The 115,343-nt window shown below is 38.6% G+C and carries 80 protein-coding genes and 6 pseudogenes (2 of these 86 only partly in view); 62 read left to right on the top strand and 24 right to left on the bottom strand.

Annotated elements, in window-relative coordinates:
- The 8 genes from EC846_RS04160 to EC846_RS04195 form a co-directional block, all read left to right on the top strand.
- Positions 1–2,970: the 3' portion of a TonB-dependent receptor gene (locus EC846_RS04160; RefSeq protein ID WP_322900088.1), read on the top strand. It extends 192 nt beyond the left edge of the window; the window shows 2,970 of its 3,162 coding nt (coding positions 193–3,162); its start codon lies beyond the left edge, outside the window; its stop codon occupies positions 2,968–2,970.
- A gap of 189 nt (positions 2,971–3,159) precedes the next feature.
- Positions 3,160–3,951, top strand: a complete 792-nt coding sequence (locus tag EC846_RS04165; protein WP_005257724.1) for a Slam-dependent surface lipoprotein — start codon at positions 3,160–3,162, stop codon at positions 3,949–3,951.
- A 106-nt stretch (positions 3,952–4,057) separates the two neighbouring features.
- Positions 4,058–5,524 (top strand): surface lipoprotein assembly modifier, encoded by a 1,467-nt coding sequence (locus tag EC846_RS04170; RefSeq protein WP_171409983.1) that lies wholly within the window; start codon positions 4,058–4,060, stop codon positions 5,522–5,524.
- 10 nt (positions 5,525–5,534) lie between these two features.
- A complete protein-coding gene (locus EC846_RS04175; RefSeq protein ID WP_005257721.1) occupies positions 5,535–6,455 on the top strand; it encodes an energy transducer TonB in 921 nt (306 codons plus the stop codon).
- Positions 6,456–6,480: 25 nt separating this feature from the next.
- Positions 6,481–7,080: a biliverdin-producing heme oxygenase gene (locus EC846_RS04180; protein ID WP_171409984.1), complete on the top strand. Its 600-nt coding sequence runs from the start codon at positions 6,481–6,483 to the stop codon at positions 7,078–7,080.
- A gap of 25 nt (positions 7,081–7,105) precedes the next feature.
- On the top strand, positions 7,106–7,546 hold the full coding sequence (locus EC846_RS04185) for a YbaN family protein (protein ID WP_123774299.1): 441 nt from the start codon (positions 7,106–7,108) through the stop codon (positions 7,544–7,546).
- A gap of 641 nt (positions 7,547–8,187) precedes the next feature.
- Positions 8,188–9,444 (top strand): 3-(3-hydroxy-phenyl)propionate transporter MhpT, encoded by a 1,257-nt coding sequence (gene mhpT, locus EC846_RS04190; RefSeq protein WP_004772240.1) that lies wholly within the window; start codon positions 8,188–8,190, stop codon positions 9,442–9,444.
- Between the two features lie 198 nt (positions 9,445–9,642).
- On the top strand, positions 9,643–10,317 hold the full coding sequence (locus EC846_RS04195; protein WP_004772237.1) for a YjjG family noncanonical pyrimidine nucleotidase: 675 nt from the start codon (positions 9,643–9,645) through the stop codon (positions 10,315–10,317).
- A 30-nt stretch (positions 10,318–10,347) separates the two neighbouring features.
- On the opposite strand, the gene EC846_RS04200 is transcribed toward EC846_RS04195, so the two are convergent.
- Entirely contained in the window at positions 10,348–10,917 is a 570-nt protein-coding gene (locus tag EC846_RS04200) for a helix-turn-helix domain-containing protein (protein ID WP_123774300.1), read from the bottom strand.
- Between the two features lie 93 nt (positions 10,918–11,010).
- Here EC846_RS04200 and EC846_RS04205 point away from each other — a divergent pair, with 93 nt between their 5' ends.
- The 4 genes and pseudogenes from EC846_RS04205 (at position 11,011) to EC846_RS04220 (ending at position 13,498) form a co-directional block, all read left to right on the top strand.
- On the top strand, positions 11,011–12,195 hold the full coding sequence (locus EC846_RS04205) for a benzoate/H(+) symporter BenE family transporter (RefSeq protein ID WP_265936689.1): 1,185 nt from the start codon (positions 11,011–11,013) through the stop codon (positions 12,193–12,195).
- 47 nt (positions 12,196–12,242) lie between these two features.
- Positions 12,243–12,353, top strand: a pseudogene (locus EC846_RS04210) (phosphonoacetaldehyde hydrolase); the annotation flags it as partial.
- Positions 12,354–12,569: 216 nt separating this feature from the next.
- On the top strand, positions 12,570–12,863 hold the full coding sequence (locus EC846_RS04215; protein WP_123774301.1) for a hypothetical protein: 294 nt from the start codon (positions 12,570–12,572) through the stop codon (positions 12,861–12,863).
- Between the two features lie 119 nt (positions 12,864–12,982).
- A complete protein-coding gene (locus tag EC846_RS04220; protein WP_123774302.1) occupies positions 12,983–13,498 on the top strand; it encodes a hypothetical protein in 516 nt (171 codons plus the stop codon).
- Positions 13,499–13,621: 123 nt separating this feature from the next.
- On the opposite strand, the gene EC846_RS04225 is transcribed toward EC846_RS04220, so the two are convergent.
- On the bottom strand, positions 13,622–14,518 hold the full coding sequence (locus EC846_RS04225; protein WP_123774303.1) for a LysR family transcriptional regulator: 897 nt from the start codon (positions 14,516–14,518) through the stop codon (positions 13,622–13,624).
- Between the two features lie 123 nt (positions 14,519–14,641).
- On the opposite strand from EC846_RS04225, the gene EC846_RS04230 reads away from it, so the two are divergent.
- Both EC846_RS04230 and EC846_RS04235 read left to right on the top strand, forming a co-directional pair.
- A complete protein-coding gene (locus tag EC846_RS04230; RefSeq protein ID WP_123774304.1) occupies positions 14,642–15,397 on the top strand; it encodes an SDR family oxidoreductase in 756 nt (251 codons plus the stop codon).
- A gap of 345 nt (positions 15,398–15,742) precedes the next feature.
- On the top strand, positions 15,743–16,675 hold the full coding sequence (locus EC846_RS04235; RefSeq protein WP_123774305.1) for a lauroyl acyltransferase: 933 nt from the start codon (positions 15,743–15,745) through the stop codon (positions 16,673–16,675).
- 111 nt (positions 16,676–16,786) lie between these two features.
- Here EC846_RS04235 and EC846_RS04240 read toward each other — a convergent pair whose 3' ends face one another.
- On the bottom strand, positions 16,787–17,020 hold the full coding sequence (locus tag EC846_RS04240; RefSeq protein ID WP_004772208.1) for a DUF2171 domain-containing protein: 234 nt from the start codon (positions 17,018–17,020) through the stop codon (positions 16,787–16,789).
- A gap of 262 nt (positions 17,021–17,282) precedes the next feature.
- On the opposite strand from EC846_RS04240, the gene EC846_RS04245 reads away from it, so the two are divergent.
- The 5 genes from EC846_RS04245 to EC846_RS04265 all read left to right on the top strand — a co-directional run bounded on the left by EC846_RS04245 (position 17,283) and on the right by EC846_RS04265 (position 20,908).
- Positions 17,283–18,296, top strand: coding sequence for an acyl-CoA dehydrogenase (locus tag EC846_RS04245; protein ID WP_123774306.1), 1,014 nt, complete (start codon positions 17,283–17,285; stop codon positions 18,294–18,296).
- Entirely contained in the window at positions 18,284–19,060 is a 777-nt protein-coding gene (locus EC846_RS04250; protein ID WP_123774307.1) for a PIG-L deacetylase family protein, read from the top strand. Before EC846_RS04245 ends, EC846_RS04250 begins: the two co-directional genes overlap by 13 nt.
- Complete coding sequence (locus tag EC846_RS04255; RefSeq protein ID WP_123774308.1) at positions 19,053–19,652, top strand: class I SAM-dependent methyltransferase; 600 nt, start codon at positions 19,053–19,055, stop codon at positions 19,650–19,652. The genes EC846_RS04250 and EC846_RS04255 overlap by 8 nt, the downstream gene beginning before the upstream one ends.
- On the top strand, positions 19,649–20,293 hold the full coding sequence (locus EC846_RS04260; RefSeq protein ID WP_123774309.1) for a glycosyltransferase: 645 nt from the start codon (positions 19,649–19,651) through the stop codon (positions 20,291–20,293). The genes EC846_RS04255 and EC846_RS04260 overlap by 4 nt, the downstream gene beginning before the upstream one ends.
- 144 nt (positions 20,294–20,437) lie before the next feature.
- A complete protein-coding gene (locus EC846_RS04265; protein ID WP_123774310.1) occupies positions 20,438–20,908 on the top strand; it encodes a BLUF domain-containing protein in 471 nt (156 codons plus the stop codon).
- Here the strand turns inward: EC846_RS04265 and EC846_RS04270 are convergent.
- Positions 20,895–21,233, bottom strand: coding sequence for a hypothetical protein (locus EC846_RS04270; protein ID WP_047427531.1), 339 nt, complete (start codon positions 21,231–21,233; stop codon positions 20,895–20,897). The genes EC846_RS04265 and EC846_RS04270 overlap by 14 nt on opposite strands.
- 541 nt (positions 21,234–21,774) lie before the next feature.
- Positions 21,775–22,410: an SOS response-associated peptidase gene (locus EC846_RS04275; RefSeq protein ID WP_123774311.1), complete on the bottom strand. Its 636-nt coding sequence runs from the start codon at positions 22,408–22,410 to the stop codon at positions 21,775–21,777.
- 456 nt (positions 22,411–22,866) lie between these two features.
- Between EC846_RS04275 and gltS the strand changes: the two genes are divergently transcribed.
- The 12 genes and pseudogenes from gltS (at position 22,867) to EC846_RS04335 (ending at position 40,088) form a co-directional block, all read left to right on the top strand.
- Positions 22,867–24,087 (top strand): sodium/glutamate symporter, encoded by a 1,221-nt coding sequence (gene gltS / locus EC846_RS04280; protein ID WP_123774312.1) that lies wholly within the window; start codon positions 22,867–22,869, stop codon positions 24,085–24,087.
- Positions 24,088–24,356: 269 nt separating this feature from the next.
- A complete protein-coding gene (locus tag EC846_RS04285; protein ID WP_123774313.1) occupies positions 24,357–25,520 on the top strand; it encodes a zinc-dependent alcohol dehydrogenase in 1,164 nt (387 codons plus the stop codon).
- A gap of 157 nt (positions 25,521–25,677) precedes the next feature.
- Positions 25,678–26,478: pseudogene (locus tag EC846_RS04290) on the top strand (SDR family NAD(P)-dependent oxidoreductase).
- 288 nt (positions 26,479–26,766) lie between these two features.
- A complete protein-coding gene (locus tag EC846_RS04295; protein WP_005257664.1) occupies positions 26,767–27,447 on the top strand; it encodes a GntR family transcriptional regulator in 681 nt (226 codons plus the stop codon).
- 74 nt (positions 27,448–27,521) lie between these two features.
- Positions 27,522–28,847: an NAD(P)/FAD-dependent oxidoreductase gene (locus EC846_RS04300; RefSeq protein WP_123774314.1), complete on the top strand. Its 1,326-nt coding sequence runs from the start codon at positions 27,522–27,524 to the stop codon at positions 28,845–28,847.
- A 186-nt stretch (positions 28,848–29,033) separates the two neighbouring features.
- Positions 29,034–30,362, top strand: coding sequence for an MFS transporter (locus EC846_RS04305; RefSeq protein ID WP_005257655.1), 1,329 nt, complete (start codon positions 29,034–29,036; stop codon positions 30,360–30,362).
- 73 nt (positions 30,363–30,435) lie between these two features.
- Positions 30,436–31,341 (top strand): dihydrodipicolinate synthase family protein, encoded by a 906-nt coding sequence (locus EC846_RS04310; RefSeq protein WP_123774315.1) that lies wholly within the window; start codon positions 30,436–30,438, stop codon positions 31,339–31,341.
- The gene (locus EC846_RS04315) at positions 31,341–32,837 is read left to right on the top strand and encodes an aldehyde dehydrogenase (RefSeq protein ID WP_123774316.1); all 1,497 of its coding nucleotides are present in this window, start codon (positions 31,341–31,343) and stop codon (positions 32,835–32,837) included. Before EC846_RS04310 ends, EC846_RS04315 begins: the two co-directional genes overlap by 1 nt.
- Positions 32,838–32,997: 160 nt before the next feature.
- Positions 32,998–34,170: a hypothetical protein gene (locus tag EC846_RS04320; RefSeq protein ID WP_123774317.1), complete on the top strand. Its 1,173-nt coding sequence runs from the start codon at positions 32,998–33,000 to the stop codon at positions 34,168–34,170.
- 68 nt (positions 34,171–34,238) lie between these two features.
- Complete coding sequence (locus tag EC846_RS04325; protein ID WP_123774318.1) at positions 34,239–37,676, top strand: pyruvate carboxylase; 3,438 nt, start codon at positions 34,239–34,241, stop codon at positions 37,674–37,676.
- Between the two features lie 35 nt (positions 37,677–37,711).
- Positions 37,712–38,596 carry an aromatic amino acid DMT transporter YddG gene (gene yddG / locus EC846_RS04330; protein ID WP_123774564.1) on the top strand — a complete coding sequence of 295 codons (885 nt, stop codon included), beginning with the start codon at positions 37,712–37,714 and terminating at the stop codon, positions 38,594–38,596.
- Between the two features lie 163 nt (positions 38,597–38,759).
- The gene (locus tag EC846_RS04335; protein WP_123774319.1) at positions 38,760–40,088 is read left to right on the top strand and encodes an MFS transporter; all 1,329 of its coding nucleotides are present in this window, start codon (positions 38,760–38,762) and stop codon (positions 40,086–40,088) included.
- Positions 40,089–40,160: 72 nt separating this feature from the next.
- On the opposite strand, the gene yddG (EC846_RS04340) is transcribed toward EC846_RS04335, so the two are convergent.
- Positions 40,161–41,084: an aromatic amino acid DMT transporter YddG gene (gene yddG / locus EC846_RS04340; RefSeq protein WP_123774320.1), complete on the bottom strand. Its 924-nt coding sequence runs from the start codon at positions 41,082–41,084 to the stop codon at positions 40,161–40,163.
- A gap of 181 nt (positions 41,085–41,265) precedes the next feature.
- Positions 41,266–42,321 carry a GlxA family transcriptional regulator gene (locus tag EC846_RS04345; protein WP_123774321.1) on the bottom strand — a complete coding sequence of 352 codons (1,056 nt, stop codon included), beginning with the start codon at positions 42,319–42,321 and terminating at the stop codon, positions 41,266–41,268.
- Positions 42,322–42,487: 166 nt separating this feature from the next.
- Between EC846_RS04345 and EC846_RS04350 the strand changes: the two are divergent.
- A pseudogene (locus EC846_RS04350) lies at positions 42,488–42,880 on the top strand (DUF1302 family protein); the annotation flags it as partial.
- A gap of 75 nt (positions 42,881–42,955) precedes the next feature.
- Here EC846_RS04350 and dsdA read toward each other — a convergent pair.
- Complete coding sequence (gene dsdA / locus EC846_RS04355; protein ID WP_123774322.1) at positions 42,956–44,281, bottom strand: D-serine ammonia-lyase; 1,326 nt, start codon at positions 44,279–44,281, stop codon at positions 42,956–42,958.
- 197 nt (positions 44,282–44,478) lie between these two features.
- Between dsdA and EC846_RS04360 the strand changes: the two genes are divergently transcribed.
- Positions 44,479–45,201, top strand: a complete 723-nt coding sequence (locus tag EC846_RS04360; RefSeq protein WP_123774323.1) for a 4'-phosphopantetheinyl transferase family protein — start codon at positions 44,479–44,481, stop codon at positions 45,199–45,201.
- Between the two features lie 62 nt (positions 45,202–45,263).
- On the opposite strand, the gene entS is transcribed toward EC846_RS04360, so the two are convergent.
- From entS to fes, 4 genes are read right to left on the bottom strand one after another with little or no spacing between them, the layout of a single operon-like run.
- Complete coding sequence (entS, locus tag EC846_RS04365) at positions 45,264–46,514, bottom strand: enterobactin transporter EntS (protein WP_123774324.1); 1,251 nt, start codon at positions 46,512–46,514, stop codon at positions 45,264–45,266.
- Complete coding sequence (locus EC846_RS04370) at positions 46,504–53,667, bottom strand: non-ribosomal peptide synthetase (RefSeq protein ID WP_123774325.1); 7,164 nt, start codon at positions 53,665–53,667, stop codon at positions 46,504–46,506. Before EC846_RS04370 ends, entS begins: the two co-directional genes overlap by 11 nt.
- 13 nt (positions 53,668–53,680) lie before the next feature.
- The gene (locus EC846_RS04375) at positions 53,681–53,896 is read right to left on the bottom strand and encodes an MbtH family protein (protein ID WP_062847679.1); all 216 of its coding nucleotides are present in this window, start codon (positions 53,894–53,896) and stop codon (positions 53,681–53,683) included.
- 31 nt (positions 53,897–53,927) lie between these two features.
- Positions 53,928–55,121 (bottom strand): enterochelin esterase, encoded by a 1,194-nt coding sequence (gene fes, locus EC846_RS04380; protein WP_123774326.1) that lies wholly within the window; start codon positions 55,119–55,121, stop codon positions 53,928–53,930.
- 271 nt (positions 55,122–55,392) lie between these two features.
- Between fes and EC846_RS04385 the strand changes: the two genes are divergently transcribed.
- The 5 genes and pseudogenes from EC846_RS04385 (at position 55,393) to EC846_RS18435 (ending at position 60,020) form a co-directional block, all read left to right on the top strand.
- Entirely contained in the window at positions 55,393–56,163 is a 771-nt protein-coding gene (locus EC846_RS04385; protein WP_123774327.1) for an SDR family oxidoreductase, read from the top strand.
- A 61-nt stretch (positions 56,164–56,224) separates the two neighbouring features.
- Positions 56,225–57,457, top strand: a complete 1,233-nt coding sequence (locus tag EC846_RS04390; protein WP_123774328.1) for an isochorismate synthase — start codon at positions 56,225–56,227, stop codon at positions 57,455–57,457.
- A gap of 1 nt (position 57,458) precedes the next feature.
- Positions 57,459–59,108, top strand: a complete 1,650-nt coding sequence (locus EC846_RS04395) for a (2,3-dihydroxybenzoyl)adenylate synthase (RefSeq protein WP_123774329.1) — start codon at positions 57,459–57,461, stop codon at positions 59,106–59,108.
- 42 nt (positions 59,109–59,150) lie between these two features.
- Positions 59,151–59,780: pseudogene (locus tag EC846_RS04400) on the top strand (isochorismatase family protein); the annotation flags it as partial.
- A gap of 12 nt (positions 59,781–59,792) precedes the next feature.
- Positions 59,793–60,020, top strand: a complete 228-nt coding sequence (locus tag EC846_RS18435) for a phosphopantetheine-binding protein (RefSeq protein WP_227504686.1) — start codon at positions 59,793–59,795, stop codon at positions 60,018–60,020.
- A 136-nt stretch (positions 60,021–60,156) separates the two neighbouring features.
- Here EC846_RS18435 and EC846_RS04405 read toward each other — a convergent pair whose 3' ends face one another.
- Positions 60,157–63,312, bottom strand: a complete 3,156-nt coding sequence (locus tag EC846_RS04405) for a multidrug efflux RND transporter permease subunit (protein ID WP_123774331.1) — start codon at positions 63,310–63,312, stop codon at positions 60,157–60,159.
- Positions 63,313–63,500: 188 nt separating this feature from the next.
- Here EC846_RS04405 and EC846_RS04410 point away from each other — a divergent pair, with 188 nt between their 5' ends.
- The 7 genes from EC846_RS04410 to EC846_RS04440 all read left to right on the top strand — a co-directional run bounded on the left by EC846_RS04410 (position 63,501) and on the right by EC846_RS04440 (position 74,369).
- Entirely contained in the window at positions 63,501–65,531 is a 2,031-nt protein-coding gene (locus EC846_RS04410) for a TonB-dependent receptor plug domain-containing protein (protein WP_228200661.1), read from the top strand.
- A 142-nt stretch (positions 65,532–65,673) separates the two neighbouring features.
- Positions 65,674–66,054, top strand: coding sequence for a Fur family transcriptional regulator (locus tag EC846_RS04415; protein ID WP_047427491.1), 381 nt, complete (start codon positions 65,674–65,676; stop codon positions 66,052–66,054).
- Positions 66,055–66,206: 152 nt separating this feature from the next.
- Complete coding sequence (locus EC846_RS04420) at positions 66,207–68,372, top strand: TonB-dependent siderophore receptor (protein ID WP_123774333.1); 2,166 nt, start codon at positions 66,207–66,209, stop codon at positions 68,370–68,372.
- A gap of 319 nt (positions 68,373–68,691) precedes the next feature.
- Positions 68,692–70,029, top strand: coding sequence for a site-specific integrase (locus EC846_RS04425; RefSeq protein WP_123774334.1), 1,338 nt, complete (start codon positions 68,692–68,694; stop codon positions 70,027–70,029).
- Between the two features lie 3 nt (positions 70,030–70,032).
- The gene (locus EC846_RS04430; protein ID WP_123774335.1) at positions 70,033–71,616 is read left to right on the top strand and encodes a site-specific integrase; all 1,584 of its coding nucleotides are present in this window, start codon (positions 70,033–70,035) and stop codon (positions 71,614–71,616) included.
- Positions 71,606–73,930 carry a hypothetical protein gene (locus tag EC846_RS04435; RefSeq protein ID WP_123774336.1) on the top strand — a complete coding sequence of 775 codons (2,325 nt, stop codon included), beginning with the start codon at positions 71,606–71,608 and terminating at the stop codon, positions 73,928–73,930. The genes EC846_RS04430 and EC846_RS04435 overlap by 11 nt, the downstream gene beginning before the upstream one ends.
- Before the next feature lies 1 nt (position 73,931).
- On the top strand, positions 73,932–74,369 hold the full coding sequence (locus EC846_RS04440) for a hypothetical protein (RefSeq protein ID WP_123774337.1): 438 nt from the start codon (positions 73,932–73,934) through the stop codon (positions 74,367–74,369).
- On the opposite strand, the gene EC846_RS04445 is transcribed toward EC846_RS04440, so the two are convergent.
- The gene (locus EC846_RS04445) at positions 74,358–74,567 is read right to left on the bottom strand and encodes a helix-turn-helix domain-containing protein (protein ID WP_005212309.1); all 210 of its coding nucleotides are present in this window, start codon (positions 74,565–74,567) and stop codon (positions 74,358–74,360) included. The two genes, EC846_RS04440 and EC846_RS04445, sit on opposite strands and share 12 nt — an antisense overlap.
- Positions 74,568–74,652: 85 nt before the next feature.
- Here EC846_RS04445 and EC846_RS04450 point away from each other — a divergent pair, with 85 nt between their 5' ends.
- The 10 genes and pseudogenes from EC846_RS04450 (at position 74,653) to EC846_RS04495 (ending at position 91,196) form a co-directional block, all read left to right on the top strand.
- The gene (locus EC846_RS04450) at positions 74,653–75,147 is read left to right on the top strand and encodes a hypothetical protein (protein WP_171409974.1); all 495 of its coding nucleotides are present in this window, start codon (positions 74,653–74,655) and stop codon (positions 75,145–75,147) included.
- 191 nt (positions 75,148–75,338) lie between these two features.
- Entirely contained in the window at positions 75,339–80,075 is a 4,737-nt protein-coding gene (locus EC846_RS04455) for an ATP-binding protein (RefSeq protein WP_123774338.1), read from the top strand.
- 5 nt (positions 80,076–80,080) lie between these two features.
- On the top strand, positions 80,081–80,947 hold the full coding sequence (locus EC846_RS04460) for a hypothetical protein (RefSeq protein WP_123774339.1): 867 nt from the start codon (positions 80,081–80,083) through the stop codon (positions 80,945–80,947).
- 94 nt (positions 80,948–81,041) lie between these two features.
- Positions 81,042–81,183, top strand: a pseudogene (locus EC846_RS04465) (VF530 family DNA-binding protein); the annotation flags it as partial.
- 276 nt (positions 81,184–81,459) lie between these two features.
- The gene (locus EC846_RS04470; protein ID WP_123774341.1) at positions 81,460–84,654 is read left to right on the top strand and encodes a DEAD/DEAH box helicase; all 3,195 of its coding nucleotides are present in this window, start codon (positions 81,460–81,462) and stop codon (positions 84,652–84,654) included.
- Positions 84,655–85,950: 1,296 nt separating this feature from the next.
- Positions 85,951–86,130, top strand: a complete 180-nt coding sequence (locus tag EC846_RS04475; protein WP_004915830.1) for a DNA-binding protein — start codon at positions 85,951–85,953, stop codon at positions 86,128–86,130.
- A 222-nt stretch (positions 86,131–86,352) separates the two neighbouring features.
- Positions 86,353–87,063 (top strand): TnsA endonuclease N-terminal domain-containing protein, encoded by a 711-nt coding sequence (locus EC846_RS18565; RefSeq protein ID WP_322900089.1) that lies wholly within the window; start codon positions 86,353–86,355, stop codon positions 87,061–87,063.
- A pseudogene (locus tag EC846_RS18440) lies at positions 87,060–87,653 on the top strand (transposase); the annotation flags it as partial. The gene EC846_RS18565 and the pseudogene EC846_RS18440, both read left to right, overlap by 4 nt.
- A gap of 1,312 nt (positions 87,654–88,965) precedes the next feature.
- Complete coding sequence (locus tag EC846_RS04490) at positions 88,966–89,916, top strand: TniB family NTP-binding protein (protein ID WP_123774343.1); 951 nt, start codon at positions 88,966–88,968, stop codon at positions 89,914–89,916.
- 47 nt (positions 89,917–89,963) lie between these two features.
- Positions 89,964–91,196, top strand: coding sequence for a hypothetical protein (locus EC846_RS04495; protein ID WP_123774344.1), 1,233 nt, complete (start codon positions 89,964–89,966; stop codon positions 91,194–91,196).
- 78 nt (positions 91,197–91,274) lie between these two features.
- On the opposite strand, the gene EC846_RS04500 is transcribed toward EC846_RS04495, so the two are convergent.
- The 8 genes from EC846_RS04500 to EC846_RS04530 form a co-directional block, all read right to left on the bottom strand.
- Positions 91,275–92,165, bottom strand: a complete 891-nt coding sequence (locus tag EC846_RS04500) for a hypothetical protein (RefSeq protein WP_123774345.1) — start codon at positions 92,163–92,165, stop codon at positions 91,275–91,277.
- On the bottom strand, positions 92,162–93,403 hold the full coding sequence (locus EC846_RS04505; protein ID WP_123774346.1) for a hypothetical protein: 1,242 nt from the start codon (positions 93,401–93,403) through the stop codon (positions 92,162–92,164). The genes EC846_RS04500 and EC846_RS04505 overlap by 4 nt, the downstream gene beginning before the upstream one ends.
- 9 nt (positions 93,404–93,412) lie before the next feature.
- Positions 93,413–94,063: a hypothetical protein gene (locus EC846_RS04510; RefSeq protein ID WP_123774347.1), complete on the bottom strand. Its 651-nt coding sequence runs from the start codon at positions 94,061–94,063 to the stop codon at positions 93,413–93,415.
- Positions 94,063–97,773, bottom strand: a complete 3,711-nt coding sequence (locus EC846_RS04515) for an ATP-binding protein (RefSeq protein WP_123774348.1) — start codon at positions 97,771–97,773, stop codon at positions 94,063–94,065. Before EC846_RS04515 ends, EC846_RS04510 begins: the two co-directional genes overlap by 1 nt.
- Positions 97,774–98,017: 244 nt before the next feature.
- Positions 98,018–98,179, bottom strand: coding sequence for a hypothetical protein (locus EC846_RS18260; protein WP_004879542.1), 162 nt, complete (start codon positions 98,177–98,179; stop codon positions 98,018–98,020).
- 166 nt (positions 98,180–98,345) lie between these two features.
- Positions 98,346–98,939, bottom strand: coding sequence for a DUF6338 family protein (locus EC846_RS04520; RefSeq protein ID WP_123774349.1), 594 nt, complete (start codon positions 98,937–98,939; stop codon positions 98,346–98,348).
- A gap of 14 nt (positions 98,940–98,953) precedes the next feature.
- Entirely contained in the window at positions 98,954–101,248 is a 2,295-nt protein-coding gene (locus tag EC846_RS04525; RefSeq protein WP_123774350.1) for a Mov34/MPN/PAD-1 family protein, read from the bottom strand.
- A 6-nt stretch (positions 101,249–101,254) separates the two neighbouring features.
- Positions 101,255–102,427 carry a metallohydrolase gene (locus tag EC846_RS04530; protein WP_123774351.1) on the bottom strand — a complete coding sequence of 391 codons (1,173 nt, stop codon included), beginning with the start codon at positions 102,425–102,427 and terminating at the stop codon, positions 101,255–101,257.
- Between the two features lie 120 nt (positions 102,428–102,547).
- Between EC846_RS04530 and EC846_RS04535 the strand changes: the two genes are divergently transcribed.
- Entirely contained in the window at positions 102,548–103,441 is an 894-nt protein-coding gene (locus EC846_RS04535) for a helix-turn-helix transcriptional regulator (RefSeq protein ID WP_123774352.1), read from the top strand.
- Positions 103,442–103,444: 3 nt separating this feature from the next.
- Positions 103,445–104,116 carry a hypothetical protein gene (locus tag EC846_RS04540; protein WP_123774353.1) on the top strand — a complete coding sequence of 224 codons (672 nt, stop codon included), beginning with the start codon at positions 103,445–103,447 and terminating at the stop codon, positions 104,114–104,116.
- 87 nt (positions 104,117–104,203) lie between these two features.
- On the opposite strand, the gene EC846_RS04545 is transcribed toward EC846_RS04540, so the two are convergent.
- Entirely contained in the window at positions 104,204–104,929 is a 726-nt protein-coding gene (locus tag EC846_RS04545; protein ID WP_123774354.1) for a hypothetical protein, read from the bottom strand.
- Positions 104,930–104,991: 62 nt separating this feature from the next.
- On the bottom strand, positions 104,992–105,258 hold the full coding sequence (locus EC846_RS04550) for a hypothetical protein (protein ID WP_123774355.1): 267 nt from the start codon (positions 105,256–105,258) through the stop codon (positions 104,992–104,994).
- An 820-nt stretch (positions 105,259–106,078) separates the two neighbouring features.
- On the opposite strand from EC846_RS04550, the gene EC846_RS04555 reads away from it, so the two are divergent.
- The 5 genes from EC846_RS04555 to EC846_RS04575 form a co-directional block, all read left to right on the top strand.
- Positions 106,079–108,322, top strand: coding sequence for a type I restriction endonuclease subunit R (locus EC846_RS04555; protein WP_123774356.1), 2,244 nt, complete (start codon positions 106,079–106,081; stop codon positions 108,320–108,322).
- The gene (locus EC846_RS04560) at positions 108,315–112,286 is read left to right on the top strand and encodes an N-6 DNA methylase (protein WP_123774357.1); all 3,972 of its coding nucleotides are present in this window, start codon (positions 108,315–108,317) and stop codon (positions 112,284–112,286) included. Before EC846_RS04555 ends, EC846_RS04560 begins: the two co-directional genes overlap by 8 nt.
- Positions 112,279–113,841 (top strand): AAA family ATPase, encoded by a 1,563-nt coding sequence (locus EC846_RS04565; protein ID WP_123774358.1) that lies wholly within the window; start codon positions 112,279–112,281, stop codon positions 113,839–113,841. Before EC846_RS04560 ends, EC846_RS04565 begins: the two co-directional genes overlap by 8 nt.
- A gap of 732 nt (positions 113,842–114,573) precedes the next feature.
- Positions 114,574–114,810: a VF530 family DNA-binding protein gene (locus EC846_RS04570; RefSeq protein WP_004961824.1), complete on the top strand. Its 237-nt coding sequence runs from the start codon at positions 114,574–114,576 to the stop codon at positions 114,808–114,810.
- 412 nt (positions 114,811–115,222) lie between these two features.
- Positions 115,223–115,343, top strand: partial view of an RrF2 family transcriptional regulator gene (locus tag EC846_RS04575; protein ID WP_123774359.1) — the 5' end (the start) only. The gene runs 431 nt beyond the window's last position; 121 of the gene's 552 nt are visible here — the first part of the coding sequence; it begins with the start codon at positions 115,223–115,225; its stop codon lies off the right edge, out of view.

Consider the following 115,343-nt stretch of genomic DNA (forward strand, 5'->3'; position numbering starts at 1 on the left):
ATTGATGCCCAGCAATTAAAAGGACAATCCAGTGCTGGATTAAAAGGAAACTATGCAGTAGATCAAGGTTTCCAACATATTTTGGCCTCTTCAACATTTTATGCGGTAAGAGTGGGGCAAGGTTACACACTGGCGAAAAAAACCACGCAACCACCCCATATCGCCGCTGTTGCTACCAATACCGTAGTGAACAAGACAGCGACTACACAGGCTCAGCAAGATGAAGTTTCAGTTCGTTTGACCCCACTTGTCGTTTATGGGCAAGAAGATCGAGATACACAGGGCAGTAACAGGGTTTACGATGCCAATCGATCTTCCGTCTATGCAGGAAAAGATTATATTGAACGCTTTAAAGGCACCAATCCAGCCGATGTTTTACAAGGTATGGTCGGTGTTTATAGCGGCGATGCCCGAAATAGTGGCGCATTAGACCCGAGTGTTCGTGGCGTACAAGGGGTAGGTCGCGTTCCTTTGACCATTGATGGTACTGAGCAGTCGATTGCGGTATGGCGCGGCTATAATGGTGTGAATAACCGAAATTATATCGACCCCAATCTGATTGCGGGCATAGAAGTCATCAAAGGACCATCGCTAGAAAGAAATACCACCACCTCAGTCGGCGGTGGTGTTGTAGTCAAAACTCTGGAAGCGGATGATATTGTTCGTCCAGGTAAAACATTTGGTGCCGAGCTAAAAGTTGAAGGTTCAACCAATTCAATCGATCCATCGCTTCCTGATATGAGCAAGGTCGGCAAAAATTATGACGATACAACGCCTTGGAACGATGTGAATGGTAAGAAGTATGACCCTGATATTTATAAAAAGAACCGCACCAGAGATGATAACTCTAACTTCTCAGGAGATGATTTAGCGGGTCGACTTGCGTTGGCAATGAAGCAGGATAAATTCGATTTATTGGCGGTTTATGCAGTACGTGAACGCGGTAACTATTTTTCAGGGACACATGGTGCAGGGTACTATAAACGGGCAGAACCAAGTGACAGTCTTGATTTTATTCCTTATTTTGCACACTCCTACAAGCCTGGCGATGAAGTACCGAACACTTCAAGTCAAATGGAATCGTGGTTATTCAAAGCCAATTATCGCCCAACTGATGAACAGGCACTGAAACTGACTTACCGAGACACCAAAAATAGATTTGGTGAAATCATGCCATCAAGGATTGAGTGGGGGTTAACGCCTGATATAGGTGTACCGCAATGGCCGCTCAGCAACATTCGTTCTAAAGCCTATAGTCTGGAATATAAATTTAAGCCCGAAAACATTCAGTGGGTCGATTTCTATGCCAATATTTGGCAAACCGATACCGAAAGTCAGACTTACACACGCGGCGGTTGGCCAACAACGATTGATTTTCGGGACAACCGTATTATCAATACAGCAATTAGCCATTCTGACAATCGACGTCAGGGAATTAGTATCAGTAATAAAGCACGATTAACGGACCAGCTCAATTTAACGCTGGGTGGAAGTTTCTTAAAAGAAAAACTGACCTCTGATGATATCTATGGTGAATATGGGCCGAGCTATTCTTTATATCAACCCTTACCTCGCGCTGGCCGACGTGAAGAAAAAACCTTTGATTTTAATTTCAACTACAGTCCTGTTTCGTGGTTAAGTTTTGATGCAGGCATGCGCTATCGCTCATATTGGGCCTTTGATGATTTCTTGAATAAATCCCTGAGAGATGGGGTCGATCCTGCGTTAAATCCATTATTTACCAAGAAAAGTAAGCTGAAGGAATATAGTTTTGAATATCAAACCATGCCTGAAAGTTACGATGCTCAGCAGCAGCGTATGCTGGATCGGTTCACACAGCGCTATGCTGCTAAAAATCCCGATTGGGATGGCAAGTTAGAAAGCGTTCCTGCTTCAGAAAGCACTTTGTATAACCTTATTTGGTCACAGAAAAATACGCTCACCTGGAAGGCAGATGAAAATGGTCATTTAGCTTTGGCGGATAATGTATTAAATCGTCTGAATGCCTTAGGTCAAAAATATGTCATTACTGGCAGTAGCAATCTGAGTCCGGCAGTGATTGAACAAGTCCCGATTGAATCAGCTCAGAAGGTAAGAGACAGTGGCTGGGCACCTCAGCTTGGGGCATCTATTCATTTAACTGACAATAATCGACTCTATGTCCGTTATGCAGAAGAGTATCGCTTACCCAGCTTATTTGAAAGCACAGTCGGTTTTTCTGCCATGATGCCATATCAAGCGATTAAACCCGAACATGCTTTTAATTATGAAGTGGGTTATGTCTATGACATGCGGGACTGGTTAAGCTCAGCGCGAAACGCCGATATTAAACTGGCGTATTACTACAATAAGACCAAAAATGTGATTGAGCGAAATCAAAATCTGATTTTCACCAATATGGATGAGCAAAAACTTTCAGGTTTAGAGTTGCAAAGCCGTTTTGATAATGGGGCTTTCTTTACCGATTTAAGTTTGGCTTATAGCCTCAAAAATGAAGTCTGCGACACCAATAGTGCCATTGATAAGATGATTAACAGTGGCACTGTACAAACTGAGCAAGGGGTTCAGTTCCGTGATGCTTATCAACGTTGTGTCGATGATGGTTTCCCCAATGGCTATCTTGTCACCATGTCGACACCAGAACTCAGTGCACATGCCTTGTTCGGTGCACGTTTCCTAGATGAAAGATTGGAACTGGGTGCCCGTGCAACTTTCTACAAAGGCTATGAAAGTCCACTACGTAAAAATAACGATGCGGGAATCAATAAAGGCTATTACCTCAACGTACCGCTGGCTTGGGATGACACCTGGATTTTTGATGCTTACGCACGCTATCAAGTCGACACGTATAACACGGTTGAATTTGTTGGAAATAACCTTTCAAACCAATTCTATATCGATCCTCTCACGCGGAGTGCAATGGCTGCACCAGGCCGCACACTGAAAGTCAGCTGGACAACTAAGTTTTAACACAGAATTTAATTTCCTCTTTTAAAAAAAGCGGAAATTAGATAAAGGTAAATAATAATATTGAATGATTATTATTTACAAAATCAAGGGCAGTTCAAAATCCAACTGCTCATACAACTAAATAGGTAACGATATCGTTATCTTTATTGAAACAATAACTTAGCTTTAGAAAAAATGGAGTAACAATAAATGAAAATCTCTCAACTGTTCATCGGTCTTGTTGCATGTTCTGCTGTATTTGCTCATGCAGGTATTGAAGGTGCTTCAAGTAATGAAGCAAATATCAAAGTCGGTGCGGCAGCCAATGCCAGTCATCCAGGTGGTGCGGCTGCAGTTTCAGTGCAGGCGGCAGGTGCGCCATACAACGCTTTTACAGGCTTTAGTTCACTCAAAGGTCTAGCGCAAGCATTTGCTGCGCAAGGTACAAGTAATAGCAATGTTACTGTCGGTACCAAGACATTTAATATCTCTCATATTCCAGTATCGGCAATGCCACCTTCACACAGTGCCTTAGGTAATTTTAATTTTGGTCAGGTGGGTACACAGGAGGTTTATTTCGGTGAGTGGTGGAAAGCAGGTGATACGCCTGCCAGTGCAAGCCATACCGTTTATTACGCGGGTGACAATACCAATACCACAGTACCAACCGCAGGTACTGCGACCTATACCGTTGCTGGGATTAATGGTTCAGCAAGCAATCTGTTAACTGGTAATTTCACTGCAAACTTTGGTGCAGGTACCCTGGAAGGTTCATTAACTGGAACAGGTACAACCGTTTCAAACTTAACACTTGATGGTGTGACATTTAATCCGGGTTCGGCTGCATTTAGCGGATTTGCAATCGCAAATGGTACCGCTGGATTAGATGATTCTGGTGCTGTTCAAGGTCATTTCTTTGGTGCAAATGCTGCTGCTTTAGCAGGTATCGCGAAATTTGACAATGTTTCTTATAACACTGCATTTGGTGGTGCGAAGAACTAATTATAGCGAAAGGAATCTACACCTGTAGGTTCCTTTTTCTTACTTAAGACTTAATGATTTTATTTTTTGTTTTGCGGTTTTTATGAAAAGAACATTGTTGTGCTGTCTGACTCTATTGGCTACTTCATCACTCTATGCAGATGATGATACTCAACTTCGCCTGAATCAAAGTTTGGATCAAAATTTATTACAACAGCAACATCAACTACAACAACAAGGCACAATTCGTGATACCGAGAAACTCCCCAGTATCCGTATCAATGGTCAAATTTATGCAGTAGAAAAAAATCAGGATGATTTGGCCAAAGCCCTCTATCTGGCTGTCATGCAAAAACAGTGGGGCAATGCTACGGTTTATTTAAAGCATTATCAGCAATATCAAAGCTATGATCAGGCTTTAACTGATTTTGCTGAAGGGGCATTGGCACGTGCCCAAGGGCAGCTCAAATTAGCCGAGCAAAAATTTCAAAGTAGTCTCAATAAACAACCCAATAATCTTATTTGTGAACTAGAGTTAGCGCGCGTGCTGTTTGAACAACAGAAGAACAAAGAAGCAGCACGCCTTTTTACATCAATTCAAAACAAATTGGGACAGAGTGATCGGGCGGTGATACCGCCTGAAGTAGAACAAACGATTAATCTGTTCGTCAAAGCGCTCGATCAGCGTGATTCATGGCAAGGCAGTGTCGCGATTGGTCCATCCTATGCCACAAATCTGAATAGTTCTTCTGAACAAAGTAAAACTTGGACGTTGTATGGTATTGACGATAAGGGCAATGCGACTCCCATCCAAGAAATTACCCGTGGCAGTCCCAAAGCAGCATCAGCAACGGGTATGGACTATGAAGCCAGTTTAATGAAACGCTTTTCTCTCTACGGCAATCATGGGATTTCCTTACGTGGGTTAGCATATGGACAGTCTTATGATGATCATGCTGACTATAACGAATCCACCCTGAACATTAATGCAGGTTATAGTTTTTTCGATTTAAAAAATCAGATCAGTATTGCACCGCTGTTTGAACATAAACGTTATGCAAATAATGGTTTATACAATGCATGGGGTGCACGTGCTGAATGGATGCGATTTATTGCCGCAGACAAAGCATTCAAGCTTGAAGCTGAAATCAAGGATCTGGATTATCAAAAATATAAAACATTAGATGGTAAAGAAAGCTCGGCGATGTTCACCTTTTGGAAGATTCTACCCAAACAATGGACATTATTTAGTGGACTAGATGTACTGGATCATGACACCCAAGAAAAGTACATGGCGGCCTATCAACAACAAGGTGTCCGTTTAGGGCTGAGTAAATCCTGGAATGTTGGGTTGAATACCACTTTATTTAGTTCATATCGCTGGCGGCAGTTTGATCGATATGCCGAAAGTCTACAAGCCCGTCGTCATGATTTTGAACAAAATTATACCTTTGTTTTGCAGATGCCCCGATTTAAATTTTACGGCATGACGCCAAATCTGACTTATCGTTATAACCATAACAATAGCAATGTGGATTGGTTGTATTCCTATGATAAACACAATGTCAGCTTGAAGCTTGAGCATCGTTTTTAGAGGGATGACGATGAAATCAAAGCTCCAATACCCAGCTTATGAATTGACCTCAAAACCACCCTCTATTTTGGTTTTGGCACATTCCTATCCGAAGTCGATCATTGTATTGCTGGTCATTGCGTTGCATCTAATCGCCTTATGGTGTCTGAGTCATTTTATTGAACCTTATACATTAGCCACCTCACCGAAAGTAAATGCACTCAAGGTACGTTTTTTGTCGTTAGCACCATCAGAAAATCCATCTCCTCATACAACGGCTCAGAGTGCCATTGCTCAGCCCCCCAAACAACAACACTTAAAAAAAGAATCTGCACCTCGTGCTACGCAACAAAGTACAGAGACCATCGAGCAAAAGATATTCATCAGTCAAAATGCAACACATACGGTGCAGAAGAAACAGCCGAGTCAAAAAGATCACTCCGTTGCATCTCAATCAGCACAAAATGTTGCCGTTCAGTCTGTAGAAAGTAAAGCGTTTAAACAACAGACACAGACTCATCAACAAGTTGCGAATGTGAGTGAAAAGCAGCAAATACAAAAAGAGAATTCTGAGGAAAATCTACCACACTCTGGAGGTGTAAAAACATCCGCAGCACAACAAGAGCTCAGTCGAGCACCTGAAAGCCAAGTTCAGCATGATGAACCTGTTCAAGTCAGTAGTGTGGATGTGCTCAGTTTCGGAAAGTTTAGTTACGATGATCGGGAACTTCGGCAACAAACTCGCATGGTGGAGTTACGTTTACGCATCAATGAAAACGGGCAGCCTATCGATATTCAATTAAAACAAAGTTCGGGTATTGCCAGCTTAGATGAGCGAGTTCTAAACGCAGCCCGTCAGTCCAGATTCAAACCCTACAAAGTCAATGGCCGAGCAGTGGCTATTGTCGTTGATTTTCCAGTGCAACTTAATCTCAGTCGGGGTCGCCGATGAGCAATATTCTTTCTTCAGGAGAATGATAATGAACGCAGCAACAGAACAAATAGTCGCCAACAGCCTTTCTCAACGCTTAAAGCAAGAAACGGCAGCAGAACATGAAAGAATGCACCACTTAATGGCTCAGGCAGATGTCTTTGCAAGCAAAGAAAAATATGCGCAATTCACTTTGTCTCAATACTATTTTCAGCAAGAAATTGAGCATCTTTTTGAGCAAGAAGGTATTGCGGTATTAATTCCAGATCTCGGTATTCGTGGACGTTCCCAGCAAGCTTTTGAAGATTTGCAAGATTTAGGTATTCAACCAGCAGGACAGCCGTTGCAAAGTGCAGCGGTTAAATTACCTGAAGCATTGGGCTGGATCTATGTCTCAGAAGGGTCAACCTTAGGCGCAGCTTTTTTATTTAAACAAGCTCAAAAAAACTTAGGCTTCTCTGAAACATTTGCTGCCCGTAACCTCGCGGCGTATCCAGAAGGACGTGCCAAGGTCTGGAAACGCTTTGTTCAGGCACTTGATGATGCAGATTTTGAAACGGCTTTACAGGATCGCGTAGTGCAAGGTGCGCTAGATGCTTTTGGGTATTTTGGAAAAGCATTAAGTCAACTGGATGAGTTGAAATAAACAAGTGAATTGAGTACTGCCAGGTATGGAGAATATTGATCACATGAATAAAGATCTGAAAACAGATATTTTGTCACAAACGCCACAGCCAGTAAGCAAATTGGCGCGTTCTGTTTGGTGGCGATTATTATTTATTTGCCTTGCCTGGTTGTGCATTGGACTCGGTATTCTTGGAATTTTTATTCCGGGTTTACCGACCGTTGACTTTATTATATTGGCTGTTTTCTTTGCTGCCAGAGGTTCAGAAAAGCTCCATCAATGGTTTCTCAATCATCGCTTTATCGGTCCAATCATCAAGGAATGGCAGAAAAATAGACGTATTCCGAAAAAAGCCAAATATATTTCAACGGTAAGTATGAGTATAGCTGCTGGAATTATGATCTGGACCATTCCACATCCTTGGGTTGTTTATCCTCTTATAGCATGTATGGCAGCAGTATTGGTCTGGATGTGGTTTAGAGATTAGATGACAAAACCTATTTTAGACATAATAAGAACGCAAGCCAATGATTTTAAAGATATCTAACATTATTATTCAAACAGTACAGAAGCATTTTTCATTGGCGATAACTTAGAAAAAGATATGAAAAAAACGGCTTGGTGAGATTTTGACCTATTACTACAATCTTGCATACCTACTCAATAATTAAAAATTTGAATCTAACACTTATAATTTATCATCTAACTGATTTGATTAAAAATATAAACCAATATTATTAGGCTGATGAGGTTTAAGACCAATCAGAATCAGCCCGTAACAAGCCACTGGAATAAGAGCATAAAAAGAAGAAAAATCTTGATGGATCAACTCGCCTTGTTCATCGAATTTCCCCAGCTCAACATTACCAACTCAAGCGTGCGCTGCTCAATAGGATCGGGATAAAAACGAGAAAGAGAGGAGACGCAAGTAAGTGCAATTTTAGAATGATGAGCTTTATATATTTTATAAGTATTCACAATGTGTATTGATTATATAATTCATAAATTTATTTTGCATTGCGTAATTAAATTCGCTCTGCTAGTCTTTTACACACGCTAAAAATATGCCAAAAATGTGTATAGCATATAAGGGATTATAAATTCGAAGAATCAAAAAGGAAGATAGAAATGTTAAAGGATGCAGAAGTCGCATCACCGTCATCAAAAATTGGCATGATCATTACATTAGTTTTATGTTTTATTTTCGCCATTATTGAAGGCTTTGATTTGCAGTCAATGGGCGTTGCGGCTCCAAGAATGAAAGCGGAAATGCTACTGAACAGTACGGAAATGGGCTGGGTATTTAGTGCAGCAGTTCTGGGGACTTTACCAGGTGCCATGATTGCAGGAAGGATCGCCGATTCGATTGGACGTAAGAAAGTATTTATTAGCTGTATTCTTATTTTTGGATTGATGTCTTTATTAACGCCTTTTGCCCAACAACTGAATACCTTACTGTTGGTAAGATTTCTGACAGGATTAGGCATGGGCGGGGCTTTACCCATTGTGATTACTATGGTTTCCGAGGCTGTGAGTGAAAAATACAAAGCCACGGCGGTAAGTGTCATGTATTGCGGTATGCCGATTGGCGGTGTGCTCACTTCTGTGGTTGCATTATCTCTCACTGCCGATCATGAGTGGCGACATATCTTTTATTTCGGTGGTATCGCACCTTTATTGCTTGTACCTATTCTGATTTTCTTTTTACCTGAATCAAAAGCTTATCTCAATAAAACAGCGACCAGTCCAGCAAAAAATCAAAGCTTAATGACAGTTTTGTTTGCAAAGCCTCGTGTGCTGATCACTTCTAGTCTATGGTTAAGTTTCTTTGGAACGCTTTTGGTATTGGCGCTATTCCAAAACTGGTTACCAACGCTCATTTCAGGATTAGGACTTAATAAAGAACAAGCAAGTTATATCCAGATAGGCTTTAATCTGGGTGGCTCAATCGGCGTACTCATTTTAGGTTTTATGCTGGATCGATTGAATAAATTCGTGATTGTTGCAAGTGTTTATAGCGGGATTTTGCTCTCGCTGATTGGTCTTGCTTATTCTAATAGCGCATTTAGCTTTACCTTATTTGCAACTGGATGCGGTATGTTTGTGATTGGTTGTCAGTCAATTCTCTATACCTTAGCAGCCAAATATTATCCAACGGAAATGCGAGGAACGGGAGTCGGTGCTGCCGTCGCAATTGGCAGGATAGGTGCGTTTTCTGGCCCATTGGTCGCGGGATATTTACTGGGAACAGGTCAAAGTGAAATTGTGGTGATTGCATCCAGTATTCCGATGATTTTATTGGCTGCCATTTCAGCACTGATCTTACTTCGTAAACCGACACATTCCGCAGAAGAAAAAGATAATCTAAAGATCGTCACTACCTGATTTAGTCTTATCAATTGAAGGTTAGAAAAGGATTCATTTTTCGACGTCCACAATCAAAGGAAATAGCACCCGCTGTTTCCTTTTTTATTTCGGTCTGCAAATGCACCAATGATTGATTCAAGATGATGCACATTGGCTTTTGACTTATCGGTATAATAAAATAGCGGCGATTGAGGATGAACAGATAGGAAGAGTAGGATGTATAAGGCGATTTTCTTTGATATTGATGATACCTTGCTGAATTTTAGCGTGGCGAATCGCTCGGCATTTGTGAAATCATTTGGGGAATTCAATTTACATCATGATGATCTGACCTATTCTACCTATAAACAAATTAACCATCTTTTATGGGAAAGACAGAAGTTAGGTCAAATTACCGTACAGGATGTGATTAATAATCGCTTTAAAGAACTGTTTACTGCACTAAAAGTTGAAATTAACCACGATCATTTTCGTGATACCTTTCAAGGGAATCTGGCAAAAGAGCATACTCTTGAAGAAGGTGCAGCAGAAGCAATCCAGTATTTGAGCCAAAAATATAAACTTTTTGCTGCTTCCAATAGCATTCTGCTTCAACAAAAAGCACGTTTACACTTGGCGGGTTTATTACCGCATTTCTCTGATTTATATGTTTCTGATGATGTGGGTTATGAAAAACCCGACCAGCGTTTTTTTCAGACCTGCTTAGCCAGAAGTAATATCGCCAAAGAAGAAATACTTTTTATTGGGGATAGTTTGGAGGCAGATATCAAGGGGGCAACATCCTGTGAAATCCCGACCTGCTGGTATAATCCGAAACAACTCAAGAATGAACAGAATCTGAATATTACTTATACCATTCAACATCTGTCAGATCTGACCAAGATCCTATAAAAGCAAAAGTGTGCCTTTGCTGATAAGAGGTTAAGAGGGAGGATGTGGATAGTGAATGACATTGTGCATAATCACACTCTGCTCACCCGTATTGGCATAGGTATGCGGAATATCGGCATGAAAGCGGATGGATTCTCCTGCGGCAACAGTATGATTCATCCCCTCAAGCTGTAACTGCAATACCCCAGCAAACACAATAATATGCTCAATCACGCCTGCCTCATGCGGGCTAGATTCACTTTTTGCACCTGGTAGCAATTCAATCTTCAACACATCCATTCGCAGTTCTTCATCAAAAGGAATCAGAGGACTAACGCGCATTCCTGAATGATCCTGTTCAAAAACGGGTAAATCACTGAAATGATGAATCTCTGGTTGAGTTTGAGCTTGCCCACCTTCAAGAAAAGTCGAAAATGCAATATTGAATCCTGTGGCGATTTTCCAGAGGGTTGCAACAGTCGGACTCGACTTACCCAACTCAATCTGCCCAAGCATCGCTTTACTCACACCAGTTAATTCAGCAGTCTGGCTAAGACTCAAACCTCGCTCGGTTCTTAATTTTTTTAGAGCTTCGGCAACATTGGGTGGAATATCTTGCATAAATAGAAGTCTTCTTGATTAAAAATGATTGTCCGTTATAACAGACGATGATACTTTAGTCACTCTACCGTCATTTTCAGTAAAGTACTTCCTATGCGTAACTTAGCATTTTTTAGGTCTTCCTCACCAGCCATGATCATGACTGGACTTGTGGCCGTACTGGTAGGCTATGCCAGTTCTTTGGCCATTATTTTGCAGGCACTGGAAAGGGCTGGGTTGGATGCTTCGCAAACTGGAAGCTGGCTGATGATGCTGGGTATCGGCATGGGGATCACCAGCATTGGCTTGTCGCTGTATTACCGTACTCCGATTTTAACAGCATGGTCGACACCCGGAATTGCCTTGCTTGCAACCAGCCTGACTGGAGTAAGTATTAATGAAGTGGTGGGGGTCTTTATTTTTGCTTCGGGACTAATGCTGCTATGTGGCGCGACTGGTATTTTTGCCAAGCTCATGAATTACATTCCGCGTTCCATCGCTTCTGCGATGCTGGCAGGCATCCTGTTACGCTTTGGTTTAAGTACATTTGAAGCATTACAGGTCAATTTTATCCTGTGTATTGCCATGTTGGCGGCATTTGTTTTGACCCGACGCTGGTTTCCACTCTATGCCATTATTGCAACACTGATTACAGGAATTGTTGTTGCAGGACTCAGCGGGGATTTGCATTTTACACAGACCAGCAACGTATTTACGCTTCCGACCTTTATCCAGCCGCATTTCACCATGACTACGCTGATTGGTGTCGGGATTCCATTTTTTATTGTCTCTCTCGCATCTCAAAATGCGCCGGGTATTGCAATTTTACAGGCCAGCGGTTATTCACCGAAAACGTCAATGTTGCTGGTGTGTACGTCCTTAACCGCGATCATATTAGCGCCATGGGGTGGTTTTAGTATCTGTATTGCAGCCATTACTGCAGCGCTTTGTATGGCACCTGATGTTCATCCAAATCCTGCAAAACGTTATATTGCATCTACATGGGCAGGGATCTTCTATTTAATCGCAGGGATTTTTGGTGGCGCTATTTTCATATTGTTTAATGGCTTACCAACCGTATTGATCCATATTCTTGCTGGATTGGCTTTAATCACCACCTTGATGAACAGTCTGCATCAAGCATTGGTAGACGAACAAGGCCGTGATGCAGCGATTATCTGTTTTCTTCTCACTGCATCGGGCATTACCTTATTGGGGATCGGTTCAGCGTTTTGGGGACTGATTGGCGGAATTATTGCGTATCAGATTTTAGTGAAACGTGATCATAAAATAGCGTAGAGAATCGGCTTTTAGCTGCTAAAACTTCGAAGAATGGTAAAAAATCTCTCAAAGACAAAGCTTATGCAAAAATGAATCAGTCAGGTGCACATTATGTAATTGATAGTATCGCTGATTTACCAGCCGTATTGGATGATATTGAGCGCCGTTTAAATTAAGGTGAAAAGCCTTAACTTATCGAAAGAAACCAAGCCAATTGATAGATAAAAAACAATTGGCTTTTTTATATCTAATTAAGCGTAAGAATATCATTTAGCAGGATCAACTGATGAATAGAAAAGAGTTAGAAATTTGAGATAAAAAGGTGTAAAAAGAAATAGAAAAATTAATTTTTATAAGAGCGAAATTTGCAAGAATATTTCAAAGGAGTTGTTATGCATGATTGGTCTTTCATTTCAATCAATATTATTGGGGTTGAAGCAAAGATAGTGATTCAGCTTAGGAACAACAAGTCTGAGGATGTATTTTTAATAGCTGAAAACTTTCTCAACTTTAAGTTAACCAAAAAGGATGAGTGGGGTGAAAGTATATCCCTAAATGAAATAACTAGATTTGATAGAATGGATAATGGGAATTTTTATATAAAACTAGAGATTCAATCAGGGGATGTATGTGAAATAGAAGCCAAGAATGTAATCTTACCAACTTTTTTCGACACAATTCTATGACTTAAGTTATTATTTTTCCTAGAGTCATAATTAAGAATTTTAAAAATCTTTGTAGTCTGCTTAAAGTTAGCAAAAACTCTCTAAATAGATGTATATAATAGATATTATTGAAGGCCAACATGAATAGAGAAGCAATAAAATCTTTAATTAGCAAAAATATTAGACTAGATAAGGACTTACCTTTTTATATTTTCAAAGAAAATAATTATATTTTTTGGTTTTTTGAAAGACCATTATTAGATTATAAGGATATTCTAGACAGTTTAATTCATATTAATTCAACCAATTTCAAAGAAGAAGTTTTCATTACATTTGGAAATTTAAACAAGGAGAATTTCTCATACTATAGTTTTAGAAATAAGGATGAACTCGAAAGTATCGATGGTTTAGAGAAATCAAGGCTAGAGTATCCAATTATCATAATGAATAAAAATTGTGATTGGTTAGCTTTTGAGAGTTCACGAGAGGGAATTGGCGTAATTGCTTTAAAAACAAATAGACCTGATTCTAAAGAAATCGAAAGAAAATTTAACAAAATTTTCATTACGATGAGTGAGTTAGAACAAATAAGAGAAAAAGAAGGATGGTATTCAAAAGTAGCAGCTGCACTTATTCTAAACTATTATAGGCATTAAAATTATCTTTAAAATCATAGTAATCTAAAATAGCGACAAAATTTCCACCTTAATCATAAAAAATATTTCTAATTTTCTTACAACGAATCATTTTAAAATTTCAGTTTTAGGTGCAACCCTTCATCAACCCAAAGGATAGCGTTTAAATAACTGTACGATCCATTCAATAAAAACTTTCTGTCTCGGTGAAATCAGTGTTTTAGAAGGATAAAGTAAAGAGACAGGCAACGAAGGTACGGGATAATGCGGCAAAACCTCACACAGTACGCCTTGTGCAAGTTCATCAACATGACCATAACGCGGTACCTGTATCAGCCCAAAGTGTTGTTTCGCTGCTGCTGAGTAGGTATGCGCACCATTGACCTGAATCATAAAGGGCAAATCATAATTTTTTATTTCACCCCCAACCATAAACTCCAGCGGAAGATTCTTCTGACGGGCAGTGGAATAAAACCCAACCATAACATGGCTTTTAAGCGCGTCTAGGTGATGGGGCATACCGTATTGTTGTAAATATTGCGGACTTGCCAACGTGACTTGCTGGATATTTCCCAGATGCCTAACGATCAGTTCACTATTATTCAGTTGTCCGATCCGGATCACGCAATCAATTCCTTCCTTAATCACGTCAACATAACGGTCACTTTCTGTCAGTTGTAATTGGATTTGAGGAAATTCACTTAAAAAATCTCGTAATTTTGGCAGAATAAAATGAGAGGCAAAAATACCATGCACTTCTATTTTTAAGGTTCCTTGAGGTTTTGCATGCAGAAAATCATGATCTGATTCATTGATATAGCTCAAGATATACTTACAGCGCTCATAATAAATCTGGCCTTCATCGGTTGGTCGAACCTGACGTGTGGTGCGGAATAACAGGCGTGTGTTTAATTGGGTCTCTAACTGCTTGATCGCATCCGTGAGTGTAGAACGGGGCAGGTTTAATATTTGCGCCGCTTTGGTAAAACTTTGCTGCTCGACCACATGGATAAAAGCAGACATTGCATTTAACTTATCCATTTTTTGATGTCCTTTGTTCGGTTTATTCGGACAAAGATGTCAGAATCCGATAGATTATTAACTGATAGCTGAACAGTATCATAGAACGCATAAGATGATAAGTTTCATTCAATGAGGTTTAAAATGACAAATACAGCTGCACATTCTGATCGGTCAAAAGTAGTTCTAATTACGGGCGCTTCTCGAGGCATTGGTGTTTTTACGGCAAATTTACTGGCTCAGCAAGGACATCAGATTATTATTAACTATGCCAATAATGATCAGGAAGCAGATCAAGTGGTAAAGAAAATTCAGGCTGCGGGCGGCATCGCGAGTGCGTTTAAAGCCAATATCAGCCATTCAGATGAAGTGACCCAACTTTTCGATTATGCGATCCAGACCTATGGCCGCGTGGATGTCCTGATTAATAATGCTGGCATCATGCGTTTAAGTAAAATCGAGCAGGTCGATGATGAAAGTATTGATCAAATTATGGCAATCAATCTGAAAGGATCTTTATATACCATGCGTGAAGCAGCAAAAAGACTGACACATGGTGGAAAAATTATTAATTTATCTAGTAGTGTGGTTGGGCTAAAACTTGAAGGCTATGGCGTTTATGCAGCATCAAAAGCCGCAATTGAATCTTTAACCGCTATTTTAGCCAAGGAACTTCGAGGTAAAAATATTACCGTTAATGCGATTGCGCCTGGGCCAACTGCGACTGAGCTTTTTCTAGAAGGGAAGAGTGAAGCGTTGATTGCACAGTTAAGCAAAGCGGCGCCATTGGAACGCTTGGGGCAGGTAGAAGATATTGCAGCAGTTTTAGATTTTGCAGTGAATGAAGCCAGCAACTGGGTTAATGCCCAAGTACTTCGTGTCAATGGCGGCATCATCTAATACAAAACAATGCTGCCCGAAACTTTGTGTTTCGGGCAGCGCTACAGCTAAAAATACTGTATTTCTGGTCTCTATATTGAAACGAATATGAGAATCTTTGAGTAGGCGAGAATTCAGGACTTTAAAGACTAAATTTGATATATATCACACAATACAAATAATATGCCTAATAAATCTTTTAATAATTTTTATAGATATTAATCATGCAGTTAAACTAAGTTTTTTAATTTTATAAAAATAATATCGGCTTTTAACTGATTAAATTGTTGTGATTGTAAGCATGATACAACATAAAATATTTATATATGCTAGGCTGTTTAGTTTTTCTTAAGAAAATACTCTCAAATGGATTTAAAGCAGAAGCATGAAACAGGAAAGTTTTATTGGTCATTTTTATTACCCAGATATTGGGGAATATGGATCTCCCTTACGATTTTAATGTTATTTGCAATATTGCCGTGGGCGATTCAATGGAGATTAGCAGATGCTTTATCAAAATTGGCGTGGAAAGTTTTAAAATCTCGACGTAAAACCACGTTAAGAAATTTTGAATTATGCTTTCCACACAAAGATGCCTCAGAAAGAGAAGCTGAAGCAAAGCAAGTCTTTTTCAATATGATCATTGGTTTATTCGAAGCCTTAAATGCTTGGTATAGTCCAAAATGGTATCGAAACCGTATACATATTCAGGGTTTAGAGCATATTTCACAAGCACGTGAGACAGGGGTTCTTTTATTAGGTAGCCACACCACGCTTTTAGATGCGGGCGGCTATATCAGTAGTTGTTTCTTTGATCTGGATGTAGTGTATCGTCCACAAAACAATCCCTTACTGGATATGTTAATCAGCCGGTCGCGTGCCACCATTTATAAAAATCAGATCTCCAAAAATGATATGAAAGGTTTAATTGGCAATCTGAAACAGGGAAGAGCCATTTGGTATAGCCCAGATCAGGATTTTGGCCTAAAACAAGGCGTTATGGCACCATTCTTTAATATTCAAGCGGCGACGGTAACGGCGCATCGGCGACTAATGAACATCTCAAAAGTTCCCGCCATTCCTTTATTTTTCTATCGAACGGGTAATATCCGCAACCCTCAATATCATATTTTACTTGAGCCACCGCTACAGAATTTTCCAAGTCAGGATGAAGTTGCGGATGCAACCAAAGTCAATCTGATTCTTGAAAATCAGATCAGCATGTATCCAACTCAATATATGTGGTTTCACCGAAGATTTAAGACCCGAGCGCTAGGAGAGGCCACACTTTATTCATAAGCGGTGAACTATAAGATTATTAGTTAAATCATCAATATAAAAAACCTACTACCAATCAAGGCAGTAGGTTTTTTTATAAGCAAACAAAAATACTTTAGAGCATTGACTTCGTTATATTGCTTGCCATTGTTGCTTAACTTCTTCTGAGTTTTTAATCAGAACTACTTTGTCATCTTTGACTTCACCAATCCATGCCGTTGGGATGAGATGATGTTGATCATTTTCATCACGCGTCAGTTTGAGTTGACTATCACCTTCGAGATGATCAACTGTTCCGACTTTGGTACCACAAGAAGCGATGACATCTGAATGTTTTTTAATATCTTGAATATTTAAAGTACTCATTTCTTAAACCTCTTTATAAACATCACAACACGGAAGCCTTTAAGCTACTGCATATTTCCTCATAATTGTTGGGTTTTAAATAATCCTTACAGGATGATTTTATAGATTCACCTAAACATACTGTTTAGTTAACAATGAAACAAAACGAAATAAATAGTTAAATAACTACGAATAATTATCTTTTTATTACAATTTATCTATTTAACTCAACGGAATTTTTAAATTACTTTTAAATAAACTGACTTAAATTAATATTTTAAAAATGAATAGTAGAATATCGATAAAAAGATCAACTTTTGACATTTTAAATCGCTTTGAGCAGTACTCAGCTGAAGAGAAGCTAAATCAACGGCCATTGGTGCTTAAACAGTTGATCCATTCTGTTGGGCGATTACCTGAACCAGCCTCAGGCCAGACCTATCAGCGCTGGCAAGTTTTCGCCCAGATTGCTGGCTTTGACCTAAGTTTAGCCAAGCTTTTTGAATCACATTGTGATGCATTAAGCATTTTGCATGAGCTCGGATATGAAAATGAAATTGATGAGAAAATATGGGCCATTTGGGCTGCTGATGGTGGGCCAGCACCATTACAGGTCGAAAATGAGTTTTGTTGTGGAATTAAACCGTGGTGTTCAGGGGCTGAATTTATTCAAAAAGCATTAATCAGTTTTAAGGATCAACAGGGGCAATCTCAGCTTTGCATTATCGACCTCAACCAACCCTCAATCACCATTGATTTGGCTCACTGGCAAGCCGTAGGCATGCAAGGCACACAAACTGCCAGAGTCAGTTTTCATGAGACAGCCGTCAAACTCATTGGCCGTCCCAACGATTACCTTGATCGGGCTGGTTTCTGGCATGGTGCTGCGGGTGTTGCAGCGTGCTGGTATGGTGCGGCAGTACGGTTAATGGAAGAGCTGCAACAAAGCTGCCTTAAAACACCCAATCCTTTTAAGAAAATGTATTTAGGACAGTTGGCAACTCAACTTGCTGTGACCCGACAATATTTCCAATACGTCGCGCAACTGATTGATCACCAACCCAAGCTTAGTCATGAACGGGACGTACGTGTCTTGCGCGCGCAGGCAGAACAAAGCTGTTTGGCGGTTATTGAAGGGGTTGGAAAAGCACTGGGCGCACGGCCTTTTTGTGAACAAGCAACCTTTGCCAGTCTAATGGCAGATTTACCTGTATTTATTCGGCAAAGTCATGCGGCATTTGATGATGAGCAAATTGCTGAACGATGTTTACAGGAGCAAATAGCATGGCAGCTCTAAAACATCCTTTGGTTGAGGATCGCATTATTGAAGGGCAAGGTACTTCTAGAGAACAATGGCTACATGCATTTGAGCAACAACCGCTATCGTCACTCAATCTTGAAAAATTTCAATCGAAACGGATTGTGATTGTGGCGCCGCATCCAGATGATGAAATACTCGGTTGTGGCGGCTTGATGCAACAGCTGATTAGCTTGAATTGTCGCCTAGTGATTGTTGCTGTCAGCAATGGCACCCAAAGCCATCCGCATTCAAGCAAATATAGTCCAGAGCAATTAGATCGAATCCGTCCGCAAGAAAGTCTGGCAGCATTACATTGTTTAGAGGTCTCGGATTTTGCTCAACGTATTGCCTTAAATTTACCAGATGGACAGATTCATTTGCATACTGAGCAACTGTGGCAAGCATTAGACAAGCAGGTTCAAGCGGAAGACATTCTGATTTGTAGCTACGCACAGGATGGACATCCTGATCATGAAGCGGTAGGAAAAACGGTACAGGCCTTTGCTCTAGCACATGACCTATCATATTTACATGTGCTGATCTGGGCATGGCATTGGGCGCGGCCTTTAGATCCACGTATCAACTGGCAACAGGCCAGAGCTTATAGCTTAACTCAGAGCCAGTTAATCAAAAAACGTCAGGCCATTATGCAGTTTAAGAGTCAGATTGAAGCTGATGAAAGTACAGGCAATGCTGCGGTTTTATCTCCAGCAATCATCGAACGTTTGTTGATGCCTTGGGAGGTTTATCTTTGTGAATGATTCTAGTCAATATTTTGAAGCCTTATATCATCACAACAATGACCCTTGGGGCTACGATCATCATTGGTATGAGGCTCGTAAAAGGCAGATTTGTTTAGCATTACTCACTCAACAGCACTATTCATCAGTGCTGGAAATCGGCTGTTCCAATGGTCATTTAAGTGTACATTTGGCCCAACGCGCTGATCAGCTTTTATGTCTAGATCTTTCTGCTCACGCTGTCCATTGGGCTTCGCAACGTTTACAGAATCTGGGCCATGTGAATGTTCAACAGCAAAAAATACCTGAAAATTTTCCTGAACAGCAATTTGATCTGATTGTTATCAGTGAAGTGGCCTATTACTTATCACGCAATGAATTGCATGAGCTGATCGATCAACTCAAAGACAGTGTAACGCCACAAGGTGAAATCCTATGTTGTCACTGGCGTCACGCGATTCAGGATTTTGAACTGGATGCCTTTCAAGTGCATGATCATTTAAAACAATCTTTGCCTTTCACTCATTATTTAAGTCTGAATGATCCAGATTTCATCATTGATATCTGGACGGTAAATCCTTCATCTTTGGCTAAACAGCAGGGCTTAATATGAACATCGGTATTGTTATCCCAGCCCATAATGAAGAGCAGCATTTATCTGCCTGTTTGCAGTCGATTCAACAGGCTGTACAACATATTGGTCATGAACAGGTCGAGATTTTGGTGGTTTTAGACAGTTGCACGGATCAGTCCCGTGCGATTGTAGAATCACATCAAGTGAACTGGATTGAATGCAATTATGCTTGTGTAGGCAAGGCCAGAGATTTAGGTATTCGACATCTGATTCAACAGAGTGTGACATGGCTCGCTTGTACTGATGCCGATACCATTGTCGATCCAGACTGGTTACTGTGTCAGATGCAACATCAGCCTACTGATGCCATCTGTGGAATCGTAGTGCTGGATAATCTAAATCACTTATCAGCACCGCAACAGCAAAAATATCTGGCACATTATCAGGACAGTATGGGGCATCAGCATATTCATGGCGCAAATTTAAGTTTTAGCGTAGATGCTTATCTTCAGGCGGGAGGTTTTGAGCCGATTCCTTGTCATGAGGATGTGTCATTAATTCAAAAATTTATGACTCAATGTAGCAAAATCACCTGGAGTAATCTGGTTCGGGTCACCACCAGCAGTCGACTGAATGGACGTGCACCACAAGGGTTATCACATTTTTTAAAACAGCTCTAAGGGACTTTTTAGAATGAAAATTAATTAAACGGTATAAAAGCAAATGACAAAATAAAAAATTAAAGTTTTCGTGATTCTGTAAATATATGATAGTTTTAAAAATTATAATTAACAAAATAACTTTCAGAGTTTGCGGAAATCTTTATGAATATACGATTATGTTATGCCAGCAAACGCAATGAAAATAGCGATGATTTGCTACAAGATTTACGCGATATCCTCACCGAAGCTCGAGATTTCAATACTCAGCATTGTATTTATGGCGTCCTCTACTATGCAGATAATGCCTTTTTTCAATGCTTGGAGGGAGAACAGCAGATTGTTGAAAGTTTATTTGAAAAAATAAAAACCGATTCACGGCATCTCGATGTCAAGCATCTCAATACACACTCCATTGACCAATCGACTTTTAAACGCTGGTCAATGAAATATGTACAACGAAATACCAATATTGAATCTTTCTTTCTGACTTTGGGAGAAAATAGCTTTAATCCGAGCTGTCTCGACCAGACAAGTCTAGATGCTTTTCTCAGTGAATTGCTACTTGCAGAACAGACAACGCTTCCCATTGGCAAAAAAGTTGGCATGGTCAATCGTGGCGTTAATCCATTCTAAGCTGTTTGGTTCGCAACTTGATATTCACGGTTTTAAGTTTCGGTAACACTTTAGCCATGAGTAAATAGACAGCAATAGAAGTCATAAACATCAAGATCACTTCCATACTCTGGCTAATAATCAGCATGGCACAGTAGAAGAAACTAAATAAGGCCAGACATAATTCTGTGCCTTTAAAATACCACGTAATAAACACACCAAAGAGAGTCGCGGAGAGTATCAGATTAACTGTTTCGTTAAAGCCTAAATAATTAAAGAAGATGATGAGTAGGCACAACGCTAACATTGATAGTAAAAAGACAAAGATATTTTTTGCAATAAACATATTCTATTTCCTATCCTGAAGTTAATTTAAAAATCTTTCCTCTGGAACCAGAGGAAAGATGGTACATATTCAGACATTATTTGAGATTCTTTTCCATTATTCAGATTTGTTATATTAATAAAGATGCCTTTTTTATTTTACGGGATCTCTTCATTAATATTCAGCTTTCTATTGAATAGTAAAGAGCGCTTAAATGTACCGAATTAATTATTAAAGAAATCAAACAGTTGAAGAATAGGTTTTTGGCTTACACGTTTGTAAGAGATTACCTACAAATGAGTGTTTTTTTGATCAAATTTTACATTTTAATTTAAAATAAATTAATTTAAAAACAATTACTTATTTACAAAATATAATTTCTCTAAATTTACATTTTTAACAAAACGCAACATGATATTTCATTAGAGAAAAAATAATGATGAGCAATATTTAAATGAAGTAAGAACATTGATTATCTAGAATTGGTATGCGCTGTTATCGATGCGATTTTCTATAAAAAGAAAAATGAGAAAAGAATTAAGTTTTATGATAAGAAATTCATTCATGGATAGAAATGATCAATTTGGGATTTCGGTGCAGCAGTAAACTCATCTGGAGAAAATTCAAGGATCATTTCGGCTGCCTGTGCATGATCTGCATTTAGCCAGTCCAGACGGTGTCCTTCAGAGATGATAACGACTGATCTTTTTTCATGTTCAGGCGCATGAAACTGGTTCATTAAAGGGTGGGAATCTGCATTGATGGTCAGCATACTCATGGAGAGAATTTCCTGACCTGCAACACTTGCATATTCATATATAGCGGCGACTGTAAACGGCTTTTTGTCCTGACGATAGATGCCATACCACTGTGCTTGACCATCAATATACTTAGGTTCAAAAATTACTTCGACAGGTACCAAAGCAAATTGATTTTTATTCCAAGCATGTTTGAAACTATTTTTTTCAGCCACCGTTTCAGCACGTGCATTATAAGCATTCTGAACTGCCTTTAACTCCTTGGCCCAAAAAGGCACAAGACCAAAACGGGCGGCACGCCATTCTACTTTTTGATCGGGTGAGATCAGGATAGGGCTAAGATCTTCAGGATAAATATCCGTTTTGTAGTCAAATGTCGGTTCAAACAAATCTAATAAATGAGCCCGACTTTTCTGAATAGGTCGATAGTTTGCACACATACCTCAGCCTCGTATCGTTCAATAAACACTCACTTAGTGTTGATCAGAACCACGTTATTGAGGAGCATATTTTTGTACTTGGATTGCATCAATAGCTGCTGATCTGGTGATTCTTAGAGAGAATGAAATCTTATGACACGATCTGAAAGGGCAGATGATTTAAGATATCTAAAAAAATAGATGAGATAAAAAATTATCTCATCATGATAATCAATTAGAAGAAATTATCCCAAACTCATAAATTTTATACTTCAATTTAAAAGATTCTGATCAAAGGAAATTGAGCCGACATTAACCGATTGTATTTATATCGATTTTTACATGTTTAGACCTGCAAAAAATTACTAAGCTTAACAAACAAATCCTTCTAATTGCTTTACTATCGCCCGCTTTATCTTCAAAAGAAGGTCTCCCTTAACCAACGACTTTCGTCAGTGTTTTTTGATTTGGTAAACAATGAATTTTGATATCGACATTTTTGGTACGATTGTAGTTGCAGTCTTTGTGCTTTTTATTGGTTATTTTCTGGTTAATAAAGTTAGTTTATTAAAACGCTACAATATGCCTGAGCCTGTAATTGGTGGACTTGTCGCTGCGATTGTCACTTATTTTCTATTCACCAAGTTTGATGTTACGGTGAATTTTAATGCAGACATTCAACGCAGTTTCATGCTGGTCTTTTTTACTTCGGTCGGCTTGAGCGCCAGCCTGTCAAAGTTGAAAGAGGGCGGAAAAACACTGATTGTTTTCATGTTCTGTGTAGTGACTTATGTTTTATTACAAAATGCTTTAGGCATAAGTTTGGCAACTGCTTTAGGGCTAGATCCATTGATTGGTCTCATTACGGGATCTGTGACCTTAACGGGTGGCCACGGTACTGCAAGTGCTTGGGGTAGCATTTTTGAAAATGAATATGGTATTCAAGGCGCTGTCGTTTTAGGCATGGCAAGTGCAACCTTCGGCTTGGTTGTCGGTGGCATGATGGGTGGCCCAGTAGCAAAGTTTTTGATTCGTCGTTATAAATTGGCCGAAGAAATTGCACCGACACAGCAACGCACTGAAGCACCACCTGCAAATGAAACAGCACCATTTGAATATCCAGAAAAAACCAGACTGATTACGGCGGACGATGCGGTAAAGACACTGGGGATGTTTGCACTGTGTATTTTCTTTGCCAATTTTATGACTGACTTTGCCAAAGGTCATTGGTTTGAGTTACCTACCTTTGTGTGGGCATTAGGCTGTGGTGTGTTCTTACGTAATACGCTGGAATATGTCTTTAATATCAAGCTATTTGACCGCTGTATTGACGTATTTGGTAACGCATCTTTGGCTTTGTTCCTTTCCATGGCATTGATGTCTTTACAGCTCTGGCAGCTTGCTGGTCTGGCAGGGCCACTTGTCATTATTCTTATTGCACAAACCCTGTTTCTGGCGCTTTACCTGTTTTTCGTCACCTTTAAAATTATGGGCAAAAACTATGATGCAGCGGTACTTTGTGCAGGACAATGTGGTGTCAACTTAGGTGCAACGCCAACAGCAATTGCCAATATTCAGGCAGTTACCAATACTTATGGGCCTTCGCACAAAGCCTTCTTGATTATTCCACTGACTGGGGCATTTTTTGTCGATATTATTAATGCGCTTGTGATCCAGACCATTATTAATTTCTTTTAGCGTGCAGAGCTTTGTTCCACTAAAGAGCTGAAATGCTTTACCACTTTGAAAATGCCAGTTTTTATGAACTGGCTTTTTTTGTTCTTATTTACTGCAATTTCTCAAAAATACTCTTTTCAGCTTTTTCTTAATTTTTCATGATTGGTTACAAAGCGTTAGTTCCTTTTGCATATTCACAATATGACTTACCTGACCGCAAACAAACGTTGCAAACGGTAAAGAAACACCGCCCATAATCAAATGAGCCATTAAAAATTAAAGGAATAACCATGCGTGCGCTTACTTACCACGGTGCTGAAGATGTTCGTGTTGAAACGGTAGCTGATCCTGTTATTCAAGAAGCTGACGATATCATTTTAAGGGTCACTGCAACTGCGATTTGCGGTTCAGATCTGCATCTGTATCGAGGAAAAATTCCTCAAACCGAGCAGGGTGATATTTTTGGACATGAATTTATGGGGATTGTTGAAGATGTCGGTTCTGCCGTCACACAGGTTAAAAAAGGTGATCGGGTCATTGTGCCTTTTGTCATCGCTTGTGGACAGTGTTTCTTTTGCCAGTTAAATCTGACCGCTGCATGTGAAACCACCAATACAGGCCGAGGATCGATTATTAATAAAAAACAAATTCCTTCAGGCGCTGCTTTGTTTGGATATAGTCATCTCTATGGCGGCATTCCGGGCGGGCAGGCAGAATATGTACGTGTACCCAAGGCCAATAAAGGGCCGTTTAAAGTGCCCACGTCATTGTCAGATGAAAAAGTGCTTTTTCTCACCGATATTTTACCTACTGCATGGCAAGCAGTAAGTAATGCAAAAGTCACTAAAGGTTCAACTTTGGCAATCTATGGTGCAGGGCCTGTTGGCTTGCTGAGTGCAGCGTGCGCCAAAATGCTCGGTGCAGAAAAGATCTTTATTGTCGATCATAATCAATACCGACTGAGATATGCAGCGGAAGCGTATGGTGCGATTCCTGTTGATTTTGAAGCTGTAGATGCTGCCGAATACATTATTCAGCATACAGACAATTATCGTGGTGTCGATGCGGTTATTGATGCCATTGGATTTGAGGCAAAAGGCAGTGTTATAGAAACATTGCTGACGAATCTAAAACTTGAAGGCTCAAGTGGTGTAGTTTTACGTCAATGTATCGCGGCGGTACGTCGAGGTGGAGTGGTCAGTGTACCTGGTGTATATGCAGGGCCTATTCATGGTTTCCTATTTGGCGATGCTTTTGATAAAGGGCTTACTTTTAAAATGGGGCAAACGCATGTGCATCAATTTTTACCTCAATTATTAGAACTGATTGAGTACGGTAAGTTGTCACCAGAAGCCATCATTACCCATCGAATGAAATTAGAAGATGCAGCCGAAGGTTATCGTATTTTCGATAATAGGGAAGAAGAATGTCGTAAGGTCATTCTTACGCCTTAAAAACCGATTAAGCGTAGAAAACCTCTAAGTCATATTAGAGGTTTTTTTATTCTCCAACCAACTTTTAAATAAAAAAATAGAGAATTCGAAATCGCTGAAACATGGCTAAAAAGCGTACAATAAATGAAAAATAAAAATACAGGTTCGGGCATATCTCATGTTAGTTAAAAATAAAATTGCCGTAATTTTTGGTGGAAGTGGTGCAGTAGGTCATGCAATTGCCCATGTCATGGCCCGAGAAGGCGCACACGTCTATTTAGGAGCTCGTCATCAGGACAAACTGGAGCAGGTTGTAGCAAATATTCACAACGTAGAAGGTTGAGTAAAAACCTTTATTGTGGACGTCCTAGATGAACAAGCCATCCAAACAGCGATAAAACAGTTGGTTGAGCAAACAGAGGAAATTGACATAGTCATCAATGTCACTAGTTTTATGCATAACCAAGGCAAAGAACTTTCAGAACTCACCCAACATGAATTTATGCAAGGCATCACACCTTTTCTTACTGCACAATTTAATATTTCAAAAGCAGTGGCACCTTATATGGGAGCAAAGTCTACAGGTGCAATGATTAGTGTAATTGCACCTTCGGGAGGAATGGCGATAGCGGGTCATTTGGGACATATCATCGGATGTGCAGGAACTGAAGCATTTATCAAAGCGCTCGCCTGTGAACTTGGGCCGAAAAATATTCGGGTGCTTGGTGTACGCTCCCACGCCATTGCGGATGCCGCCCAAGCAGGGTCTTATACTCGTGAGTTATTTAGCTTAAAAGCACAAGCAATGGGGCTGAGCTTGGATGAATGGCTAAATGGAGCTGCGCAAAGTACCATGTTAAAAAGATTACCGACATTGGCTCAAATTGCCGAAACGGTGACATTTCTGGCATCTGATCATGCCAGTGCAATGACCGCCACCATCGTTAATATCACCGCTGGTACAACGATAAACTCATAATAGAATATCTATAAAGCTCTTAAGCAAGATTAAAATTTTAAAATAATCAATTGAGTAGGATGAAAGAACACTCTAAAACCTGAAGTTTTTCGATAGAAAACCAATAAATATATTTAACCTTTATCAGTTTTTAGCTACGTTCATTCTCAAAATCATAGTTTTGGCAAATTTATACTATTTTCTGTCATTTCTCTTATCTTTTTCGATTGTAGACACATTGTATTATTTGAAAAAGGGAAAATTATACATTGTGTAGACAAGATCAGGATGAAAGGGAGAGAGGTGTTCATGGATAAGAAAATGCTGTTAGCCGAAACCTTAAAACGCCGAATTATTAGTATGGAATTGGCGCCTGGTGCTGTCGTAGATGAAGTTTCCCTGAGTGAGGAATTTGGCCTTTCCCGTTCACCCGTTCGGGAGCTGCTTCGCCAGATGGCGGCAGAAGGATATCTGGAGCTTGAAGCAAACAGAGCCACGCGTGTTTCCTCAATGAACCACCAATCATTACGAAATTTTTTTCTGGCAGCGCCTTTAATTTATATCTCAACCACACAATTAGCCGCGATTAATGCGACACAGATTGAAATCGATCAACTCAAGCAAATCCAGAAATTATTTCGGGAAGCGATTGATCAGGGAGATATCGAAGGGCGTGTTTATTATAACAACCAGTTTCATCTGGAAATAGGAAAAATTGCGCATAACCCATACCTATTGCCGAGTCTGGAACGTTTGCTCATCGACCATGCTCGTTTAGGCAAGATTTTTTATCGCAATCCAACTACTGATGATATGCAGGAAGACCTGTCACTGGCTGTATTACAGCACGATCAAATCATTGAAGCGATTGAGCGTCATAACGCTGGAGAAGCAGGGGAAATTGTACGGGTACACATGGATTTATCTCGCCGTCGTATGACTGAGTATGTTGTACCCGCTGGTATCGAAGTTCCTGTTTCTTATCCATAAATCAAAGGTTTTAAAAATATATGTGCTCACTTCATCTTGGAAAAGAAGTGAAAATATAAATGGAGTTTATCAACATGACAAAGATTACAGCGTTACCAGCCGACGATAAAAGATGTGCTTGGTATCATCTAAGCAATCAAAGACAAGTTAAACCCAGCCATAGCGGTAAAAGCTCAGCACGTTGGGCAGTGATTGGTGCAGGTTATACTGGTTTGGCTGCGGCAAGACGTTTGGCTGTGAATTTTCCAGATGATGAAGTCATTCTGATTGAAGCACAGGAAGTGGGTTATGGCACAGCAGGCCGCAATGCGGGTTTTGCCATTGACCTTCCGCATGATATTGGTGCCGAAGATTATATCGGTGATATCGAGATTGCGAAAACAACCTTAAAGCTGAATTTATTAGGTCAATCTATTTTGCAAACCTTGGTTCGCCAACATGGTATCGATTGTCATATGCGAGCCAGCGGCAAATATCAAGGTGCAGTCGAAAAACGTGGTATTGCGGTGCTTGAAGCTTATCAGCGCGGACTGGATAAACTCGGGCAGGAATACGAAGTCATTGGTGAACAAGATTTGCCTCAGCATATTGGCACCTCATTTTATAAAAAAGGTCTCTACACGCCTGGAACAGTCTTACTTCAACCTTCAGCATTGGTGAAAGGACTGGCGGACAGTTTGCCATCGAATGTGACGCTTTATGAAAATACCCCAATCACTGAAGTTGAATATGGCGATAAAGTGGTGTTAAAGCATGCCAATGGGCAAATTACGGCGGATAAACTCATTCTTGCCAATAATGCTTTTGGTCAACGTTTTGGCTTTTCACAAATTCAACGCACTATGTTACCTGTGTTCCTATATGCCAGCATGACCCGACCTTTAACTGAACAGGAACAGTCTCAGCTAGGGGGTAAAGACTTCTGGGGTGTAATTCCTTCAGATCCTTTTGGCAGTACTGTTCGCCGTACCCATGACAACCGCATCCTGATCCGTAACAGTTTCAGTTTTAATCCAAACGGACGTCCTAAACAGCATTGTCTGGATCGTTTTGTGCACCGTCATAAAAAGTCTTTTGAAAACAGATTCCCGATGTTACCTGAGGTTGATTTTGAATATACATGGAGTGGTTCATTGGCACTTTCACAAAATCATAAAGGCTTCTTCGGTCAACTCGCTCCAAACGTATTTGGTGCGTTGTGTTGCAATGGCTTGGGAATTACTCGCGGTACAGTCACAGGAACCTTACTGGCAGACTGGCTTGCAGGCCAACGGAATGAGTTAATTGATTTTTTACTGGAAACTTCTGGTCCGAATAAAGTACCACCAGAGCCGTTTTTATCTATCGGTGTCAATGCCACGCTGTGGTGGGGACAAATGAAATCAGGATTGGAGAGCTAATCGGCTTATTCAATAAAATATTCATTGAATTGATTAAGTTTTTAAACGCTTAATTTAACTGAGTCAAAACCATTAAACGCTGAACAGTGAAATTGATTTTTCAATTTTACAAGCTTTGTTCACCTTGGTTTTCGTAAATGTGTAGGAAGCACACCCACTCAAAGTGGGCGGATATTGGAGACAGAAATGACAACAAATAATGTTTCTATTGAAGATGTACCTCTAAATAGGTTTCATCAATTATTGACGATCCGTACTGGCGGTGGATGGCTTTTAGACGGATATGTACTCAGCATCATTGGTGTTGCCATGGTGCAACTTTCATCAGCGTTACAGTTAACCAGTTTCTGGCAGGGCATGATTGCTGCTTCGGCCTTGATCGGGATCTTCTTCGGAAGCTTTCTAGGCGGCTGGTTAGGTGGCTTGCTTGGTCGAAAGAAACTGTATTTTGTAGCGCCGATCTTATTTACCTTATGTTCGCTTAGCCAGTATTGGGTCGAATCAGGCATGATGCTATTCCTGTGCCGTTTTGTGATCGGCATCGGTGTGGGCTTTGAATACACGATTGCAGGCTCATTGCTGGCTGAATTCTTACCACAAAAATCACGTGGCCCACGTTTAGCCATGCTAACTATTTTATGGTTTGTCGGAGCAGCACTGGCTTACATCATCGGTAACCTGATTTTAAATAGCGGCTATGCAGAAGCTTGGCGCTTAGTACTCGCCAGCCCAGCAGTGATTGGTATTGTACTGATCATCATCCGAATCGGCACACCTGAATCACCACGCTGGTTATTAAGCAAAGGGCGTACTGTAGAAGCAGAAGCTGTGATTAAAAACGTCTATGGCCCATCATTTTCACTGAATAATCTGCAATCACAAATTCTAGAAAAGAAAATCTCTTTAAGCAGCTTTTTAAAATCAGGCTACGGCACACGTGTATTTTTTGTCTCAATGTTCTGGGCATGCTCGGTCATCCCTGTATTTGCGGTCTATGCCTTTGCACCAAAAGTACTTGATGCATTGCATTTAAAAGGTGACTGGGCAGCTTATGGTTCAGTGGTAATTACCTTACTGTTTGTCGTTGGCTGTGTGGTTGCGACGCGTCTGATTAACCGTATGGGGCGCCGCAGCATGATTATTCAAAGCTTTTTGTGGTCTGGTCTGGCTTTACTCGGTCTCGGCTTTTTCTCGGAAGCGTCGCCATTACTCATTCTTATCTTATTCGGTCTCTATGCACTATTTATCGGTGGTGCTCAGGTCTTGCAGTTTGTTTATCCAAATGAACTGTTTCCAACACAAATTCGCCCGATTGGTGTCGGGATTGGGGCTGCTTTCTCTCGGATTGGGGCAGCAATTGGTACATGGTTAGTGCCGATGTCTCTCGATTCAATCGGTATTGGAAATACGATGTATGTGGCAGCAGCTGTCACGCTACTTGGTCTGGTTGTCTCTCTGGCTTTTGCACCTGAAACACGAGGCATGAGTTTGGAACAATCCACAACTTTAAATTAACCCTGATGATTTTGCCATGATTTCAAGCTAAGGAATGGCATTAATAAACAACACTCTTGATGGAGAAAATAACATGAACTTTGACGGTATTTACACCCCAGCAATTACCCCTTTAGCTGCTGATGGATCAATTGACAAGGCTGCTTTTGCGGATGTTCTAGAGTATCTGATTGATGCAAAAGTACATGGTGTGATCGTAGCGGCGACCACAGGTGAATATTACGCACATACCGCACAAGAGCGCTATGATCTGGCGAAATATGCAAAAGAGGTGGTGGGATCACGTATTCCTTTGATGGTTGGAACAGGCGCGATCCGTACTGAAGATTCGGTGGAATATGCAAAGGTAGCGAAAGAAATTAAGGCAGACAGTATTCTGGTAACGATTCCACCTTATGCATTACCGACTGAACAAGAAGTGGCAGCGCATGCATTAACCATTGATAAAGCCGCTGATTTGCCTGTGATGTTCTATAACTATCCAGCACGTATGGGCGTAAGCATGGGCAAAGAATTTTTCGATACGGTATTTACAGCATCAAAAAACTTTGTTGGGCTTAAAGAAAGCTCTGGTGATATGAATCAATTGCATATGCTAGCGCGTAATTATCCTGATCTGGAAATTTCATGTGGCTGGGACGATCAAGCACTTGAGTTTTTTGCATGGGGCGCACGTAGCTGGACCTGTGCAGGCTCAAACTTTATTCCGCGTGAACATATTGCGTTATATGAAGCTTGCGTAATCGAAAAAGATTTTGATAAAGGCCGCCGTATCATGTCTGCCATGTTACCGCTTATGGATTTCCTTGAAACAGGTCACTTCATCCAGTGTATCAAGTACGGTTGCGAGCTTAATGGGTTACGTACCGGTGGCTTGCGTGCACCATTACAAGAAATGGATGCAGAAAAGAAACAGGCATTCCAAAGCATTGTGGCAGAGCTTAAACGTGAAGTTGCTGCAATCACAGGAGGTGTGTAATGGCTGAATTGTTAAGTGCAGCTGAATATGCCCAGATTGCCAAAAATTTAAAATTTCCAACACAAGCTTTTATTGACTGGAAATTTCAGCCTTCTGTATCAGGCAATACCTTTACCACGACCAATCCCGCGACAGGTGAAGTATTGGCGGAAATTACCGCGTGCAATGAACAAGACGTAAATATTGCAGTCGCCAATGCCAAAACTGCGTTTGAAGATGGACGCTGGAGCAAACTTTCACCCAACCAGCGCAAGCATATCTTGCTGAATTTTGCCGATTTGCTAGAGAAAAATACGGTTGAACTGGCGGTCATGGAAAGTCTGGACAGCGGTAAACCGATCAGTGAATGTCAGTTAACCGATGTACCAGAAATGATTCATACCATTCGCTGGCATGCTGAACTGATCGATAAAATTTATGACAGTACTGCACCCGTTGGTTCAGATACGTTGTCTATCGTGGTTCGTGAAGCGATTGGTGTGGTGGGTCTGGTTTTACCGTGGAATTTTCCGCTGTTAATGCTGGCATGGAAAATTGGCCCAGCTTTGGCTGCTGGTTGCTCGGTGGTGGTCAAGCCAGCCAAAGAAACGACATTAACGGCATTACGGGTTGCTGAACTTGCAGCAGAAGCAGGTATTCCTGCTGGCGTATTCAATATCGTGCCAGGCGGCGGGCGCGAAGTAGGTGAACCTTTAGGCAGACACATGGACGTCACCATGGTGAGCTTCACAGGCTCCACTGAAACAGGTCGTTTATTCCTGAAATATGCTTCTGAATCCAACCTGAAACGTGTGGTACTCGAATGTGGTGGTAAAAACCCTGCTGTGGTCATGAATGATGTTGAAGATCTGGATCGTGTTGCACAGCATATCGTTAATGGTGCGTTCTGGAATATGGGTGAGAACTGCTCGGCATCTTCACGCCTGATTGTTCACAGCGATATCAAAGATGAATTATTAGGATTAATTGGCGTCCATTTAGCGGACTGGAAAATGGGTAATCCACTTGATCCAGAGCATAAATTAGGTTCTCTGGTCAGTAAGTCTCACTTTGAAAAAGTAAAATCCTATATTGAGCAGGCCAAAGCCGAAGAACTCAATATTGTGCATGGCGGTCAAACAGACAAAGGCATCTTTGTAGAGCCAACAGTTGTGGATGGTGTAAAAGCGACTGATACCTTATTTCAGGAAGAGGTATTTGGCCCGATCTTGTCTGTCACGACATTCAATACCATCGAAGAAGCAATTACGCTGGCCAATGACACGGTTTATGGTCTGGCAGGTTCTGTCTACACCAGCAACTTAAGAAATGCTATCAAACTCGCACGTGCTATTCAGGCAGGTGTGGTGACCGTCAACTGTTTTGGTGAAGGTGATGTGACAACACCATTCGGTGGTTATAAAGAGTCTGGTTTTGGTGGCCGAGATAAGTCGATCTGGGCGCATGACCAATATACCGAGATTAAAACCATCTGGATTGATGTTTCAGAGCCTTAATCAACTGCAGGAACGATTGCGGCTAGATTGCCGATCAATCGTTCCTGATCTCGGGTTATAGGATTAGCCAGAGAAATCATCAATGACTTTATTTTAAATCGAAAATATTTTTCGAATGTGCTTCGTTTTGCCAAAAAATCGTTGAAAGCAGGGAATGTAAATGAATAAAACCACAATTAAAATAGGATTTGGCTTATTGGCCTTGACTGCATCGCTGCCCGTAATGGCGGGTATGACCTTAGGTAACTCAGAGAGTGAAACAGGGGCACTGACGCTGTCTGGTACCTTACGGGCCAATTATCAGAATAAAGATTATGGCGAAGCTGCCTCTGACCAAAAAATCAAATTTGATGCAGCCATTCTACGCTTAGGTTATGAGTCACCAGACTGGTTCGGCAAACTTGAATATCGTTGCTATCAATACGATACCTTATGTGATTTCTCCACGCTGGTGTATGGCTATGTCGGTTATCGTCTCAACTCGACCGATAATATTACCTTCGGTTTACAACCCATTCCTTTTGGCCCAAGTCGTTTCTGGGACAGCAGCTTCTATGCTGGGATCAACAACACTATGGGGTTGCAGGATGCGCTGGATCTAGGCGTGAATTATCATTTTGAACTCCCTAGCGCAACCAAAGTAGATCTCGCTTACTTTGCAACAGATGGGGGTAATTACCACGGCAATAGCCGAGACTCAGCCCGTTATACCGCCAATGTCGTACATTCCGATGATCCATTAAAAACAGATTTAAATGAAAAAAACATGTGGATGGCACGGGTCGATCAGGAGCTTAAATTTTTAAGTACAGATGATCTAAAAGTCTCAGTGGGAGGCAGTTATTGGTATTCCGAAATTGAAAATAAAAAGACCTCTGAGGATGGCAACCGCAATAGCTGGGCACTGTTCAATCGCATCAATTATAAAAACTTGAATGTGGTGCTGACAGGTGGCAAGCAATCGATCAGTAACCAAGACCAACTCAGCCCACATGCTTCCACCTTTGGTTCATTCGATGGTGAGTACGACATTGCCAACAAGGGCTATTTCTACACGGTCGATACCAGCTATAGCTTTAAGAATGTGCGTGATTCACTCAACGTAACACCTTATCTGGTATTCAGTGGTTTCGATAAAAAAGAAAAGGGCTTTGATGATTCCCAACGCAACATTGTCGGGGTGGCATGGGACTATAAAAACGTTTCGCTCTATACCGAATATGTAATGAGTAAGAATGATCCCTTTGTCGGTGGCACAGGCAGCTCACTGGCCGAAGGTGATGATGGTAAATGGAACAAATTGCTAAATCTCATGCTGGTTTACAACTTCTAGCGATGAGTCGTATTACAGCTTCCATTGATTCTGCTTTCCTGTAAAGCAACAGATAAGTGCTTAAAATTATGAACTCAATACGTACCATCTTGATTGCAAACCGTGGCGAAATTGCCATTCGTGTCATGCGTGCCGCCTCAGAAATGGGCATTCGTACAGTGGCAATTTATGCCGAAGAAGATAAACACGCATTACATCGCTTTAAAGCAGATGAGTCTTACTGCGTCGGACAAGGAAAAAAACCGATTGCTGCCTATCTGGATATTGCGGACATTATTCGTATTGCCAAGCAGGCAAATGTAGATGCTATTCATCCTGGTTATGGCTTTTTGTCAGAAAATCCTGAATTTGCTGAAGCTTGTGCCGAAGCAGATATCCAGTTTATTGGCCCTAAGGCAGAGGTCATGCGCCAGTTAGGCAATAAAGTCATGGCACGTAATGTAGCTGTGGTCGCAGGTGTACCTGTAGTTCCTGCCACGGGAGCTTTACCAGCAGATCTACAACAATGCCAGCTTGTCGCTGCCGAAGTTGGATACCCACTGATGCTAAAAGCCAGCTGGGGTGGTGGTGGTCGTGGCATGCGTGTGGTCGAACATGAAAATGAGCTTCAGGATGCCATTGAGGTGGCTCGCCGTGAAGCCAAGGCTGCTTTTGGAAATGATGAAGTTTATCTGGAAAAGCTGGTGAGACGCGCTCGCCACGTCGAAGTTCAGATTATGGGAGATCGACAGGGCAATATCGTACATTTATTTGAGCGTGATTGTACCGTTCAGCGCCGCAATCAGAAAGTGGTTGAACGTGCTCCAGCACCGTATTTAAATGACCTACAACGACATAAATTATGCGAAGCTGCGCTGAGACTGGCGCGTGCAGTTGGTTATACCCATGCAGGCACAGTCGAGTTCTTGATGGATGCCGATACAGAAGCGTTCTATTTTATTGAGGTCAATCCTCGTATTCAGGTTGAACATACTGTCACGGAAGAAGTGACAGGCATTGATATTGTGAAGGCACAAATCCAGATTACTGAAGGCATTTGCATTGGCAGTGAACAAAGCTATGTCCCGCAACAAGAGCAAATTAAGCTATTGGGACATGCGTTACAGTGCCGACTGACCACCGAAGACCCTAAAAATGGCTTTATGCCAGATTATGGGCGCTTAACAGCATTCCGTAGTGCGACAGGTTTTGGGGTTCGGGTGGATAGCGGGACGGCCTATACCGGCGCGGTTGTGACACCTTATTATGACTCCTTACTTGCCAAAGTTACGGTCAGAGGCATGAGTTCAGATGAAGCCAATAACCGGATGGTACGTGCCTTAAAAGAATTCCGTATTCGTGGCGTGTCCAACAATCTGGCCTTTCTTGAGAATGTGATTACCCATCCACTCTTTACCTCGGGACAGTGCACGACGCGTTTTATTGACACAACACCTGAGCTTTTTGAGTTAGCACCAAAGCAGGATCGGGCAACCCGACTGCTTGAGTTTTTAGGCAATATTACGGTGAATGGCAATCCCGAGATGCAAGGGCGTCAATTACCGACAGCTTTTCCACTGATGATTAATACTCCAGATTTTAAACTGGCATCACCAGCACCAACGGGAACGCGAGATCAGTTCAAACTATTGGGGGAAGAAGGTTTTTCTCAATGGATGCTTGATCAGAAACGGGTATTGATCACCGATACCACCATGCGCGATGCGCACCAGTCTTTATTTGCAACCCGCATGCGAAGTGCGGATATGTTGGCAGTTGCACCTTATTATTCACAGATGGCAAATGAACTATTTTCACTGGAATGCTGGGGTGGTGCGACCTTTGATGTTGCAATGCGTTTTCTAAAAGAAGACCCGTGGGAACGTTTAGCCAAGTTGCGCGAAGCCATTCCAAATATTCTCTTTCAAATGTTACTCCGTTCTTCCAATGCGGTGGGCTATACCAACTATGCAGACAATGTAGTTCAGCATTTTATTGCTCAGGCCGCCAAAGGTGGCATCGACCTGTTCCGTGTTTTTGACTCGTTGAATGCCGTGGATAATATGCGGGTGGCGATTGATGCCGTACGCGAATCTGGCATGTTATGCGAAACTGCAATTTGTTATACCAGCGATATTCATGATAACAGTCGTCGCTATAACCTGAAATATTATGTAGAGATGGCAAAACAGCTTGAAAAAGCAGGTGCCAATATTCTTGCAATCAAAGATATGGCAGGGATCTGTAAACCCAATGCGGCGCATGAACTGATTCGGGCATTGAAAGAGGAAACGGGGTTACCTGTTCATTTCCACACCCATGATACCAGTGGCATTGCAGCAGCCAGTATCTTGGCTGCAATTGATGCAGGAGTAGATGTGGTGGATACCGCTATGGATGCAATGAGTGGTTTAACCTCACAGCCAAGCATGGGCTCCATTGTCGCGGCTTTAAAACATACCGAACGAGATTCAGGTCTTAACCCACAAAATCTACAGCAAATCTCGACCTACTGGGAAGATGTACGCCGAATTTATGCGCCCTTTGAAGCAGATATGCGAGCAGGTACCGCAGATGTTTATCACCATGAAATGCCAGGTGGACAATATACCAATCTACGCGAACAGGCACGTTCTTTAGGGCTTGAGCATCGCTGGTCTGAGGTGTCGGATGCTTATGCACAAGTGAATTTACTGTTTGGAGATATCGTCAAAGTTACCCCAACCTCCAAAGTGGTGGGCGATATGGCTTTGTTTATGGTATCCAATCACCTCACAGCAGAGGATATTAGCAATCCCGCCTTAGACATTGATTTCCCAGAATCGGTGGTGTCCTTGTTTAAAGGGGAACTGGGAACACCTGCACATGGTTTTCCAGTCGCCTTGCAGCAGAAGGTACTGAAAGGAACGGCGCCACTGCACGATCGTCCTGGTGCAATCATGCCTGCTGTTGATTTGGCCCAGCAAAAACAGGGCTTACGCAATATTTTTGGTGATTTAATTGATGATCAGGCCTTGGCATCTTATCTGATGTATCCAAAAGTTTTTAATGAGTTTATGCAGCATAAGCTTAAGTTTGGCACAGTTTCTACTCTTCCATCCTCCGCTTTTTTCTATGGCCTAAAAGAGCAGGAAACCATTTCGGTTGAGCTTGAAGCAGGCAAGACGCTCGAAATTAAACTATTGGCACGTTCAGAAGTACGTGATGGCTGGGTCGATTTATTTATTGAACTGAATGGGCAATTACGTCTGATCCAGATTCAGCAGCAAGGTACTCAGGCAGCGCAACAACGTCCACAAGCTGATCCGATGAATCCTGCACATTTGGGTGCTTCCATGCCGGGTATGATCAGTACAATGCCTGTAAAAACAGGGCAATCCGTGTTAAAAGGTGAAACCTTATTTACCATTGAAGCCATGAAAATGGAGCTGGCGATCAAGGCTGATTCAGATTGTGTGATACAGGAAATTTTAGTTAATCCCGGTATGCAAGTGAAGAATAAAGATCTGGTTCTAGTTCTTCAATAATTCAGTAATCGTAAATTTGATAAGTGATCAAGATGATGATAAGCAAAAGAAATGCAACTTTAATAGGACTCATCGCTGTCCTGCTATGGAGCTCGATTGTCGGGCTGATTCGTAGTGTCAGTGAAAGTCTGGGAGCAACTGGCGGAGCTGCCATGATCTACAGCGTTGCTTCGGTGTTTCTATTATTTAGCATTGGATTTCCCAAGCTGCGTGAATTTCCGCGCAAGTATCTGATTTGGGGCAGCTTGCTTTTCGTTTCCTATGAGCTTTGTCTGGCCTTGTCGATTGGTTATGCCAATACCAACCGACAAGCCATTGAAGTCGGTATGGTCAACTATTTATGGCCAGCACTGACCATGGTTTGCGCCATTCTGTTTAATCATCAAAAATCAAATTTACTGATTATTCCTGGTTTTATCATTGCCATTGTTGGAATTTGCTGGGTGCTTGGAGGTGATCAGGGGCTTGATCTCGCCAGCATGGGTGCAAATATTCAAGATAATCCTTTGAGCTATGGGCTGGCCTTTATCGGTGCACTGATCTGGACTGCTTATTGCACCGTGACTGCCAGAATTGCCAATGGTAAGAACGGTGTCACCCTGTTTTTTATGCTCACGGCGGTGGTGTTATGGATCAAGTACCTGTCTATGGGTGCCGCACCAATGCATTTTGATTTGCATGCGCTAATTTACCTCGCGCTTGCGGCAGCCGCAATGGGCTTTGGCTATGCGGCATGGAATGTCGGTATCTTGCACGGCAATGTCACCGTACTGGCGGGCGCATCCTACTTTATTCCCGTATTTTCGGCTGCACTCGCAGCAATCGTTCTCCATACACCACTTTCAATTTCTTTCTGGCAAGGTGCCGCTATGGTGTGCATTGGTTCAATTTTATGCTGGATTGCCACGCGCCAGAAATAATCACGCTTGATTTTAATGAGGTCACAAATCAAGGACATATAACAACTTAATACTTAAAAGGAAAGGGCCTCAACCCACTCAATGGCAGAAATATAAACTTTGAAATAATTTCTATTTCAACTGTTTAGTGGGTTCGGCTTGCTTGTAACTAAGGAAGTAACATATGAATAATTCTAATATTTCAGTCGAGGATGTGCCTCTAAACGCATTTCATCAACGTCTAACGGTTTCGGTTGGCGGCGCTTCATTAATGGACGGCTATATACTTAGTATCATTGGTATTGCGCTGGTACAGATGACAGCCAACCTGCAATTAACGAATTTCTGGCAGGGGATGATTGCAACCTCCGCCCTGATCGGGATCTTTTCTGGCGGTTTATTTAGCGGCTGGCTCACCGATAAATTTGGTCGCCGCAAAATTATCTTTGTAGCGCCCGTCATTTTTCTCATCTGTTCGGTACTGCAATTCTGGACAGATTCGCCTGTCATGATTTTTGTGTTGCGATTTTTGATCGGGATTGCCATCGCAATCGACTATTCAGCGGCAACCAGTCTGTTTGTTGAATTTGTACCTAAAAAATACCGTGGTTCGCGTCTGGCTGGCTTTACCATTTTATGGTTTGCGGGTGCAGCGATGGCATATATTTTCGGTGACATCATTGTGCATGTTATGGGTGAAGAAGGCTGGCGCTGGGCATTGTCGAGTTCCGTGATTATTGGTGGATTGTTGCTAATTTCGCGAATGGGCACAGTTGAGTCAGCACGCTGGTTAATTACCAAAAATCGTTCCCATGATGCTGAAAGCGTGATTAAAAAAGTCTATGGTCAAAATTTTTCTCTAGCCAATTTACCGAAAGAGCCAACAACAGCAAAACTTTCACTGGGAGATATGCTGCGTATGGGCTATGGGAAACGCCTGATGTTTGTGATCATCTTCTGGACATGCGCAATCATTCCTGTGTTTGCTGTATATGCTTTCGCACCAAAAGTACTGGCGGCATTAAAACTGCAAGGGGATTGGGCGGCCTATGGTTCAGTGGCAATTACTTTATTGTTCGTGATTGGCTGTATTATTGGCACCAAACTGATTGACGTCTTGGGTCGTCGTAAAATGCTGATCCATAGCTTTCTCTGGTCAGGGCTGGCCTTACTTTTTCTCGGTGCATTTTCTGATTCTTCGGAAATGGTGGTATTGGTTTTCTTTGGTGCTTATGCGTTATTTATTGGCGGCGCGCAGGTACTGGAGCTGGTTTATCCAAACGAAATTTTCCCGACAGAGTTACGTCCTTATGCTATGGGCTGGGCAGTCTCGGCAACACGTATCGGTGCGGCGATTGGTACATTTCTGGTCCCTATGTCGCTTGAAACCATTGGGATTGGCAATACCATGTATGTTGCAGCAGGGGTCACGCTGGTAGGACTTATTGTATCAATCGCTTGGGCACCTGAGACCAAATCGAAAGATCTCTCTGAAGCGGCTGCGTTGAATTAAACACATTAGAACATTCCAAATGAAACAGGATATAAGCGATGACTTATATCCTGTTTCCCTCATCAATATGACTTATCTAATTGGAAATGCTTTTTTAAAGAAGGGTTTAATGGCAACCCAGTTACTGGAGAGCCAGCAAATAAACGAACCAAGTGTGACCAGCATGGTCCCTTGCCAGAACGTCACAGGCAATTCAGTATCGAGTACAAACATGGCTAAAATAGAGGAAATAATCGGAGTAAAATATGATGCAACCACTAGAATTGTGATATTGCCGTGAATAATACCGATATTCCAAGCAGCATAGCCCAATCCAACCGCAGCAGCGGCCAATAATAAATAGAGTGACAGACTCAGGTTTAAATCAGGCATGACCAGTTGATCCGTCAGTCCTAGTTTTAACCATAGTGTGAGTGCTACACCAATAAAGAAAATCGAGATCGGATTCTGTCCCTTACTCATTTTTCTGGTAACAACACAATAAAAAGCCCAGATAATTGCACCTGAAAGTGCTAAAAAATAACTCAGCGGATTATCTTTTAAATTGTTCATTACACTTTGAACACTGAACGAATCATTACCCGCCTGAATATAAATAATGCCACTAATGGAAATAAATAAGCCAAACAAAATCAGCAAATTAAACTTTAACTCTTTGAAGATCACAAAAGCCACAATCGTCAGACTCGGCCATAAATAATTCACAATACTGACTTCAATGGCTTGCTGTGAAGTTTTGGAATAGGCAATCGCAAAGGAAAAACAAAGTTCATATACAATGAAAAGCGTGGTCGCGAGAACTAGATATTTTTTAGAAATCAGTTTTAAATTTGGAAATCTGAAAATTGCCAATACAATCAGCGCACTAAAAGTATAGATTAATGTGATGCCCATGGCAGGCCCAATAGCGGCACTCATATACTTCACCAGACCGACCATGGATGCCCACATGATAATCGCGCTTAAGCCGATGAGTGTTGCAAGATTTTTAGACATAAAAACATTCAATATAAGAAAAATTGCGGGAGAAGGAGAGAGAAAACGTAATCAGCCGTACAGAATAAAAGAATCCTGAAAACTCGAATAGGACAATTAGGACGATATATAGAAAATATTGAAATGCAGCTTTTCTTGCACAAAGCAAAATATCTGAACCAATTTTAATCGATCGTAGCGCTTATTTCAGTTTTTCTACCCCATGACGCCGTTTTCGATAAGCAAATGGCGTTTCACCATATTGTTTTTTAAACCATAGAATGAAATGCGAACCATCAGAAAAGCCACATTCAATCGCAATATTGGTGATGTAGGCACTGGTGTTGGCCAGTAATTTACGCGCATGTTCCAGTCTTAAACGACGCCAGTAATTCGCTGGTGGTTCGTTGGTATTGGCGATAAAAGCCCGATGTAATTGTCGTGGGCTGGTATTTACATGTTCAGCGACTTCTTTTAGCGTGACATGGGCGCTGAGGTTTTCGCTCATAAAGGCAATCGCTTTCGCAACCATATGATTTTCATAGGTTGCAGGATTGTCTAAAGCCGTCGTTTGTTTTTCAGTAGTGGACGGTTTTTTCCCATTGATCAGCAAATAATCCAGCGTTTTTTGTGCGCGAATCTCGCCACAATGCAACCGAATTAGGTCAGCCGCCAAATCGATGGCGGTACCACCCGGACAGGTAAAAATCCCTTGGTCTTCAATATAATTCTGTTCTACCAGCGTGATGGCTTTTGGAAAACGTGTGACAAACTCATCTCGCGTAGTGAAGTGAATCGCGCATTTACGTCCATCAAGTAATCCAGCGTTGCCCAATACGAAACAGCCAGAACATAAAGCAATAATCGGGATCTTGGCGCTATGAAGTTGCTGCAATGTATCTAATAGATATTCGGGCGGTTCACGAGTTTCGCTTAATAGACCACCCGCAATAACGATATAGTCATAATTGTGCTTGAGTTGTTTTAAGTCCATGTCTTTGGTGGGATTCACAGATAACCCACAACTGGCATTCACAGGTTGATTGTTATAGGTCATCCAGTCCCATTTACAATAAATCTGTAAACTTCTAAAAGATTGATCTGCTGCAAATCTAAGTGCTTCAACAAAACCAGAGACAGGTGCCAAAGTGAATTTATCCATGAGAATAAAACCCACCCGCAGATCTGGTTTTATTTTTGCAAGGCTTTCTTGCGTAGGGGAAACCTCATCATAAGCATTAGATGATAAATGCTTCATATTCTTCACCGTCACTATCCCGAAGAGCAGTGTTAAATCAAAATGATTACTTATTTTATTGAATTAACATTCCTGTATCAGCCTCATTTTAACAGGTGTAGAGACTGTTTTTCTGTAAAAATTGAGTCAATATTGTCCCGCAGAATTTTATAAGGATGGATTAAAAGCTTATGATTCAGAAACAGGTAACTTTAAGTGTACGCCGTATGGAACAGCAAATCTTCCGAATGATACTGTTGATCATTTGAATGAACGTTATTGCAATAAAGACGGTTTTTTTTAGTGAATGGTCCTATGGTTATCGGCTTCGCGCGGCCTTAACTTATAAAGATCTTTTATCTGCAACTGTGATTACACCAAGTTTAACTTTCCGCCATGATATATGTGGCTATAGCCAGAACTATCAGGAAGAGCAAATGAGTCTGGCAGCAGCAATATCGGCAAATTTTCGACAAAAATATTCAGCAGAAGTCATTTATCAAAACTTTTTTGGATCAAATGACTTTAGTACGATTGATGACAGAGACTTTAATCACTTGCCTTTAAATATAGTTTTTAATTCATTTAAGTAAATCATATAAACATTCCAACAGCGCGGCTTCCGTTGTGCTGTTGGAATGTTTAAAGATGGGCTTTAAGCCTTAGCTAGATAATTCTGCATTTCCTCTATAGGAACCATCCCACCGCCAGTCCCCCATACAATATGATTGGCATGCTGTAACTGCTGCTCAGTAAATTGATGTAAGTCCGCATAACTTTGATGTTTGCTCACTAGAATTGGCCCTAACATACCTGCGAGTGCAGAAGGCTCAAGTTTCAGATTTTCGGACTGGTTGAGCATTCCGAGTAAGCTATACATGGTTTGATCGTCTAGTGTATAAAAACCATCTAACAATCGTTGCATGGCACGGCCGACAAAGCCCGAAGCACGTCCCACGGCGAGGCCATCTGCCGCCGTAATATTGTCAATACCAATATCCTGAACTGAGATTTCATCATGTAGCCCCGTCGCGACACCGAGTAACATACATGGGGAGTGAGTAGGTTCGGCAAAGATGCAATGCACGTGATCGCCAAACGCCATTTTTAGACCAAATGCAACACCTCCAGGGCCACCACCCACACCGCAAGGTAGATAAACAAATAAAGGATGTGCTTGATCCACTATAATATGATGTTGATCCAGCTGTTTCTTTAAACGTTCACCCGCAACGGCATAGCCCAAGAACAGGGTCTTAGAATTTTCATCATCAATAAAAAAGCAATTGGGATTCTTTAACGCTGCTTTACGGCCTTCCTGTACCGCAATGCCGTAATCTTGCTCATACTCAATTACGGTAACCCCATGAGCGCGTAATTTGTCTTTTTTCCATTGCCGTGCATCGGCAGACATATGAACCGTCACATCAAAGCCCAGTTTGGCACTCATGATGCCAATGGAAAGTCCTAAATTACCTGTTGAGCCGACAGCGATGCTGTATTGACCAAAAAATTTTCTAAATTCTGGACTATTCAGTTTGGCATAATCATCTTGAATAGTGAGCAAATTCGCTTGTAAGGCCAGTTGCTCGGCTCGAAATAACACTTCATAGATCCCCCCACGTGCTTTAATTGATCCAGAAATAGGCAAATGGCTGTCTTTTTTCAGCCATAGTTTGCCTGTAATGATCTGGTTGAAGTACGTTTCAAGAGACTTTTGCATATAAGGGATTGCGCTAAGCTCTGATTCAATAATGCCCTGACTTACACTGGTTTCTGGAAAAACCGCCATGAGGTAGGGTGCAAAACGTTGTAAACGATCACGAGCATCATCAATATCATCTTGAGTCAGGCCAACATAGGGCAAACCCTGCTCAAGTGTGGTAAATGCGGAGTTAAACCAGATCGTCTCTTTAAGTTCAATCAGATCTTTCACAATCGGATAGCGTGCAACAAGGTCTTGAATTTGATTCGAATCCATTCGGTTTCTCATAAAATTTGGATGATAAGTATAGTCAACGGGCTAAGATAATTCTATTTTTGGAGCATGATTTCAGTCAAATCAAGATTAAAACAAGAAAATGAAATTTAAGCGATAAAAAGAATGAAGGTTTTAGATAATAATAATCATTCTCTTAATTATGTATAATGTTCAGGCAATAATACCTGTATCAGTTGATGAATTATTTTTTAGAAATTCCACCAATGCTAGCATCAGCTTGCCTAAAACATGCAACCCTGATCCCACTTACAGCAAATACGATTTGTTATCGTGCAGACATTTCGATAATCAATCAGATTCGACAGTCCTATACACTTGAACGACCGAATTACTTGGAAAATGCCAGCGCAAAACGCCTCAATGAGTTTTTTGCAGGACGTATTTTGGCACAAGCCATCTTGCAACAATATTTTAATTGCTCAATGTGCATTAGTTCGACACAGCTAAAATTACCGCAATGGCCTAAAGGCTTTATTGGCAGTATCAGTCATTCAAATGAGCAGGTGATTGTCGCGATTTCATCGCAATCTGAATATTTAGGTATAGATATAGAACGAATCGTTGAGACCAGTTTTGCCGATGAAAGCGCAGCACTGATTTTGACTCCATGCGAACAAAAATTATGGCAAGCCGAAATCTCGCACTATTTAAATTTTCGTACATACCTGACGCTTATTTTTTCTTTAAAGGAAAGTCTCTACAAAGCCGTTTATCCAATTGCTCAAAACTATATTGATTTCTTAGAAGCAACAACGGTTGAAATGAACATGGAAAATCAATCAGCTATTTTAAAATTTGATCAAAAAACCGAAAAGTGTTATGGATTAAAGCCTGAATATGAGGGGTATTGGCAATTTAATAATGATGATGTCATTACATACATAGTACAAGGCAATTAATTTCTTAGATATGGATAAAACAGATAGATGGCAAAGTCGCCATCTATCTGTATGAGAAAATTCTAACTTTGTTGCAGGTCAGGATCATTAAAACTTGCGTCTCTGATCTTTTCAGCACTCATCAGAAAGCCAAGCCCAAGTGCAAAGCTCAAGCCACTGAAGATAAAAATACTGCTTGAGATCGGCAAAAAGCGTGTCAGTGCGCCCAGAATTGTAGTAGCAATCGAGTCAGAAGATGCATCCTGAGCCAACCAGATGGCATTGATACGACCTAAATATTCATCAGGCGTATGACCTTGTACGATACTGTATTGCAACAGGTTGGCGATTGCTGAAAGATAGCCGAACACACTTAGGATCACCAAGGTCAACAGCAACCACGGCGACAAGCCAATCAAAAACATACAGGCAAACACGGCAAGACTGGCATAAATCATCACTGTACCCGGTCGGGTTAAACTGGCAGTCCAGCCACTTAACAGTGCACCCAAAGTTGCGCCTAATGGCACTGCGGAGTACATCAAGCCCAATTCAAATGCACCTCCCGCAAATTGTTGGTCAACGATCTGTGGGAAAAGGATACGAATGGCGCTAGTGAAACCCAGAATCGTACCAATCAGAATGGTGCTACCTACTACTTTATTCTGGAAAACGAATTTGAAACCTTGTAATAACTGCTGAACTGGATGCTCATCTTCACTTTCAGTTTGTGGTTTTAATACAGGTAGGCCAAGTAATAGCAACACCGTAAACAAGGTGCCAATCGTCGCAATCCAGTAAGCCCAAGCAACACTGCTCGCGGCAATCACAATTCCACCAATCGCAGGTGAAATTACTGTCGCCAAACGTACCGAAACCATACTGATGGCACGCGCTTGTACAATGTTTTCACGCCCAACAATGATCGGCATAATCGCCATCATTGCCGTGACACCTAAAGCGCCGAAAAAGCCATCCCACGCACTTAAAAAATAAAGTACATAAAGCGAAGGTGTATCGAGCATGGCATTCACCGCCAAGCCCATAAACCCCAAACCACAAACCAAACGGGCAAATAGAATCAGTTTTTTACGATCATAGCGATCCGAAAGTACACCACCCAGCAACAAACCGATAAACATGGCAATGCCTTCAAAAGCAGTCACAATTGCAACCTGAAAGACATCCTGCGTCATTTGATAGACTTGTTGAGGAATCGCAACAATTAACATCCCAATCGTCAGCAGCGAAACGGTTCGGGCAATAAAAACATTTCGGAAATGTGTATTCACTTTAAGCAGACTAAAGTCAGTCAAGATATTTTTAAGCTTCATGCTTTGAATCCTTTAATTGATAGACTTGACTGAGATAGTCATTTAACAATGGCCCTAATGTGGTTAATTGTTCAGGCGATAATAAAGTTTCGTGACTGGCTTCTGGCAAACGGATAATTTCCAGCTCATTCACAAGAGGTTGCCAGTTTTGTTGAGGCTGGATATAGGCAGGAAGTGATTGCTCAGCCACAAAAACATGGATTTTGCCCGCGTAAGCAGTCGTTGTATGTTGGCTCAACAGACGCACGGCATCCCGATAATTCGCAAAAATATATTCCTGCAAACTGTCTTTTTCTTCATTCAGCGCTTCATCAGCACCATCCAAGACCTGATTAAAGAACTGGATTTGTTCCTGCTCTGCTTCTTCGGTTACCACAGCGGCATTTTGCATGTCCCATTCATGAATTTCCGCAGGATAGGTGTCTAACAAGCCCACAAAAGCAACCTCATGACCTAAACGTTGCAAACGATCTGCAAGGCCATAGGCAATCGTTCCGCCCAGAGAATATCCCAAGAAGGTAAATGGGCCTTCCGACTGTATGTCCAGTACCTGTTTTAATTGATGATCAATCAGCTCATCCATGCTCTGGCTATAAACCAGCGCGCCATTTGGACGAGGGGATTGCAAACCAATCAGGCTAATATCGGGATGTAAATAACGGTTGAGCACGCTATATTGCCAAGCCAGACCAGAACCTGGATAAATACAGAATACAGGTTTAGTTTTTGCCTCACGGATCATGAAAGTGGTGTCAAAACCAGCTTCATCATTGGCCTGATTCATTAGATTTTGTAGTTGCACTTGCTCAGCCAGTTTTTCAATATTGGCACCCGTCATGATTTGATTCACCGCCAGACTTCGGTCAAAAGTCTTTTTAATTTCAATCGCCAGTTTCATGGCAAGAATCGAATGACCTCCAAGCGCAAAGAAATCTTCTTCGACATGGATACGACGCGTTAATCCCAAGATATTCTGGAAAATCTGTTCCAGTTTTAATTCGGTTTCACTCGAAGCAAATCGCTGCTGTGAAGAGTGATTTAATTGCGGACGTGGCAAGGCTTTACGGTCTAATTTACCGTTATGGCTTAAAGGTAAAGTCTCAAGCGCAATGAAATGGCTTGGAATCATATAAGTCGGCAAGTGTTTCGCTAAACGTTTCTTCAAACTGCCAGCATCAAAGCTTTGTGTGGTTTTTAGATAAGCAACCAGTTGCTGATCAGTCGCATTTTGATCTGCTGAAACAGACATTGGCTGAACCACAACTTCGTCAATTTGACTGACCAGACGTAATTGCTGTTCGATTTCACCTAATTCAATACGTTGTCCACGGATTTTAAGCTGATCATCTGCACGACCCACATATTGAATACTGCCATCTATATTCCAACGGGCAATATCACCTGTACGATACATCCGTTGTCCAGTCTGAAATGGATTCGCAACAAAACGTGTTGCCGTCAGATCCGCACGTTGCAAGTATCCCAGCGCCAGCTGATCACCAGCCAAATACAGTTCACCTTCAGCACCGATCGGGAGCGGACGTAAATATTGATCCAGAATATAGAGTTGGGTATTCCAGACTGGATAGCCAATCGCAATACTATTTTCAGATGTGAACTGGGCCTGTTGTGCATCCATATAACTCACATCCACGGCTGCTTCTGTTGGGCCATATAAATTATGTAATTCAGCACTGAAATGTTGGTTAAAGGCCTGCGCCATTGCAGTCGGCAATGCTTCACCACTACAGAACACACGTTTTAATGGCAGTGCCTTACGTTGCTCATCCGTTAAAAATGCAGTGACCGCTTCATCAAATACAGACAGCATGGAAGGGACAAAATGCAAAGTCGTGATATTGTTCTGCTGAATAATATCCAGCAAAGCCATTGGATCACGATGCGCATCTATAGGTGCCATCACCAAACGTGCACCCACCAGATAAGACCAGAAAAACTCCCACACGGAAACATCAAAACTGCACGGTGTTTTTTGCAAGATGCTGTCATTGATATCCAATGGATACTGATGTTGCATCCACAAAATACGATTCACAATCGCCTGATGAGACACCATCACACCTTTAGGCTGACCTGTGGTACCCGAGGTATAAATAATATAGGCAGGCTGCTGTGGACTCACCAATGTAATTCTATAATTGGTCAGTGCGGTATCGGCTACGTCAAATAAGCTTTCAAAATTCAGTTTCGGTGTATCGATATCTGTTAACAAGTCTGCGGCGGTAAGGGTTAGTCGTGGCTTGGCATCTTGCAACATATACTTGATACGTTCGGTCGGATGTTGAATATCGATCGGCAAATAGGCTGCACCCGCTTCAATCACAGCCAGAATCGCAATACTCAGCTTGACTGAACGAGGTAAAGCGATTGCGACAATATCACCAGCCTGAACACCGGATTGCTGTAATCGTTTCGCCAGTGTACAAACTTGCAGACGTACTTGCGCAAAGCTGAGCTGATGTTCTTCATCCACTAGCGCAATGGCGTCTAGATGGCGCAATGCCTGTGTACGCAACAATTGCTGCAAGGTTGTATATGGAACATCATGTGCAGTTTGATTAATCTGCTCAATCAATTGCTGTTCAACAGGTAATTGCAATGGATAATGCTGCAATGCAGTTTCAGGTTGTTCTAATGCGGTCTGAATCAATTGTTCAATACGTTGCAAGAATTGCGCTGGCTGTGCAATCACACCACGTTGTTCCAGTAATAATTCAATTTCCTGATCAGGAATCACCAGCAAGGCCAGAGGATAATGGCTATAGCCACGATTGGTCAGCTTTTCAATTTTTGCTGAACCTAAGTGTTGTTGCAGATATTGATGGTCAGGATAATTCTCTACCACTAAAAGACTGTCAAATAAGCTGCCTTGGCCCAATTGCTGCTGTATTTCATTGAGCCCTAAACCATCATGTTCCAGATGTCGAATATGCAATTGTTGTAGATGATGCAATTGCTGCCATAAATTCTGCTGCATCTGTAGTTGGACACGTACAGGAATGGTATTCAGAAATAGACCAATTTGCTGCTCGATACCGTTCACGGGTGCAGAACGTCCTGCAACAGGTGTACCAAACAGGATATCTTCACGATGCGCATAGCTCTGTAAGCACATTGCCCAGATCATTTGCATAAACACGTTTAAGGTAATGCCCGTTTGACGCAGCTTATGCTGAAGCGCTGCACTCAATTTTGCATTTAAACGATGTTGGGTTTCCTGTACGTTTTGTTTCTTGGCATGTTCAAATAAAACTAAAGCTTGAGCATCGGCCAAATCCTGCTGCCAAATCTGTTTAGAACGAGTATGGTCTTGCTGTACCAGTTGCAGAATAACATCGGCATAGGCATGTTTGGCAACCGTCAGACTTTGCTCTGGGTTTTGATAGGCTTGAATGAAATCTTGCATAAACAACGGGGTAGACCAACCGTCTGTCAACAAATGATGCACCATCAAAATCAATTCAGATTGTTGAGATGAAGTCTGGATCAGCACAGCACGAATCAGTCCATACGCCTGATGCAACTGCATCGGTTGCTTAAGCACATCTGCAATGCATTTTTCCAGAGTCTCAGAGGTACTGCTATATACATCTACAGGCCAGATTCGGGTTGGATTCGGCGTATAGACAAAGATTGGTTCATCATGCAATGTACTATCAAAACAGCCTGCCAGTTGCGGGTGTTTTCTTAATACATTGGTCAATGCCTGTTGTAACTGGATCAGATCAATTTCACCAGTGAGACTCAGGCGAGTAAAGGCATTATAGCTAGCCTGTTGCTGTTCAAGCTGCGCATGGAACAACATGCCTTTATGTAGCGGCAATAGCGGTAAAACAATCGAATCCTGTCCATATTCTGCTTGCACCTTGTCAATAATTTGATCATCAAAAACCGACTGCATGGTGTAATCAATATCTCTAGGATCCAGTACTTCCAGTTGAGTGGCCATAGTTGCAATGGTTTTGAGCTGGAAGACATCACTCGGTTTTAAACCATAGCCATGTTGACGCAATTGGGTACATAACATGATGGCAGAAATACTGTCGCCACCCGTCATAAAGAAATCATCGTCAATGCCGATCTGCTCAAGTTTTAAAACAGTAGCCGCAATCTGACACAGCAAATGTTGTTCTGGTGTTTGGGCGGCACGACTTTGAGTACGGATTTGCGGTCTTGGCAGGGCCTTTTTATCGACTTTACCACTGACATTACGCGGGAACTCCTGCATTACAGTCAAGGCCGAGGGCACCATATAATCAGGCAGGTTTTGGCGTAGTAAACTGAGGTAATGCTGGCTGAGCTTCTCGCTTTTTGCTTCATCGAGTTGAATCTCTTTCACCACACAATAGCCCAAAAGACGGTGGCTATTATTGATCGGTTCTGCAATCACTACCACGCTTTCAATATTTGGCAGTACTGAAAGGGCATTTTCGACTTCACCAATTTCGACACGATAACCACGAATCTTGATCTGATCGTCGCAACGTCCCATAAATTCAAGTTTGCCCGCCATATTCCAGCGCACCAGATCACCAGTACGATACATACGCTGTCCATGTTCAAATGGATTGGCAATAAAACGGGTTGAACTTAAATCTGCACGCCCCAGATAACCGTTGGCAATACCAAAACCTGAAATATATAACTCACCAATCACCCCAATCGGGCAGCATTGCAGATTTTGATCCAGCACATAGGCTTGGGTATTGCCAATCGGATTCGCAATCACAGGGCGTTCCGTCAATTTTAACTCTGCACGGAAAGTATCAACCGTATATTCAGTTGGCCCATATAGGTTATGCGCAAATAAATCAGGCTGTGCATTCAATTGTTGCCATAAGGCCAATGGCGCAGCTTCACCACCAATCAAAATCAGGCTTGGATGATGCTGGCCTTGCTCAAATAGTCCATTACTGATCATCTGGGCACAGAAAGATGGCGGTAAATCAAGCGTATCAATTTGACGTTGTTGGATTTCCTGTACCAGCCCATACGCATCACGGCGCATATTCTCATCAAAAATATGTAGCTCTTGGCCCCAGATTAACCAGAAGACCTGTAACCATGAAGAATCGAATGAGAACGAATGCGTGTGGGCCGCTCTGAGTGGTCGATCAGGGAAACGTTGTTGTACCGCTTCCAGCACAGGGAAATAGATCGTATGTTGATGAACAAGAATCAGATTGAGCAAAGAACCGTGAGTGTTCATTACACCTTTAGGTCGTCCTGTGCTTCCTGACGTAAAAATGACATAGGCCACATCCTGAAAATCAAAACGTCGCTGCTCTGCCGGAATATCTGCTGCATCCTGCGCACGAATTTTCGCTCGAACAGCTTCATCATCCAAATGAATTTGCTGCAAAGCTTGTGGCAACTGATTTGAGAGTGCCTGTGTGGTTAAAACAAAGAGAGGATTCGCATCTTCACACATCATTTGCATACGATCGACAGGATAGTCGAGATCCAGCGGTAAGAAACTTGCACCTGAATTCAGTACGGATAACATCATCACTACAGATTCTGCTGAGCGCGGAATCGCCCCCGCAATCACGGTATTTTTCTTGGCGCCGTGAGCTTGTAAGAAACGGGTAAACTGGTTGATCTGTGCTTTTAATTCAGCAAAAGTGAGCTGATACAATGATTCGCGTTCACCGCTCAGAATCGCAATTCGGTCTGGATATTTGCTGGCCTGTTCATAAAAAATATCCAGTACATTGTTATAACTTTCAGGATGCGCAACCCGTGGCCCTGTACCGGCTTGAGCAAGAAGATGCTGTTCTGGAGTGGTCGTGATGCTAAATGGCGCACAGCTTTGCTCAGGTCGAGCAAGACATTGTTCAAGCAATAAAGTCAAACGCTGACTATGCATTAACAATTCATCTTGCGTATAGCGGGCTGCATCGGCTCGTAGCTCAATCATCAATTCCTGATTTTGAACGATAAACGAAAATTCAAAATCATCGATTGGCCCCGTGGAAATATGATGGGTTTTCACGGCCTGATCATCAATCACCAGATCCTGATCAAACGCTTTATAATTCAGAATAGGGCCATAAATACGTTCATGGGCATCAATCGAATTTAAGTCACGTAAAATCTGTTCTGCATCATATTTTTGATGCGGGCGAATTTGTGCCAACTGCGCCTGAACATGCTGTGCCAGACTGATCCAGCTATGCTGCGGATTTACCTGAAATTGAACAGGCAGAACATTCACTGTAGGTAATAAGGCACGAATGGCTTTGGAACCCAGACGGCGCATGAATGGAACGCCCATAACCAATTCAGACTTGTCTGTCATTTTATAAAGATAATGTAGTGACAGCGCCATCATCATGTCAGGCAAAGCCAGTTTCGCAGCCGAAGCCAAAGCCTGAATTTGTGCAAGAATCCCTTGAGAGAAATGCAACTGATGTTTAATAAATCGGGCGGTTGTTTTTGCCGCAAGATGATGAGTACTTAAGGTGACTGGTGAAGCAAGGTCTTGACAATAATTTTTCCAGAAAGCCTGATCTTCCTGAAACTTTGGACTGGCCTCATAGGCTTGTCTTTCTGCAATTACATCTTTCACGGTAATAAAAGGTGAGGCCTTCAGTTCATCCTTTTGAAGCTGCTGGTAAATCTCAACAATACGCTTGGTCAGATTAATGATACTAAAACCATCTAGCATGATGTGATGATAACGTTGATACCAATACACTTTATCGTGGCAAACAAACAGCACCTGACGATAAAGATTGCTGTCGTTGTTTTTTAATGACTTGGCATATTGACGGTCGGTTGGCATCCAGTCCCACAAGCGTTTTTGTGCCTGCTCGGGTGGAAGATGACAAAAATCAAATTCTTCAATTGGAATTTCAACCTGATTTTTGAGCTGTAAGAATGGTTCCGCAGGATTGCAGGAATACTCCGCCGTGACCGTATCTGCTTCACTTAAACCCAGCTGAATGGCTTGCTTGAACGTTGCCAGATCCAGTGTTTTTGGTAATTCCAGACAATGTGCAATGGTATATAAGTCTTCAATCGCACTTAAATGATCTGCAAGGAAAATCCCTTGTTGAGTTGAAAGCAGATTTAAGCGTACAGGCTGTGTCGGTTCCTGAATAAATTCATTATGTAATGCTTGGTTCATATCGATAACTCCATTAAGCCACTTGGAATGGATTAATTGCTTTCCAATGCTGCTCGACATAGCCAATACACTCAGAACGCGTGGTTGGTCCTAATTGCACCTCCCAACCAGCAGGTAAGGTATGAAACTCAGGCCATAAGCTGAATTCACCTTTTATATTTTTAAGCACGAAGAAGGATAGGTTTTCGTTATCAAATGGATTGATATAATTTTCTTGTAAAGTACTCATCATGTTTTTCCTTTGAAGATTCAAGGTTTTTTTAAGAAATTAGGGTTTGCAGCGTGTCGACCAGATCATATTTCCAATTGATTGCGTCATGGCCACCTGCAAAGGTGTGAATCTGGGTAGGTCGTACTGAACTTAAGGTCGCGTAAAGTAATTGGCTGTCTTCACGCATATCTGTTTCATAAGCGCCAGTACGAATGAAGATTTGAGTCTCGTTGGGAATCGGTTGCAGATAGTGTTCGATCACCTCTAAAAAGCGTTGTGTATGACCATTTAAGAAATCACTGTTTGAATAATCGGACCACCAGTATGAGCCTGATTGCAAAATCAGACCCTGAAAAGTGGTGGGATAAAGTAAAAGTGAATGCAGAGCGCATAAACCACCTAGACTTTGACCGCATAAAAATACGGGGCTGGATGGAGATAACGAGAAGTTTTGCTGAATATACGGAATCAGCTCTTCAACAATGGCCTGTGAAAACAGGTCACGACAGCCATAGTCGAGACAACGTTGCTCACTATTGATACTGTGTAGAAATACATAATTTGCCGCATCCATCTTGCCCTGATTGGTACGAGACTGGATGTCTTGCAAAATCGGTAGATGCCGACTCCAGATTTGTCCATCCAGAAGAATCACCAATGGGCTGTTCTCTGTCAGGGGTGCGGTCTGATAGAAGTCAACGGGATAGGTTGTTGCCAGATGCTGGCTGTGCCATTCAATCGACTCATAAACGGGAGACACGTTTGCTTGCTGAGAATCCTGTGACTGCCCCAGATGCAATTGATTGACCCAACGTGAGACTTGCGCTGGATAGGCTGGGTAAGGATTGAGGCGATCCACCTGTACATAATGCTGGAGCTGGTTGATCCACCATTGGCGACGAAGCTGTGCCTCTGGCATTTCAGGCGCACTATCAGGGGTCGTCACCAATACATAACTACCAGACCAATTTAAAGGCAGCGTTATTTCAAAAAAGGAAATATCCGTATTTTCAATCTGCTGGAATGCATTCCATTGTTGATAAATGGAAGGGCTTTGCGAATACACATCAATATAGGTCGATTCAGTTTCTGACTGACGACGCCATAAAAAAGTACAGTGCAACTGCTGGTTATCTTCAATAACAAGAGGGGTACCGATGTGTTCGACTGAATTCCACCAGATGTCAGAACCTAAGTTTTTTTGTTGGAATATTGGATGAATTGGAAAGTAATTTGGCTTCATCTTAAGTCCATATATCGACTAGAAAGCGGCCCAACAATAATAGAATGATTCTCATTTGTAAATGCAAATAATTATCATTATATCCAATAAAAAAACACACCAATTTCGCTTAATGATAAAAAACAATAATTTAAGAAAGAAAATAGCTTTAAAAACAACCATTTTTTTCTTATTTGATAAAAAAGTGAAAATTTCCAGCTTGATTGTAATGATAATTATTTGCAATTATGTTCGGCGATCAAAAAATTGGTCGCAAATTTGGAGTATTCATATGAGCTCTACCGTCATTGTAACGGGAGCAGCCAGAGGCATTGGTGCAGCAATTTCATCTCGATTGTTGCAGCAAGGTTTTACCGTCATTGGCCTTGATCAGCAAGCACAGCCCGAACACTGGGAAATTACCCAAAACCTAACAGCCGAACTCGCTTCACGATGGAAAGGTATTCAACTGGATATCACCGACGAAGCCGAGACAAAAAAAGTGATTGAAGAAATTCTGGCGCAGTACAACGTTGTTGGACTGGTGAATGCCGCAGGAATTTTAATCATGACCTCGTTGCTCGATGCAAAAAATGAGGACTGGCAACGCACATTCGCCGTGAATCTGCTCGCACCGATTGCGATCAGTCAGCAAGTGGCCCAATATTTATGTGCCAAAAAACAGGGGAGTATTGTTACGGTCAGTTCCAATAGCGCCCGTATGCCACGTATACAACTGGGGATGTATGCCACGAGCAAGGCGGCTTTAAGTCATTATTGTCGTAATCTGGCATTAGAAACAGCACAACATCATGTCCGTGTGAATATCGTTTCCCCAGGTTCAACCTTGACCCATATGCAAAAACAATTATGGACAACGGATCAGCCTCCCGCGGCGGTGGTCAATGGTGATCTGTCTCAATACAGGACGGGGATTCCACTTCAGAAACTTGCAGAACCTGAAGATATTGCCAATGTGGTGGTTTTTCTACTTTCAGATCAAGCTGCGCAAATTACCATGCAGGAAATTGTCGTTGACGGCGGCGCCACGCTAGGCGTGTAAAAACATAAATTCTTAACACTTTAAAACTTAAAAATAAGATGTCGTAAAAGGAGTATAGTCAATGTCTATACAACATCCCTATTTTATTCAAAAAGAAAACTATACCGAAAGTCGGGTGGCATTCGCCCATGAAATCTTGCAATGTGATCGCGATGCGGGTTTCTACTTTACAACGCCAGACTATGTACTGAAAGGCCAGCATAAATTGCAGGATATTGATATTGCGCCAGACAGTCATTTATCTGACTGGTTAAAACAGGCACGATCTCAACTGAATCAGGTGATTCAACAAGGCCATCCACAGGCGAAGATTCTTGGCGGAATTCCATTTTCCAACGCGCAAGATGTCAATCTCATGCTGATGGATGATGTGAAGTTTTATCAAAAGCTTCTTTACACCTCATCTCATCGAGAAATAACGACAAGTACGATAGAACAGGCCCGCTTTATTCCTTCTGGTGAGCAATATCAAACTCAAGTCGCTGAACTGGTACATAAAATGCAGCAAGGCGAATTAAATAAAGCTGTACTTGCCAGAATTTTAGAATTAGAACTGTCTGATGACATTGATATCTCCCAGCTCTTTTATCATTTAAGTCAAGATAATCCCGAAGGCTATAACTATGCAGTTGCCCGCGATGCGGCACATGAAGGCTGGTTTGTTGGTGCAAGTCCTGAACTTTTGGTTGCTAAACAGGGGACTCAGGTCTGGAGTAAACCTGTCGCTGGTACTTTGGCACGAGATACAGATCCGATTCAGGATCAGCACAATGCACAACAATTATTGGCTTCCGCAAAAGATCAGCATGAACATGCGGTTGTGATCGAAATGATCGCGGATCAATTAAGTCCTTTCTGTAAAAAACTACATATTCCAAAACAACCTTCACTCATTAGAACCCAACGTTTATGGCATCTAGCCAGCCGTATTGAAGGTGAATTAAAAAACAAAGACATTCACGTTTTCGATTTGGTTGAAAAACTGCATCCAACACCTGCGATCTGTGGGCAGCCAACAGCTGTAGCGAAAGGTTTGATTGAGCAACTGGAACCCTTTAATCGGGAACTTTTTGCTGGAACGATGGGTTGGGCAGATGCCCAAGGCAATGGCGAATGGTCTGTCACTGTTCGTTGTGCGCGCGTCCAGCACAATATTGCCCGCCTATTTGCAGGAGCAGGTATTGTTGCTGCATCTGATCCAAGTGCGGAGCATGCAGAAACTGCGGCCAAATTTAGAACTGTATTAGATGGTTTTGGGTTTTCATCAGAACACATCATGGGGAAGGTAAAATAATATGCAAAATTATCTAGAAGGCGCAGTGCCTTATCCTGAGGCATTTGCGACACGCTATCGCGAAAAGGGCTACTGGATCGGACAGAATCTCAGTGATTTTTTACAGCAATCTGCACAACAATTCCCTGAGAATATTGCCATCTTCGATGCAGATACAGCGCTTAATTACCAACAATTCAACCAGCTTGTCAGTTTTTGTGCCAATAACCTTTATCAGCAGGGTTTACGTGCAGGTGATAAAGCTGTGGTACAAATGCCTAACTGTTACCAGTTCTATGTGGTGTTTTTTGCCCTAATTCGTTTAGGTGCATTACCCATTATGTCCTTACCTGCACACCGACATGCTGAGCTGAATAGCTTTTTCCAGCAAACTCAGGCAAGCGCTTATTTCTGTGCTGACTTCGGGGCACAAAAGTTTGATTACCGTGAATTGGCACGTAAATGCCAGCAAGCCAATCCAGCGTTACAGCATATTTTTGTTTTAGGAGATGCAGCCGAGTTTTCTAATCTTGCAGCACTATTACACAAAACTGATCTTTTAGCTCAGGCAATACGCCCAAGCAGTGCAGATCAAGTGGCCTTTTTGCAACTCTCAGGTGGTAGTACAGGCATTCCTAAATTAATTCCCCGCACGCATGATGACTATTTATATAGTGTGCGAGAAAGTGCCAAGATCTGCCAGCTTGAGCAAAGCTCCCGTCTGTTAATGGTGTTACCCGCAGCTCATAACTTTTCTATGAGCTCAGCAGGTGCATTAGGTATTTTCTATGCAGGAGGTGCAGTCGTTCTTGGTAGCGATCCAAGCCCTGAAACCGCTTTTGCCTTGATACGTAAACATGGCGTAACTGATGCCTGTCTGGTGCCGGCTTTGGTTCGTCCGTGGATGGATAAAGCTGACAAAGATCAGGATGACATCCTATCCACCTTACGCTGTTTGCAAGTTGGTGGCGCACGCTTACCCGATACGGTTGCCAGCAGGTTGATTGATGATTTTAAGGTGAGATTGCAACAAGTCTTTGGTATGGCAGAAGGGTTAGTGAATTACACCCATTTTGATATGTCTCCCGAACAGATTATTCATACCCAAGGCCTAAAGATCTCAGCCGACGATGAAATTTTAGTGCTTGATGAGCATGATCAACCTGTTGCAGCAGGCGAAATTGGGCATTTGCTCACACGAGGCCCATATACCATTCGTGGTTATTACAAGGTGCCCGAACATAATGCACGTTCATTTACGCCAGATGGTTTCTACCGCACAGGTGATCTAGTTCGTATTCGGGCTGACGGCTGTATCGTTGTGGAAGGCCGTTCTAAAGAACAAATTAATCGTGGCGGCGAAAAAATCGCAACTGAAGAAGTGGAACAAGCGTTGGTTACCCATCCTCAAGTCCGTCTAGCTGCGCTGGTGCCGATGCCTGACGAGATGTTGGGCGAAAAAAGCTGTGCCTTTATTGCATGGCAAACACAGGACAACGATCCAAGTGCGATCCGCCGTGGTATGCAACTACGTCAATATTTAAAAGACTACGGTTTAGCGACCTATAAGATCCCTGACCGAATCGAGTTTATCGAGCAGTTTCCTTATACCGCTTTTGGCAAAATTGATAAAAAAGTGCTTCGTCAGCATCTCCAAGCCGAAACCGTTTAATTCTTTCACCCCAAGTCATTTATAAAAGATGAGAAATAAGTAATGAGTATTCCTAAAATTGCCAGTTATGCCATGCCTCAAGCCCATGAGTTCACTGAAAATAAAACTCATTGGCAGTTAGATGCCAAACAGTCGGTTCTACTGGTTCATGATATGCAGCAATATTTCTTAGATTTCTATGACCAGCAACAAGCACCCATTCCTGAATTATTAAAAAATACACAGGCTCTTATTGAACAGGCGCGTCAACTCAATATTCCTGTGGTGTATACCGCACAACCTGGAGACCAGACTCCAGAGCATCGTCAGTTATTGACTGACTTTTGGGGAACAGGCTTAAAGGCAGATCCGCAAATTACCCGCATTCATCCTGATGTCGCCGCCACAGATACAGATACGGTTTTAACCAAATGGCGTTATAGCGCCTTTAAATTTTCTGAATTTGAGCAGTTGATGCAACAATGGGGCCGAGATCAATTGGTGATTTGCGGTGTTTATGCGCATATCGGCTGTCTCATGAGTGCAGCAGAAGCCTTTATGCTCAATATCAAACCCTTTGTCTGTGGCGATGCGATGGCGGATTTTAGTCGTGCTGAGCATGATATGGCACTGAAATATATCAGCACTCGCTGCGGTCAGGTCATGACCACCAGTCAGGTACTGCGCTTATGGGATCTCAAGCACATGGCTACAGCTTTATCAAAGGAAGGCATTATTGCTGCGGTCAGTGAGCAGCTACAAATCCCTGTACATGAAATCGAATTACATGACGACTTACTTATGCTCGGTTTAGACTCTGTCCGTTTAATGACGCTGGTTGGAAAATGGCAGGCACACGGCGCAAAAGTGAGTTTTGAAGATCTTGCCGAACAACCAACCTTAGATGTATGGATTGAAAAACTCGTTGCTTAAGCTCAAATAAGTTAATAAAAAAATGGCAGATTAAAACTGCCATTTTTTTATTGTTCTAAATTTTTCTAGTGAATTGATCATTTTGCTGGATTGAAATAGAAAAGAATGCTTCCTTTCAATCTAGCATTTTTATATATCAAGATTCATCCTGCTTGATACGCATATTTCGGATACGGGATAAAATATCCAGATTTCGCCATTCCAGTTTAGGCAAACCGACCCAGCTATTTACCATGACAAACAGGAAGGCGGTAAATAAAGGAATCAGAATCGTGCCAAAAATTACACTGCCTAATACACTAATGCCAATCTCATAACGACTGGCTGCACCAGCGCCTGTGGCAAAGACCAAGGGAATAATCCCCGCACCAAATGCCAGTGATGTCATGATAATGGGACGTAAGCGCAAAGCTAAGGCTTCATACGCTGCGGTATATTTATCTCGTCCTTGTGCAAGTGCTGTCGATGCAAACTCCACAATCAGAATGGCATTTTTACAGGACAATCCAATCGCCGTGAGCAACGCGATCTGGAAATACACATCATTGGGCAATTCAAATAACCACGCAAAAACTACCGTACCCGTAATTCCGAGCGGTAAACCCAATAAGATAATGAAAGGAATTTTCCAGCTTTCATACAAGGCAGCCAGACACAGGAAAATAAACAGGATCGAAATCACATACAGATAAATTGCCTGATGACTGGATTGCTGTTCCTGTAAAGATAATCCGCTCCAAGCCAGATCTACACCTGATTGCTGGTTAATTAAGTCGGAGAGTTGATGCATGGCCTGACCTGAACTAAATCCATCACTGACATTGGCCTCCAGCTGGATCGCCGCCAGTCCCATAAAGCGGTTTAATACCTCAGGCCCACCTGTCCAGTGTGTCTGGGCAAAGTGGGATAAGGGCAGCATTTCTCCAGATTGATTACGCACATGCCAGTAGCGTAAATCTTCAGGTTTAGAACGGTATTCGGTATCGCCTTGCATAATGATGCGTTTAATCCGACCACGTTCAACAAAATCATTAACATAACTGCCACCCCAAGCCGTAGAAAGGGTAGAGCGGATTTCACTTTGTTCCAGTCCTAGCATTTTTGCCTTGTTTTGATCCAGTTGCACATATACGGCGGCTTTGTTGTCGCTGACTAAAGGACTGAGCTGACTAAAAGCAGGATAATGGGCTGACTGACCTTCAATCTCTGCAAATTGTTGTTGTAAATATTCACGCCCTTTGCCAGTTAAATCACGCAACCATAATTCAATGGCATCCGATTGTCCTAAACCTGCGACACTGGCTGGCATACCCACCATCACGCGTGCTGGGAGTAGATCTGACAGATCCTTTTGCATGCGTGCACGAATGGCAGGTGCGGTGTTTTCATCACCTTCACGTTCATCCCAATGCTTCAATGAAACAAAGGCCATCCCTAGATTTGGCCCTTGTCCAGAGAAATTCTGACCATTGACCACCAGAACGGTTTTAATATTTTTGCCTTCTTGCTTGAGCAGATAATCATTAACCTGTTTACCCACGGCTTGGGTTTGGCCTAGAGAGGCACTATCTTGCAAGGCAAATTGCACTGCCAGTAGGCCCTGATCTTCATTCGGAATAAAACTGGTCGGTAAAGCCCGATAGATCAAAGCCAGTAGCACAATCAGCGTAGCAACACCCAGATAAGCAAAGTACCTGAATTGAAGTAAGTATTGGGTTGACTGAATAAATAGATTTTTGATTCGATGCACGCCGCGCTCTAAATATTGCCCCCAGACAGGTTTAGGTTGTTGCTTTTTGAGTAATACAGCACAGAGCGCTGGCGTAATCATCATCGCGGCAATTAACGACAGAAGCATTGCTGCCACCAGCGTGATTGAAAATTGACGGTAAATCATGCCCGTTGAGCCGCTAAAGAAGGCCATTGGAATAAATACCGCCGTAAGAACAAGGGTAATCCCAATTAAGGCACCACTAATTTCCTGCATGGATGCCAGACAGGCTTCTCTTACATCGAGCTGTTTTTCATGGATGAGTCGCTCAACATTCTCGACCACGACAATGGTATCGTCCACCAACAAGCCGATCGCAAGTACCAAAGCAAACAGGGTTAGGGTATTAATACTCATCCCTGCCAGATACAGAATGATAAATGTGCCACAAATGACAATTGGTACGGTAATCGTCGGAATCAGGGTCGCACGCCAGTTCTGTAGAAATAGATACATCACCAACACCACCAAAATCACTGCTTCCAGTAAAGTAAAGATGACCTGCTTGATTGATTCCTGAATAAAAGGTGTATTGTCACGAGGATAAACGATCTTATAACCCGCAGGTAAATGATGGCTTAACTGCGCAATTTTATCCTTGATCAATTTTGAAGTCTGAATAGCATTGGCATCAGGACTTAAAAAAATCCCTAAACCCGCGGAAGGGAAGCCATTTAAGGTATTAATACTTTCATAATTTTCTGCGCCCAGTTCAACACGGGCAACATCTTTAAGATAGACCAGACTGCCATCAATATTGGCCTTGACCACAACCGACTTAAAATCATCAATGGTTTTCAAACGCGAGCCAGCGGTCACTTTGGCGTAGATATTCTGATCCGCCGCGGCAGGCATGGAACCAATTGAACCCGCGGCAATTTGAGTATTGTAGTCCTCTAAAGCCTTCTCGATATCACTTGGCATTAACTTATAGTTTTTAAGCTGATTCGGATTGAGCCAGATCCGCATGGCATAGGCCGATCCAAAGATATCAACTTCTCCCACGCCCTGAATCTGGGCCAGCGGCTGTTCAAAGTGATTCACCAGATAATCGGACAGGTCTATATTGTTAGCTTTACCCGTTTCATCATAAACCCCGACGATAAGTAACATATCGCCTGTGGTTTTCCAGATATTTACACCTTGACGCTGTACCTGTTCGGGGAGGCGACTGAGGGCACTATTCATCTGGTTTTGTACTTGAAGTTGCGCCTTATCAATATCCGTACCAATTTTAAAATGGATATCAATCGTACTGCGGCCTGAAGATTCGCTATTAGAGGTGTAATAGAGCAGGTGATCAATGCCTTTAATCTGCTGTTCCAGAATCTGTGTGACACTGTCCTCGACCGTTTCAGCCGATGCTCCCCGATAAACCGTCGCAACGGTCACACTGGGCGGGGCAAGATTGGGATACCGTTCAACAGGTAAAGCCAGAATCGAAAAGAAGCCTAAAATCAAAATGATAATGGCAATGACTGATGCAAAAATCGGATGAAAAATAAAGAAACGGGATAGCATTATTTTATCTACTTATGCATAAAGTTTAAGGAATAGGGGAATACAACAATATTCAAATTGCCGATTATAACTAAATTTTACATAAATAAGAATGATTATCAATTTCAAATAAAAATAATTTCAACTATTGAATGATTATCAATAAATAGCTATGATTCGCAAACTTTACAAATGATAACAATTAACAAATGAAAATTGTTATTAATATTGAGGATGCAATAAAAATGGTCTTGGCTAAGAAGAAATTAGTGATTGCAATTGCAGCATTTACGCCGTTTGCAGTATTTGCAAATGAAGATCAACAAACCCAGAAAGCGGGGACGACCTTACCTACGATCGTCGTCACTGCCAGTCTGGCAGAAGAAAGCCCAGATACGGCACCTGCTTCTATCACTGTTGTCAGCAAAGAGCAGATCGAACAATCAGCAGCAAATAGTCTGGCTGAAGTCTTGGGTAAAACCGTCGGGGTGCAAAATTATAATGGCGGTGGTCGTGAAAAGTTGACCATTCGTGGGGTGCGTGAATCAAACGGGGTATATACCTTGATTCTAGTGAATGGCAAACGTATTTCTTCTACAGGTGCCTTATGGCGTGATGCCGATCTGGATATTAGCTCGATTCCATTGTCCAGTATTGAACGGGTAGAAGTAATTCGAGGCCCGATGTCGGCGCTATATGGTTCAGATGCGATTGGCGGTGTAATTAACATTATTACCAAAAAGCCAACAGATGAATGGCAGGGCGCAATTAATGCGGAATATCATATAGTTGATCGCGGTACAGGAAAACAGCAATATCGTCTGGGCGCCTCTGCATCTGGTGCATTGACCGATAAATTAGGTCTTTCTATTTCAGCTGAGCAATATGACCGTGATGCATGGTTCTCACAAGGCAAACAAGCCACGCCAGCGTATTATATCGAAGGCAAGAAAACCCAAAATTTACGTTCAACCCTTAGTTATGAACTCAATGATCAGCAAAATATTGATCTTGACTTAGGATATAACAAGGATGAACGCCCTTATGGCCAAACGGATTATCAATATTATCCAGCTTGGGACTATTTAAGTGAAGGTTTTGCCAGTCAGGAGATTGAACGTTATTCAGTTGGCCTAACACATCGCGGTGACTGGAGTTGGGGTAAAACCACCGTTTCAGCGCAACAGGAAAATAGTGAAATTAAAGACTATGATTCAGATTTTGATGAACCTAAACATCGTACTTTAAAAGAAAATAATACCAACTTGCGTGCTTATAGCAATTTCGATGTCAGTATTCACGGTGTTGTTGCTGGTGTTGAATACAATAATCAGGAAGTCAAAGACGGTGTAACTTATCAAAATTCAGGTAAGGCTTCGGTTAGCACAACTTCGGTCTTTGTACAGGATGACATCCATATCACAGATCCGCTGACTTTATCCTTGTCTGGTCGTTATGATGATCATGAAGTGTTTGGTCACCATTTCAGTCCAAAAGCTTATCTGGTCTATCAGCTACCTTATGATATTGTGGTTAAGGGCGGTTATGGACAAGCCTTTAAAGCGCCGTCTCTCGCACAAATGACCAAAGATTATGGCATTGTCAGTTGTGGAGGAGGGTGTACCTTATGGGGTAATCCAGACCTTAAGCCTGAAACCAGTGATAACTATGAAATTAGTGCGTCAATCCGTAAATCGAGCTGGAACGGGAGTGTGACTTTATTCCAGAATGAAATTAAGGATATGATTAGTCGTGATATTACCTATACCGTAGATCCAAACGGTGAATCCAAACCGACTGGCGCTGCTTGGGTAAATTTAGGACGAGTTAAAATCAAAGGGGTAGAGCTTGCAGCACAGGCTGATTTATTGCCTATGCTTTCTGTCGATGCCAATGCGACTTATCTTGATGCTAAAAACAGTGAAACACATAAACGCCTGGATGAACGTCCACGCCTGCAAGCCAATACCAATCTTAATTTAAAACCGCTTGAATGGTTAACTCTAACTGCGGGTGCAAGTTATATCGGTGATCAGGTCATTAATCAGAAAAAACTACCTGATTATACCTTGGTCAATATTGGTCTCTCTGCCAAAGTAGATCCAGCCGTGACTGTACGTGCAGGTATCCGCAACCTGACCGATGTCGATCTTGAAGAAAAAGGCAAAGATGCGGGAATTACATTCAATGAAAAAGAACTGGGCCGTAATTATTACGTCGGTTTGACCTATACCTTCTAATTTTGAATATTGACCGCAACAAGATGCCTTGAGAAATCGTTTTCAAGGCATTGTTTACTTCGATTTTTCGACTTTTATTTACACCAAATTATTTATTTTTATAAAAAATAGAGTTGTTATTATTTTAATTTACAGGTTTTTTATGTACTCAAAGTTATTAATAAATAAAGGCTTAACGCCAACTGTTGCCAGAGTTTCCGTTTTAGAAGTACTTGCTCAACATAACGGTCTTACCGCAGATGATATCTATATGATTGCCAATAAACAAAGCGGCCTCAAAATAGGCACCATTTACAGAGTTTTGTCCGATCTGGAAAAACATCATCTTATTCAAAGAATCCTGTTTGGTCGAAACAAAAGTGTATATAAGCTACTTAAGCAAAGAATCAATTGTAATGTGAGAGAAACCATAAACGGAAATATGCATGCTTATAACAATCCTGAAATCACCACATTACTCGAAGAAATCATGGATAAACTTGGGGATGAGTTTTCAACAGCAGAACTAATTTTGTATAAATAAAGCTTTTGCATCACAAGTTAAATTCAATTTATCGACTAAATGTGAAAAAGTCGTAGATAGATGGAAAATATGCTTGTCCAATCTAAAGAAATTGTGAATACTCGTGCCGCAAATTCGGACTGTAAAATTACTTTTAGGACTCGGCAAATACTGTGAAAACCTTTCCACTTTCTCGTTTACAAACAGCATTACTGGCAGTTGGCTCATTTTCATGTTTAGGGCTGCTTTCCACAGCAGCACAGGCCGAAACTGAAGGCGAAACCACTCGGCTTGCCACCATTACAGTCAATGCTCAGGCTGCGGAAAGTGCGTATTATCAACCTAAAGTCAATTTAACTGGTTTTAATCAACACAGTCTGGCCGAAATACCCGCTTCGATCAGTACTATCACAGCTGAACGTATTGCAGATCAACATGCAAAAACACTTACCGATGTGGTAAAGAATGATGCAGCAGTAGGGGATGGCTATGCACCGATTGGCTATTATCCGAACTTTGTCATGCGTGGTTTTGCCCTGAATCTGGGTTCAAGTTATTTGCTGAATGGCAATGTGATTCGCGGTGAGCAAAATGTAGCACTTGAAAATAAAGAACAGGTTGAAATCCTGAAAGGAATTAGCGCGATTCAAAGTGGCATGTCAACACCCGGTGGTGTGGTCAATTACGTGACTAAACGTCCTAAAGACATACGGTCGGTTACCGTAGGTACTGATAGTGAAGGTGGCTATCGTATTGCGACAGATCTAGGTGGGCTGTTGGGCGAGCAGCAACAATTTGGTTACCGCATTAATCTGGCCAATGAAGAAATTCATCCTTATGTTGAACATGCCAATGGACGTCGTTTATTCGGTTCAGTCGCTTTAGACTGGAAAATTTCAGATCGTTCCCAGCTCGAATTTGATCTTGAATCACAACATCAACGTCAGCGTTCTGTACCAGGTTATCAATTATTGGGTGGAAACGCCGTACCAAGTGGTGTGAAATGGGATCGTTTATTGGGTTATCAAAGCTGGAGTAAACCTGTAAGCAGTGATAGCTTAAATACAGGATTAAAATATACTTATCAGATCAATGACAACTGGACGTCGCATTTAAGTGCTTCACAAAGCCGTGTTGTGGTAGATGATTATTCATCATTTGCTTGGGGTTGTTATAGTGAAAGTTGTCAGACGCAAAGTAATACTTTTGACCCAAATGGTAATTACGATATTTATGACTTCCGCAATCCAGATGATAGCTATCTCACCAATCAATTTAAGGCTGGCATAAACGGTAAATTTAATACCGGTACATGGCAACACAATCTCAGTGCGGAATTGTCACACACAGCTAAACGCCATTCACAATATGATGCAATAAATGAAATGGTTGGTTCAGGCAATATTTATCAGGATAGCATCGCGTATCAACCAACTGATAAGCGTTTGGCGAATCACTACAAGTCTCTAGAAAGCCAGCAAACCGCATTAACATTGATTGACCAGATTGATTTCAATGCGGCTTGGTCAGTTTTAGCGGGTGGAAAACTCCTACATTTAGATGAAAATGCTTATCAGGCAGATGGTCAGCGCATTCGAAAGACCGATTTTAATCGTTTCTTGCCGCAATTTGCCGTGATGTATCAACCTTGGGAACGCACGCACTTATATGCATCTTATGCCAAAGGTTTAAGCGATGGTGGTCAGGCACCTTGGTTTACCAATAATGCGCCTATAATGCTAGCCCCAATACATTCAACTCAATATGAATTGGGTGTCAAACAGCAATGGCAAGATTTTCTCTTTACGGCAGCATTATTTGATTTAAAACAAGACAATCAGTACACCAATGCAGCCAATAACTATATTGCTGAAGGTGAACAGCATAACCTTGGATTGGAATTCGGTTTACAAGGTCGTTTAGGTGAAAATCTGGATATTACATCAAGTCTGGCATTGACACGTTCACGACTTAAAGATGTACAAGTGACTGAATATAAAGGACATCAGACTCAAAATGCGCCAAATGTACGTTTTGCCAGTCATTTATCTTATCAAGTCCCACAAATTGATGGATTACGTTTATTGGCAGGTATGCAGTACAGCAGTAGTAAGTATGCCAATAAAACAGGCACAGTGAAGGTGTCAGGCTATAGCGTATTTGATGCTGGCGCTGCGTATAACTTTCATGCGCACGGTTATGACAATACATTGAGATTGAATGTCGATAATTTATTGAATAAAAAATACTGGCGCGATGTAGGTAATTTTGTTGGGGATGATTATTTATTCTTGGGTGCGCCACGTACAGCACAGTTGTCGTGGACTGTGAATTTTTAATTTTCCATAGAATTTAAAATACCGAGAAAGCATCACGGCGTAAACTTTAAATCATCTAATAAGTTTACGCCGTTTTTATTTAGATTCGTATAGAGCATTAGAAGACTTAAAACTAGAGTTTGGTGAGGAACAAGTCGTGATCTTAATAAATTATAATTATTTCGCATAATGTATATTATGTTAAATTGAGTACATGATACTTTAAGTTCATAGACCTCTTTGCTTAACCTAAAATCAATCACTTATATAAAATAACATTTCACATTCAGTTCACTTATGTTTATATTCTATTTACTTCATAAAGTTCTTGGTACTTAGAATGTTTGTCGTAAAAACAATTAAACTTTCAAAAAAGTATTCTAATCAAAATCACATAGTTCTATTGTTTGATACTTCAGCTACAGTACCTTGTCTCTATCCTTTACTCTATTCTACGACTGTCCTGAGATTTCAAAGTTTTGCCACACAACAATCAGATATGCTGGCACTAAAGTTTTGGTATGAGTTTTGGCATCAGAAATATTCAACTTTGTTCTGTGAGTCATTTTTGTCTTCCAAATATGAACCTGAGATTTTTTTGAATGAAATCGATAACTTTATTGTTTTCTTGGAAAATAATAAAAAGTTAGAAACAAATTTGATTCGACTTAGATCAAATGTAGATGCTAACTATATGACCATTACACAGCGTTTGAGATCATTGTTTAAGTATTTCGTGTATCTTTTAGATGAATATTGGAACACCCGTTATCAAGATATTACAATCAGAGAATTAACAAATCGTAGGAAAAAAATAGATTTGTTCTTATTAAACAAAAAAAGGATTTTTAGTAAATTTTCTAAACATAGTTTAACTATAAAAAGTGAAATTAATCATAGCTTTAAAAGCTTAAATAATGAAATGGTGGCTATGCTTTATAAAATTATTCGCCCAGACCAGACAGCTAATATAAATATAGACAATCCATTCTCAACGAAATCACATCAACTTCGTAATTTTCTGATGGTACATCTTATGATGAACTACGGTTTACGGGTTGGTGAACTAATGCTTCTTACAAAAAGATCAATAAAAAAATCCCTCAATTCTGACTCATATAGTCTCATAATAACTAATACAGATGATGAACATGATTTCAGACAGAGAAAACCTAGCATAAAAAATGAGCAATCTTATAGAGTTATAAAACTAGATAGTATGGATTATAAATTTTTGATGCTATACATAGAAAAGATAAGGAATTTCAATAATTCAGATATCTTGTTTACATCACTTAAACCACCCTACTCTCCACTAAGCTATTCATCCATCAATGCAATTTTTAAGATGATAGAACAAGCGTTTAGGACTTCACATCCCGTATATTTTGATGATACAAATATTGACTCAATTCAGAAGTTAACCCCTCATGTATGTCGTCATACATGGGCATATATCACTTTGACTTTTGCTATAAAAAAATATCGAAACGAAAGTGCATCACCATTAAATCAAAGCAATGATGAAATTATGAAAAAAGCACTAGAAGATCTACGCGTCTTAGGTGGTTGGAGCGCTAACAGTATAATGCCAAGTTACTATGCAAAAAGATTTATTGTTGATAGTGCTAACCTCATGAATTTGCAGCGTATATCCAAAGAATTATGGAAAATATAAATAATGGAGCAATTTGACCTTTTTGAAGGCTTTCAAGAGCAACATTCTGTATCGGTTTTTAATGATCAACAGATAATAGTTCTTCAGAATCTGAGTAAAAAAATACCAAAAATTGTTAAATTTTTAGTTGCCGATAAATTTGACGATAAATTTATCAATTCTTCAAACAATATATGGAGATTTTATTATTCAGGACAGACAGAAAATTTAGATTTTTCAAAATTTTCTGAAAGTGAGAATGTATTGGTTAAGTTTTTTTTAATAGCTTTTATTCAGAAAAACAGTCCATCTTTTTTGAGCCGAAAATTTTATACATTTATTTTTTTAATCAATTACTTGAAAAATAATAATTTAAAATTTAATTATGAAAATTTAAAAAGAATATTGATTGAAATTGCTCCACAAAAAAATTATAGCAATGATTATTCTCATATTAAATTTCTATTGAAACTTCTAGTCTTAGAAGATTTTCCTGACTTTGAGATAGATGATGATTTTGAATTGGAGTTTATCCCTAGACCTAAATCTTTTAATTCAAGTTTATTCTATCAGGAATATGAAGATACTATAGATTACCCTTTAATTTCAATGATTCAACAAGGCTTTATCAAGTTAAACCAAGCTATCAAAGATGATTTTCAAGGTATAGATAAACAAACTCTACTTTACTCATCAATACTTGGTTTAGTGTATGTAACTGGTCTTAGACCTGTGCAATTAGCAAAGCTATCTGCTGAAGACATAAAAATAGATACCTCACGTACTACTGATCATTTTCATCGGTATAGCATACTAATTCCCTATGCAAAACAAGCACGTTATATACATGAAAAGATCGCAGTTAAATTACCAGAAGAAGTTGCTGAAATCATTATTGCTTATATCGAAAAATTTAACTTAAGCCCAAAAAACAAGTTATTTGATTTAGGAGAAAATTCTGCACGCTTTTGCTCAAAAGCAATTAATACAAAGTTATTTGATTTTGCTCCCAAAGCCTACAGAGAAGCTGTTCTAGCAGGTGAAATGATAAAACAAAAGTACTCTTTTTCTGATTTTAGGCATCATGTTGGTTATAGTTTGGCAATGGCAGGGTCTTCTGCTGAAGAGATTGCTTATATCTTGGGTCATTCTTCTGTTGTAACTGCTAGACATTATATTTTCTCTACCCCTGAACTTGCTCAAATTAGAGCGCAAGCACTTGGTAAAAATTCTCTGTATAGACAAATGATCGCTATGCTCCTGACTGGAAGGCTAGTTTATAAGAAAAATTGGCTTCAGAAAAAAGTACTAGGAAATATTGGTAGTAAAATTCATTATGATATTGGTGGGTGCTCCTACGAAGACAAATGTTTATTTCAACCAGTTCGCAATTGCTATGGTTGCATGTACTTTCATCCTTTTATAGATGCTAACCATAATCATGTTTTACAAAGCATACAAAGTGAAATCAATGATCTTATTAAGCTATCAGATGGAATAGGGGTATCTAGAAATCCATTGATTCGAGTGCATGAGTCAACTAAATTTGAAATTGAATCTGTAATAACTCGTTGTGCATTACAGAAGGATGTAACTCATGAACATTGAAAAATATAATGTTTTTATTGACGAGCAAAAAAATTACTTTAATCAGAATTTACAGTCTAATTTTAAATGGAGTTGGAACGATTCATCTTGGTATGGAGGTACAGTTGGATCAGGGTGGTTGTTGTCTAGAAGTGGTAAAACACATTTCACTTTTGGCGCGATTAGACAATTGAAAGGTATCGAAAACAATATCATTGAACCAATTTTTCAAGAGTTTATTAAATCTGTACTTATCCTTAGTTATCGTAAATCTAACTCCAAAGCATCACCCCAAAAACTATATGCAGAATTTTTAATCCTGAAGCGTTGGTATAGTGCTCTATATGCTGAAAAAATCGAGAGCATACACCCCTGCCATTTATCTACATTAATATTAAATAATTCTTTTGAAATTTTGGCAGAAAATTCGAGTAAAACGAATCTACCTGATCATGCTGGTACATACCTTAGATTACAGGAGATGTTAAATCATTACGGTTTTACTGAACAACCTTTAGAATTTTCTCAAAAATACCTATATATAAACCGCCAGAATAGAACCCCAAATGCTAAGAAGACAAAAGCTTTAATTGATCAATTGGAACTAGATGAAGATGATCTTGATAAAGAAAAGCTGATTTCAATTCGTACATTTATAAATATTGTTTCACTCATCAGTTTGTGTGAGACGAATGGTGAAAAGATTGTTCTAAATCTTTTATTACTACTCATCGTCACTGGTTTGCGTTCAACGGAAGCAATCCTTTTAAAAACAGATGCATTGATTAAGCAACCTATACTTGATCCAGTAACAAAGGAACATCTAACTTTAGATGGCAAAAAGCAATATACTTTGGGAATTCAATATCATGGCGCAAAAGGTGCTGGATTTAGAATACATTGGGTTGAACCCTTATCTGCAAATTTAGTTGAGACAATATTTCAATCGGTATTAGAACTGACCAAAGAATATAGAGAGCATGTGTATTATATCAGGTCAAAAAACTGTTCGGATTTTTTGCCAAAATCTATTGATGATATTGGCCAGGATTTTGTCGAAATAGATGATCTTATTGGAACTATTTTTGGAGTAAAAGATAACTATAAAGGTAGAGCTGGACAACGTGATGTTGTTATCAAATCCATTAAAAATATTCCAATTTATAATGAAATTAGAAATGGTCAAGGTGTTGAACGATATTACTTAAAAGAAGATATTAATCAATTTATTAAAGGATTAGCCAATTATGACTCTGAATATCCTATCGATCATGTTTTTAATTATGAAGGAAAAACAGAAAAAATCGCTTATGAAGATCTACTTTTTATTCATGAGTTTAGATCTACAACACTGCATAGAGCATTTGTTAATAAAACGAATGTAATTCCTTTAAATGTAACGTTAATTAACAGTTTTTTAGGAAATACATTAAGTATTTCCGTTTTTGAAAAATACCATTTACTTGAAAATGAAACAGAATACTCAAAGCTTACAAGTCATATCCCACGGCACAACATCAATACTTTTCTTGCTCTCAGTGGTTTAGCTGAACATTTACAAGCAATGCTCATGGGGCGTGTAGACATCAAGCAGAATCAATATTATCAACACTTAGCGTTAAAACAACGCAAAGTTACAGCCAGTTTGCTAGAAAAACATGAATTAGTACTTTACGAAAATGATAAACAAGAACTCAAGCCAGACTATCCAATTGATTCTATTAAATATGATGGATTAATGTACTTTTCAGAAAAGTTGGATCTAGAAAATAATTTAAAGATGAATTTACAAACCTTTGACTCGAAAAATGAAGTAGCAAGTTATGTAAAGGAATCTTTCTTTGATGAATATTTTCAAGATATCGCAGAGTCATTTAATGAATTGGTTAAAGAAGATCAATCATTAGCCAACTCATTAGTTCAACGTCATGCTTGTTTACACCCCTTGCCTTTTGGCGGGTGTATGCGTGAAGTCGCTGTCCACGATTGCCCTAAACGCCTTGCATGCCAATCAGGTGATCAATGTGGGAACTTCGCCTTAACAGGTCGTAAAGGTGAATTAGAAGCTCTTCAACATACTTTGAATAAGCTATTGGATCAATTTCAACATATAGAGCAAATCCTCACCCATGATTTTTCTTATGGAGAAATGCTGGAAAATTTACATCAAAAGATTCTTTATTTAAGTGATTTAAAAGCTAAAGCACTTGATAGACAAAAGAATTTAACGCCTATCCCTGTTTTTCCTTATGAAAATACAATTAGTAAATTACCAACCACATTAAGTGAACTGTTCGCTATAGAACAACAAAAAATTGAGTCTAAGGAAGCCTGATATGTTACGTGGTAAACAATTAGATGAAGTCATCGAACAAGAATTACAAATGATGTTGGTTGAAGGTTTTGAAAAATCCCCTATTTCGCACAAAGCTCTCCATAGCCGTCTAACAGCAAAGGGCTATATATCAGGTGGGCTAAGTACTTTGAGTTCTGCTGAACGGAAGAACCTCATATCTCTGTATATATCCCAGCAGATTTCTCCACTGCACCTAAAGACTAAAGAACAGCAACTTTATGTGAATAAAAAGACAAGACAGGCTCTTACAGATACCAATAAAAATCTACGTTCACAAATTGATGATTTGGAGTCACAGCTTCACCAGAATACAGAAACACTTATAGATATTATAGAAGAGGTAAAATTAAGAACTAACTTGAAGATAGATCATCTACTAGCTCCCCACCTTCTCAAAAAATATTTATCACGGGAGTAATATTTTAGGATCAACATTGAGTGTTTGTGAGATTTGGTAGAGTTTTTCAACAGTAATGCTGACTTCTCCCCTTTCAATTCGCCCTAAATAGCTGCGATCAATTGCAGTTAGCAGTGCTAACTGCTCTTGGCTAATAGATTTATTTTTCCGAGTTTCCCTAATTTTTGAGCCAATCGACAGTGCTAGTTCTTGATTCATAGGTGACTACCGTAAATACAAGAACTATCAGGAATTGAAGTGTTTTAATCCACGGACTATAATCCTCATTATTTGAGTAATGAATATGGAAATTCAAAACTTACCCATGTTTAAAGAACTTTCCCGTGTACTTTGTAGTTATAAGATTGACTCATGGCAAACGGTAGACTTTTGGGATAAAGTTAAACTTTTGAAAGTAATAGATAATAATGTTAACTATCAAAGTGTTTATCGGTTGATACTTCGACTAGTTAAAGATGGTTATTTAACCGTTGATGTTGAAAAAAGTAGATATGGACAAACTACCTATACCGAAGCTGAAAATTTGCATGATCTACGATCACAGTTTTGCATTGAGTCAAGATCTACCATCCAAGAACTAAATTTGAAAAAAGAAGAGTTTGTGTTCGAAATTACTGCACTAGAACAAGAAGTCGATGCATTGGAAGATTTAAAAGATCAATTTCCTGATATCCAATTTAGAATTGAACAATTAAGACTGATAAAAATTAAAGAAATTGAGAGTTTAAAGCCACAAATTAGAGCAATAAGTAGTTTAATTTTATATTTTAGAGAGTAAGCTAATCTAAAAATCACATATATTCGATCTTGACTATAAAACACAAAAAATACGATGAAATAAAAATTATTCCTTAGTCTCATAGAAAATTAAAATTACAGCTGATAAAATTGAAGAAATATTTTTAAGTTTTTGAATTAACTAAACATATTTAATATATAACTTTTGTAAAATTCTGAAGGATAAATAGTTTGAGCTTGAATAGTGCCCATGAAGGTTATAATTACCAAGATTTACTTACAAGTTACTTTATCCTAAAAGAAGTATTAGAAGGCAATTGGGAAAGTATATTTTCAATCGATAAAAAAAATACCTCAGAAGGAGTACCTGACAGATTTGATGATTTAGTCATTATAAATGGAACAAAAATACAGCGTAAACAAATAAAGTACAGCAATGATTCTACTTCTAAGACATTAGAAAAAGATGATCTCGCGAATGATAGTGGGTATGGGCTAGCAATTTATAAACTATTTGAAACATGGCGTGATTTAAGGACACCTGAAACAGAGTTTAGACTATGCTTAGCATGGAATGAACCCACCGATGATAATATTTGCCGAGTATTACGCCAAGAAAATTTAACTTTATCTTTCGATGATGATATTACTAAAATTTTTAAGATTAATCTTGATAATCTTTGGGAGATTAATCCAGTAAAATTTAATCGATGGAACAATTTTAAAAATTATGTAAAAGAAAACAGCTTAGACAGAAATATTTTTAATAATTTTTGTAGTGATTTACTAATTGAAACTAATTTTCCTAAAGCTAGTTTAGAATTTGACAAACCCAATGATTTAGAAAAAATATTAATTAGACAAGCAGAAAAATTAGGTATAGGTCAATATCCTAACGATGATGTATGTATACCAGATTTTCTTGTAAGATTAGCCGAATTAGCAGGGAAATGTAGAAGTTATTCTAGAGAGATATCAGTTAAAGAAATTCTTGATATATTAAGAGTTAAAACTAATTTTGGAGAAATTGAACAAAAATTTCAAATTGATCAACATAAAAACATAGTATTAGATAGTAAAAATCAAGAATTTTTAGAGCAAATAAATCAAAATCAGAAAAACTTGATGATTGGTGAACCTGGTGCAGGAAAATCATGGTTTTTAACAAATTTCATTGAATATCTTGAGGAAATTAATATTTCTGTAATCAGGCATTATTGTTTTACAGGAACAGAAGATAATTTAAATGAGCAGAGAGTTCTTTCAGATGTTTTTTTTGGAAATTTAATTTCAACCCTACTAAAAAAATTCCCAAAAATAAGAAAGGAAAAAGAGAATTTACTAGCAGCAAGTCTAAAAGAATTAAATTTATTGTTATCAAAAATTGATCGCCCATTAATCATTATTATTGATGGGCTAGATCATATTGAAAGAACACTTAAAATATCAACATCTTTATCACAAGAGAGAACTAGAATTATTAACTATATCTCACAGATAGAGATTAATAAAAATATTAGTATCATTTTAAGTTCACAACCAGTAAATGAGGTAAACCCTTTAATTGATAATTATTCTTTCATAAAAATAGATTTGCCGAAGTGGGATGTAGAAAAAACAAAATTATTAATGGTGAAATTTAATATTGACGATATTAAATTCGATGAATATTTTTTATCAAACTTGTTAAATGATAAAAGTCAAGGAAATCCTTTATATTTGACTTATATACTTAAAACCATTAACACCTATTCTAATGTATCAAAAGAACATATAGATAATCTACCATCTTATGACTTTAACCTTAAAAGTTACTATGAATATATTTCTAATAAACTAGAGAATAATTTAACTTCTGATTTTTTAGGATGTTTGGATTTTTCAGTTGATATGTCAGAATTATCAGAATTAATTATTTTTAGTCAATACCTTAAAAATGAACTTGAAATATTATCACCTTTATTAATGATAAATAGTTTTAGAGGAGGTATTAGTCTTTATCATGACAGTTATAAAAGGTATGTACTAGAACGACTTTCAAGTTTAGAGCGGAAAAATATTGATGTGCGGATTAGTACATGGCTTAAAGAAAAAGGTTTTTATGAAAATACTAAGTCATATAGATATTTATTAAACTATTTAATTAAATCTGAACAATATAATTATGTTGTTGAATATGCTAATAATGATTTTCTAAACGAAAGCTTATTTAACGGTCATTCAGAATTTTATATAAAAAATAATATTAAGAGCTTTGTAAAAGTTGCAGGTATTTTACAAGATTGGCCATTATTTATTTATATAAATGAACTAAATAGAACTGTTGTTTCAACCAGTTCAGAGGAAAATTACAGCCAGTTTCTTGAAAAATTTGAATATTACTTTGAAGCCATATGCTTGATACATGGGACTGAAAAAGCAAATTCATTACTTTTCTTTAATGGTGAAAAAAATTTCAATGACGAAATTATAGCTAAATCTTTTACAATTTTGCAGAAATATGGGTACTCTCCTAGATGGAAAGAAATAGATAGTTTATTTGAAGATGAAATTGATCTAGAGAATATTAAATATTATGTTTACAGCTGTACAAGTCACGAAGATTTAAAGCATCTTTTTCTTAATCTAGTAGAGGAAGAGAATAAAGATTTTTTTAAACAGGCTATTTTTGCATTAATAGATATTAAAAAAATAGATGATATTTTCACCCTTTACGGATATATAGAATTTGATCAAAAAAATGCAATAGCAAAAATAATAAATGAAATATTAAAAAATAAGGACATCACTAAAAGATTGGAATTAATTAATCAAGAAGATTTTGAAGTTAAAGAACTAAAACCTTTAACTATAGATTTTAAAACCAGTTACATAGATTCAAATGAGTTAAATGCTTTTTATTTTAACATCAGTCTATATGCTCAAAATGATATAAAAAAATTAATTGATTTTGAAAAAAAGATACCATCCAAAAATTTCTTTTATAATTGGATTAAATTTTTTATTCGCTTTTTTATTATAGAGAACACTGTAGAAGATCAGGAAAAAGAAAATGAAATTGTTAAAAATTTTAATTTCTTAGCAAGTGAAATTAATCCTTATAAAGGTTCGCCAAGAGCTGTTGATTTTACATATAGTAATGGTGGTTTGATCCGACATACCATTAGAATCTGTCTGAAATATGTAAAGACTGAGGAATCATGGAAGTCTGTAATAAATGACTTATTAGCGATTCCCTATCCCGCATTACCAATTATAGAGTTTGATTTTATTAATAATGAAAATATATTATTATTAATAAATGCTTATGAAAAATTTCACCAATCAGAAGATTCTGATTATAGTCAATATGCAGATTATTGTTTTAAAAAATCAATTTATTATGCTAAATTGAATAATTTTGAAAAAGCTAAAAGTGAACTTAGAGAAGCCATTACCAACATAACAAGTTATAGTTTTAGAAAAGATACAACCTTATCAGAATTAATATCTCCTTTAAATTCAATTAATAGAATTAATTCTGTAATTGCCAGAGAAAATGTTAAAAAATTAAAATATTTAAGTGATGCTGTCATGAAGCATACTGAAGATGGAAAAGGAATAAGATGGCTAGCTATAGATTGGTATAGAGAACTTTTAAATATAGATATAAATTTAGCAACTAAATACCTTATTTATGAATTTATTAAAGACCCATACTTTTGGAAACTTGACTATATGTTTTTAGAATTATTGCAGAAAAGTAGCAATACTAATCCTATAATTTTAAATTTTTTATACATATTATCTCCAACGAATAATAGACCTGAGTATTTAGAAAGTTTTATGGATATAATTCTTTTATTGGAATCAGTTGATATTGATTTAGCTAAGAGATCTTTACTTAACTTATATAGTAGAAGCTGGAATGATAGTTATAATGACTTAAAAGATAGCGTTATATCTAAATTTGAAAATACATTGAATAAATTTGGTTTAGCTAGAATTTACCAACCAAACAAAAAGGCTAACAATTCTGACAAATATCTAAGTTCATCAAAAAGTAAGCTCTCTGAAGAGTTATCTCAAAAACTCTGTTTACCTGAATCCTTCATGAATAAGTCAGAAATAGAGATTATTAACTATTATACAAACAAAGAAGTTCTATCCAATATCGACCTAAATAATATATATTTTTTTATAAAAGAACATTACAATGAAAAGGTTATTATTAATTTTTTAATTCCACTTATTAGGAAAAGATTTCCTTGGGGCGGAATAAAGCATTTTGAAAACCTTAACTTATTAGTAAATAACTTAGATCTTACTCATGAGTTAAGAGTATTTCTTCTTATTAATATTTTCATATATTCACAAGATGGGAATTTACATAAATTTGTTCATAAAGAGTCTCTAAAAGAAGCCATAAAAATTGATAAAAAGTTAGCTATTAAAGAGTTGTCTCGATGTCTTATTACATGCTATCCTAATAATGACTATATGCCAGATTCAACAGCAAATCTAATTATTGCTTTTGAATATTCTGGTATTAATAATGACATAGTCCTAAGTATGTATAACAAAGGTTTTAGCTATATTGAAAGCCGATTACCTGATAATAATGATTTTGATTGGAATAAAGTTGAAGCTTCAGAATTTTCTAATATGAATGATAATGAGCTTGCAATTGTATTGATTTTAAGTAAAACCAGACACCATGATGCAGAAATTCAAAGAGAAGTTCTTGTTGCTATATCCTATTTAATTTCTTATGATGAAACACTACTTATTCAACCTTTAAAATGGTTTTTTAAAAATTCAATTGATTTTTATCATTTATCAATTTCTGGAATCTTAGAAATAATATTTCATGAAAGAAAAAACTGTAAAATACTTTTGGAAAATATAGTTAATGAATTATCCCATGTTTTAATTAAGAAAAATTTATATATTAAAAATCTTTATACAGATATTATTAATGGAATTTAATTCAAATGCTTGATGCTCATTTAAATATAGTAAGATCTAGTAAATATATTAAGTATTTAAATTCAATTGGAATTGAAACTGAGTCTATTTTTGACATGGTTGAATCACAATTTGATAGGAATATTTTCGATTTATTTATTAATAATTCTGAACAATTACTTTCACCAAATATTTATATAGAAGAGTTGGTATTTAGTGTTTTGTGTAGGTATCTTAATGAAAATTACTCTGATTCTGCAATTTTTGAAGATGACGCTAAATTAGATGTTAAATCTATTATTGCTCATTCTAAATCGATAATTCAACGTCCAAAAATACCTCTTCCCTCCGATGAAATTTTAGGTTTTAAAGAACCAAGTGTTGAAAATGGTTTTGTGAGAATTTCTAGGTTTGAAATCCAATTAATTTTAAAAAATTATAATATTAATAATTATAATAAGAGTGTCATTTTATTTGAGGGACTACTTCCTGTGAAAGTTGAGACTAACCCTTTAAGACGTGATTTCTCTTCTTATCATATCTGGAATAATAGTTTTTATCTCGGTACTCCTTTTATACAGGGCTTATGTTATAATATGAATGACATGGGGTTGCCCTCTATATTATGGCTAAATAGCCAGTTTGTCACTTTACTGGAATTGCGGATTGATAATTATAAAAATGGCTTAAGGGCTATAAACAAAAATGATGAAGTTATTTTAGAATTTAGATATTGGAAAGATAAAAAAATAGGAAATGGAGCTTCCTTTGTTGGAACTAATTCGAATATTCCAACATGTGAAGGATGTGATTTGATTTTAAGGGAAGATTATTATACCCAATTAAAAAAAATATTTCCTAATTTATCATTTTATACTAAAGCTCTACTTTAAATCAGGTTTATTGCATAATGATATAAAAGCCAAGATTTCCTATACTTACTCAAATTTAATGTAAAAATTGAATATGTGATTGACTTAACTTCCTAAAATTGAAATTAGATGTTTTTTGCATAGATCCAAGTGTTAAATCATCATTGCGATTCTTGCGTACCACACCATGGGCACGTGAAAAAGTAGAAAGCTTATATTTATATGTCTTACGTCAAAAAACCAAACTGAAATCGTAGGTATCAGCACCCTAACCTCAGCATTTTGGTTAGTGAATAGCTACTAATTTTGTAGACACCGTTAAGTTAGATAATATAGCTAATTAACGAGGTGTTTTATGAGCACTAATCATTGAAATGAATTCTTACAAACTGTAGGCTACTATATGATCACCGCAGGTTGAAAACCATTAATTTATCTCAATTTTTATATCAACTAGGAGCATCTCCAGAGCAGAAAACATACGCATTCTAACACTTAGTGTTTTACTTTCACCAAGTTGATAAGAGGTACACATGAATCAAAACAACCTGGCTCTGACTCATACAGAAGTTTTAAGCGTGTTAAAGCCTATTTATCTCTTTGAAACAAAAACTAAAATTGGAACGCTATCCCAACTAGCTATCGGTTCTGGTGAATGGGGCTTCGATGTTACGTACAGCAAAGAACGCTTTTTAAATCTTTGCCATCCAACAGGTATAAGTTTTCAAGCTGATTTAAAAGCTGGAATCGGTAAAAGTAAGAACTCTTACGAAATCATCAAAGGAACTATTTCAAGAACTAGTAATGCTAGGAGCTCTTTTTTTGATGGCGTAACCTTAAATGGACAAGGTGAGAATGGCTGGAAATTACGTTTAGCGCAATTGGGAGCAACCTATTCTCTACTCTCACATTGGTCATTATCTAATGACGTTGCAACAGTTGTTTTACCAACAGGTACAGGTAAAACTGAAACGATGCTCATTACAACTTTGTCCGATAAAGCCAACAGAACATTAGTCATAGTTCCAACAATTGATCTTAAACGTCAAATATCAGATAAATTTGCTTCTTGGGGAATATTGAGAGAATTAGGTGTAATACCCCAAGATGCTCCAAACCCCAAAGTTTTAGTTTTGAATAAAATATTAACTAGCGAAGAACAATTAGAGATTTTAAAAGAAGCTGAGATAGTTGTTTCCACTCCTGCATTTTTTGCAAGAGCTAAAAGTGGTGTAGCAAATGCTGCAAAGGATTTATTCACCCACGTATATTTCGATGAAGCTCATCATATGGGCGCGGCAGAGTGGCAAGAACTCAAAAAATTATTTTCAAACAGCAAAATTGTCCAATTCACAGCTACCCCTTATCGAAATGATCGGCAACCAATTGAAGGAAAAATAGTATATAACTATTCATTATCACAAGCTTTGAGGGATTCTTGCTTTTCCCCTATCTCTCTTGTATCAGTTGACGAGAAACACCCTAAGAAGAAAGATAAAGCTATTGCAGATGCAGCTATGGAAAGATTAAAAAGCGATAGAGCTAATGGCTTTAATGCACATAGAATTATGGTACGAGCTGAGAATCGAACAAAAGCAGAAGAATTATTTGAAGATTACCAACAGTGGTATCCAAATGAAAGAATTGTGCTAGTACACTCTGGTATCACTGGCAGAAAAAAGATCATAGAAGACATTAGAGATCATAAATATGACATCGTAGTATGCGTCGACATGCTTAAAGAGGGGTTCGACTATCCTAACTTTAAAATTGCTGCAGTTCATAGTGTGCACAAATCTTTGTCTGTACTACTTCAATTTATTGGTCGGTTTACACGCACTCAAGAAAAATTAGGACCTGCATCATTTGTTGTTAATTACGCAGAAGAAAAAATGTCCCAAGAGCTTGAGAATCTTTTTCAGGAAGGTTCAGGCTGGGAAACTGTTATTAGCGAAATAGCTGATGCAAAAAAAACTGAAGCTGAGTCACTACTAACCTTTCTTCAAGGCTGTCAGCCTTATTCAGGCTTTGACTCACCAGATATAGAATTAAATCCCAAACTAGTCTATCCAGCCTTAAGTTGTGTTTGCTACAAGTGTGAGACGGTAAATTGGATTAATTTTAAAAATGCTTTTAATTTAAAACAATACGCACTCTCTCAACCATATTTTAATCAACAAGAAAATGTTTTTTATTTTACAACTCAGAAACGTGACAAAGTAAAGTGGGCGAAAACGGACAAAATTCGTGATCAGAAATGGGACTTAATCATTCTCCATTTCGATAAAACTAATAAAAATCTCTATATTGGGTATTCAGAAAAACAGCTGGATGTCAAAGAGTTAGTTGAAGCACTTACGGGAAACACAGCAACTCCACTCAACGGTGATTGTGTATTTCGGTCATTTGATTCTATTAAACGACTGAGCATAGTTCATGCTGGAATATTTAAGCCAGCTAATCATCTTCATCGTTATTCACGGCTAAGCGGTGCAGATGTTACAACAGAATTGACAAAGTGGAAGAATGGAAGCAGATGCCAAAAATCTGACTTTGTCGGTATAGGCTTTAGGAACGGCTTTCCAGTAAGTGTTGGTGCTTCTGTAAAAGGAAAAATTTGGAGTCCAGCTCGTGTTAGCGATATTAAAGAATGGAAATCATGGTGTTTATCTATAGGAAACTTGATAACAGATGATTCTATAGACTCAAATCTATTACTTGAAAATTCAGCTTCAAAAACTCAGCTTGAAACTTATCCTATCAATATGATTGTCTTGGCAACTGACTGGTCTGAAGAACTTTATGACCGAATGCATAAAATTACGATAGAACTGGCTGACATGAAACCATATTTGCTTTCAGAGTGTGATTTACATTTTGATCAATACATTGATAATAAGGCAGATTTCACACTTAAAATTCTTGAGACTGAATTAAACTTCTCGATTATCTTAGGTGGTGAAAAGGGACACTCCATAGTCGGTTTAGATAACTGTACCTTCAAACTTGATGGTTTAAAAAACACTAAAATTTCAATTAAACAGTTCTTCGAAGAAAATCCTCCCACCCTATTTCTTAGCGATGGATGCACAATTGCTGGATGTATTCATACAAACTATGGTGACCTTCCTCTATCACAAATACCAGTAGATCGTATTGAAACATTTGATTGGGCTGGTGTGGACTTTACTATTGAGTCGATGTACAAAAGCTTAGCTAAACGTGAGCATTCCATTCAAGAATACATGATGCAATATCTTGTAAACAAAGGAGCTACCATTGTTTTTAATGATGATAATTCTGGAGAGTCAGCAGATATCATAGCTATCTTTGCTAAAGATAATTTGATTCACTTTGAACTTATTCATTGTAAATACTCAAAACAAGACTCTGGCGCTAGGCTTTCTGATTTATATGAAGTGTGCGGGCAGGCCATTGTTTCACTTCGCTATAAATGGAGGCCAGAAGAACTGCTGAAACATCTTGAAAGACGAAATGGTACGGGTGTATTACAAGGTAAGCGCTTCTATCATGGTAATTCAGGTGATATTGATACCATTAAAAAAGCATTGAAATATACAGATGTGAGTTTTGAGTTTGCCATCGCACAGCCAGGTGTAAAAGCATCATCCATAACACTGGATATGCATAACTTCCTTGGTTCAGTTTACTCTACGGTCGTAGAGATGACTGAAACAAAGCTCCGTTGTTATTTCAATCAGAATTAAGAAATCGATGTACCTTCATATGAGTAAAATTGACCAGCACCTGTAAGCGGCAACACGTGAAAATACGCGACAAAGTTAAGAGTCAGCTTTACGTCAATGAAGTGGAGTGGAATGTTTTTTTACCAGCAACAGCAGATAATATTGCTAAGTATCTAGCAGACTATGCTCATAAACTTGCGATTAGCACTGGACTGCTACCGCTCCCCTAGACAAATTTAGTCTATTCTTAATATTTTTTAGTAGGAAATCATGTATTCATAACGAGGTTCATGAACTAAATATTTATAACTTGTAATTTTAATTCTCTAAGTTATTCAATTTAATTAATATAAATATATTGATTCTTATGAATCAAACTTCAGGTAAACATAAGTTAAATAGAATATCTAAGACTGTGGCCTGAGTAGCACTGCTACGTCACGCGACATATAAGTTGTCATTCGCGACAGATGTTACATCATTCATATGTCTATGTTGTGCATAGCATTCAAATTTAAATTACAACTTGGGTATTACGGTTTTACCTACTTTGATGAACTTATTTAATATGGTTACACATGCATATACTTGATTGACCTGACTCTTGAAACTTTTTGGCTCAACTTTTTCCTATTTTTCATGCTGTCCTACCTAGAGTTCTTAGCAATTCTTTAGCTCTAATGAATGACCCTTTTATCTTTCCAACATATTGTATGCGCTTATATCAAGCTTCAATGATCTAACGTCAGCATCTATATCATTGTGAAGTTTACGCAGCTCATTTAGTAGAATAAAGAATTCCAATTTCTCTGATGAAATACTACTTGGCTACCTTTTTCTTAAAAAATCTCCTGAATATTTTATTTCCGTAAAAAAGAATTCTTACGAAAATGTAATAAAATATTTCAATGCCTTAAAATACATTTATCCCTTTTCCTATGCTTTTTTAAAATATATTCATGAAGCTTTAAAAGTATCGCTAGGTTTTAATTAAAATGTATTTAAACCACTCCACCTTTATTAAGTATATAAAAGTCTTAGTAAATTAATCTTACTTAAAACCCTAGCTAAAAATTGATAATAAGTATCTAAAAAAATTAAACTTAGCTCTTAAACCCTTGAATACATTTTAAGACTAGATATCAAAGTCTTTGACTTTCAAAATGCATATTTAGATAATAAAAACAAAGGCTTGTGTGTAATTTAGACTCTATTTTTGATTTTTTATGGAAAATTTTGGTCTTAAACAAGAAATATGGAAAATTGTAGTTTTTATAAAATTACTATATTTTTATAAAAAATTTAGGAGCTTTCGAGATGATTAAAAGTATCCAGCAAGTAAAAGAAGAATTTAATAGTTCTGGTATATCAATTGCGGAATGGTCAAGGGAGAATAATTTCCCTGCTCAATTGGTCTACCAAATATTGAATCACACACGCATTCCACAAAGAGGAAAAAGCCATCTGATCGCAGTGAAGCTAGGTATAAAGCAATAGAAATTTATTCTTATAGGTTTATATAAAAGAAAACGACTTATGTTTGCAGACATAAGTCGTTTGATTCCAATACAGAAATATTGAAACCTCTTACTCAAAGTATCTTCTGTATTGGGCAATTCGTCAAGCCCTACATTTTGTTTTTTACAAAGTGAATAAATAGGCTCGTTTCTGAATAGCAGCCCTGCTGTTTTTTCAAACGAGTTAAGGAAGGTACTCAACATGAAAAAATATAAAGATGATCCAAACTCAAATCTTCATGAGCAGATCGAACTCGCTTTTAAGCGGGGTTCTGATATTGCAGGTGTCTTGCACGGCATCAGGAAAATTCATCAAGGTAGCGTTGGTAAGCGTACCTCGTTATTTCCTAGTAAGAAAAATGCTGGAATGATACCTATTGAAAGTAATTTGGAATTAGCATATGCAATTGAATTAGAGAGAGATCTTTCTGTTGTTTCCTATCGGACACAAGCATTAAAAATCCAATTAAGCCAATATGAATCAAATTATCCTGACTTTTTAGTTAAATACTCTGATGGCCGTGTTGAAGTCCATGAAGTAAAACCAGATAAACATAATTTGACAGAAAAAAAAGCTAAGAAACACCATCGAATTAAAAAAATAATAAATTACCATAACATACAATATAAGGTAATCGATAAAAATGATGTTGTGTTGGGATTTAACCAAACTGCATTATTATATTTTTATCAACGCTTAGGAATACAATCGTGGACAGATCAGCTGATAGATAAAGCAATAAAAGTCATTCCTACTCATGGTCAATTACTATTCACAGAAATACAAAAAATACTTGAAAACAATAGTTTGCCTGTTGATATAGCATATTACTTAATATTTTATAAATATATTCCTATGCCAGTTTACATCCCAGCTCTAGTAGAAGCAATCAGATCTCGGGGGCTACTATGAACTCACATTTGTTAATTCCAAAGATAGGGTTAAGATTTTTACTAACTGGAACCTCCTTTGAAGTTAGTTGGACAAGTCAAGGGATGGTACGTTACTCAGCAATCACTGGGGGAAAAATCTACTCAATTAGTATCGAAAAATTTACTGAAAAATACCATTCAGGTGAGATCAAATTAAATGGAGATTTATCTGACTCAGTATTAAGTAAGGAAAAAACTAGAGATCTATTGAGAAAACAAGAATACATTAAAACCGTGTTAAATTCAGTTAGTCATCCCTATTCACATCCTAATGTTTATAAGACAATTATCGATGTTTCAAGACGAATAAAGGACCATTCTCCTCCCTCACCCCGTTCAGTCATGAGGTGGATAAAACTGTATTTAGATAATGACAAGGATCTCTATGTTTTAAATAAAATCAAGCCGGGAAATAAATTCCTTCGCTTCAATATTGAGATTGAACAAATTATAACTCTTGCAATTAGAGAGTGCTATCTAGAACCGAAAGAACATCGAAGCAGCATTGATGTTATAGCATTTATCAAAGCAAAAATGCTTGAGCAAGATATAAACGTTAATCAATGTCCATCATTACGTACTATTCAACGAAGAATTAAGCAGCTGGATCCGTACGTCGTAATACGAGCAAAAAAAGGCGCGAGAATCGCAAATACAACATTTAAAGCCGCTGGAATAAAAAAAGAAAGCCCTTTTGTAATGGCAATAGTCGAAATTGATACTCATTATTTAGACATATTTATTATCGATGAAGAATCAAAAGATGTTATGGGGCGTCCTTTTCTAACTTGTGCTATTGATATCTTTACTCGTTGTATTGTTGGATGGTATCTAAGTATGTTACCTGTTAATGCTTCGAGTACTCTTGCAACTTTTAAAGATATGTTGAATAGACCACATAATGGTCTTCCAGGTGGAATTCCTGCTTTAATTATCCCTGATAATGGTGTGGAATTTAAAAACAATACAATGAGCAAAATATGCTGTGAACTAGGCATTACGATTCAGCCAGCTCAAAATAGAACACCAGACGATAAAGCTAAAATTGAACGTTTTTTTGGGACAATAACTCATAATCTGATTCAAAAGATAAGGGGGACCACATTTTCAAATTCTCGAGAAAAGGCCGATTATGATCCACAAAAAAATGCTAGCATTACTTTAGCTAAATTAAGATCCTATCTAACTGAATGGATTGACGAAATTTATCATAAGACTATACATTCAAGTATAAGTCGAGCTCCCATACTGGCATGGGGAGATGCTGTTAAAATAACCCCTCCTATTCTGCTCTCAAAATTTCAGATTGATGTCATTACACGAAAAACTGTTAAAAGAAATATAAATCATGGTCAGGTTAAATTTCTGTATCTAACTTATAAATCTCACGTACTCACAACATTGTCAGCTCAGGGGATACTTGAAGTTATCCTTATGGTGGATGAATCAAATCTAGAATATGTTTATTTTCAAGATCCATTTGATAGTAGTAATTATATTCGAGCTGATTCAACTGATCCAACCTATACAAGAGGATTGACATTGTATGAACATGAGATGGTTCTCGAAGAAAAAAAGAAAATATCAAAAGCAGATAAAGAAAAATTGGGTGAACATGTAACAGATTTTGCACGATGGGCTTTACATCAGCGTATTCAATCGGAGGTTAAGTTAAATAAAAAAGCGAAACAACTTAAGATTGAATTGCCAAATCATTTAAAAACTCTTTTGGATGACCCAATAGAATTTAATCTAGCTGAAGAAGAAGTATTTAGTTTCAGTAATTTACCACTTATAACAGCACAGACAGGAGACTTAGTTTCAGATAACCTATTCGATGAAAAAGATAACTATTCAGATTTTTCAACTTGGGAGTTTGATAATGAATAGTGATCAAGTTATTTTAGATAAAATTAATAAAATCATGCAACTTGTTATAGTTTCATCTGAATTTAATACAGCTTATAAAGGGATTTTACTTTGTGCAGAAAAAAATAAAACATACGCTCAGCCATTTGGTTGCTTGTTATTAGCAAAAGGTGGATTAGGAAAAACAACGCTCTGCCAAACTATTGTGAAAAAGCATCCCCCTACTTATCGGACTGAGGAGGGATTTAAGAAGTCTATAGTCCCTGTGTTTTATATAGAAGTACCCTCACCAGCTACTGTGAAATCTGTTGCAAGTTGTATGCTAAATGCTTTGCATGATCCTGCTCCTTTTTCAGGGAGCACAGCGCAGATGAATCACAAACTTGTAGCACTGTTAAAAGTATGTGAAACAAGGCTGATATTTATGGATGAATTTCATCATTTGTTTGATCTTCAAACTTCGACCAAACGAATTAATACAGTGGTATGCAATTGGATAAAAACCTTGGTGAATGAAACTGGTATTTGCTTTTGCCTAGTGGGTCTACCTGAGTTTGAGTCGTTATTGAAGATTGACAGTCAGCTTGCACGAAGATTCTCACAAACCTTTAAGCTGAATCAGCTTAGAGTTACAAAAATAGATGAACCAGGGACACTACATGCTTTCCTTCATCAGATTTCATTAAATATCGAAAAATATTTACATATTAAATTTGAACCTTCTTTAACAAGTCAACTATTAGCTTTACAGATTTATATAGCTACAAATGGTCACCATGCCTACCTAATGCTTCTTTTAGAAAATTGTCTTTTTCAAGTGATGAAAAAAGATAACTATACAATAACGATTGAAGAGTTTATTAAAGCATGGGATGACGGTATTACTTCCTATGTAAGTAAAACTAAATCAAATCCATTTCGTCTAGATATGGCTAGTATTTCTTCAAAAATAAGAAACTCTTAGTTCTAATTATTTACGTAATCATACTTTCATTAAGTGGAGTATAAGCAATGAATAAACCAAATTTTAATAGGAATTTTCTTGTCATCCCTATACCAGAAGAAAATGAATTTATTCTAAGTTTTTTAAACCGTATCAAAATGGCTAATGCTTACCCTTCACTAAATTCTGTCATAAAAACAATTTTTGAAAATAAGATAAGTACTATCAATATAGTTAAAGGGAATTTTGATAAGTCAGTTTTTTACAAATTTACAGATTTAGTAGAAGATGAGATAAATAAATTGTGTCTAACTGATCAAAATAACTTCTATGTAGTTAGTTGTCTCTTAATTTGTCCATATTGTATTAAGCAGCACAGTTATGTCTCTCTTAACGGATACAGAAAAAATGTTATATGTCCTACTCATTCGATTCCATATATAAGTAGGTGTCCCCACTGTAATAAATTATTAGATTGGGATGCCGAAAAAATTGAAATCTGCAAATTCTGCAAGACTTATGTTTATTCAAATATTGGTGATTATATTATTGAATGTGATGAAAGAATAAGCCATAGTGATATCTTTATAATTTATAATGATTTTTTAAATTTTAAAGGTTTATCATCTAGTAGAAGTGAGCAGTATAGTTTAAATAATTTACATAAAGGATTAAAAAGATCTATTGATTTTTTAATGCAACCAGATCCGTTTATAGTCAAAGAATTTAGAGAGTTATTTATAAGAACTGATATTAGATTCCCTAATTATAAAACAGTTAGATATGAGTTTTTCTTGTTAACTTTTAGAATAATTGGATTGATAAATATTATTTCTTTAGTTGGTTTTAAAATTAGAGAAAGTCTTTCGAATATTGTCGGATTCGAGCTGGTTGATAAAATTTCCAATAATTACGACAAAGAGTTATATAACCTTTTGAATTATTACGATGAAAATTTTGGGCAAAGGGAAGTTGATTTAAATATAAAAAAAATATTAAACACAACTGATGATGTTTCAAATTTGGTAATTAATAAATATTTTGAAAAATATGATAAAGATAATAATATTAAATTAGAGGATTTTATTCATTTTTGTAAAAGTTTATCTAAAAATTTAAGCTTTGAAGATGTTAAGGATGATTTTGTTTTTCTCCATGATTTTTTACCAAGCAAACAATTAGAGTTGCTAGACAAAATATTTTATAGCCCTACTTTTTTATACAATTTTAATTATGAAGAAATGTTAGCAGGAGTAAAAATCAAGAAAATAGATTTAAACTTAACCAAAGAAAATTATTGAATTTAGTAAAATAATTATTATAGATGATTATAAGTATCATCTCATACAAAACCATAAAATTAATTTTCAAATATTTTATCAAAAAGATGATAGAGGTTTTTCTAAATTTTGCAACTCCAAGCTCTCCAATTCATTTAACAGCAATACATTCTCCTGCATGAATGCAATTTTTTCTTTCCGCATAATGTTATACATACGTAAGAGATATGAACTTCTAGAAAGCTTTTCTTCGAGATTAGGAAGTTTATAAATCTGGTCAAAATATTTATCTGTTTGATTACATGGATGATTATTTTCTAACAGGTCCCATTCTTTTGGAACAATCATCATAACAGGTCTTATTCTTAAGTAATCCATTACTATGGATAAACCACTTGGGTCAAAGTCGGCATAAATTGCCACAGGGACATTCTGTTTCAATTGGCCTAAAAGAGCTTTAACAATACTTTGATTCTGCCCTTGCCCACGATAAATAAAAAGACTAAATTGCCAGGCTTCAGGTAAACATTGATACCACTCATGTAAAGTTATTAGCATCGTGGCATTTTCAATTACCACTAACCTTTTTATACCGGTAATATCTAATTCACTGACATCTATTGTTGGAACGAAAGTAGGATACCCAATTGGCATACAGACTGATTTCAGAGGTAAGTTATGGTGAATTGATGCAAATACCAATTGATCTGCAAACACCTGTTTTGATGTGCTTTTTTCATTGCGATGTACTTTCACAGCTTCAAGACGATTCTCTCCTATAGACAGCTCATCCAATACATTATCCTTGCGATATTGTTTATACAAATTTTCTAATATCTGATAATCCCGCTCCTTTAAACACAGACCATTAATTACACGATTACCAATCCCATGTTCTTCATGAAGTAATTGCCAAGTTTTATTTAATCGCACCTGTGTGGACTTTTCCCTTAACACATCCCGAATGACGTTTAACTGAATCTGGTTCACATGATCCTCCTAGATTTAGTTACAACTACATCATGTACTAAAAAGTTACCATCAAAATATGGTGTCTGGGTTTCTTCCATGCGCATCGTAATTTTGTGTTCATGTGTCTTTTGGTTCACATGATGATAGCTAACCAATGACATTAACCAGAATTCTAGCTCAACCTTTGGATGTAGTTTCTCGAAACAATCTACACCACGCCATTCTGTACCAGCATCGCTCTGTAAGGCTGCCTCAAAAAAATATTCTAGGGCCGTCTGTAATGGACTTTGTTCCACAATCTCAACCTCATTTGTTTGGTTGATGGTTGTTTGAGCTTCTGCCAGTTTAATATTCGATTTGGCATGTCGATTTTCTGCTGCTTTTGCGCCCAGTTCTCCTAAAATATCGAGTTGACTATATTGATTAACGTTACCATAACCTAATAATGGTATGGCTGTGACCCTATTAAACACATCTGGTGTTATACCTGCCTCCAGTTGCATGTCAATCTGATTCTCATATAAATACCGATGAACTGAATCAATCAATATATTGCGGTGCTGGATCAGTTGTTCTTTTTTAAGTGCTGTAATCTGTTCCTTAATCTGGTGGGCTGTATTTAATAACTCACGATTACAAGCATTTACCACAGGTTGCAAACGTCGCTTAACCAGTCGTTCAAGCTCTTTACCTAAACACATCACTTGATCCAGCCAATCCGCACTTAATATTGTAAGTGTCTCGCGTAATTTACCATGTTGTTTTAACGCTTGTTCAGTCACATGAATTTTTAACTCAAGATCGGATATGACAGCTAAGTGATCTGCCACTATACTGGAAAAATATAAGCAGTTTTCATGCAGTAAACTGGACAATTCAACCACCAATTCACTGAGTTGGCTTAAATAATGTCTAGCTTCAGGCAGACTTCTTTGTCTAGCAAATTGATAGGTCTCAGTACAGCTCTCAATTTGGTTAATACATCCATGAATATCGTCACTGGAATTTTTGATTCGCCCTTTCTTTTCAAAATGTGAAACAAACCTGACAACTGTACTATGCAGGATATAAGCCTCAGTATCTGTTTCGATATAGCCTAATCCTGCTTTATTCAACCGTTTAATCATTGTTTCATGTTCAGGGCTAAATTCAATCGCACCATGATTATTACTGATCGCGGCCCCAATCACATCAATATGTGTAGCTAAGGTCGAGCAGGCTTTTGCAGCGGGATGTTCTTTTCTGGCTTCATTCATACTGGGTACCTATATCAAATTATCCTGAACTAGCTGTCCTGCTGTGTCATGCAAGTTGTCCGTCGGGATCTGTTCACAGGCACTGATATATTCCAATTGCTCATAAAATAATGACCATTTCGCTGTGGCTCGATAGGTTGTTCCAGCATCATGACCCGCTAGAATCAGGTATTTTTCATCCTGCAAATAATTCAGTACATATTGCAATTGATCGGATGCATTGGTACTTGTCGATTGTTTAGCAACTTTTTGAGCAAGTTTTTTCAGTTGCTCACTGCCTAAATGAGATTGCTCTACACTGGTAAGCAATTGACCTTTTGAAATGATATCTCCATATTCAATTGGCTTACTGCCATTGGTCAGTGTACGGCACAAGCGTACCCATTGCACAATGGGTTCAATTCTCAAAACAAAATCATTAAATTGTCGCTGAATAATCTTACGAATTTCTGGAGACTCAATATCCAGATAAGCACAATAAAACCCATTACCATCATTGCTGCGAATACAGTTACGATTCAGTCTGGATAAAAAATGATTGATCTCTTGAAGATTATCAGGCTGACATAAATCGCTATACAGGGATTTATCCAACCATGTATCAATAATTTCACCACGAAGTAACCGTTCTATACATTCACCGAAAGATTGATGATTCATTATGCACAGCTCCCTGCAACAAGTAGTGGATTCTGTTGAATTTTTGACTTTACTACAAACTGAGAAATGCCTTTATCTTTATCAATATTATATTTATATTGAAATGACTTTCCGATTTCTTCACTCATTTGTGGTTGAGCACACACCAGATAGACCTGTTGCTGTTGCATCAGCTCTAGTAATTTTATGCTATTACTTGGGTCAATTTGTCCTAACTCATCAATTGGTAAATGAATGGCTACACTTTCATCTGCACACAAATGACGGATTAATCCTGTAAAAATTAATAAAATCACCAAGCGAGATAAACCTGTAGATGAGGCCTCTGCCAAATCCCTGTCATTTCTCACCTTGACCAAACGAGTATTTTCTCTGAAGCAAATGCTCATTTCCACCATGGTTTTTAGGTCATGACTTTCAACATTAGAATTATGTAAAGCTTTTATTGCATTTTCCAAAGAGGCAATGACGCTTTCATTAGGAAGTTCATTCACATCAGAGTCAAACTTATTCACAAAACTTTCCAGATCCGTAAGATAACCAAATTTATTGATTGTAGCTTCAAGTCGGATCTCAATATCACTTAATGATGAAAACGGATTATGGGTATTAATATTCGAGCTCAGATCATCTGAGACTCTGAAGACTTTCCGTTGAAACCGTTTGAGTGATTCATAATGGTTTTGAAAAACGATACCCAATGACTGGTATGCTACGATCGTTGCATTAATTTTGGATGGAATTTCATGCTCTAGCATTTTGCCCAATACTGTCATAGCCTGTAACATATAAGGTAAACTGTCTACCTGATAACGAGAATCCAACATCTGGTTACTCCAGTATTTTTCCAGACCATTACCCTGCGCCAAACTCAAAATCTGTTTTACTAATGTATGTAATTTAAGGCTTTCTTTACGTAAATCTGCCAATTGAGACAATTGCTCCTGCCCATGATTGAGATACCAGTCAAAATCTAGTGGTTTCTCTATTTCATCAATAGCAAATTCTGATTCCAACTCTGTAAAATCCAGTATTGATGGTTCCATACGTTTTAATAAATCATCAAGTTGCTGCGATTTTCTCTGAATTATCTTGAGAGCAGCTTGATACTGCCTGTTATGTTCACTTTTTTCCTTATCCAGTTGTTGTAACGCTTTTACACCATCTGCATGTTCTTGTTCCAGATGTTCAATCACTTCCTGAATCATTTTTAATTGGTCGTGAAGTCCAGCACGTTGACTAAGTTCTATCTCAACCCATTTATGATAAGCATTAATTCTGCCAATGTATCCATTCACAGTTTCAAACTGCTGTTGAGCATCAGCTAAACGTTGTTCAGCACGTTTTAACTGTTGTGTATCCACACCTTCAGCCTGCAATGCTCGATCTTTAGCGCTAAGCAACTCAGCAATTTTATCTTCGCCCTGCTTTATAGCTTGATGAATATTGTCTTCAATCTGTTTTACTTGTTGCTGAAGTTGGGTATCTTTAAGCTGATACTTTGCCTTAATACTATCGCGAGCTTTTTCTTGTAGTTGTTGCAGGTTATTTTTGGCTGACTTATGCTGCTGGATCAGGGATTTTTGTTGTTGCTCGGCATCTTGTAAGAGTTGGGCGGCCCTTTCCTTGCGTTCATTGACATTCAGGCGAATGTTTTTCTCTATACGTTCCTGTGCGGCATCTAATTCCTGAGATTTTCTATTTAAATTGTTTAACTCCTGCTCAGACACAGACAGCTCTATTTGCAAACGTTCCAACTCTTCTTTGGCAGTGTTCGTTTTACGTTCCAACATTGTCTGATCAGCCTGATATTGACTATAACGCAAGGCCTGCTGTTCAATACGCTTTTTAAGATCCTCCAGCGTGTCCGCTTCCTGAGGTAAACTCAGTTTATCCAATTCTAAATGCAATCCATAAAATGAGTTCTGGCTTAATTCATCAGTTTCCCATTTAGGATTGAGCCCTTTTCTAAGCAATAAAACAGGATTAATCAATTTACCAATATTCTGCTTCCATGCCTCATTAGGATGAGTACGCAGAAAACTGATTAATGAACCTTCATTATTTAATTGTTCACGTAATTTCTGTTCCTTTTCCTGCTCTTTACCCAATAAGCTTTTATGTTTTTCCAATGCTTTAAGTGCATCATGCACCTGTTGTTTGTGGATATCAACGTTCTCCTTAAGTAGAGTGTGTTTACTGAGATATTCTGAAATTTGCTGTTTTTGTTGTTTTAATAATTTTTTATTTAAATCTACATGTTGCAGCTCATCAGAAGTATATGCTCCAGCTTCGCCAACACTTCGATGTGCCTGCTGAATATTTTCATTTATAGTCTCAAGGGCTAATTCTTGCCTGTTTGACAATTCAGTTAATTCCTCCTGCTGGTCCGTCCGAAGCAAGTCTTCATCTAATGATTGTTGTTTGAAGAGCTCAATCTGTTGATGATGTATATCTCCTTTCTTTTGTTCCCACGACTCCTTTTCCCTAGATGTTTCATCTCGAATCTGGCGTATATGCTGATCATGGGAATCCACAATATCTTTGGCAGAAGCTTCCAGACGTTGTAGTTGAGCACGTTCTTCCTGCACTTTAGTTTGATAAACAGGCAGATCATGATACTCACTGATCATGCGATCAATATTGAGTTGCTGATATTCCTGTTCCTGCCTATTGATATGCTCAATCTGATTTTTAACTGCTGTACGTTCACCTTGTTTGCTACGTAGTTGAGTCGCTAGATCAGTTATAGTCGTTTGTAAAACATCATTGTCCTGTCCGTATTTTAGTAAATAGGTATCATGCTCGTGTTGTAGCTCACGCTCATCCTCTATAAATTGTTCAGTTAACACATGACCCTGTAACTTCACCTTAAGGAGTTGCTGATATGTTTGAATGACGTTTGCTCTAAGTTGCGTACCTTTTTCAAGTTGAGAACTTGCTTTTATAAACTCCTGCAAACTTCTCATATCCTCGATCAGATTTAAGTTTGCCGTATGAGTTAGACCTTTATCACCTACAACTGCATTTTCATCCTGTAGAAATGCATCTACCAGCATACTTTTAAACTTATTAATCAGATCTACCTGAGACATAGGCACACGAGTTAATTCACCCAGATGACGCAGTGTATATTGACGATCACACATGGCGTAGTCTGCTGCCAATATACGAAGACTCTTATCACGAGCAAAACGCTCTTTATCGTTATGCAGAATAGCCCGATAATCCAGTATCGTTTCAATTTGCTTACTGATTTTAATATTATTTAATTGCAGTTCATGAATAATCTCATTCACTTGCGTATTTTTCGTAAATAATTCATCGAACTGTGGCGCAAAAAAAGTTTCTTCAGCACGTCCTTGCACAAAACGATAAATCAGTTTTATACCATTTTGGTGCCTGTACATCACAACACAGCACATACCCTGTTGCCCAAGATATTCATATACAATCATTGATTGGAGATTAGGCAAATAAAAATCCAGAAAACTAGATTTATTACCAGCTTTTTGCACCATGCTTTCAGGTGAAATTCCAGCAAATATCGGTAATAAATTAAGCATACTGGTCTTACCACGACCATTCCCACCAATCAAATTGGTATGTCCATCACATCGCAACTTCACCCGTTTATTTCTAATATAAGAGTTATGTAAATAAATATTTTTTAAACCTTTGGTTATCGCTTCGTGATTTATGCTGTTCAAAGTATTTTTCTCAAAAACAAGTAAATATAAATAATGGAACCCACATAAAGAATGCGAGCTCTATATCGTCTTAGGGCTTTCTTGGTGGAGATGTAGTTTGTTGAGATGAATTTGATGTGTTCCCCCCAGAAGATCTGGTTGGTTGATAACCAAATTTATCTGAATCAGAAATAGATCCAGAAGGTTTCGGACTGTAACTATCATTTATGTTTTCAGGATTTTTAATATTAGACATTTCGATTCCTTAGGGTTTTTTAGGTGGAGATGTAGGTGCTTGAGGATTACTCGGGTTTGTTCCTTTCGATTTTTCTGGTTGATAACCTGCACCAGGCATTGGGTTGTGTGGTTTTATCACAGCTGGACTATAACCATCACCAACAGGCACTCTTTGAGTTTTATCATTCATAATTAATCTCGCTCTAAAATTAAGGTTTTTTAGGGGGTTGAGTATTCGACGGATTTTGTGAAGTCACCTTTTGTGGCTGGTAACCTCTCGTTTGTAAGTCGCTTGGTATACTCTGAATATTAGTTTTTAAATCTTTAGTTGACATTGATAACTCCATAGATAAATATTAGGGATGTTGAAAAAATTCAATACTTTGAATGTCTTTGGATAATATTAGAATTCCTTCAGATTGCTCACGTATTCTTTCAAAACCACCCTCAGCACTAACCTCCCATGCTTTTTCTAAGTAGATTTGCGGATCTTCAGGGAAACTCGATGTAAATGATTTCTCTGAATATTCTCCTGCTAGTTTTTTCCCATCAGATAATGTAACTAAAATAAAATATTCTTTTCTCTGAGAAAAAATATAGTCCCATGCCCTTGGTGTCGGATGAGGAGCATTCTTTTTAAAAAACTCCATATTTCTTAACTTTAACCATCCCCAAGCTAAAAATGCTGGAAAAACGAGCATGACAAATGAATAAAAGATAATTGTAAAAAAAGGACAAATAAAATCCCATTTTTTACTAAAAATCATCATATAAATAAAAGGTCCTAATAAAGCATAGTTCAAACAACTATATGTAATGGCATCAATAATTAGCTTTGTACTATCTTTTTCATGATTTGGGCACAGTAACGAATAGGTTTTTATTGAAATAAAGCCTGGAATTGCAAAAATAATAAATAGAACAAGCTTACTAGATTCAAAGATTTCCATAATAATCCCCTATATTAAAGATAAAAACTGACTTTATTAGAATTTATAATAGCCATTAAAACAGGATCATCTGGATCATCTATCTTATTTTGTAAATCGGTTAGTAATACTTCATCCAACGCACTGGGGCTTGTCGATACATAGTCAGGATGAGAATGCCAATCACCAATATAGCGAACAATATAGGCTGTTTTTTCACTACATAGATCAATGTAATCTGACAGGCCTTCACTTCCCCTTATGAAAGTTGTTGGTGTTGCAATGCTATCGTGAGGTGCTTCACAAATATCCACAATATAGATACTTTTTAGTTTCTGATCGATGTATCCTAAAATGACACCACCTGTTTCATTTGGAAGTTCTTTTGCTCTTATTTTAGATAATTTTTGGTGAATAAAATCATCATAAATTATTGTCCAGCCATTCTGTAAGATTTCTCTCTTTGAAGGCAATACTTCTATAATGTGAGAATTTACTTGTCCTGTCGAATCATCTAAAGACCAGATTTTAATCTGAGCTTCATTACAGTGGCTTCCCAAACGAATTTGTCGTGCCAGTATAGCGCCATGTAATTTAATTAATTCATCAGAAATAATCATAGAAATATCACGGCAGCCTCCACCTGTTTTAAATGCACCAAGATGTTTCTTAAGATGTTTTACTCCCCAATCATTATTTAATATAGCTCTATAATATTGTGCTTCTAATACATCAATTCTAATCTTCTGTTCTTTATCTTCAAATAATAAAACAGAATCTTCACCTGATGGTGTTATAAATGTAGACACTATACGTGTCGAATTTGCTAATGTTGGGAGATCTCTTGCGGTTTCTATTGATGTTGTCACATCAATTAATAATTCAGCGTTATTAATAGCTTCTTTAACTTGAGAATTTTCTGAGTCGTTAATTTTTGCATGAATAGCAACACTTTTTTCCCCAGAAGGATAGTTTAGATCCACTAATTCTTTTACAACATCTACTTTAGATTTTCCAATATGGCAGTCTTTACCGATATGCCGGATTACATTATGAGGTTTAAGTAGATCATCATCCACATACGACCACTTCCCCCATGCTTCTTTTGACCAAATTTCAGCTAATGTACTACCAAGTGCACCCACCCCAGCTAATACACCGTTAAAATTTGCGTTTGAAAGATCTATTCCTGAGGCCGTTCTTGCGAACTTTTTTGTGGTTTCGAATGTAATTTGAACATGTTCAAGTTGAATATTTTTTAAATTATCATTGGGCTGTTCAACTTTTAGATCAAATAAATGGTGATCAGGAAAACATATATTCTCGTTTTTTTTATCAAAACCTTTATTCAAAGCTCCTAACCTAATACCCAAATCAGAAATAGTAGTATTACTAAGAGCAAAACCATAAAAATCGTAGTTAGTGCTTTCATCATTATTTTGATTAACTATTGGAACTATAAGTAAAAGCAATAAGAATGTATTTGTATTTGGTGATAAAAACTGAATACCATTATGATCTACATTTTTTTTAATTTCTTCTATCAATATATTCTTTAGATCAATATTCTTTGCTCTAAAATATTCAACTAAACCATCTAAAGTATCAGGAACTCTTTCAATTGGATTTAAACCAAGTTCTGGCAGTTTTACAACTATACTTTCAAAAGAAACCTCGTCAATTTTTTCAGCTACACCTATATATGAAGCTCTAAAAATCTTATATAGCTTATCCTGATTGTAAATATAATTTAACCTAAGTTTGAAATTTTCGGAATACAAACTATTAAAAAAATCAGATGGTAAAATTACTTGGTAAAAATTATTATAAAATAACCGCTCAGGAACAATATCATTTAGATGCAAAGTATCATTTGATGTTTCATGAAGCCACCATAAGATTCTCTGAAGAAATTTTTTGGGTGTCCAAGTCCTCTCAACTGATTCCCAACTTTCAGCATATAAGCAAAGCGAGGCTGGATCTCCAGAAGATGTTCCATTTAAATGAGGAGTTTTTGGAAAATCTTTTCGAAGTGCTAAAACCTCATAGGGACTGCCAAATCGTTTATTAGGGTTATAAACTATAGCCAGTACTTCTGTCACTAAAATACCGACTTGGTTTTCTGTTGGGACAGTCCCATCACCACAGTGGACAATAATCGCTTCAGCTGGTTGATCTGATTTCCAAGACAATTCAACAATATCAGCAATATCGAAATCAGGATGACTAAGGCATGATTGAAATAATTGACGTGTCTGCTCATACTTTAGAAGATTAGGATCTAAGCTAGAATACGATTTACCTATCTTGAAAAACGGATCGACTGACATATAGTATTATCCTGCTCTAAGGTTAGGGGAAGCTGCAATTGACGCTGCGCCAATGACAGCTTTATTAGCTACACGTATCCCAACGTTATCAATCTCAAAAATGAGTGGCTTCACATTCGTACTCTTAGGATATTCACCCGTACAGTAAAACTTACCACTCACAGAGAGTTGCTGGACAATTCTTGTATAGGTCCGTTTAGCACGAATGCATGGAGGATCACTGTCTTCATCCTGAATCAACTTACTACTGGCAACAATGGCAGCCCCTTTTCTGGCCTGAGATAATGCATTGACTGCATCAACAGACTCTTTTGCACTTTCTCCCTTTCCACTCCAGCTATCATGTGAAAGAGTGCGCCACGAACAGTGATGGGGTGTTTGCAAAATATTGTATGCAAGAACCTCTGGAATAGAGCGATACTTATCCCAAATCAGCTCCCAAATTTCTACTTCTGCATCTCCACCAGATAAGAAACGGCATTTATCAGAATAGTCATTTGAAGCAATACTAAAATTAATGATCACGCTTGAATGATTTTTAGAAAGTACACATTCTAATTCTTCACTTTGCTTTGTCATAGGCGCGATTAAGAAACATTCAAGATTTGAATCATACCCTTGATTATTGATTCTAAACGTTGTACCAGATTTAATGAGAATAGGATTTAAATCATCGGTCTTACCATTCTCGTCTTCACCCATGATAAGGATTTGATCGCCTTTAGGAATATTAAAGAAATTATTCTCTTTATTAATTTTGACTCGGCGTCTTGCTTCTGTATTAAAAGCACATGCATCCTCACATAAAGTATGATTTTTTGAAGCGCGTCTAAATACCATCGGTGAAGACCAGAGCTCACGAATCACAATTCTCTTTTCATTGTCTATTTTATTATCATCACAATAGTTAGCTAAAGCTCCTAAATGAAAATGCTTTTGCAATCCCGTACAATGATCTTTATCAGGGTGGCTTAATAAAAATACATCAACAAAAGGACGATTATTCATATCCCGCTTAAGTCTGCCCCGTAAGTCACTGGCAACATCATAAGTAGAAGTTAAAGGATTATCAGCATCCTGACGGATATTGATATCAACTAATATGGTTCTACCATCAGCTAAAGTGATAAGTGTCATATCACCATTATCGACGGGAAAGAAAACGATTGAAGCAGGCATACGTTTACCTTAAGCGACTAGAAAAGATTGATGTCTTAATATACAATATAATTTTTAGATGGGAATACTTTTTATACCCATCTAAAAATTATATTTGTTAGCAAACATTTCAGGTGATGTATGACCGATAAAAAATCTAAAACGTCAAATTGGTCACAAGACAAGCGGTTAGAGTTTATAGATTTTAGGCTTCAATGGACTGGTAAAATCAATCGTAGTGATCTAGTAGATTTTTTTGGAATATCTGTTCCTCAAGCTTCTCTTGACTTAGCTCGCTATATAGATTGGCGTCCAGATAATGTATTTTATGACAAAAAAACAAAGGCTTATTTAAAGTCTGAAGAATTCCAACCTCTATTCAGCGAAAAAGGTTCACGCTACTATTTACGTAATTTACTGGCTTTAAATCAAAATATTATTAGAAGTGATGAAAGCTTTATCGGCATGGTACCTCCCAGTGATGTCTTACCATCTTTAGAGCGAACAGTGCCTGAAAATACCTTAGCTTTGGTTATTGATGCGATTAATAATAAAAAAGCTATCAGAGTAAGCTATCTTTCAATGACGAGTGATGTAGCTTCTGAAAGAACACTTAATCCACATGCTATGGTATTCGATGGTCATCGTTGGCATGTAAGAGCATTTTGTCGAACACGTAAAGATTTTCGTGATTTCGTTTTAGCTAGAATTATTACAGCAGAAACTCTAGATGAAGCAGTGGTATCTTCCGAACAAGATATAGCATGGCATACATACATCACACTAGTTTTTAAGCCTTCATCTGACTTATCTGAAACACATCGTAAAGCCATTGAATTTGACTATGGAATGATCGATGGGAAAATAGAGATAAAATGTAGAAAAGCATTATTATTTTATACTTTGAAACGTTACAATCTCTTAAAGGATTTCATAACGGATAACGAGAAGTTAAATAAGTTAAATGATCAATTTATATCCTTATCAAACTATGAAGATATCTCTCATTTAATAAAAGATGAGATTGGGCAATAAATTATGGCAAATGAATTATCTACCTCAGAAAAACTCCAAAAAGAAAACATAAGTAACATATGGAAAATCATATGTATGGATTTTCTTATTTTAAACATTGTTTTATCCGCATTGAATATAGAAAAATTTATGAGTTTATTATTTTCAAAAAGTATGTTGGATAACTCTTTATTTAAATTATTATCATCCTTTATCTTGGGTATTTTAATCGTAAAATTGCTATTAAATATTTTACCAGCAGAAATAAAACATAACATTATATTTGGGAAATTGAAATATAGTCTCCCAGGGCATCGGGCTTTTACTGTACATGCGAAAAAAGATCCACGTATTGATATGGAAAATTTAGAAAAAATACTCGGTGTACTTCCTACACTACCGTTTGAACAAAATCGTGTCTGGTACAAAATTTATCAAAAACATAAAAATGATGAACAAATTATTGACTCTCATTTAAAATTTCTATTTTTTAGAGATAGTAGCATATTAACTATTTTTATACTTATTGGCTTTATTATTCTTTGTATCACTTTTAAAGCAACACTATTCCAATGGATACTTTCAATTTCATTCATTACTATTCAATTAATCATTTTTATCATCTCAGCAAGAAATAATGGCATTAGATTCGTCCAGAATATTTTATGCCTTGAGTCTCATAAAGATCTACCTTAATTTATTCTGTAAAAAATTTAAGAAAAAATTCCTACAATAGTGAATCATACCAAATTATAATTTTTTAAAATCATATAAGATTAAGATTTATTCTTTATTACTATTTAATTCGTGCCATTTATTTAAGAGATCTATCTCTTCTTCTTCAATAGTTGTTTCGCCATTTAGTAATCTTCTTAATCTTGAATCTGAATTTTTTCTACAAGCATTGACTACCTCTTCTGGAAATGCTTGTCGAGCATTCGATTGAGCAATGAGCCAGGCACTACGGATTTTCTTTTGTTCAAGAGTTAAGTTTTCAAATTTACATTTTGCCTGATATAACCACTCTTTCACATGATTGGATTGTTCTTGTGGTAAAAGCTTTGTGGCTTTCTCAAGTAGTTCATAGACACGTTGTTTATCTGTATCTTCTGGCATATAGTCATCAAAATCATGTAATGAAATATATCTAAAGAGTTTACTACCATTTAGTTCTATAGCCAAAAATGCTTCTGCAATAATTTTATCAGCAATTGCTCTAGCATGTGTTGCAGCATAGACCGTCGGTGAAAAAATTGGAATTCCCATTGTCCGTAAGATTTCACTAGCTTCAAAGACTCCCTCTTCACCTAAATATACATTTGTATCAAATAAAGCAATTTTTCCCTTTCCCATGATATGAAAAGAACTTAAATTAGAATCAGGATGCCATGTCTCTTTTACATGCCAATCACCTGTTAAAAATTCATAGTCATTGATATTTAAAGCTCTCATTCCACTTATGTATAGTTGCTTTGAAAATTGTATTTTTGATAGTTCTTCATAGAGCATGTCGTTTTACCATTTTCTAAATTCACGTAATTATAAGTTACGTTAGTCTTGTAGAGCTCTGCTTAGTATGAACTATTTGTTTTATGACAAATATTCCGTTTTTTAATTTTATAAGTAACTGATCTATCAATTTTTTTTGTCAGCTCTGGGTTGCGTCCAGACAATTTTTTAATTAAGACGGGAGCGCTATTAGGAGCCTTGCTCCATATAGCATCATTCTCCACATAAAGTACTGTGTTGGTACGTGCATTCTCAATAAAACTTTTACAAAGCTCCCTAGCTGCTGCAGTAGCTATATCACTTTCATCCTCTAAGTTGTTAATTTTCATATCTAAAACCTTATTTTGATTAAATTTGGTTAGGCTGACGAATAACATAATAGCTATTTTAGCCTAATGTCCTATAAGAATAGTGAATTAAATGAAAAATCTTTATTGATAAAAGAATTTTTAAAGAGTAAACGAGGGTTTGATTATATTCTAAAAATATGTCTCAAGTAGTTGAATAAGCTTAATATAAAAATTTATGTGTCTTTTAAAGGGTTGATATAACTATAGAGATTGGAAAATGGCATTTTCCTTTTATGTAATAGAACCATATGGTGATAGATATGAAAAAAGTATTAGTTTTACATGCTAGTGGTAAAATCGAAAAATAAGCTGTTGAAATGCTGTCTAATCAAGAATATATTCAGTAATATCCTATTTGTACGTGATGCAAAAAAACTAGGCGCATCAACCCCATCGAATGCTGTTGTAATTGAAGGATATGTATTAAATTTCGAACAATTAAAACAGCAATCAAAAATCAAAATCTTGTTTATTTAAATTTAGCCAGTGAAGTTGATCAACAGACTCAAAATATTATTTCAGCTATATACGAAAATGGTAATTATTCCTCAAAATTATAAGATCTTTAACTCCGCCATAAATACTTTGATTCAAATATTCTATTTTTAATCATTGGATTACTGATTATGATGATTTAGATACTGTGTCTACATTAGGTGGGTAGGATTGGCTTAAATCTATAGAAAACAATGGCCTCATTGAATATAATCATGTCAGCCAGCGCTGAGTCAATTGTCCCCCCTTGCCAAAACCGTGCTGCGGAATTGATAAAATTAAATAAGTGTTTCAGGACAATCTAATGGAACGTAGCGAAAAGCAGACCTGTGTTGAACTTATAGAACCAGCACTCGTGAAGTCTGGATGGGAATGGAAGCATGAAGTTCGCATAGGCCCGAATGACGACGCCTCTCGCATTTACATTGACTATCTTTTGACATTTCGCAACATCTCTCTAGCAGTAATTGAGGCAAAAGCTGAGTTCAGAGGAGCTGCAGAAGGTATTCGGCAGGCATCGCATTATGCAGACATGCTGTTTATTCGGTTTTCCATTTCGACAAATGGACATGACTGGATCCTCATCGATAACACGACTAGTAAATTTGAAACATTATCTTCTCCCCCATCCCCGGAAGAACTCATAAAACGTGCTGGCTGGTTAATTGATTGGGCACAATGGGGCAACGTTTTATCCTCTCCATACCTGAACGACATGCCTCTGCGCACTCAACAGGAAATGGCCATTGAACACACGTTAATGCATTTCGCTCAGGGTAACCGTCGGGCACAAATCTCAATGGTCACAGGTTCGGGCAGAAGCCGAGTTGCGTTTCAACTTGTATGGAAATTTCTGGAGCAGAACACCGCTCAGCGACGGGTTCTTATTCTGACAGATAGTAAAATTCTTAACTTACAAATGTACGAAATGTTCAATGCCTTTCCTTACTCTGAACGTCAACTGATCGAATATGATTTAGCTAAAAATGATTTTTCAGGGTATGAAAAGATTTACTTTTCGATGGTACAGCGTTTATCTAAAGATAATAAACTCACTCTTTTTAGTCTCCCCCCTGATTTTTTTGATTTGATCATTCTGAGCAATACGTCAGACTTATTAAATGAACAAACTTTTAATATCCTTAAATATTTTAATAATGCACTTCAACTACGCATATCGAATGGAATGGATATTGGAGAAAAGGACGGTATCAAATTGTCGTACTCTGAACGTACAAATGAGTATTTTGGCCCTCCAGTTTTCGCCTATACCTTAACGCAGGCAATGGGTGACGGATATCTGGTATCTGATCACATCATCCAGCGTCTGCCTGATGACACAGGGAAAGGATATACATCCCCGCAGCGGAACGTCCCAATAGCATTTAGCCAAGGCTTCAATTTACGACTGCATTCACGCACACGTGAAATTATAGAAGACTTATGGAATTTACTCGGTGAGCGCAAGGCTAGGGACGAAAAAACGGTCATATTTAGTTCCGATATTACCCATGCTTCGATGATAGTAAATGAGCTAAAACGTTTATCCGGTAGCTCAGACTATGTAACCAGCTTAACGACTGTTCAGAAAAACTCAGCGCAAATAAGAAATGAGTTTTCAAAAATTGGAGAAAGTTATCCTAGAATACTTGTCGTGGTTGATATGTTTGTGGGATTAGATGTCCCAGATATTCAAAACATTGTTTTTGTCCGTCATATCAATAATATTATCCATTACAGACAGATGAAAGGTATTGGCTCAAGACCCTGTGCACAAATAGGTAAAACCCACCTCACCATTTATGATTATTCAGGTGCGACTCTTTTGGAAGAAAGCTTGCAAGATAAGCTATTCGGTAAACATCCCAAAGAATCAAATACAGTTAATAGGCTATCCCGTGACTTTGCTACTATCACTTCAAGAAATCCTTTCTGGAAATTGTCGTCTTTTGGTTCAATTACTGGTAATGAAGTTCATATGGCCGACGGCAGCTCACTTTCTGTTGCAGAATATCTTGATCTCGCAAAGATAGCTATTCTGTCTGTCTGCCATAACGATATGGATGAACTTTATCACCTTTGGATTAACAAAGAAGCCCGTATTTCACTTCGTAACCAATTACAGAGTCAATACGTCAATATTCCTGTTTTGACTCAATACTTGCACCTCTCCGATTCTGATGAAATAGATATTATTGCGAAATTGGGATTTCAGCTCACTGAAATCCCAACCAGAGCAGAACGCGTTGAGCAGTTACTGGAAAAGAAAAATGAGTGGCGACAGGCATCTGGAAATATACAACAAACCGATTTTATGCCCCAATTCTGGCAGGCTGTATTAGATCACTACAGCCATAGGGGGGTTGATGAACTTGAGCAGGCTGACACCTATAATTCGCCCCTTTTTGTCGAACTATTTGGTGGATTTATAGAAATTGTTCGACAGTTTGGCAGCGCACATGCGTTTCGAACAGAGCTGGAAGGGCTAAAAAAACAGCTTTACACCCTTGGCGCAGAAGACGAATACACTGTGGTGGGCGATGAATAAAAAACCAGATAATTACGAGACAAGCTTCAGAACAACGAATTGGATGACAGAACTCAAACATTTTCTGTCAGCTCAATCATTACGGGAAGTCTTCTCCGTTTTTTTATTACTGCGCTGGCAAGATGTAAAAGATGAAGAAAATCAGTTTATCGCAGAATTTGAAGGAAGTGAGTATGTTCCTTTTCTTCCCCCCGCTCTACAAATGCGCAACTGGGGAGACCTGATTAATCCTGCTGAAGTGACAGAAAACATCAATGCACTGGCCTCGCATATCGAATGGAACAATATTGAAGCGTTTAATGCTGCTGGTTTTAGTTATTTAAAACACCTCGACAAACCATTACGGCACATTCAGAGTATTGATGTATCCCTCCTGATGCCTGTCATTCAATGGCTGTGTTCTCTTCAACTTACCCCGTTGTCGGCTCCCAAAATTCTGTCTGAAATTTTTGAACGCATTCTGACTGAAACCTCAGATCGGCACGACATAGAATACTCTTCGGCCGAATCTCTTTCCCGCTTGATAGCGGAACTGATTAATCCAAAACCTGGTGAATCGATATATGATCCCTGTTTTGGAACGGGCAATTTCCTTATTTCCGCGTGGAACCTGTTCCAGCTGCGTCAGAATAAACAGCAAAATTTGAGTAACACATTACGGGTCAGTGGTAATGATGTAAATATCAGCGCGTTTCTCACGGGTCTGACAAGAATAGTGCTTTCTGGGATTTCGTCGACGCAACTGGCACTTGGGAACAGTCTTGACGATAATGCAGATCAAGATAGAGCATTTGATATTGTTGTCGCCCACCCTCCGGTTGGTATCAAAACGCACTCAAAAGCCCATTATTACCGTCATTTGCCGTTCAAATCACCTGACATCACAGGTCTGTTCGTTCAGCAAGCAATATCCCGCTTAAAAACCAATGGGCGCGCAGTAATTGTTGTTCCAGAAAGTTTTTTATTCAGGGCTGGTGCTGATCGGGATTTACGTAAGCATCTGCTGAGAAAAGGTATGGTTCAGGCTGTTGTAGGCTTGCCTACAGGCCTTATTATCCCTGGATCCAACATTAGAGGATGTCTTTTAGTACTGAATAAAAATGGCGATTTTCATCATGTGCAAATGGTAGATGCAACAAACCTAGCAGGACTAAGAGCAACCAGTAAAGCATCCTCTCCACTTCAACTGGATACTGAAAAACTCACCAATTTTATTCTCGGACGATATCATCGAATAAGAGAGGATTCTTCATCACATACCTACCTTGACGAAACGTCGATCCAGTTGAATGAAGACACGGAAGATTATGCTGGATGGCAAATTTCAGTCACTGAGCTGGCCGAAACTGACTGGGATCTCACGCCGCGTCGCCGAGATAGAAATGAATTACTTAACGCCTTGAAACCGTTTATAAAAGACTCTGACACGAATTATGTCGATCAGCTTTCCACAATGTCCTCTATTTTTACAGGACGGACTATTAAGACAGTCGATTTATCTTCAGCACCGCATAATGATCAAGCCAAGGGGTACATCCGAATTAGCGATCTTGCTAATGGCAGGATCGTCCGGGTGTCGCATTGGTTAAAACCAGATGTCCCTTGTAATCCACACTTGAACCTCCAACCTGGCGATATCCTTATTTCACGCTCCGGAACCATTGGTAAAAATGCAATTGTCAGCGAGGCTGCAGCGAGTGCACTGGCAGGACAGGGGCTTTATGTCATTCGCCCTGATAAAAACTATTTAGACTCTGATTATCTACTTGCATATATAAATAGTAGCGCCTGTCAAAATTGGTTTTCAGCGCACGCTCGCGGTACTGGAATTCAAAACATTAATCGTGATACCGTTTTGAAATTGCCCATTCCTGTACTCCCGCTACCTATACAGAGACGCGCAGTAGCCAGATACCAGCAGTCAGGCATGGATATTCTTACCTTTATCTCTACTCTCGCCAACGACAGCGAGATGGATATCTTTAGCAGCCTGATCCTTGAGATTGAAAGCCAACTCCCACGTTTCGTACCTGGAGCAGAGGTCACGCCTTCGCTGGATCTTCTTGAACCCACTGTCGATTTGGTTCGTAATGCCCAGAAATACCCTCTAGCCTCTTATTCTGACGAGCGTGAGGCGAGAAGCATTCCCCTTTTCCTTCAAGCTGTCACTTTACTTGAAGACGTAGGGAAAATCCCTCCAGGGCCAGGACTACTCAACGTTTTACAGGAATCAGAACGTGTATTATTTTTAGTTAATGAAAATCTGGCTAATAATGACACGCCGTTATGGTACGCGGCTGAACGTTTACGCGTATGGCTAAAAGCCGCAATAGCTGATCTCTTAGTACCAACGGAACTGAAGCTTCTAAACTCCCCCGTGTCACTTCCTGCAGATAGTTATCATTCATTTTTTATTGAAATAGAAAACCCGGGCGTTTTACCACTGAGAGGCCTCCAGATCCAAACCCAACCTGACTGGGGATCCGAATACCTGGCCTATCTTCCTGAAAAGTCGAGTTTCTTACTAAACCTGCACGGCAACACCCCTAAGATTGAAGGTCGCTTTAATATACGTCTGCAATGGCAAGCCACTGGCTTATCTGGCCAGGAAAACAATGGTGTCATAGAACTCGCATTTACAGTTTCAGAAACTCGTGAGGTAAGCCGGCTTACGGAACAGGATCTCGGGAGTAGTCCCTATGTAACTGGTAGTCCTTTAGAGCCAGAGAGTGGGCATAATGTGTTCTTTGGCCGCGACGTTATTCTTGAACGTATTCGTCGACAAATATCAACTCATGGAAATGTCGTATTACTTGAAGGGAACCGACGCGCCGGTAAAACATCCATATTAAAACATCTGGAAGGCAAGGATATTATTCCTGGCTGGTTATCAGTGTACTGTAGCCTGCAAGGTGTCGGTGGAGCATCAAATGTCGCTGGTGTTCCTTCAGTCGAGGTCTTTAGAGGTATGGCTAGAAGTATTGCTACAGCCCTTAATAAAAACAGTATCGATCTGCCCTTACCTGACGGAAACATGATACCAGGTGGTGCTCGACAGTTAGGTACTGGACGTCTTATATCAAAAGCCTGCCGTGAAGGGATCAGTGAAGCAACTCCTTTTGTCGATTTTTCAGTGTATCTGGATGACATAGATAAAGTATTGGCCCCACTGAAATTGGGTCTCGTTCTAATGCTAGATGAGTTCGATAAGCTTCAAGAAGGAATTGATAGCGGTATAACCTCGCCCCAAGTGCCCGAAAACATACGTTACCTGATACAAAACAATCCTCGTTTCTCTGCCATTCTAACTGGATCCCGACGACTCAAGCGATTGAGAGAAGAATACTGGTCCGCATTATTTGGCCTAGGTACCAGCATCCCAGTCACAGCTCTTGATAAACTCAATGCTAGCAAAGTTGTTATCGAACCTGTCCGTGACAGACTTGTTTTTGCACCTGATGCGGTTGACCTAGTATTGCAACTCACTGCCATGCATCCCTATCTGTTGCAGTGTTTGTGTAATAAGGTTTTTGATTTCGCTATTGAAACTCGCAGTAAAAATATCACCGCCAGTTTTATTGACAACTGTGCTAAAGAGCTGGCTCGTGACAACGAACATTTTGCAACTTTATGGGATTATGCTGGGCAAGGTCCTGCTACCGGACATTATCGCCGACAATTAGTGTTAATGCTTTGCACCCAGTCCTATCGTAATAGTGAATCCCTTAGCTTTGGTTCATTACAGGAACTACTCACACAAAATGGTGTCGATATGCATGAGGAAGCTCTGGATAAAGATTTAGCCTATCTCAGAGAGCTGGAGTTAATTGATTATTCAGGACAACTAGATGGAGGGGAATATCGACTCGCCATCCCACTCATGGCTGAATGGATAGCTCAGCAGCAAGATATTAATGTCGTGTTAAGTCACGCCAGGACAGAAGCAGAGGAAGAAAATGTCTGATATATGTTTCCCTATCCTTGGGACTAATATTCCCCCAGCAATTGGAAGGCATAAAGTTCTAGGAAAAATGAAAGCGTCGCTAACAAAACTTCTTCCAGACCATTTACAAGTAACTGGAGCACGTTTTTCAGGCAAAACCGTGGTCCTGCATGAGCTTGTCAACATATTAAGTCAAGACAAGAACACCTATATTTCCGTACTAATATGGGATTTAGGTCATAAGACCCCTGCTACAGATGAACAGTTTTTATCTGCTTTCGCGAAGAAGCTTGCATCTGGTCTAGCAGAAAATTATCCAGAGTATGCGGAACTTTTACAAACATCAAAAGATGACTTGTATGCTGACATTACCGACGTACTTGAGATGTTAAAAGAAGAGAAAAAACGTGTCTTGATGATCATGGATGGGTTTGATAAACCACTCGAAAATGGGAAGTTGACGAGGAATTTATGGGACCAATTGCGTGAACTTGCTCAACTATCCAGTCTTCGGTTGGTAACCGCCAGTCGTCGCAGATTAAGAGAGTTAATCAGAAATCCGCAAGCGCAGACCAGTGATTTTTGGAATATCTTCAACTCTGAACCCATCCACATCGGTTGTTTTGATGACAATGACCTCAAAGAGCTGCTGCATAAGTTACCTGATATGAGTTTCGACCAAGGTGCAAAATCTGAACTCTGGAATGAAAGCAATGGCTATCCAGTTTTACTATTGGGGATACTCAATATCCTTAATAATACATCCTTCAATGGAAACGTCAGTTCAAAAAACGTGTGCGATGCGGCCATCTTGGCTTTAGCTGTTTTACGGGACCAGTTAGAATCATTATGGAGTGACTGCCCCGCCTCATCAAAAGATCTCTTCCTTCGTATCATAGAAGAAAATACCATTTCTAGATCTGGGATCGCACAAAGCGACATCGACCATTTGATTGAAAAAGGCTTTATTACCCAAGCTGGAAATAAAATACAGAGCCCCTGTCGGTTGCTGACCAATTACTTGAAAGATCAGCCGAATGAAGGCAATGCATTAATGCGCCTCTTCGGTACCCCTGATAACTATCTCTCAAATATGAAATCGGTTTTTGAGCGGCGAATAGATCATATTACAGGTATTGACCCTGAGTTAAAACGTTATCTTGAGCGGGCTATCGGTGACCTACCCGCTTATCCGAAAGTCTTTATGACCAATATCCGAGGGATCGTCGATCGTGTCTTTGAGCTTATCTGGGATGCTGAGTTACCATGCAGAAAAATCCGTACTGACTGGTTAGATTACTGGGAGTCAAATGATGAAAAAGTCGATGTCCTGAGAACGGGCTTCCCTCAGGGAGGAAGACGAGTTCATTTGTTGAAACTAATGACTGGCACTGAAAAATGCTTACCTAAAACATTAAAAATCAGCAAAACAACGTTTTATTTAGTCAATTCTGTACAAAGTTTTGGTGATTTTGGACAGCACCAGAATGGTGCAATTATCGACCCTGGGACAGCCTATGCGATATTTTTGCTATGCTTGGAACTTGTCGTTACAGTTACAAAGGAGCTAAATTAATCAGTGATTATAGCTAATATACCTGATTAGTTCCCACATGAAGAACTTAAGGGGCAGCACATTTGTACTACCAATTATACATATGCGTGAAATAATGATTCAAGGCGGTAGATTAGCTACTTCTCTTCTTTTTTTATTAATCCTTAGGCCTCTTAAAAATGGGAATATATTTTCTTTATTACTATAGTTTTAAACTTTTCAAACTAATGGATGCCACTTCACTATAGATAAAATAATTTTTTGAAGAATATATGAGAGTTTATTTTATTTCTGAAATATTTGCTTCAAGTGTTTGAATAAATTAATTATAAATGTGACAACTTATATGTCGTTGACAGTTGTCATTCTTTGTCATTAAAACCTTTAAGCTATTGATTATTATATTACAGAAATGGCAACTTATATGTCGCATGACGGCTACGCAAGTCATTGTTTGTTGCCACAGCTAAGCAACGTGAATTATGATCGTAGAGATTGACGTTGCTGACTTAGAGTTCTTATTCCATAAAAAGAAAGGTCTAGATTTTATTTAAGACACTAAATCAAATGGCAGAAGATTTTTCAAGCTGGCTGCCTAGAACCTCTTAAGTTAAGGTCTCCTGCTATTTCAGTACACATCAATAAGAAGATAAGCTTTTATTTTCTATGTTAATTACGTTTAAATTCCAACCCTCTCATTTTTCAACTAGCTCAGGTTATAATGATGGTCTCCTAAAATATAGTTGATCTATTATGAACGCCTCCAATGACCCTCTACACGGCAAAAAACTTGCTGACATTTTGGATGAGTTATTGGATTACTACGGTGGCTTTGAGGGCTTAAGTCGTAAAATTGAAATTAGATGTTTTTGTATAGATCCAAGTGTTAAATCATCATTGCGATTCTTACGTACCACACCATGGGCACGTGAAAAAGTAGAAAACTTATATTTGTATGTCTTACGCCAAAAAGCTAAACAGAAATCGTAACTATCAGAACCCTAGTCTCAGCATTTTAATTAGTGGCGGACTGCCGCCACTCTCCTAGAAAAAATTTAGTCAATTCTTAAGACCTTTATTAGCAAAATTTGCATTTATAGTTAGGTTTTTAATTACGCTCAAAACTCTCAATTGATGTCTTAAAATCAATTTGTTGACTAATTTTCATTGCTTTATATGAAAAAATTATTGGTGGCATTCGTAAGTTTTTCTAATAATTTTTAAATTATTTACAGCCCCTAATATTGCTTTAAAATTACTTAAATTCAGTTATATAGCACCTATTCCTCCCACCTAAATCACTTTCATAAAAAACTAAGACTAACTTTGTCTTAGTTTTATTATTGACTTAAAACACAGACTACATTAGTCTGTGTTTGTAATTGATCAATTATGAAATTAAATGGCTTATATCACTAGTAGCGTCGAGTATGCGATTCACTGTCTTCTTTTTCTTGTGAATAATGAAGACAAACCTTTGAGTAGTAAGGATCTTGCCGAATTACAAGGAGTCTCTCCAAGTT

Origin of the sequence: Acinetobacter sp. BIGb0102 (genome assembly GCF_003815055.1) — a bacterium.
In the GTDB taxonomy this organism is placed as follows: Bacteria; Pseudomonadota; Gammaproteobacteria; order Pseudomonadales; family Moraxellaceae; genus Acinetobacter; species Acinetobacter vivianii.

Bases quoted from the DNA above. Each gene is read 5' to 3' on its own strand.
- EC846_RS04395 (WP_123774329.1), top strand. From the start codon at position 57,459: ATGCAAAATTATCTAGAAGGCGCAGTGCCTTATCCTGAGGCATTTGCG.
- EC846_RS04335 (WP_123774319.1), top strand. From the start codon at position 38,760: ATGAATAATTCTAATATTTCAGTCGAGGATGTGCCTCTAAACGCATTT.
- EC846_RS04265 (WP_123774310.1), top strand. From the start codon at position 20,438: ATGAATATACGATTATGTTATGCCAGCAAACGCAATGAAAATAGCGAT.
- EC846_RS04525 (WP_123774350.1), bottom strand. From the start codon at position 101,248: ATGTCAGTCGATCCGTTTTTCAAGATAGGTAAATCGTATTCTAGCTTA.
- dsdA (WP_123774322.1), bottom strand. From the start codon at position 44,281: ATGGATTCGAATCAAATTCAAGACCTTGTTGCACGCTATCCGATTGTG.
- EC846_RS04440 (WP_123774337.1), top strand. From the start codon at position 73,932: ATGTTACGTGGTAAACAATTAGATGAAGTCATCGAACAAGAATTACAA.
- EC846_RS04495 (WP_123774344.1), top strand. From the start codon at position 89,964: ATGAATAAACCAAATTTTAATAGGAATTTTCTTGTCATCCCTATACCA.
- EC846_RS04555 (WP_123774356.1), top strand. From the start codon at position 106,079: ATGGAACGTAGCGAAAAGCAGACCTGTGTTGAACTTATAGAACCAGCA.
- EC846_RS04565 (WP_123774358.1), top strand. From the start codon at position 112,279: ATGTCTGATATATGTTTCCCTATCCTTGGGACTAATATTCCCCCAGCA.
- EC846_RS04535 (WP_123774352.1), top strand. From the start codon at position 102,548: ATGACCGATAAAAAATCTAAAACGTCAAATTGGTCACAAGACAAGCGG.
- EC846_RS04430 (WP_123774335.1), top strand. From the start codon at position 70,033: ATGGAGCAATTTGACCTTTTTGAAGGCTTTCAAGAGCAACATTCTGTA.
- EC846_RS04275 (WP_123774311.1), bottom strand. From the start codon at position 22,410: ATGTGTGCAAACTATCGACCTATTCAGAAAAGTCGGGCTCATTTATTA.
- EC846_RS04460 (WP_123774339.1), top strand. From the start codon at position 80,081: ATGCTTGATGCTCATTTAAATATAGTAAGATCTAGTAAATATATTAAG.
- EC846_RS04200 (WP_123774300.1), bottom strand. From the start codon at position 10,917: ATGCAAGATATTCCACCCAATGTTGCCGAAGCTCTAAAAAAATTAAGA.
- gltS (WP_123774312.1), top strand. From the start codon at position 22,867: ATGAATTTTGATATCGACATTTTTGGTACGATTGTAGTTGCAGTCTTT.
- mhpT (WP_004772240.1), top strand. From the start codon at position 8,188: ATGTTAAAGGATGCAGAAGTCGCATCACCGTCATCAAAAATTGGCATG.
- EC846_RS04295 (WP_005257664.1), top strand. From the start codon at position 26,767: ATGGATAAGAAAATGCTGTTAGCCGAAACCTTAAAACGCCGAATTATT.
- EC846_RS04415 (WP_047427491.1), top strand. From the start codon at position 65,674: ATGTACTCAAAGTTATTAATAAATAAAGGCTTAACGCCAACTGTTGCC.
- EC846_RS04570 (WP_004961824.1), top strand. From the start codon at position 114,574: ATGAACGCCTCCAATGACCCTCTACACGGCAAAAAACTTGCTGACATT.
- EC846_RS04165 (WP_005257724.1), top strand. From the start codon at position 3,160: ATGAAAATCTCTCAACTGTTCATCGGTCTTGTTGCATGTTCTGCTGTA.
- EC846_RS04470 (WP_123774341.1), top strand. From the start codon at position 81,460: ATGAATCAAAACAACCTGGCTCTGACTCATACAGAAGTTTTAAGCGTG.
- EC846_RS04345 (WP_123774321.1), bottom strand. From the start codon at position 42,321: ATGAAGCATTTATCATCTAATGCTTATGATGAGGTTTCCCCTACGCAA.
- EC846_RS04260 (WP_123774309.1), top strand. From the start codon at position 19,649: ATGAACATCGGTATTGTTATCCCAGCCCATAATGAAGAGCAGCATTTA.
- EC846_RS04235 (WP_123774305.1), top strand. From the start codon at position 15,743: ATGGATTTAAAGCAGAAGCATGAAACAGGAAAGTTTTATTGGTCATTT.
- EC846_RS04245 (WP_123774306.1), top strand. From the start codon at position 17,283: ATGAATAGTAGAATATCGATAAAAAGATCAACTTTTGACATTTTAAAT.
- EC846_RS04240 (WP_004772208.1), bottom strand. From the start codon at position 17,020: ATGAGTACTTTAAATATTCAAGATATTAAAAAACATTCAGATGTCATC.
- EC846_RS04285 (WP_123774313.1), top strand. From the start codon at position 24,357: ATGCGTGCGCTTACTTACCACGGTGCTGAAGATGTTCGTGTTGAAACG.
- EC846_RS04375 (WP_062847679.1), bottom strand. From the start codon at position 53,896: ATGAGTACTTTACAAGAAAATTATATCAATCCATTTGATAACGAAAAC.
- EC846_RS04545 (WP_123774354.1), bottom strand. From the start codon at position 104,929: ATGCTCTATGAAGAACTATCAAAAATACAATTTTCAAAGCAACTATAC.
- EC846_RS18435 (WP_227504686.1), top strand. From the start codon at position 59,793: ATGGCTACAGCTTTATCAAAGGAAGGCATTATTGCTGCGGTCAGTGAG.
- EC846_RS04270 (WP_047427531.1), bottom strand. From the start codon at position 21,233: ATGTTTATTGCAAAAAATATCTTTGTCTTTTTACTATCAATGTTAGCG.
- EC846_RS04390 (WP_123774328.1), top strand. From the start codon at position 56,225: ATGTCTATACAACATCCCTATTTTATTCAAAAAGAAAACTATACCGAA.
- EC846_RS04385 (WP_123774327.1), top strand. From the start codon at position 55,393: ATGAGCTCTACCGTCATTGTAACGGGAGCAGCCAGAGGCATTGGTGCA.
- EC846_RS18565 (WP_322900089.1), top strand. From the start codon at position 86,353: ATGAAAAAATATAAAGATGATCCAAACTCAAATCTTCATGAGCAGATC.
- yddG (WP_123774564.1), top strand. From the start codon at position 37,712: ATGATAAGCAAAAGAAATGCAACTTTAATAGGACTCATCGCTGTCCTG.
- EC846_RS04175 (WP_005257721.1), top strand. From the start codon at position 5,535: ATGAAATCAAAGCTCCAATACCCAGCTTATGAATTGACCTCAAAACCA.
- EC846_RS04490 (WP_123774343.1), top strand. From the start codon at position 88,966: ATGAATAGTGATCAAGTTATTTTAGATAAAATTAATAAAATCATGCAA.
- EC846_RS04520 (WP_123774349.1), bottom strand. From the start codon at position 98,939: ATGGAAATCTTTGAATCTAGTAAGCTTGTTCTATTTATTATTTTTGCA.
- EC846_RS04530 (WP_123774351.1), bottom strand. From the start codon at position 102,427: ATGCCTGCTTCAATCGTTTTCTTTCCCGTCGATAATGGTGATATGACA.
- fes (WP_123774326.1), bottom strand. From the start codon at position 55,121: ATGAAGCCAAATTACTTTCCAATTCATCCAATATTCCAACAAAAAAAC.
- EC846_RS04230 (WP_123774304.1), top strand. From the start codon at position 14,642: ATGACAAATACAGCTGCACATTCTGATCGGTCAAAAGTAGTTCTAATT.
- EC846_RS04305 (WP_005257655.1), top strand. From the start codon at position 29,034: ATGACAACAAATAATGTTTCTATTGAAGATGTACCTCTAAATAGGTTT.
- EC846_RS04560 (WP_123774357.1), top strand. From the start codon at position 108,315: ATGAATAAAAAACCAGATAATTACGAGACAAGCTTCAGAACAACGAAT.
- EC846_RS04540 (WP_123774353.1), top strand. From the start codon at position 103,445: ATGGCAAATGAATTATCTACCTCAGAAAAACTCCAAAAAGAAAACATA.
- EC846_RS04220 (WP_123774302.1), top strand. From the start codon at position 12,983: ATGAATAGAGAAGCAATAAAATCTTTAATTAGCAAAAATATTAGACTA.
- EC846_RS04550 (WP_123774355.1), bottom strand. From the start codon at position 105,258: ATGAAAATTAACAACTTAGAGGATGAAAGTGATATAGCTACTGCAGCA.
- EC846_RS04405 (WP_123774331.1), bottom strand. From the start codon at position 63,312: ATGCTATCCCGTTTCTTTATTTTTCATCCGATTTTTGCATCAGTCATT.
- EC846_RS04320 (WP_123774317.1), top strand. From the start codon at position 32,998: ATGAATAAAACCACAATTAAAATAGGATTTGGCTTATTGGCCTTGACT.
- EC846_RS04475 (WP_004915830.1), top strand. From the start codon at position 85,951: ATGATTAAAAGTATCCAGCAAGTAAAAGAAGAATTTAATAGTTCTGGT.
- EC846_RS04445 (WP_005212309.1), bottom strand. From the start codon at position 74,567: ATGAATCAAGAACTAGCACTGTCGATTGGCTCAAAAATTAGGGAAACT.
- EC846_RS04425 (WP_123774334.1), top strand. From the start codon at position 68,692: ATGTTTGTCGTAAAAACAATTAAACTTTCAAAAAAGTATTCTAATCAA.
- EC846_RS04250 (WP_123774307.1), top strand. From the start codon at position 18,284: ATGGCAGCTCTAAAACATCCTTTGGTTGAGGATCGCATTATTGAAGGG.
- EC846_RS04300 (WP_123774314.1), top strand. From the start codon at position 27,522: ATGACAAAGATTACAGCGTTACCAGCCGACGATAAAAGATGTGCTTGG.
- EC846_RS04505 (WP_123774346.1), bottom strand. From the start codon at position 93,403: ATGAATGAAGCCAGAAAAGAACATCCCGCTGCAAAAGCCTGCTCGACC.
- EC846_RS04205 (WP_265936689.1), top strand. From the start codon at position 11,011: ATGCGTAACTTAGCATTTTTTAGGTCTTCCTCACCAGCCATGATCATG.
- EC846_RS04185 (WP_123774299.1), top strand. From the start codon at position 7,106: ATGGAGAATATTGATCACATGAATAAAGATCTGAAAACAGATATTTTG.
- EC846_RS04435 (WP_123774336.1), top strand. From the start codon at position 71,606: ATGAACATTGAAAAATATAATGTTTTTATTGACGAGCAAAAAAATTAC.
- EC846_RS04410 (WP_228200661.1), top strand. From the start codon at position 63,501: ATGAAAATTGTTATTAATATTGAGGATGCAATAAAAATGGTCTTGGCT.
- yddG (WP_123774320.1), bottom strand. From the start codon at position 41,084: ATGTCTAAAAATCTTGCAACACTCATCGGCTTAAGCGCGATTATCATG.
- EC846_RS04315 (WP_123774316.1), top strand. From the start codon at position 31,341: ATGGCTGAATTGTTAAGTGCAGCTGAATATGCCCAGATTGCCAAAAAT.
- EC846_RS04370 (WP_123774325.1), bottom strand. From the start codon at position 53,667: ATGAACCAAGCATTACATAATGAATTTATTCAGGAACCGACACAGCCT.
- EC846_RS04325 (WP_123774318.1), top strand. From the start codon at position 34,239: ATGAACTCAATACGTACCATCTTGATTGCAAACCGTGGCGAAATTGCC.
- entS (WP_123774324.1), bottom strand. From the start codon at position 46,514: ATGAAGCTTAAAAATATCTTGACTGACTTTAGTCTGCTTAAAGTGAAT.
- EC846_RS04215 (WP_123774301.1), top strand. From the start codon at position 12,570: ATGCATGATTGGTCTTTCATTTCAATCAATATTATTGGGGTTGAAGCA.
- EC846_RS04360 (WP_123774323.1), top strand. From the start codon at position 44,479: ATGAATTATTTTTTAGAAATTCCACCAATGCTAGCATCAGCTTGCCTA.
- EC846_RS18260 (WP_004879542.1), bottom strand. From the start codon at position 98,179: ATGAATGATAAAACTCAAAGAGTGCCTGTTGGTGATGGTTATAGTCCA.
- EC846_RS04510 (WP_123774347.1), bottom strand. From the start codon at position 94,063: ATGAATCATCAATCTTTCGGTGAATGTATAGAACGGTTACTTCGTGGT.
- EC846_RS04310 (WP_123774315.1), top strand. From the start codon at position 30,436: ATGAACTTTGACGGTATTTACACCCCAGCAATTACCCCTTTAGCTGCT.
- EC846_RS04450 (WP_171409974.1), top strand. From the start codon at position 74,653: ATGGAAATTCAAAACTTACCCATGTTTAAAGAACTTTCCCGTGTACTT.
- EC846_RS04195 (WP_004772237.1), top strand. From the start codon at position 9,643: ATGTATAAGGCGATTTTCTTTGATATTGATGATACCTTGCTGAATTTT.
- EC846_RS04225 (WP_123774303.1), bottom strand. From the start codon at position 14,518: ATGGATAAGTTAAATGCAATGTCTGCTTTTATCCATGTGGTCGAGCAG.